Raw genomic sequence first — 115,343 nt, forward strand, 5'->3', positions numbered from 1 at the left:
TGAGTTCCCCCCGCTTTGATGGAGCGGTGGTTACCTGCTGCCGGCTGGCGCAGGGGTGGCGATAGGTGGCTCGGCTGGTTGCGGCTGGCGGGTGTGCCAGGCGGTCTCGTACTCGTTGGGGCTGAGGTAGCCCAGCTCGCGTTGGATGCGGCGGGTGTTGTACCAGCCGTCGATGTAGGCGAAGATCGCGTTCTCGGCTTCGTCGCGGGTCCGCCACGAGGTGCGGTAGACGAGTTCGATCTTCAACGTCGACCAGAAGTTCTCCATCAACGCGTTGTCGTACGAGTCGCCGACGGAGCCCATCGAGGGCAGGATCCCGTTGTCCTGCAAGCGTTCGGAGAAACGGAACGACGTGTAGTTGGATCCCCTGTCCGAGTGGTGGATCAACTGGCCGCCGCGGACATCGCGCGACCAGATGCCGTATTCGAGGGCGGCGAGGATCAGGTCGGTGTCGCAGCGGTCAGACGTCTTCCACCCGACGATCCGGCGGGAAAACACATCCCGGACCGCGGCGAGCCAGAACACACCCTCACCGCAGGGGATGCGGGTGGCGTCGGCAACCCAGAGCCGGTTCGGCCCGTCGGCGGTGAACTGCCGGTTGACCAGATCCGGCGCTGGCGTGTGTCGGGGATCTTGCTTCGTGGAGCCGCCACGCCAGCCCCGGCGCAGGAACGCCCCCTGCCAGCCGTGGGCGGCCATCAGCCGCTCGACGCGCTTGCGGCCCACGCGGATGCCGTCACGGCGTAGCTGCCGGTGGACCCGGTCCGCGCCGTAGGTTCGCCCGGAGGTCTCCCAGATCTCGTGGATGTTAGAGATCAACCCCAGGTCGACGACGTCCCGGTCGCAGGGCTGCTCGGCCTGCTTGACCCACGCGTAGTAGGTCGAGGCGCCGATGTTCAGGACCCGTAGCAGGAGCGCGACCGCGAACTGGTCACGGTGTTCATCAATGAACGTCATGACCGTCGCCGGGTCGGGTCGAGCTCCGCCGCGAAATACGCGCTCGCAGCCTTCAGGATCTCGTTCGCCCGCCGCAGCTCAGTGACTTCCCTGCGCAGCCGGCGGTTCTCCTCCGCCATCTCGCTGGTCGGCCGGTCGTGACGCTCACCTGCGTCGGCCTCGGCTTGGCGGATCCAGCTCCTGAGCGCCTCGTGATGCACGCCAAGCTGCTCGGCCAGGCGCCGGATGACGGGCTTCGGATCCGACTCGCGGTACAGACGCACAGCGCGCTGACGTAGCTCATCGGGGTACTTCTTCGGTGCTGCCACGGACGACTTCCTCCCCCACGGCCATCAGACCATGGTCAAGAAGCTCCATAAAAGCGGGGGCGGCTCACCTCGACGTCGCCGGCTTCCCCGCGATCAAGGGCCGCGAGCTGGTCGCGAACCTGGTCGCCCAGGCCGCGCCGTTCCACCCCGAATACCAGCTCGGCGTACGCGCGGAAAAGCTGTCCTACCTCGACGGCCGGCCGGTGCTCGGCCTGGCCGGCGGCGAGCAGCTGAGCTGCGGCGCGGTGCTGGTCACCGGCGGGCTCGGCAGCTTCACGCCCCGGCCGCTGCCGGTCGCGGAGAGCTTCACCGGCGGCGGCATCGTCTACTTCGTGCCGCAGCCGGCCGAGCTGACCGACCGGCACGTGCTCATCGTCGGTGGCGGCGACTCGGCGTTCGACTGGGCCGCCACGCTCGCGCCGCTGGCCCGGTCGGTGACGCTCGTGCACCGGCGGGACCGCTTCCGGGCGCACGCCGCCACCATCGAGCGGGTCCGCGCGCTGCCGGTGCGGATCGTCGTCAACGCCGAGGTGAGCCGCCTGTACGGCGAGGAGACGGTCACCGGCGCCGAGCTGACCGTACGCGGCGGCGAGGCGGAGACGCTGCCGGTCGACACGGTGGTGGCCGCGCTCGGCTTCACCGCCGACCTCGGCCCGCTCGCCGAGTGGGGGCTGAACATCGACCGGCGGCACATCGTGGTGGACAGCGCGATGGCCACCAACCTGCCCCGGGTGTTCGCCGCCGGTGACATCACCGAATATCCGGGCAAGGTCCGCCTGATCGCCACCGGCTTCGGCGAGGCGGCCACGGCTGTGAACAACGCGGCTGTCGTCATCGACCCGACCGCGCACCTGTTCCCCGGTCACTCCTCCGACGGCACCTGACGCCGCATCCTCACCGTTCCGTGGCCGGAGCGCGACTGTCCGCGCCCACGATGGACGGATGCGCCCCTCCGAGTCGACAGCACCCGACGGTGCCCGGATTTCGCTCGCCTGGCTGGGTCATCCGGGAACCGTGCTCTCGTTGATCGTGCTGGTGCTCAACGACCATGTGTTCAAGGCGGCCTTTCCGGGCCTGGTGACCGGCAAGCTGAGCGACGTCGCCGGGCTGGTGCTCGCGCCGCCGCTGGTGGCGGTGCTGGTGACGCTGGTCGTACCCCGGTTTCGGTCCCGGTCCGTGGCGGGTTTCGCGCTGGCCCTGGTCGGTCTCGGGTTCGCCGTGGTCAAGGTTGACGAGCAGGCCGCAGCGGCCGCCTCGCAGATGTGGAGCGTGGTGAGCGGCCCTTCGTTGATCAGGGCCGACCCGACCGACCTGCTCACCCTGCCGGCCCTGGCGGTGGCGGCCTGGACGTGGCGGCGGGCCCGGCGCGACGCCGTGGGGCACCGGGCCGCCCGGCTGGTCCGGCTGGTCGTGCTGCTGCCGGCGGCGCTCGTCGCGGTGGCGGCCACGAGCCCGATCGAGCGCCCCGACGCGGTCGCCACCAAGGTGGTCGACGGTCGGCTGGCCGCCGGCGCCGCCACCGGCCCGATGTCGGCGGAGGAGGGCATCCCCACCTGGTGGCGGATCAGCGACGACGCCGGCGTCACGTGGCGCGACCCGGTGGACGCCGAGCAGGAGGCCCTGTGGAAGCGCGTGCCGACCAGGATCGGACCGGACCACCCGGTGTGCGTTGCCGCCACGCCCCAGCGTTGCTACCGGGTGGCGTCGGGCCGGATCCGCGTGGAGGAGAGCGACGACGCCGGACGGACCTGGCGACTGTCCTGGGAGATCCCCGAGAAGCAGCGGGAGTTGTTGAAGGCCCGCTACGAGGAGGCCGGGCCGGACGGGAAACGGATCACCGGTCAGGACCTCGCCGTACTCGACGTCCCCGGTGGCGGACACGTGGTGCTGGTGGCGAACGCCCGGGACGGCTTCGCGTTGCGTGACGTCGCCGGCAGGTGGCAGCGGATCGGTTTCCCGGGTGGCCGGTGGAAAGGGGAGCCACCGCCGCTGGGCATGATCTCGCCGGGGGACCGGTACGACGACACGGTCCGTGCGCTGCTGCTGGTGCCGGCGTTGGTCGTGCTGGTGCTTCTGGTCGCCCGGACACGGGCCGGACGGGCGTCCGGTCACGGCTCGTCGCTGCCTGTCCTCCAGGGCGCGCTCCAGGTCCTGATCGCGATGCTGCTGTTCGCGGTCTGGACGAGCGAGAACACCACGCTGGTCAGACTGGCTCCGCTGGTCGTCGTGCCGCTGTTGCTGGGCGCCGCGGTGCTCACCCTCGTCTCGCGCGATCTGCGGGCGGCGCCCGGCCGGTGGGTCGCCGAGGTGCTGGCCGCCGCGGGCCTCACCGCGGCGCTGGCCGGGGCGGCGATGGTGGGATGGCTGCACGGCCGACCGGTGTACGCCGGGACAGCCGTCGTGCTCGCCGTGCTCGGCACGGTGCCAGGGCTGCTGCTCGGCTGGCGGGCGGCCCGGCTGATCGGGCCGTGGCGACCGCCGTACGAGCCGCCGTACCCGCCGGCGGTCCCGGTGGACCGCTCGCGGCCCGGCTGACCCGGCGTCAGGGCAGGCCGATGAGGTCTGCCATCAGGCCGATCTGGTGGTCGAAGTACTCGTCGCGGTGTGGCAGCGCCCGGTTGATCCGGCCGAACAGCTCGAAGCTGATCAGCCCGAACAGCTGGGTCCAGCCGGCCATGCCGCGGGCCAGCAGCGCGGGCGGTACGTCCATGCCGATCTGCTCGACCAGCTCGGTCACGTCGCCGCGCAGCGGCTCGGGCAGTTCCTGGTCGGGCGGGGCGAGCCGGCCGGTGGCCAGCCCGTCGCGCAGGATGCCGATCAGCGTCAGCGGTGGACGCTGGGCCGGCACGATGGTTTCGTCGGGGGCCGCGTACCCGGGCACCGGGCTGCCGTAGAGCAGCGCGTACTCGGCGGGGTGGGCCAGCGCCCAGGCGCGGGCGGCCCGGCAGGCGGCGAGCCAGCGTCCGCGCAGGTCGGCCTGGTCGGCGGCGGCGTCGGCCGCCTCCACCGCGTCGCCGAGCGCGTCGTACGCCTCCAGGATCAGCGCGGTGAGCAGGTCGTCGCGGCTGGGGAAGTAGCGGTAGATCGCCGAGGAGACCATGCCGAGGTCCCGGGCGACCGCGCGCAGCGAGAGGTTCGCGCCGTCGGTGTCCAGGTGGCGGCGGGCCACCGTCTTGATCTCTTCGATCATCCCGGCGCGGACCCGGGCGCGCAGTGAGGGAGCGACCATGCCCTCACTCTGCCACGGATGAGAGCAGCAATCAAAAGAGAGAGCACTGCTCTTGACGTCGACCTGCGCTTGAGTCATGATCTGTTTCGAGAGCGGTGCTCTCGCTTCGGACAACTGCTTCAGAAAAGGTGGATCTGTCATGGCCCTGCATGTGATCGTCGGCGCCGGCCCCGTCGGCACCGCCACCGCCGACCTGCTCGCCGAGCGCGGCGAGCAGGTACGGGTGGTCACCCGGCGCGGCACCGGCCCGGAGCACCGGGCGGTCGAACTGGTGGCCGCCGACGCCGCCGACGCGGACCGGCTCACCGAGCTGACCAAGGGCGCGGCCGCGCTCTACAACTGCGCCAACCCGGCCTACCACAGGTGGGCGACGGACTGGCCGCCGCTGGCCGCCGCGCTGCTCACCGCCGCGGAGCGCAGCGACGCCGTGCTCGCCACGGTCGGCAACCTCTACGGGTACGGCCCGGTCGACGCCCCGATGACCGAGGCGACCCCGCTCGCCGCCACCGGCGTCAAGGGCCGCGTCCGCAACCGGATGTGGGCCGACGCGCTGGACGCCCACCGCGCCGGGCGGGCCCGGGTCACCGAGGTACGCGGCTCCGACTACATCGGGCTCGGCGGCAACTCGCTGCCCATGATGGTGCTGCCCAAGGTGCTCGCCGGGCAGCGGGTGTTCCTGCCTGTCGACTGGGACGCCCCGCACACCTGGACGTACGTGCCGGACGTCGCCCGTACCCTCGTCACGGCCGCGACCGACCCGCGCGCCTGGGGACGGGCCTGGCACGTGCCGAGCCCACCGCCGGTACCCATGCGGCACCTGGCCGAGCTGGCGGCGCAGCGGGCCGGCGTGGCGGCGCCACGACTGACCCGGATGCCCTACCCGGTGCTCTGGCTCGGTGGCCTGGCCGACCCGTTCGCCCGCGAGATGCGGGAGACCGCGCACCAGTTCGCCGCGCCGTTCGTGATGGACTCCAGCGCCGCCACCGCCACGTTCGGGATCGAGGCGACGCCGCTGGACCGCGTCGTCGACGAGATGGTCTCCGGCCTGCGCGCCCCGGCCCCCGCCGCCCGTTAGGGGCGGGGGCGGGACGCCGCCGGGCTCACTCCTGCTCGGCCAGCGGGCGGCCGTCGAAGTCGACGGCCGAGTAGAGGGCGAGCTTCTCCAGGCGGTGGTACGAGTCGATCACCCGGATCGTGCCGCTCTTCGAGCGCATCACGATCGACTGGGTGTACGCGCCACCGGAGCGGTAACGCACGCCGCGCAGCAGGTCGCCGGAGGTGACGCCGGTGGCCACGAAGAAGCAGTTGTCGCCGGTGACCAGGTCGTCGGTGAACAGCACCCGGTCCAGGTCGTGCCCGGCGTCCAGCGCCTTGCGGCGTTCCTCGGCGTCCTTCGGCCAGAGCTTGGCCTGCATCATGCCGCCCATGCACTTCAGCGCGCACGCGGCGGTGATGCCCTCCGGGGTGCCGCCGATGCCCATCAGCACGTCCACGTCCGACTCGCCGCGGGCCGCCGCGATGGCCCCGGCGATGTCGCCGTCGGAGATGAACCGGATCCCGGCCCCGGTACGCCGGATCTGCTTGACCAGGTCGTCGTGGCGCGACCGGTCCAGCACGCACACGGTCACCTCGGCGGCGTCGGTGCCCTTGACCTTCGCGATCCGGTGGATGTTCTCGGCCACCCCGGCGTTGATGTCGACCACGTCGGCGTACATCGGGCCGACGGCGAGCTTCTCCATGTAGAAGACGGCGCTCGGGTCGAACATCGCGCCGCGCTCGGCCACCGCGAGCACGGCGAGCGCGTTCGGCATGCCCTTGCTCATCAGCGTGGTGCCGTCGATCGGGTCGACCGCCACGTCCACCTCGGGGCCGGTCCCGTCGCCGACCTCCTCGCCGTTGAACAGCATCGGCGCGTTGTCCTTCTCGCCCTCGCCGATCACCACGACGCCGCGCATCGGGATGGAGTTGATCAGCTTGCGCATGGCGTCGACCGCTGCGCCGTCGCCGCCCTCCTTGTCGCCCCGGCCGACCCAGCGGCCGGCGGCCATCGCCGCGGCCTCGGTCACCCGTACCAGATCGAGGGCGAGGTTGCGGTCGAGATCCTGGGGCGTCCGCGTCCTGGTGGTTGTCATGGCGGCCTCCTCGCGACGTTGCGGGGTGGGACCGGCGGTCGTCGCCGCCGGTTTTGTCGCTGATCCTCACACGATCTCAGGTTCGCGGTCCCGGCGGGGCGGAGGAGGCCAGGATCACGCCTCCCGGCGGGCTGCGACAATGGCCGGGTGGAAGCCGCACAGCCTGCCGACCGCGCACCGACCGACGCCACCCCGCCGGACGGCCAGCCACCGGTCCGACCGGGTGGCGGCCCGACCCCGCCCGAGGGCCAGCCCGCGCTCGTCGCGGAGCAGGGCGAACCGGCCGCCGCGGGGGACACGCCCGCGCCGCCCGCCGGCAAGGAGAAGGCCCGCTCCGAGCGGTCGCCGAAGGACATGGCGCTGTCCCTGCTGATCCTGCTGGTCCCGATCGCGCTGCTGCTCGCCTTCTACCGCGGCTTCCTCGGCGGCGACTCGCCGGTCACCGTCGACCCGGCGTCCGCGCTGGAACAGGCCCGCTCCGCGAACGTCTTCCCGGTCAGCGCGCCGACCGGTCTGGGCGACGACTGGCGTACGGTGAACGCCCGCTTCCGGACCGAGGCCGACGGGTCGACGCTGCGGATCGGGTACGTGACCCCGGAGGGCCGCGGCGCGCAGCTCGTGGAGAGCAACGTCCCGGCGGAGAAGCTCCTCCCGGCCGAGCTGAGTGAGGGCCGGCCGCAGGGGGCGGCCGACCTGCCCGACGGGCTGAGCTGGCAGCGCTACACCGCCCGCGGCAACGAGCAGGCGCTCGTCCTGCTGGAGCCGAACCGCACAGTGATCGTGGTCGGCGACGCCGGGGAGACGGAGCTGCGCAAGCTCGCCACGTCACTGCGCTGACGTCCTCCCTCCGGGTGAGGCGGGATTGCGGATCCCCGCTTCCGGGAACAGAAGGGACATCGAGCCCGGACGACCCACCTGGAGAGGTTGACGTGAAGATACGACGCTTCAGCGCCACCGCGTTCGCCGCGGCGCTGCTCATTCCCGGCCTGGCGGCCTGCAACGGCGACGCGACGACCTCCGGCGCCTCCTCGACACCGAGCGCCTCCGGCAGCGTCGCACCGAGCGCCACGGCGTCCAGCAGCGCGGCCAAGCAGGCCCTGCTCGACTCCACGAACGCGATCCGTGAAGGGAACTTCAAGTTCACCATGACCGGCGCGGGCTCCACCGCCGAAGGGCAGGTGCACGAGCCGAGCCAGAGCGCCGACATGCGGATGACCATCGGCGACCCGTCGTCGGACCTGATGATGAAGCTGGACCTGATCCACGCCAAGCCGGACAGCTGGGTGAAGCTGGAGCTGGGCGGCACGGCGGCGACCCAGATCCCCGGCGTGAAGAACCTCAACACCGGCAAGTACCACCACCTCGACCAGAACCGGATCAAGGGCAACCGGGCGCTGGGCTTCGACTTCGAGAAGCTCGACCCGGCCGGCAGCGCCGTGCTCACCCAGGGCATCACCGAGGTACGGCAGACCGGCGAGGGCACGTACGAGGGCACCGTCGACGTGTCGAAGGCCGCCGAGGCGGGCTCGCTCGACCCGGCCGTGATCACCGCGCTCGGCGCGCAGGCCCAGTCCGTGCCGTTCACCGCCAAGGTCGACACGCAGGGCCGGCTCAGTGAGATGGTGCTCAAGATCCCGGCGGCCGGGCAGAACGCCGCGCAGGACCTGAAGATCACCTACACCGACTACGGCAACGCGGCGGCGGCCCAGAAGCCCCCGGCCGACCAGGTCGTCGAGGCGCCCGCCGAGCTGTACAACCTGTTCAACTGACCTCTGCGGTGGGGTTCGGCGATCACGCCGGACCCCACCGTCAGTCCTCGGCGCGCTGCCGGGCGGCGTCGATACGGGCGCGCGCGCCGTCCAGCCAGCGCTGGCACACCCCGGCGAGCTGCTCGCCGCGCTCCCAGAGGGCCAGCGACTCCTCCAGCGAGGTGCCGCCGGCCTCCAGCTTCTCCACCACCGAGGCCAGCTCGGCGCGGGCCTGCTCGTAGCTGAGCTGCTCGTCCTTCGTCCCGGTCATCGTCTCTCTTTCCTCAGCCGTCGACGGTGGCGGTCAGCTCGCCCTCGGCGAGGCGTACCCGCAGTGGATCGCCCTTGGCGACCTCGGACGCCGCGCGGACGACGTGGCCGTCGGCGCGCTGCACGATCGCGTAGCCGCGCTCCAGCGTCGCGGCCGGGGACAGCGCGCGCAGCCGGGCCAGCGTGTGCCGCAGGTCGTCGGTGGCCCCCCGCAGCCGGTGCTCCAGGGACCGGCCGGCGCGGTCACGCAGCGCCGACACGTCCACCGCCCGCTGCTCGACCATCACCTGCGGCCGGGCCAGCACCGGGCGGGAGCGCAGCAGGTCGATCCGGTGCTGCTCCCGGTCGACCAGGTGGCGAACGGCCCGTTCCAGCCGGGACCGGGCCTGGCCGATCAACCGGACCTCCTCGGTCAGGTCCGGCACGATGCGCTTGGCCGCGTCGGTCGGGGTGGAGGCGCGCACGTCGGCCACGTAGTCCAGCAGCGGCGCGTCGGTCTCGTGGCCGATCGCGCTGACCACCGGCGTGCGGCAGGCGAAGACCGCCCGGCACAGCGTCTCGTCGGAGAAGGGCAGCAGATCCTCGATGCCGCCACCGCCCCGGGCGATGACGATCACGTCGACCGCCGGATCGGCGTCGAGCACCTTCAGCGCGCCGACGATGTCCGGCACCGCGCTCGGCCCCTGCACCGCCACGTTGATCGTGCGGAAGTCGACGGCGGGCCAGCGGCGGCGGGCGTTCGTCAGCACGTCCCGCTCGGCCGCCGAGGCGCGGCCGGTGATCAGGCCGACCCGGCCCGGCAGGAACGGCAGCCGCCGCTTGCGGGACCGGTCGAACAGGCCCTCGGCGGCGAGCAGCTTCTTGAGCTTCTCCAGCCGGGCCAGCAGTTCACCGAGGCCGACCTGGCGGATCTCGTCGGCGCGCAGGCTGAGCGTGCCCCGCGCGGCGTAGAACTCGGGCTTGGCGTGCAGCACCACCCGGGCGCCCTCGCGCAGCTCCGGCGCGCCGGCGTCCAGCACGTCGCGGTTCGTGGTGACGGTGAGGCTCAGATCGGCCGACGGGTCGCGCAGCGTAAGGAAGACGGTGCTCGCGCCGGGACGGCGGCTGATCTGCGCCACCTGGCCGTCGACCCACACCCAGCCGAGGCGGGCGATCCAGGCGCCGACCTTCTGGCTGACCACCCGGACCGGCCACGGCTCCTCGGCCGTGCTCCGCCCGTCCGGCTTGCTCTGCCCGTCCGGCCTGCTCTGCCCGTCCTCTCCCGCGCTCACCAGCCCACCCTACGGCCCGGGACCGACAGCGCCCGCGCGCGCCTCGCGGCCGCTGCCGCACGGGAGAGCGCCACGTACGATGGGCGGGTGACTGACGCTGAGACGACTCCCCGGACCGGCAAGCGCGTGCTCCTGGCCAACCCCCGCGGCTACTGCGCGGGCGTGGACCGGGCGGTGCAGACCGTCGAGGAGGCGCTGAAGCTCTACGGCGCGCCGATCTACGTGCGTAAGCAGATCGTGCACAACAAGCACGTGGTGCGCACGCTGGAGGCCCAGGGCGCGATCTTCGTGGAGGAGAACGAGGAGGTGCCGGAGGGCGCCACCGTCATCTTCTCCGCCCACGGCGTCGCCCCCGAGGTGTACGAGCAGGCCAAGGAGCGCTCGCTGCGGGCGATCGACGCCACCTGCCCGCTGGTCACGAAGGTGCACCACGAGGCCCGGCGGTTCGCCGCGCAGGACTACGACATCCTGCTCATCGGGCACGAGGGGCACGAGGAGGTCATCGGCACCGCCGGTGAGGCGCCCGCCCACATCCAGCTCGTCGACGGCCCCGACGGCGTCGACAAGGTCACCGTGCGCGACCCGGAGAAGGTGGTCTGGCTGTCCCAGACCACGCTGTCGGTGGACGAGACGCTGGAGACCGTGGCCCGGCTCAAGAAGCGCCTGCCGCTGCTCCAGTCGCCGCCCAGCGACGACATCTGCTACGCCACCTCCAACCGCCAGCACGTGGTCAAGGAGATCGCCCCCGAGTGCGACGTGGTGATCGTGGTCGGCTCCCGCAACTCCTCGAACTCGGTCCGGCTGGTCGAGGTGGCGCTGGACGCCGGCGCCCGCGCCGGGCACCTGGTCGACTTCGCGCACGAGATCGACGACGCCTGGCTGGCCGGGGCGAGCACTGTGGGTGTGACCTCCGGCGCGAGCGTCCCGGACGAGCTGGTCCAGCAGGTGCTCGCGCACCTGGCCGAGCGCGGCTTCGGCGACGTCGAGGAGATCACCACCGCCGACGAGCGGCTGACGTTCTCGCTGCCGCAGGAACTCAAGCGCGACATGAAGGCCGCCGCCGCGGCGCGCGGCTGACGGGAACGCAACGGCCGTCCGCCGCGTCCAACCGACCATGAAGACTCCTCGTACGGTGCTCGTCGCACTGCTCGCCGGCCTCGCGCTGACCGCCTGCGCCGCACCCGGCGACGGGTCCGCCGATCCCAGCCCCAGCCCGAGTACGACGGGAGCCGCCCCGGTGACCAGCCAGCCCGATCCCGGCACCGGCCCGAGCCGGCCGGACCCCTCCTGGAAGGGCGGCCCGTCGACGCCGCCGGGCGTCGGCGGCACCGTCATCACCGGCACCGTGCAGGCCGGGGTCGAGCCGAACTGCCTGCTGCTCGACGGCCACCTGCTCGTCGGCGGCCCCCGCGACGTGCTCAAGGCCGGCGCCCGGGTCGAGGTCACCGGCCGTCCCGAACCGGGCATGATGACCACCTGTCAGCAGGGCACCCCGTTCGTGGTCGAGTCCGCCCGCCCCGCCTGACGACACGAAAGAGCCCCGCCCCCTGCGAGAGGGGACGGGGCTCCGTCGTGTCAGCGGATCAGTTGACCGCGAGAACCTCCACCGAACCGCGGCCGACGACCGCGCCCTCGGTGGTGGTCACGGCCATGTCGCCGTACAGCTCCCGGCCGGCGGCCGGGGTGGACAGGGCGGTCACCGAACCCGTGAGGGTGGCGGTGGCGCCGTTGGCCAGCGACAGCGGCGTGGACGACGCGGAGAGCGTGCCCAGCTCCGGGGAGGCGAACGAGTCCCGGTAGTCGTACGCGGTGCTCGGGTCGCTCATCGAGTAACCGTCGACCACGACGCGGTAGGTGCCCGGGGTCGGGTTGGTCAGCGTGACCGCCTCCTCCGAGTCACCGTCGGCCGACTGGCCCACCCGGGTGGTGCCCAGGAAGACCGTCAGGTCCAGGTCGGCGCTCAGGTCGGACGGGTTGCCGATCCGCGCGGTGAACGAGGTGGCGCCCGCCGGCACCTCCACCAGGTACTCCTGGCTCGCGCCCTGGGTGATGCTGGGCCGCTCGGACCGGACGCTCGCCAGCGGACCGCCGACGCCGGTCACCTGGACCGGACCGAACGCGTTGGTCAGCTTCCAGCTCACCGGAGCCGGCGTACCGGCGGTGACCGACGGGAGCTGCACCACGGCCGGCTCCACCTTCACGCCCTGCACGCGGGCCTGCAGCCGGAACGGGTTGTCCAGCGCCGGCGAGGTGCGGCGCGCCTCCACCTCGATCTCCCACACACCCGGGATCGGGTTCTGGTAGTCCCGCTCCTGCGGCTTGCAGACCGCGGCGTCGGAGAAGTTGGTGTAGCAGGCGGTGCTGGCGGTGCTCTCGACCGGCACGCCGTACGGGTTGATGGCGATGAAGCGGGTCTGCGAGCCGGTCGCGATGCCGGACAGGTTGACCTGCAGCGCGCCCGCGCCCGGCGGGACGGTCACGAAGTACGACCGGAAGTTGTTCCGCTCGACCGAGCCCTCGGCCGAGAAGGAGTACGCCGGAGCGGACACCGGGTTCGAGGCGACCACGACGGTGGCGACCTCGAAGTCGACCACGTTGGTGGCCGGGTCGTCGACGGTCATGATGGCGCCGTGCGCGCCGGCCGTCATCGGCTTGGCCTTCACCTTGACCGTGACGGTCTTGTTCAGCGGCAGCCAGACCACCTTGGGGGCGGAGTAGGTGCCGTCGTTGCCGCGGAACGCGACCTCGTGCTTGATGCCCTTGTTCGGGCCGCTGGTCCGGGTCAGCTTGACCTCGTAGTGGCGGCTCTCCTTGACCTTCTGGCCACCACGGTCGGCGGCGCAGCGGTTGTAGAGGCCGGTGCCGACGTTCGGGTTCGGCACGAACGTGCCGGAGGCCCGGTCGTAGCGGGTCAGGTTCGGCGACAGCTCGGTGCAGACCGGCGCCTCGGAGGTGTACGTGCGGGTCGGCACGCCCTTGGCGAGCAGGCTCCACGCGCCCGGCACGTTGAACATGCCGTAGCCCTGCGCGTACGTCGGGACGCCGGCGATCGGCTGGGCCGAGGTGTAGACGGCCCGGCGCAGCGCGGCCGGGGTGACGCCCTTGCCGGTCGCCTTGGCGGCCGACAGCAGCAGCGCGGCGGCGCCGGTGGCCTGCGGTGCGGCCATCGAGGTGCCGTTGAGCATCTGGTAGCCCGGGGGCAGCGGGTAGCCCGCCTCCGGCACCGGGTTGCCCGGCTGCCAGGTCGGCGCGGTGGAGATGGCCGAGCCGGGGGCGGCGATGTTCGGCTTGAAGCCGCCGTCCTCACGCGGGCCGCGCGACGAGAAGTTGAACAGCGCGTTGTCCTTGCGGACCACCGAGCCGTAGTTGGCCAGCCAGGTGTCCTTGCTGACGCTCGCCGCGACGCTCACCACGTCGGTGGCCACCGACGGGTCGCCGACGGTGTTCAGGCCCGGGCCGGAGTTGCCGGCCGAGATGAACAGCTGCACGCCGTAGGTGTTGATCAGGTCGTTGTAGAGGACCGCGCGGGCGTTCGAGCCGTCGTTGAGCGCGGGCAGGCCGCCGATCGACATGTTCACCACGTCGACCTTGCGGTTGATGACCAGGTCGGCCATGCCGGTGGTGAGCGCCGCCGCGGTGCAGCCGCCACCCCACGAGCAGGCGCGGGCGGAGACCAGCTTGGCACCCGGGGCGGCGCCGTCGAAGGCGCTGTTGCCGAGCATGTCGTTGGCGGCGGTGATGCCGGCGACGTGGGTGCCGTGGGTGCTCTCGATGATGCCGATGTTGACGTAGTCGACCAGGCCCGGGCCGCCGGCCGGCGTGGTGTCCACGTTGCGCCGGTACTCGACGACGAACGGGATCTGCTCGCGTACCGCGGTGGCCGGGTTGTCCGTGCCGAAGTGGCCGACCTGGAACTTCTCCTTGTACGGCCGCATCACCTCGTCGTCGGTGAAGTCGTTGTTCTGGTTCGCGTCGACGCGGACGTCACCGTTGGCGGGGTTGTAGAGCACGCCCCAGAAGTCGGTGGTGTCGCCGTCGCGGTTGAGGTCGCCGCGCGCGTCGCTGTTCGCGGTGATGTTCTCGCGGAACACGTTGAACCGGTAGTTGCCGGCCGGCGCGGTCCAGGTGCCCAGCGAGGTGGTGAACGTCGGGCCGCTGACCTCGGTCAGCATCGGTCGCCAGGAGGCGTCCTCCAGCGGGTCGGTGGCGGTGACCCAGTCGACGATCTTGCGCTCGCCGGTGGTGGTCGTCTGCAGCGCCGGCTGGTCGAGGTCCACACCGGAGTCCATGATGCCGATGGTGACGCCGCGGCCGTCCCACTGCGGGTTCGCGGCCTTGAAGGCCTCCGCGCCGGTCTCGTTCGTCGGCATGTACGGGTTCACCGCACCGGTGTCACCGCCCGGCCCGGCCAGCGTCTGGGCCTGCGCGGCGGTCTTCGCGCCCTTCGGGGCCGCCTCGGGCGCCGGGTCGGGGAGCTTGATGGTCTCGTCGAGGTCGACGGCGGCGACACCGGGCAGCGTGGCGGCCTTGAGCGCCTTGTCGGTGGGGACCTTCGCCAGCACGTAGCCGATCTGGTCGTACCGCTGGCTGACGGTCGCGCCCAGGCCGGTCAGGCCGTCGACGACCTTCTTGGCCGATCCCTTCTTGGCCGCGATGATCATCGTGACGGTCGGCGCGTTCTTCGCCTCGGCCTCGTCGAGCAGCTTGGCGTCGTGTGCGCCCAGTGCCTTCGCGGCGGTCGGCTGCGAGGGTTGCGGGGCGGCGGGGGCGGCGCTCGCGGTGCCGGCGCCACCTCCGACGGTCAGGGCGCCGGCCGCGAGGACCGAGGCCAGGAGCGCGGCGGACGGTCGCCGGCTGCGCGTGCGGGGTTTACTCAACGTTCTCTTCCTCCAGAGAACAGGGCCCCCGAGGGGCAGGGCACGTGTGACGGTGATCCTGCGTGCCAGGACGGCAGGTGTCACTACTCGGCCCAGGTTTGTGATCAGTCCGTGATGGAAATCGGCCTACGTCAACACGTGCGACGTGTTAGGCGTCGACGTCGGTCGACCGCTCGGCCGATGTGGACGGCGGACCCAGCAACTCGGGCGCCTGCGGCTGCCTCGGCGCCAGCTCGACCTGCGCCGGGGCGGCCAGCTCGTCGTCGGAGACGCCCAGCTCGGCCAGCTTCCGCGCGCTCACCAGCACCCGGGCCTCCAGCGAACCCACCGCCCGGTTGTACGCCGTCACCGCCCCGCCCAGCGAGCTGCCCAGCTTGCCGACGTGGTCGCCCAGCGTGGACAGCCGCCCGTACAGCTCGCGGGCCAGCGAGTGGACGGTCGCCGCGTTGCGCGCCAGCGCCTCCTGCCGCCACGAGTAGGCCACCGTGCGCAGCAGCGCCACCAGCGTGGCCGGGGTGGCCAGCACCACGTTGCGGGCGAACGCGTGCTCCAGCAGCGTCGGGTCGCGTTGCAGGGCCACGTCGAGGAACGGGTCGGCCGGCACGAACAGCACCACGAACTCCGGCGTCTGGTCGAACGCCGACCAGTAGGACTTGGCGGCCAGGCCGTCCACGTGCGCGCGCAGGTGCCGGGCGTGCGCGTCCAGGTGGGTGTCACGCCCCCGCTCGTCGCGCGCCTCCATCGCGGTCAGGTACGCGTCGAACGGCGCCTTCGCGTCCACCACCACCGTCCGGCCGCCGTGCAGCCGGACCACCAGGTCGGGGCGTACCCCCTGGTGGTCGGTCGCGGCGGTGACCTGCTCGCTGAAGTCGCAGTGCTCCAGCATGCCGGCGGCCTCGACGATCCGGCGGAGCTGGTGCTCGCCCCAGCGGCCCCGCACCTGCGGCGCGCGCAACGCGGCCACCAGCTGCTTGGTCTCGGTGCGCAGCTCGCCGGAGACCGCGCTCATGGACCGCACCTGCTCGCGCAGCTCGGCGTACGCGTCGACCCGGTCCCGCTCCAGCTCGGCCACCCGCTGCTCGTAGCGGCGCAGCGTGTCGTGCAGCGGCGCGACCGCGCGGGCCACCGCCTCCTGCGACTGCGCCGTGGCCTCGTAGCTCAGCGCCCGCATGGACTGCTCCAGCCGGCCCTCGCCCGCCTTGGTCGCGGCGAGCGTCGCCTCCAGGCGGGCGATGTCGGCCGCCGCGCGCGCCCGCGCGGCCAGCCAGCCCACCGCGCCGCCCGCGGCGAGGCAGAGCACCACCACGGCCAGCGTCGCAAAGCTCATGGCCAAGAGCTTGCCAAACGGGTACGACGTGCGCCCGGTGGGTACGTTCGAGTCATGGAGTTCGCGTTGTGGCTGTTCCTGATCCTGCTGCTCGGAGGTGCGTTCATGTTCTGGCGGAGGGGGAGCAGATCGCGTCGCTCGAACGAACTGGCCGACGCCCGCGCCGAGGCGCAGCGGTGGTACGAGCGGCTCGGCGGCCAGCTGATGAACCTGCACGGCGACGCCCCGGCGGTCCGGCAGGCGCTCGCCGACGCCGGTGAGCGCTACAACGCGGCCGGTTCCCAGCTGGAGCAGGCGAGCACGCCGCGCCAGTTCGGGCTGGCCCGGGAGACCGCGCTGGAAGGGCTGGCGTACATCCGGGCGGCGCGTACCGCGATGGGCATCGACCCGGGCCCGGAGCTGCCGCCGCTCGCCGCCGCCCAGGGCGCGGGCGCGCTCACCAAGGAGCGGCAGGTCGACGTGCAGGGACAGACGTTCCGGGCCGGACCGCAGCCGGGCAACGCGACGCCCTACTACTACCCGGGTGGCCGGTTCCAGGGGCGGCCGGTGCCGGCCGGCTGGTACTCCACGCCGTGGTGGAAGACCGCGCTCGGCGCCGGCGTCGGTGTGGTCGGCGGTCTGCTGATCGCCGACGCGCTGTTCTCGCCCGCGTTCGCCGACCCCGGGTACGGCTACGACGCCGGCTACCAGGAGGGCTTCGGCGACGGCCAGGACTTCGGCGACCAGGGCGGAGACATGGGCGGCGGTGGTGACTACGCCGGTGGCGACTTCGGCGGCGGCGACTACGGCGGTGGCGACTTCGGTGGCTTCGGCGGCGGAGATTTCGGCGGTGACTTCGGCGGCGGCGACTTCTAGCCGGCACCGCCGCGCCGGGCGCGGTGCGCCGCGCGTCGGGCGCTGCTCGCGACGCGCCGCGCGCAGGCGTTAAGAAGGGCCCCCTCTTATGCACGAGGCGTTAAGAGGGGGCCCTTCCTTACACTCAGCCGGTGTTGCGCATGCCGGCGGCGATGCCGTTGACGGTGGTCAGCAGCGCCCGTTCCAGCGCCGTACCGTCGTTCGGGGCACGCCGCCCACCCGGCGCGGTCGCCACCGCCCGCCCGGCCGCACCTGATTCGCGGTACTGCCGCAGCAACGCCACCTGGAGGTGGTGCAGCGGCTCCAGGTAGGTGTCCCGCACGGCGAGCGTGCGCTGCAGCACGGGGGAGTTCTCCAGCAGCGCCGGCGAGCCGGTGACGGCCAGCACCTCCTGCTTGGTCAGCTCGTACTCCTGCTCGATCTTGTCGAAGATCGGGTGCAGCTTCTTCGGCACCAGCGTCTCCACGTACCGCCGGGCGATGGTCAGGTCGGTCTTGGTCAGCATCATCTCGACGTTCGACAGGAACGTGCGGAAAAAGTGCCAGTTCCGGTTCATCTCGGCGAGCACGTCGGCCAGCCCGGCCGCCCGCGCGGCGGCCAGCCCGGAGCCCACGCCGAACCAGCCCGGCACGATCTGCCGGGTCTGCGTCCAGCCGAACACCCACGGGATGGCCCGCAGGCCGGACAGGCCGGCGCCGGTGTTCGGGCGCTTCGCCGGCCGGGAGCCGATGTTCAGCGCGCCGAGCAACTCGGTCGGCGTGGAGGCCCAGAAGTACGCGGGCAGGTCCGGGTCCTCGACCAGCGACCGGTACGACCGGAACGCCGACTCGGACACCACGTCCATGGCCGCGTCCCAGCGCTCCAGCATCTCGGCCGGCTGCCGGGGCGCGGTGTGCAGCAGCGTCGCCTGAAGCACCGCCGCGACTGTCAGCTCCAGGTTCTCCCGGGCCAGCGCCGGCAGCGTGTACTTGTCGGAGATGACCTCGCCCTGCTCGGTCACCTTGATCGCGCCGTCCAGCGTGCCGTACGGCTGGGCCAGGATCGCGTCGTGCGTGGGACCGCCGCCACGGCCGACGGTGCCGCCCCGGCCGTGGAACAACCGCAGGTGTACGCCGTGCCGCGCGGCCACGTCCCGCAGCGCGCGCTGCGCCCGGTGGATGGACCACTGGCTGGTGGTGATGCCCGCCTCCTTGTTGGAGTCGGAGTAGCCGAGCATCACCTCCTGCACGTCGCCCCGCGCCGCCACCAGCGCCCGGTACGCGGGCAGCGACAGCAGCTCGTCCAGCAGCTCGCCGCCGGCGTTCAGCTCGGCCGGGGTCTCCAGCAGCGGAACGATGCCGATGCGGGCCCGCCCGGAGTGCACGTCCACCAGGCCGGCCTCGCGGGCCAGCACCACGGCGGCGAGCACGTCGTCCACGCCGAGCGTCATCGAGATGATGTACGACTCGATCACCTCGGGGCCGAACCGGTCCTGCGCCTCGCGGATGGCCGCGAACACGTCGAACGTCTTGCGGGCCGACTCGGTGAGCGGGCTGTCCTGGGTGGAGAGCGGCCGGCGGCCGGTCAGCTCGTCGGCGAGCAGCTTGGTGCGCTCCAGCCGGGTCAGCGCCGGGTAGTCGGACACCTCGCCGACGGCCTCGTAGAGCTGGGCCAGCACCTCGTGGTGCTTCTCCGCGTGCTCCCGGATGTCCATGGTGGCCAGGTGCAGCCCGAACGCGGACACCGTACGGATGGTCGAGGCGAGCCGCCCGACGGCGGTGAGCTGGCCGGAGTTGCGGGCCAGCGACGCGCGCAGCAGCTCCAGGTCGGCGATCAGCTCGGCCGAGCCCCGGTAGTCGCGCCCCGGCACGTGCGGGGTGTCGGCGCGCAGCCGCTCCCGGGTGTTGGCGAGCTTCGCCTTCACGCACCGCGCCTTGAGCCGGTACGGCTCCTCCGCGTTGACCCGGCGGAACCGGGGTGCCACCTCGGGCAGCGCGTCCAGGTCCTTGGCCAGGCTGGCGGACAGGTCGAGCGACACCGCGCGCAGCCGCCGGGACACGCTGACCTCGGTGATCAGCTCGTCCATCGCCTTCTCGGTGGCGGCGATGCCGTGCTCGTGCTGGATGCGCAGCACCTCGCGGGTGACCACCGGCGTGACGAACGGGTTGCCGTCGCGGTCGCCGCCGATCCAGGTGCCGAAGCTCAGCGGGCGGGACGTCGGCGACGTCTCCACGCCGAGCGTGCGCAGCGTGTCGGCGAGGTCGTCGAGGACCTGCGGCGCGGCCTCGGCGTACAGGTCGCGCAGGTAGTAGATCGCGTTGCGCGCCTCGTCGGTCGGGTCCGGCCGGTCCAGCCGCAGCTCGTCGGTCTGCCACATCAGGTCGAGCAGCTCGGCGAGGCGGCGGTTCGCCGGGCCCTCGTCGCTGGCGCCGTACAGGATCGCGTTCGCGGTCTCGGTGTCCAGCTCGTCGGCGACCGCGCGCAGCTTGGACAGGATGGACCGGCGGGCCGCCTCGGTCGGGTGCGCGGTGAAGACCGGGCGTACGGCCAGCCGGCGGGCCGCGGCGGCGATCTCCTCGGCCGGTACGCCCCGCTCGGCGATCATCTTGGCGGCCTGGTCCAGCCAGCCACCGTCGGTGGCGCGGCGGCGGCGCAGGTCCCGGGCGCGGTGCACCTGCTCGGTGATGTTCGCCAGGTGGAAGTAGGTGGAGAAGGCACGGGCGAGCTTCGTGCCGGTGGTGACGTCGAGCCCGGCGAGGCGCTGGGCGGCGGCCGGCGCGTCGGAGCGGACCTGGGCGCGGATCTCCTCGACCAGGTCGAGCAGCGGGCGGCCCTCCTGCCGGGCGAGGGTCTGCCCGAGCAGCGTGCCGAGGCGGCGGATGTCGGCCCGGAGAGCGGCGTCGGGGCCGTCGTGGTCGTGCTGGTCGGTCACGGTTGCGCTCCTTACGCGAGGACGAAGGACAGCGCTGTCCGACTCCCCTGGATCGTATCCGCGTACCCCCGGGGGACAGGAGGGGGACCGCGTGATGATCTGCACTCTGGGACGGCCCGCCGGTCAGCCCCGGTCGACGGCGTGCCGGCCCGGCGCCGGGCGCCGTCGGGCGCGGAACATGGTCGCGGTGAGCAGCCCGGCCAGGCCGGCGACGACCCAGATCAGCAGGCCGGTCAGCGCCCAGCCGCCGCCGCGCCAGTCGAAGTAGATGGCCGATTTGAACAGGTCGGTGGCGAGGCCTGGAACGTTCCAGCGGTGCATGCCGCGCAGGAGCGGCGGCAGGAACTCGGGCGCGTAGATGCCGCCGGACCCGGGGTTGCCGAGCACCACGAGCAGCAGGATCACGATGCCGGTGCCGAGCAGTCCGAGCCAGCCCTGCACGGCGGCGGCGACCATCCCGGCCGCGAACGCGGCGAGCGCGCCGACCACCGCCACCGCCGCCACGTGACCGGCGAACACGCCGAGCACCGGTCCGACCAGGATCGCCCCGATGACGCCGAGCAGGATCGCGTGCACCGCGAGCGTGGCGATCCGCAGCCCGGCCCGGCGCAGGTCGCGGGGGCTGGTGCCGAGTGAGATGCCGAGCGCCGTGGACGCCAGGTAGCCGCCCAGTACCACGCCGACGGCCAGGTAGAACGGGACCAGGCCGCGCGGGTCGTCGCCGGAGACCGGCACGTCGTCGGTGACCTGAAGCGGCACCCCGGCCTGCCGGGCCGCCTCGGTGAACACGTCGGTGACGAGTTCCGTGGCGGCGGGCGCTCCGGCGCTGGCGGTGGCGAGCGTCAGGCCGGCGTCCGGGGCGGAGCTGAGCACCGCGTACACCGATCTGTCGGTGAGGCCGTCCTGGGCGGCGCCGCGGCTGTCGTACCCGACGGGTTTGATCGTGTCGGTGCGGGCGCGGACGGCGGACATCACGGCCTGGGCCTGCTGGTCGCCGGTGACGACGGCGACCGGGATGTCGCGCGGGTCGGGCTTGTGCAGCGCGCCGACGTAGGCGGCGATGAACGCGCTGGCCAGCGCCAGGGTGCCGAGGACCAGCGCCGCCGTGCGCGGCAGCCAGTCCCGGGTACGCAGTTCCGGCTCGTCGTCCACGCGCTCAGCCTATTGGCGGCATTTGCCTGGCTGAGGCGGTTTCGTCAGGGCGAAATCCGCTGGTCCGGGCCGATAGCGTCGGGCCATGCAGGCACCCGTCTATCCCCCCAAACCGAAGCCGGGCGACCGCGTCGCGGTCGTCTCACCCTCCGCCGGCCTGCCGGGTCTCTTCCCCCACGTGTACGAGCTGGGGCTGCGCCGGCTCCGCGACGAGCTGGGGCTGGAACCGGTGGAGTACCCGACCACCCGCGTCATGGGCGCCGACCCGCGCGACCGGGCACGTGACCTGATGGCCGCGTTCACCGACCCGACGATCACCGCCGTGCTGGCCACCGTCGGCGGGGACGACCTGATCACTGTCACCCCGTACCTGAACGACGAGGAGCTGTGGGCCAACCCGAAGCCGTACTTCGGCTACTCGGACAACACCAACGTGCTCAACCACCTCTACCGGCTGGATCTCGTCGGCTACCACGGCGGGTCCGTGCTGGTGCACCTCGGGCGCTCCGGCAAGCCGCACCCGCTGACGCTCGACTCGCTGCGCGCCGCGCTGTTCACCTCCGGCTGGTACGAGCTGACCGCCGCCCCCGAGTGGGGCGACGAGCCGTGCGACTGGCGCGACCCGGCCACGCTGGCCGAGGAGCCGCCGATGTACCCGTCCGAGGGCTGGCGCTGGCACGGCCCGGCCGAGGTGGTGCAGGGCCGCACGTGGGGCGGCAATCTGGAGATCCTGCACTGGCTGATGGCGACCGACCGCGTTCCGCGCGCGGCCGACCTGGCCGGCTCGGTGCTGGTGCTGGAGACCTCGGAGGAGATGCCGTCCGCGCAGGAGGTCTTCCGGATCGTGCGGAACCTGGGCGAGCGCGGGTTGCTCGCCGGCTTCCCGGCGATCGTGGTGGGCCGGCCCAAGGCGTGGGACTTCGACCGGCCCCACACGGTCGCGGAGCGGCTGGCCTGGGCCGCCGACCAGCGGGCGGCGATCCTGTCGGCTCTTGCGCCCTACGCGGGCGACCCGGTGGTGGTCTTCGACGTCGACCTGGGCCACACCGACCCGCAGCTGATCATCCCGTACGGCGGCGAGATCCGCGTGGACGCGGTGGAGCGACGGATCGCCGTCCGCTACTGACCCCGCCGCCCGCCTGCTCGGTGGAACGGCATGGGTGTCTACGTCGCCGTTTGACACCCACGCCGTTCCACTCACGCCTCGAAGTGGCGGTCAGTGGAACGTTATGGGTGTCTCAGCGCCCTTTTGACACCCATGGCGTTCCACCCGGCGCTTGGCGGGCGGCGGTTGGCGGCGGGCGGCGGCGTGGGTCAGGCGTTGACGACGGCGAAGGCGCGGACCGGGAACGTGCCCATGCCGGCGACCCGTGGCGGGGCGGCGGTGAACCGGAAGCCGGTCGGCGGCAGCGCGTCCAGGCCGGTCAGGTGCTCCACGATCGGCACCCCGGCGGCCAGCAGACCGGTGTGCGCCGGGCGCTGACCCGCTGCCGCCGGAGTCATGTCGTCGATGTTGATCGAGTCGATGCCGACCAGCGCCGCGCCCGCCTCGGCCAGCCATTGCGCGCCGTCACCGGTCAGGTAGGGCGCCTCCGGCGCGGCGTACCTGTCGGTGCCGAAGTGCGCGTCCCAGCCGGTGTGCAGCAGCACCGCGCACCCGGCCACGTCATACGGGGCGAGCATCAGCCGGTCCACCGCCCGGGTACCGGCGGGCACCCGCACCACCAGGCCGGGCAGGTCGGCGAGGCGGTCCAGCGGCACCCCGGTCAGGTCCGGGCCGTCGGCGAAGCGGTGCGACGGCGTGTCCACGTACGTGCCGGTGTTGGCGATCATGTCGATCCGGGCGACGTGGAACTCGACGCCCGGCGCGTACCGATGCCGGGACTCCTCCCGGGTCAGCCAGTCGCTGATCGCCGGGCCGGGCCAGCCGGGCAGCGTGACCAGCCCTTCGGCGATCACGTGACTCAGTTCGACGAGCTTCCGCCCACCCGAGGCCGGCACATCGAGGCCCCGTCCGCCCTTGTGCGGCTCCTCGACCACGGTCCGGTTGGTGATCCGCACCTCGCCGACCATGAGCAGCCCGAGGTGCCGGACCAGAAGCGCGGCCACCTCGTCGTCGGTGACGTCCGGGTGCGGCACGTCCAACCGGAACCCGTCCGTGCGCAGGCCACCACCGTTTGCGAAATCCACCTGGGCGTCGAAGACCGCCCGATACTCGACCATCCGCCCACCGCACCACGCCCGGTCACGGCCGGTCAAGATCGAAGATCGGGCGGGCCCGGATCGTCGGTGGAGGGGGATAGGCTCGAACGGTGCACCCCCCGTCCGGCTGGACGCGGGGTCGTCGTCGTGTGTCGATCCGCTGGAAGTGATCACTGATGCTCACCGGACTCTTCTCCGCCGCCCTGGCCGACCCGGGGCTGGCCCGGGCGCGTGACCTGGCGCGCTCCGGTGCCGCGCAGGTCGACGGGCTCGACCTCACCGCCCCCGCCGCGCTGCGCCCGTTCGCGGTGGCAGCGGTCGCCTCCGACGAGCCGGCCGGCGGCGCGGGCCGTCCCGTGCTCGCGGTCACCGCCACCACCCGGGAGGCCGACGACCTGGCCTCCGCGCTGGGCAGCCTGCTGCCGCCGGAGCAGGTGGCGGTCTTCCCGTCCTGGGAGACGCTGCCGCACGAGCGCCTGTCGCCCCGCTCCGACACGGTCGGGCGGCGCCTCGCCGTGCTGCGCCGCCTCGCCCACCCGGAGGCCGCCGACGCGCACGGCCGCACCGGGCCGCTGCGGGTCGTGGTCGCGCCGGTCCGGTCGCTGCTCCAGCCGCAGCTCAAGGGCCTCGGCGACCTGGAACCCGTCCAGCTCGCCGCCGGTGACGAGGCCGACCTGGAAGAGGTCGCCCGCCGGCTCACCGACATGGCGTACGCCCGGGTCGACCTGGTCACCAAGCGCGGCGAGTTCGCGGTACGCGGCGGCATCCTGGACGTCTTCCCGCCCACCGACGAGCACCCGTCCCGGGTCGAGTTCTGGGGCGACGAGGTGGAGGAGATCCGCACGTTCGCGGTCGCCGACCAGCGCACCATCGAGGGCGTCGCGCAGATGTGGGCGCCGCCGTGCCGCGAGCTGCTGCTCACCACGGACGTGCGGGAGCGGGCCGCCGCGCTCGCCGCCGAGCACCCCGAGCTGGCCGAGATCCTGGACAAGCTCGCCGAGGGCATCCCGGTGGAGGGCATGGAGTCCCTCGCGCCGGTGCTGATCGGCGCCGACGCGCTGGAACTGCTCGTCGACTGCATGCCGGCCGGCACCCACGTACTCCTCTGCGACCCCGAGCGCATCCGCACCCGCGCGCACGACCTGGTCCGTACCTCGGAGGAGTTCCTCCAGGCCAGCTGGGCCGCAGCCGCCGTCGGCGGCCAAGCCCCGGTCGACCTCGGCGCCGCCGCCTTCAAGACCCTGGCCGAGGTACGCACGGCAGCCCGCGCCCTGCGCCAGCCCTGGTGGACGCTCGCGCCGTTCGGCCTGGTCGAGGCGGACGCGGCACCGGCCCGGCAGCCCTGGGAGGACGCGCCGGCCGAGGTCGACGTCACCCCCGACGACGCCATCGCGGTGAGCCTGGCCGCCCAGCCGGCCCCGCTCTACCACGGCGAGACGGCCCGGGTGGTCGAGGACCTGAAGCGCTGGGCCGGCGAGGGCTGGTCGATCGCGCTGGTCTTCGAGGGGCACGGCCCCGCCCAGCGGGCCGTCGAGGTGCTCCGTGACGCCGGTCTCGGCGCCCGGCTCACCGAGGAGGTGCCCACCGCGCCCGCACCGGGCGAGCTGCTCGTGTCGTGCGGCTGCCTGACCGCCGGCTTCGTCGACGAGGCGTCGAAGTTCGTGCTGCTCACCGGCAACGACGTCACCGGCGGCCGGGGCACCTCCACCCGCGACATGCGCAAGATGCCCAGCCGGCGGCGCAACACCATCGACCCGCTGGAGCTGAAGGCCGGCGACTTCGTGGTGCACGAGCAGCACGGCATCGGCCGGTACGTCGAGCTGGTGCAGCGCACGGTCAACGGCGCCAGCCGCGAATACCTGGTCATCGAGTACGCGCCGAGCAAGCGCGGCCAGCCCGGCGACCGCCTCTTCGTCCCGACCGACCAGCTCGATCAGCTCTCCCGCTACGTCGGCGGCGAGCAGCCCACGCTGCACAAGATGGGCGGCTCGGACTGGCAGAAGTCCAAGGCGCGGGCGCGCAAGGCGGTCCGCGAGATCGCCGCGCAGCTCATCCAGCTCTACGCCGCGCGCAAGGCGTCCAAGGGGCACAACTTCGCCCCCGACACCCCGTGGCAGCGGGAGCTGGAGGACGCCTTCCCCTGGCAGGAGACGCCGGACCAGCTGGCCGCCATCGAGGAGGTCAAGCGGGACATGGAACAGACCGTCCCGATGGACCGGCTGATCTGCGGCGACGTCGGCTACGGCAAGACCGAGATCGCGGTACGGGCGGCGTTCAAGGCGGTGCAGGACGGCAAGCAGGTGGCGGTGCTGGTGCCGACCACGCTGCTGGTGCAGCAGCACTACAACACGTTCGCCGAGCGGATGAGCCAGTTCCCGGTGTCGATCCGGCAGCTGTCCCGGTTCCAGACGCCGAAGGAGACCGAGCAGACGCTGGAGATGGTCGCCGCCGGCACCGTCGACATCGTCATCGGCACCCACCGGCTGCTCCAGGCGTCCACCCGGTTCAAGCAGCTCGGCCTCGTGATCATCGACGAGGAGCAGCGGTTCGGCGTCGAGCACAAGGAGCACCTGAAGACGCTGCGCGCCTCGGTCGACGTGCTCGCCATGTCGGCCACCCCGATCCCGCGCACGCTGGAGATGGCGATCACCGGCATCCGGGAGATGTCCACCATCGCCACCCCGCCGGAGGAGCGGCACCCGGTGCTCACGTTCGTCGGCGCGTACGACGACCGGCAGGTGGCCGCCTCCATCCACCGCGAGCTGCTCCGGGACGGTCAGGTCTTCTACCTGCACAACCGGGTCGAGTCGATCGAGAAGACGGCCCGCAAGCTGCGGGAGCTGGTGCCGGAGGCCCGGGTCGCGGTGGCGCACGGCCAGATGGGTGAGGAGGCGCTGGAGAAGGTGATGGTCGGCTTTTGGGAGAAGGAGTTCGACGTCCTGGTCTGCACCACCATCGTCGAGTCCGGCATCGACATCCCGAACGCCAACACGCTCATCGTGGAGCGGGCCGACCTGCTCGGCCTGGCCCAGCTGCACCAGATCCGCGGCCGGGTCGGCCGGGGCCGCGAGCGGGCGTACGCGTACTTCCTCTACCCGCCGGAGAAGCCGCTCACCGAGAACGCGCACGAGCGGCTGGCCACCATCGCCCAGCACACCGAACTCGGCGCGGGCATGTACGTGGCGATGAAGGACCTGGAGATCCGCGGCGCCGGCAATTTGCTCGGCGGCGAGCAGTCCGGCCACATCGAGGGCGTCGGCTTCGACCTGTACGTCCGGATGGTCGGCGAGGCGGTGTCCGCGTTCAAGGGCGAGAGCACCGAGGAGGAGACGGAGGTCAAGGTCGACCTGCCGATCGACGCGCACCTGCCGCACGACTACGTCGGAGTGGAGCGGCTGCGCCTGGAGATGTACCGCAAGCTCGCCGAGGCCCGCGACGCCGAGCGGCTGCGCGAGGTGGTCGCCGAGATGACCGACAGGTACGGCGAGCCGCCCGCCCCGGTGCAGAACCTGGTCGCGGTGGCGCGGTTCCGGCTGCTGGCCCGCCGCTACGGGCTCACCGACGTGTCGATGCAGGGCAAGCACATCCGGTTCGGCCCGCTGCCGCTGCCCGACTCGAAGCAGATGCGGCTCAAGCGCTACCACCCGGACTCGGTCTACAAGCAGGCGCTCGACCAGGTCAGCGTGCCCCGGCCCAGCACCCGGCGGATCGGCGGCGAGCCGCTGCGCGACCAGGCGTTGCTGGAGTGGTGCGAGCAGCTCCTGGCGGATGTCCTGGGCAAGCCCGAGGAGCTGGCTCGTGCGGTCCCGGCGGGTGCGCGATGAGGTGGGTGGAGTCACAGGCCGGTACGGGGCGTGAGAGAGTGAGCCACATGCGTGCACGTCGTTCCCTCGTCGCCGTCAGCGTCGCGGCCCTTGCCGCGCTCTCTCTCGCCGCCTGTGGCCGGTCCGCCCCGGACGTCGCCGCCTACGTCGGAGACACCCGTTACTCCGTCGAGCGGGTCGATGCGATCTACGACGACGCGCAGCGGCAGTACGCGGACGCTGTCCGGAACCAGGCGCCGCAGACGCCGTCGCCGGAGGAGCTGCGGTCCCCGGTGACCCGGCAGGACGTGCTGAACCTGCTCGTCGCGCTCGACCTCGGCAAGCGCGTGGCGGCCGAGAAGGGCCTCCAGGTCACCGACGAGGTGTCCCCGGAGCAGCTTCAGCAGCCGCTGCGGATGCCGGCGACCACCGAGTACACGAAGCTGTGGGGCGAGTGGGTGGACCTCTCCGCCACCCTCCAGCAGAACCTGCCGCCGGCCGACCTCAGCGACGAGTCCCTGATGGCCGTCTACCGCGCCATCGAGAAGACCGGGGCGATCCAGCCGGGCCTGACCGTTGACCAGGTCCGGCAGGCGTTCGGCGAGGCCGGGTTCGTCCGGAGCGCCACCGCGCTCAGCAACGCGCTGCAGCAGCAGGCCGAGAAGGTGGACGTCAGCGTCAACCCCCGGTTCGGCGTGAGCGCCGTGCCGTCGCTCGTCAACACCGGCCAGTCGCTCGTCTTCTACTCGCTGCCCTACGTCAGCCAGGACGGCCCGGTCACCGACATCTCGACGCCGGAGGCGCCGGCCGGTGGTTCGCCGGCTCCCGGAACCGCATGACCGCCCGCATCGTCCTGCTCGTCACCTCACCCCGGCTGCCCGCCAGCCTGCTGACCTCGGCCGCCTGGGACGCCGTACGCTCCGCGCCGGTCCTCGCCGGTGCGGAGAGCGAGCTGACCCGGGCGGTCCGGACGGCCGGCGCCGAGGTGAGCGTGGTGACCGAGGGCGCGACCCAGGCGCTGCTCGACGCCGCCGCCGCGCACGGCGGGGCGGTGTGGCTGGCCGGCCCGGCCGGCGACGAGACGCTGGYGCGTGAGCTGGGGCTGCGGCTGGCCCGCGAGCCCGGGCTGGCCGAGCTGGAACTGATGTACGGCTCGTGGGACCCGCCCGGCGCCCGGCTGCTCGACGCGGTCGAGGTGATGGACCGGCTGGCCTCCCCGGGCGGCGACCCCTGGAAGCGGGCGCAGACCCACCGCAGCCTGGCCGGGTTCCTGCTGGAGGAGTGCTACGAGGCGTACGACGCGATCAGCGCCGACGACACCGACGCGCTCCGCGAGGAACTGGGCGACGTGTTGCTCCAGGTGCTGCTGCACGCCCGGCTGGCCGAGGACCTGCCGGACGGCAAGAGCTGGACCGTCGACGACGTGGCCGGAACGCTCGTCGACAAGATGGTGCGGCGCAACCCGCACGTGTTCTCCGGCGAGCCGGTTGGCTCGATCGAGGAGATCGAGGCAAACTGGGAACGGATCAAGCGGGCCGAGAAGACCCGCGAATCGGTGCTGGACGGCATCGCGCTGAGCCAGCCCGCGCTCGCGCTGGCCGCGAAGATCCTGGACCGCGCCGGCCGGGTCGGCCTCGCCGTACCGCCCCCGCTGGCCGAATCGCAGGTGGACCCGGAAGCGCGGCTGGGGGCGAGCCTGCTGGCAACTGTCGCCGCCGCCCGCCAGGCCGGCATCGACCCGGAGGCCGCCCTGCGTCGTGCCACCTTGGCGTACGCCGAGGCGGTCCGAGCCGCCGAACGCCCCACCTGACCCCGCCCACCCCTCCCGCCCTCCAGCCCCGCCCTCCCGCCCTCCCGCCCCGCGATCTTGCACTTGCGGCCCACTGGGCATCGCAAATGTCCCTTCCGTCCGGGCAGGAAGTGCAAGATCGCGGAGGGCTGCCGGGTCGGGTTGCGTGGTGGCGGGACAGGCTGATGGGGGTTGATTCGAGCCCTCTCGCTTCCCGAGACTCGTAGACCGCATCTCGGGATCGGCGGTAGATCTTGGTACGAAAGGGCCCTCATAGGGGCCGTTCCGTACCAAGATCTGCCCAGCCACCCGGCGGGCCGTGTCGGTGATCAAGGAGTTTGGGGTCGCGGCGGGCGCGAACTCCTTGATCAACGCGGAGGGTGGCCCGGCGGGCGGGAGCTGGGTCGGGGAAGGGGTCGGGGGTGATCGGTAGGGTGCCGGGTATGGAGTCGTTCGTACCGCTGGCGGAGCGGATCGTGGAGGCGTTGCTGGAGAGCCGGCCCGGGCTGGCCACCTCCGCCGGGGACCACCGCTACGACGACCGGCTGCCCGATCTGTCCGCGGACGCGCTCGCCGCCGATCAGGCGATGCTGAAGGACGCGGCGGACGCGCTCGCCGAGATCGACCCGGACGCGCTCGACGTGGCGGAGAGCGTCGACCACGCGCTGCTCACCAGCATGATCGACAGAGGGCTGTTCGAGGCCACCGAGATCCGCGCCCACGAGTGGGATCCGCTGCGCCACAATCCGGGGCCGCTGCTGCACGCCCTGCTGGCCCGTCCCTTCGCCCCCGCCGAGGAGCGCCTGACCAGCCTCGCCGGGCGCCTGTCGGCCGTACCCGATGCGCTTGCGACGGCGCGCGCGACGCTGCGGGACATGCCGCGCATCCACGCGGAGACGGCGGTCGGGCAGTTCACCGGCACGGCGGCGCTGATCCGCGACGAGGTGCCGGCGTTGCTCGCCCAGGCGCCGGCGCTGCGTGACCGGGTCGGCCCGGCGGCCACGGAGGCGATCGCCGCGCTGGAGGAGTTCGTGGCGTGGCTGCGGCAGGGTCTGGCGGCCGACGCGGGCCCGGGGCGTGACCCGCGGCTGGGCCGGCGGCGCTGGGAGGCGCGGCTGTGGCACACGCTCGACACCGAGCTGAGCGCCGCCGAGGTGCAGCGCCGCGCCTGGGCCAACCTGGAACGGGTCACCGAGGAGATCCGCGCGGCGGCCGTCGAGCTGGTCGGTGGCCCGGCCGACGACGAGACGGTACGCCGGGCGCTGGACCTGCTGGCCGCCGAGCACCCGGACGACGCCACCATCGTCGACCTCGCCTCGGTGACGCTGGACGAGGCGAGTGACTTCGTGCGCCACCACGACCTGGTCAGCATGGTCGGTGACCCGTGTGTCATCCAGGAGATGCCGGAGTTCGCGCGGGGTGTGGCGGTCGCCTACTGCGATTCGCCGGGGCCGCTGGAGACGGCCGACGTGCCGACGTTCTACTGCATCGCGCCCACCCCGGCGGACTGGCCGGCGCAGCGGGTCGAGTCGTTCTACCGGGAGTACAACGACCACATGATCCGCAACCTGACCGTGCACGAGGCGATGCCCGGCCACTTCCTCCAGCTCGCCCACGCCCGCCGCTACGACGGGCCGACGCGGGTACGCGCGCTCACCGAGTCGGGCGTGTTCATCGAGGGCTGGGCGGTCTACACCGAGGAGCTGATGGCCGGGCTCGGCTTCGGCGGGCTGCCGGTGCGGTTGCAGCAGCTCAAGATGCAGTTGCGGATGACCATCAACGCGCTGCTCGACCAGCTCGTGCACTGCGACGACCTGCCCGAGTCCGAGGCGATGGCGCTGATGACCGGGCGCGGCTTCCAGGAGGAGGGGGAGGCGGCCGGCAAGTGGCGGCGGGCGCTGCTCACCTCCACGCAGCTGTCGACGTACTTCGTCGGCTACAGCGAGATGGCCGACATCGCCGCCGCCCGTCCGGACGGCGTGCCGGTGCGCGACTGGCACGACGCCATGCTGGCGTACGACTGCCCGCCGCCGCGCCACCTGCGCACCCTGCTGGGGGTGTGAGGGCTCACCGGCGGGCGGCGACCGCGTCGATCAGCCAGCGCGACAGGGAGTACGCGGGCGGCAGCTCGGCGGGCAGCGCGTCGACCGGGAACCAGCGCGCCTCGGTCAGCTCCGTGCCGTCGGCCACCGGTTCTGCGGCCGGGTCGGTCACCTCGGCGGTGAACCCGGCGAGCAGTGTGCCCGGTCCGGTCAGCGCCCACGGCTGGCTGTCCACGTACGCGGGGCGGCGCAGGGCCAGGCCGACCTCCTCGGCGACCTCGCGGTGCACCGCCGCCTCCAGCGACTCGCCGGCCTCGACGAACCCGGCGACGAGCGCCCACAAACCGGTCGGGCCGTGCGCGTGCCGGACCAGCAGGAGTTCGCCCGCTCCGTCGGCCGGGCCGGGGCGGGTGACAGCGGTCAGTACCGCCACGGACAGCGGCACGAACACGGTCAGCCCGCAGTCCGGGCAGCGCCGCGCGGTCTCGCCCGGCACGTCGGCCAGTTCGGCCCGGCACGCCCCGCACCACCTGTGCGTACGCCGCCAGGTGACCACGGCGAGCGCCCGCCCGGCCAGGTCGGCGTGGGGTGCGGGCAGTTCGGCGGCGAGGCCGCGCCAGCCGCGCCACCGGCCGGGCAGCGACTCGGGGTCGGTGACCTCGGCCGCCCATGCCGGGGTGCCGTCGAGCGTGCCGACGGGTGTCCAGGCGAGGTCGCCGGGCAGCGCGCCGATGCGCAGCGGCTGCGCGGCGTCCGGGCCGGTCAGCAGTTTCCGGCCGGCGACCGGCAGCGCCAGGTCGCCCGGCTGCGGCGGCCGCCCGTGATCGGCGGCGGGCCGGAACCCGGCGCCGTCGGGCGGGGTCACGACGTGGCGGGTCGGCGGTCCACCACACCCGCGCCGGCCGGCACGGCGAACGCGGCGGCCTCGACGCTCTCGGTGTAGCGGCTCAGCGTCACCTCGGCCGGCTTGCCGTCGATCGTGCCGGAGAAGCTGCCCAGCACGCCTTCGTTCGTCACGCAGGTGCTGAAGCGCTCACCGTCGTGGGTGACGTTCACGCAGGTGGCATGGTGCCCGGCCAGCGTGGTGTCGCTCTGCTCGATGACCGCGTCCGGCGCGAGCGCGGCCTCGGTGAGCAGCCGGATCACCGCCGGGGGCGTGACCAGGCCCTGCTTGCGTGCCTCGTCGTAGACGATCACCGAGGGCTTTCCGGCGGTGAGCACGGGCGGAGACACGGTGCAGGAGGTGCGGGCGGCGGTGCTCGCGCACCGGGTCACCGACTCCTGGGTCACCGTGATCTTGCCGCCGGGCCAGGTGTACGTGGAGCGCAGCGGCTTCCTGGTCTGCGCGATCGAGGCGGTGCGACCGCCGTCGAGCTGGTAGTCGGCGGCCCAGGTCTGCTCCAGCGCCCGGTCCATCCGCGCGGCGAGGTCGTTGACCAGGTCGGCCCGACCGAGCGCGACGCCCGCGTCGTCCAGGGCCTGGCAGCCGGTGACCGAGAGCGACGCGATGACCGAGGCGGCGAGCACGCGGAGAGTCGTCGAGGCGGCAGGCATGATGCCCAGCCTTGTCGATCGACGCAACCTCTCGCAAACCGGTTGCCGGTTGACGACCGGTAATCCGGGAATGTCCGTCTCAGCAAGCGCCTCGGGGGCCGCCCCGAGCGGCGTACGGCGGGGCGGGGACCGATACGCTGCGTTCAACACCTGCCTCAGCCGCACCGTCGCGGCCCATATCGGACCGGAACCACACAAACGAGGAGCGACTCAGTGGCAACCATCGAGGGAATCGTCGCCCGGGAGATCCTGGACTCGCGGGGCAACCCGACGGTCGAGGTCGAGGTCGGGCTCGACGACGGCACGATCGCCCGCGCCGCGGTGCCGTCCGGCGCCTCCACCGGCGCCTTCGAGGCGGTCGAGCTGCGCGACGGTGACAAGGACCGCTACCTGGGCAAGGGTGTCGAGAAGGCCGTCGCCAACATCGAGGACCGGATCGTCGACCAGCTCATCGGCTACGAGGCCAGCGAGCAGCGGCTGATCGACCAGAAGATGATCGACATCGACGGCTCGGACAACAAGGGCGAGCTGGGCGCGAACGCCATCCTCGGCGTCTCCCTGGCCGTGGCCAAGGCCGCCGCGGGCAGCGCCGAGCTGAGCCTGTTCCGCTACCTGGGCGGCCCGAACGCGCACCTGCTCCCGGTGCCGATGATGAACATCCTCAACGGTGGCGCGCACGCCGACTCGAACGTCGACATCCAGGAGTTCATGATCGCGCCGATCGGCGCGCCGACGTTCCGGGACGCGCTGCGCTCGGGCGCCGAGGTCTACCACGCGCTGAAGTCGGTGCTGAAGAAGAAGGACCTGTCCACCGGCCTGGGTGACGAGGGCGGCTTCGCCCCGAACCTGCCCACCAACGCCGCCGCGCTGGACCTGATCGCCGAGGCGGTGGAGAAGGCCGGCTACCGGCTCGGCACCGACATCGTCTTCGCGCTCGACGTGGCCGCCACCGAGTTCTTCGACAACGGCACGTACACGTTCGAGGGCACCGCGAAGAGCGCCGAGGAGATGAGCAACTACTACACCAAGCTCGCCGGCGACTACCCGATCGTGTCGATCGAGGACCCGCTGGCCGAGGACGACTGGAGCGGCTGGGCCACCCTGACCGCCGCGCTCGGCGACCGGATCCAGATCGTCGGCGACGACCTGTTCGTGACCAACCCGCAGCGCATCGCCCGGGGCATCGCGGAGCAGGCCGCCAACGCGGTGCTCGTCAAGGTCAACCAGATCGGCTCGCTCACCGAGACGCTGGACGCCGTCGACCTGGCTCACCGGGCCGGCTTCAAGTGCATGATGAGCCACCGTTCCGGCGAGACCGAGGACACCACCATCGCGGACCTGGCCGTCGCCACCGGCTGCGGGCAGATCAAGACCGGCGCCCCGGCCCGCTCCGACCGGGTGGCCAAGTACAACCAGCTCCTGCGGATCGAGGAGGAGCTGGCCGACGCGGCGCGGTACGCCGGCGCCGGCGCGTTCCCGCGTTACCGTTCGGCCTGAGCGAGCGCTCCGGGGGAGGGGTGTGACGATGCAGCAGCGCCGCACACCGGGTGGCCAGCGGCCCGCCCGTCGGCCGGGTCAGCCCGGCCGGACGGGCGGCGCCCGGGTCCGGTCCACGGCCCGCGACAACGGCGTCCGCGCGGAGACGCGCGCCGCCGGCCGGTCACCCGGCGCGTCCCGGGCCAGCGACGGCGTACGCTCCGCGAGCCGCCCCGCCGCGGCCCGGCGTACCGCTGCCGGTGGTCCGGTCAAGCGGCTCACCGCACCCCAACCCCGGCGCTTCACCGGGCGCGCCACAGTGCTGTTCGCGGTGCTGATCGCGCTCGCGCTGGCGTACACCTATCCGGTCCGGGTCTACCTGGACCAGCAGGCGGACATCGAGCGGATGGAGGCCGCGCAGGCCGCCCAGCGGGCCGAGATCGAGCGGCTCACCGCCGAGGCGGCCAAGTGGAAAGACCCGGAGTACGTCAAGACGCAGGCCCGGGAGCGGTTCTTCATGGGCAAGCCGGGCGAGACGCTGCTGGTGGTGCTCTCCGACCCGGAGGGCGCGGCCAAGGACGCCGGCAAGGACGCGAAGCCGGGGGCGCCGACCGCGCCGGAGCCCTGGTACGACACCCTGTGGTCGAGCGTGCGGGCGGCGAACGCCGAGCGCCAGGACAAGTGAGCTTTGATTCGAGAGGCACAACCTTGAGCGTCGTACCACCGCAGGAGCCGGCGGCGGACTCCGTACCCCCGCCGGAACGCCAGCCGGCCACCGAGGCCGACCTGGCCGCGGTGGCCGCGCAGCTCGGACGCCCGCCGCGCGGCACCCGTGCGGTGGCCCACAGGTGCCCGTGCGGCCTGCCCGACGTGGTGGAGACGACGCCCCGGCTGGCCGACGGCACGCCGTTCCCGACGCTGTTCTACCTGACCTGCCCGCGTGCCACGGCGGCGTGCAGCCGGCTGGAGTCGGCCGGGCTGATGAAGGAGATGGCCGAGCGGCTCGCCGAGGACCCGGAGCTGGCCGCGCGCTACCGGGCCGCGCACGAGGACTACCTGACCCGCCGGGAGGCGATCGGCGAGGTGCCGGAGATCGCCGGCATCTCGGCCGGTGGCATGCCGGGGCGGGTGAAGTGCCTGCACGTGCACCTGGGGCACGCGCTCGCCGCCGGGCCGGGGGTCAACCCGTTCGGCGACGAGACGCTGGCGCTGGTGGAGAAGTGGTGGGCCGCCGGCCCCTGCGTGGACGTGCCGGCGGAGTGAGATGAGCGCCGACCAGATCACTGTGCGCCGGGCCCGCACCGCCGACGTGCGCGGCATCCGGCGGCTGGTGGACACCTACACCGACGACCGGCGGCTGCTCAGCAAGGCGACTGTGACGCTGTACGAGGACGTGCAGGAGTTCCGGGTCGCGGTGACGCCGGACGGCACGGTGGTCGGATGCGGCGCGTTGCACGTGATGTGGGAGGACCTGGCCGAGATCCGGACGGTGGCGGTCGACCCGTCCTGCCGGGGCCACAAGATCGGGCACCGGATCGTCGGTGAGCTGATCGACTCGGCGCGCGACCTGGGCATCGCCCGGATCTTCGTGCTCACGTTCGAGACCGGCTTCTTCGGCTCGTTCGGCTTCCGCGAGATCGACGGCGCGCCCGTGCCGCAGCCGGTCTACGAGCAGCTCCTGCGCTCGTACGACGAGGGTGTCGCGGAGTTCCTGGACCTGGAACGGGTCAAGCCCAACACCCTGGGCAACTCCCGCATGCTGTTGCGCCTCTGAGCTGCCCCGGGCGGGCTGCCGTAGGGTGGGCGCCGTGAGTGCGCGTGTGGCAGCCATCGACTGCGGGACCAACTCGATCCGACTGCTGATCGCCGACCTGCCCGACCCCTCGGCCGGGGAAACGGCGCCGCTCGTGGACGTCAGCCGGCGGATGGAGATCGTGCGGCTGGGGCAGGGCGTCGACCAGACCGGCATGCTCGCCCCGGAGGCCATCGAGCGGACCCGGGTGGCGCTCGCCGACTACGCGGCCGAGATCGAGAAGTCCGGTGCCGACCGGGTCCGCATGTGCGCCACGTCGGCCTCCCGGGACGCCTCCAACGCCGCCGACTTCCGGACGATGGTCGAGCGCACGCTCGGCGTACCGCCCGAGGTCGTGACCGGCGACGAGGAGGCACGCCTGTCGTTCACCGGCGCGGTGCGCGGCCTGCCCGCCGACGCCGAACCGCCGTACCTGGTGGTCGACATCGGCGGCGGCTCGACCGAGTTCGTCGTCGGCACCCGCGCCGACGGCGTCCGGGGCGCGATCTCGGTGGACATCGGCTGCGTCCGGATGACCGAGCGCCACCTGCACGGCGACCCGCCGACCGCGGCGCAGATCGCCGCCGCCGAGGCCGACATCGCCGCCGCCGTCGACCGCGCGCTCGCCGCCGTGCCCGGTCGCGAGGCCGCCACGCTGGTCGGGCTGGCCGGTTCGGTCACCACAGTGGTCGCGCTGGCGCAAGGGCTCCAGGAGTACGACCCGAGCCGCATCCACCACGCCCGCGTCTCGTACGAGCAGGTGGCCGAGGTGACCGCCGACCTGCTGGGCAAGAGCAGTGAGCAGCGGCTGGCGTACCCGGTGATGCACCCGGGGCGGGCCGACGTGATCGGCGCGGGCGCGCTGGTGCTGCGAGTGATCATGGAGCGGGCCGGGATGCCGTCGGTGGTCGCCTCCGAGCACGACATCCTCGACGGCATCGCCTGGAGCCTCGCCTAGCCCTCTGGCCCCTTCCGGCGGTGATCAAGGAGTTTGTGTCCGATCCGGACGCCTCCGGGGACGCCAACTCCTTGGTCAACAAAAAGGGCCGACCTGTTCGACCGTTTCATCGGATGGACCGCCCGCCTGTAGGTGCTGTGTCGTTGACGGTAGTGCGTATTGCGCACTACTGTGCGGAGCGTGGATACCACGCAGCTCCTCAAGGGCGTGCTCGACCTCGCGGTGCTCGCCGTGCTCAAGGACGAGGACGGGTACGGCTACGACATCCTGCGGCGGCTACGCGAGGCCGGTCTCACCGAGGTCGGCGACGCCTCGGTCTACGGCACGCTGCGCCGGCTGTTCGCGGCCGGTCTGCTCACCACGTACGTGGTGCCGAGCGAGTCCGGGCCGCACCGCAAGTACTACTCGCTCAACGCCGCCGGGCGTGACCAGCTCACCCGCTCCGGCAAGACCTGGCGCTCGTTCGCCACCACCATGGACGCGCTGCTCGACGATCGGGGGATGGCGGCATGACCGTCATGGGGCAGGAGATCACGGACTACGTCGACCGGGTGCGGGYCGCGCTCGCCGACCTGCCGCCGGAGGTCCGCGACGAGTTGACCGAGGAACTGCCGGAACACCTCGCCGAGGTTGCCGCCGAGGGCGAGGGCACGCTGGTCGACCGCCTGGGCGCCCCCGAGGCGTACGCCGCCGAGCTGCGCGCCGTCGCCGGTGCCCAGCCGAGCCGGCGGCCGGCGCGTTTCCACCGCCTCGCCGAGGCCCGGCGGGAGGCGGCCACCCAGCTGCGTCTGCTCGACCGCCAGCTTGGCCCGGTCCTCGGGCACGAGACGGTGAGCGACTTCCTGCGTCCGCTGCGCCCGGCCTGGTGGCTGGTGCGCGGATGGCTGGCCGCGCTGATCGTGGCGTGGATGGTGGACGGCCGGTCCGGCCTGGTGCCCCGGCTGGACGGCAACAGCTCGACGGGGCTGTTGCTGCTCATCGGCGCGATCGTCGCGTCCATGTGGTGGGGTCGCCGATCCGCCGGGATCACCGGGTGGCGGCGCCAACTGCACCAGATCGCCACCGCCGCGCTGCTGCTGTTCTCCTTCGCCGTGCTGGCCCAGGTGGACGAGCGCGCCGACACCGACAGCTACGGCAGTTACGAGCAGACGTCGGTGGACCACAGGTACGACCGGATCGAGGACGTCTTCGTCTACGACCAGCAGGGGCGGCTGATTCGCGACGCGCGGCTCTTCGACCAGAACGGCGTGCCGATCCGGCTCGGCTGGCCGAGCTGCATGGCTGACGCCGGCGCGGTGCCGGAGATGCGTAACACCTACCCGTACTGCCCGGAGCTGGCCCCGTTCGGTCCGCCGGCCTCGCCGTCGATCGCTCCGCCCGCACTCGCGCCCACCGGCAGTGCCACCCCCACCGCTTCCCCGGAACCCACGTCAACTCCCTGAGCGCGCGCTCGATCCGGCGAGATCTTGGAAGGAAACGGCCCTCATAAGGGCCGCAAGCTTCCAAGATCTCGCCGGGTTGTGGTGCGGGGCGTCGGCCACTGGTCTGTGAGGTCTACAGGAGGTGAATGCCACTGTTGTTCTGTCTTCCCCGGGCCGCTGACCGCGTGGCACGCTACCGGCACGTAACAGCCAACTGTGCGACCAGCCAACGTTGACTGACCGCAAGGAGGACGGGCCCATGGGCGAGATGGTGAGCTTCACCGGCAACGGGGGGACGAGCGAGGGGTATCTCGCGATACCCTCCGGCGGTGTGGCCAGCCCGGCGGTCATCGTCATCCAGGACTGGTGGGGTCTCGTACCCCACGTACGGGCCGTGGTCGACCGCTTCGCGGAGGCCGGCTTCGTCGCGCTCGCGCCCGACTTCCGGCACGGCGGACCGGCCGTGAAGCCGACCGAGCCGCGGCTGATGCTCAACAGCTCCCAGATGGACGAGGCGGCGAGCGACATCGCCGCTGCCGCCGAATACCTGGCGAGCCGGCCCGAGGTCGCCGGCAAGGTGGGCTGCGCCGGGTTCTGCGCGGGCGCCAGCCTGGCCCTGTGGTCCGGCACGTTCTCCGAGCGCATCGTGGCCACCGCCGGGTTCTACCCGCGCCTGCCCTGGGAGGGCATGGCCGTGGGAGCGGCGGACGAAGGCGGCTGGGCCGGCTACGCCGGGAAGGCCGCGCTCATCCACTGCTCCGAGGCGGACGGCCTCTCCGCCGCCGACGGGGTGCAGAGCGTCCGCCGGTCCATCGAGTCGGCCGGTGGCACCTGCCAGACGTTCGACTACCCGGGCACCGCACACGCGTTCTTCAACGAGGACCGGCCGGAGCACTTCGACCAGCGGGCCGCCGCCACCGCCTGGGCCCGCACGCTGGAACTGTTCCGGGCGAAGCTTGGCTGAGTCGCGTACCCCGCAGGACGTGGTCGCCCGCGCCGCGCGGGCGGCCGACCTGGCCGACCTCGACGGCGCGGTCAGCGACTGCTTCGCCTGCCCGCGCCTGGTGGCGTGGCGGGAGGAGGTGGCGCGGGTCAAGCGCGCCGCGTTCCGCGACCAGGACTACTGGGGACGGCCGGTGCCCGGCCTCGGCCCGCCGGACGCGCGTATCGCCATTCTCGGTCTGGCGCCGGCCGCGCACGGCGGCAACCGCACCGGCCGGATCTTCACCGGGGACCGGTCCGGTGACGTGCTGTTCGCCGCGCTGCACCGCGCCGGGCTGGCCAACCAGCCGACGAGCGTCGCCTCCGACGACGGCCTGACGCTGCGCGAGACCCGCATCTTCGCGGCCGTGCGGTGCGCGCCGCCGGACAACAAACCCACCCCGGCCGAGCGGGACACCTGCGCGCCGTGGCTGCACCGCGAGGTCGAACTGATCCGGCCCACGCTGCGCGTCGTGGTCGCGCTGGGTGCCTTCGCGTGGGCCGCGTGGTGGCCGGTGCTCCGTCAGGTGTACGGGCAGCGACCGCCCACGCCGCGACCGGCGTTCGGCCATGGGGCACACTGGTCCGGCGAGTCCGTGCCGGACCTGCTGGGCTGCTACCACGTCAGCCAGCAGAACACGTTCACCGGCCGGCTCACACCGGCGATGCTGGACGACGTGTTCACCCGGGCGAAGGACCTGGCCGGGGTGGACTGAGGAACACCTGAGGCGGTGGGATGGATTTCGGCGTACTGCGCAGGTGGTGGCCGGTCGCCGCGGTGACGGTGCTGCTCGCGCTCGCCGCGTTCGCCGCCGGTCACTCCGCCATCGGGGCCAGCCGGATCCCGCCGGCCGCGGACACCATCCCGTACGTGCCGGAGTACCCGTCGCCCGAGGCGGTGCCGTCGTACCCGGTGGAACCCCGCGACGTGGGCGAGTCCACAGCGGGCGGTGTGCCCGACTGGCTGGCCACCGCCGCCGTGGCGTTGCTGTTCGCGGTGGTGCTGGGCGCCATCGGGTACGTCCTGTGGAACGTGCTCCGGGGCGCGCTGCGGCGGACGACCCGGGCGGTGCCGGTGCGGCGCTCCCGGCGTACCGCCGAGGGGACCGCGCGTGAGGTGGTGGCCGCGCTCGACGCTGGGCTCGTCGAACTGGACGACCGCTCCACCGACCCGCGTACCGCCGTCATCGCGTGCTGGGTACGCCTGGAGGAGGCCGCCGAGGACGCGGGCGTGCCCCGGCACACCGGCGACACCCCGACCGACCTGGTGGCCCGGCTGCTGCGCGGCGACCCGGAGGCCGGCATCCCGGCGATCGCCAGCGCCGACGTGCTCGACGGGTTCGCGCACGTCTACCGGGAGGCCCGGTACGCCACGCACCCGGTCGACGAGCACACCCGGGATCAGGCCCGCGCCGCGCTGCGCCGGCTGCGCGGCGAGCTGACCAGCCTGGCGGGGGAGGCGTCGTGAGCACCAGCATCGACGACCTGCTGTCGTTCGGCGAGGAGCCCGCCGGGGAGGACGTACGCCCCTCGGGCGGTGGCCGGGCACGCCTGCTGCTGCGGACCGCCGCGGTCACGGCCGCCGTCGTGGTGGTGGTCGTGGTCGGGCTGCGCGCGGTCGGCCTGAAGGTGCCGATCTGGATCATCGTGGCCGGGGTGCTCGCCGTGCTCGCCGTACGCCGGGTCACCGCCGCGCTGTCGCCCCCGCCGCCGCCCCGCGCCGGCGCCCGGACGCCCGCCGGTGAGGAGCCCGGCACCTGGAACTGGTCCGCCCGGGACGCGCTGCGCACCGCGATCAACGGCTGGGAGCGCCCGCTGGACTGGTCCGCCGACAACCGGGAGCGGTTCACCGAACGCATCCTGCCGCGCCTCGGCGAGCTGGCCGACGAGCGGCTGCGCCAGCGCCACGGCGTCACCCGCGAGTCCGATCCGGCCCGCGCCCGGTCGGTGCTCGGCGAGCCACTGTGGACGTTCCTCACCACCCCCGCCCGCCGCCCTCCGTCGCCGCGCGACCTCGCGGCGATCGTCGCCGAACTGGAGAAGATCTGATGAACGACGTGGACCGGAGCATGGCCCCCGCCGAGGTGGGCCGGCTCGCCCGGGCCGTCCTGGAGGCGGTCGGCACCGTCGTGGTCGGCAAGCGGGACGCGCTGGAGCTGGTGCTGGCCGGCATCCTCGCCGGTGGTCACGTGCTGCTGGAGGACCTGCCCGGCCTGGGCAAGACGCTCACCGCGCGCTGTTTCGCGCAGGCGCTCGGGCTGGACTTCCGGCGGCTCCAGTTCACGCCGGACCTGCTGCCCGCCGACGTGACCGGCTCGTTCCTCTACGACCAGAGCAGCGGCGACTTCGCGTTCCGGGCCGGGCCGGTGTTCACCAACCTGCTGCTCGCCGACGAGATCAACCGGACGCCGCCGAAGACGCAGTCGGCGCTGCTGGAGGCGATGCAGGAGAAGCAGGTGTCGGTGGAGGGCGTGACCTACCGCCTGGACGAGCCGTTCCACGTGCTCGCCACCGCCAACCCCATCGAGTACGAGGGCACGTACCCGCTGCCGGAGGCGCAGCTCGACCGGTTCCTGCTGCGGGTGTCGTTCGGCTACCCCAGCCACGACGAGGAGTGGGACGTGCTGCGCCGCCGGATCGCCCGCCGCCGCGAGGAGGCGGAGATCAAGCCGGTGGTGGACGCCGCGACGCTGCGCGCCATGCAGGCAGCGCTGGAGGACGTGGTGGTCGAGGACTCGGTCGGCCGGTACATCGTGGCGCTCACCGCCGCCACCCGGGAGCACCCGTCGGTGCTCGTCGGCGCGTCCCCGCGCGGCTCGCTGGCGCTGCTGCTGCTGTCCCGGGTCCGGGCGGTGCTCGCCAACCGCGACTACGTGGTGCCGGAGGACGTCAAGGCGGTGGCGGCGCCCGCGCTGGCGCACCGGATCACGCTGCGGCCGGAGATGTGGCTGCGCCGGGTGGACCCGGCGTTCGTGGTCGGCGAGGTGCTGGAGTCCACGCCCGCCCCGGCCAGCGGCGCGCTGCCCAGCTACGCCGCCGGGCGCTGATGGATCGGGCCGAGGCGGCGAGCGGCTGGGCGCCCACCTGGGCGCTCGGCCGGGCCGTGCTGCTCACCGGCGTGCTGCTCGTCGCGGCGGTCCTGCTCGGCCGCATCGACCTGGTGGTGCTCGCCACGCCGTTCGCGCTGGGCACCGCGTACGCGCTGCGCCGCCGCCCCGCGGGCCTGCCGGAACTGGAACTGGGCGTCGGGGACACCCACCTGGTCGAGGGCTCCCCGCTGGCCGCGACCGTCGCGGTGGCCAACCCGGACCTGGTCGGGTACGACCTCGCGGTGGTGCGGACGCGGATGTCGCGCTGGCTGCGCGTGGAGCAGGTCGGCTTCGGCGGCACCGGGCTGGACGTGAGCCGCTCCGGCGGGGCGGACCGCCCGTTCGTCACCTCCGTACCCCGGGGCAGCGCCGTCGACCTGGAGCTGACCGGCACGGCGCTGCGGTGGGGGCGGCACCCGATCGGACCGGCCGGGGTGCGGGTCGCCGTCGCCGACGGGCTGCTGGTCTCCCGCGCGGTGATCACCGAACCGATCCGGGCCCGGGTCTACCCGCGTACCGAGCCGTTCGACGCGGTCGAGGCGATGCCCCGGGCCGCCGGGCTGGTCGGCGCGCACCGATCGCGGCGGCCGGGGGAGGGCGGCGAGCTGGCCGGGGTACGCGTGTTCGCGCCCGGCGACCGGCTGCGCCGCATCGACTGGCGGGTGTCGCTGCGAGCCCGCCAACTGCACGTGGCGGCGACGCTCTCGGACCGGGACGCCGAGGTGGTGGTGCTGCTGGACGTGCTCGCCGAGGCGGGCCGCTCCGGTGGCGTGAACGGCCCGGCGTCGGTGCTGGACACCACGGTTCGGGCCGCCGCCGCTATCGCCGAGCACTACCTGCACCGCGGCGACCGGGTGTCGATGCTGGAGTACGGCCCGGCCGCCCGCCGGCTGCGTCCGGCCACCGGGCGGCGGCAGTACCTGACCGTGCTGGAGTGGCTGCTCGACGTGCACGCCGAGTCGTCCCCGCACGAGCCGTACGACCAGGTCTTCGGCCCGCAACTGCTCTCCTCGGACGCGCTCGTGGTGGTGCTCACCCCGCTGCTGGACGAGCGGTCCGCGCAGATGCTGGCCCGGCTGGCCCGCGGCGGCCGGTTCGTGGTGGCGGTGGACACGCTGCCGGCCGAACTGCCGGTGCCGAAGGAGCGGGGCTGGGCCGAGGTGGCGTACCGGCTGTGGCGGCTGGACCGGGACACGATGATCGGCCAGCTCCGCGAGCACGGCGTGCCGGTGGTGCGCTGGGCCGGCGCGGGCAGCCTGGACGAGGTGCTCCGCGACGTGGCCCGGCTGGCGACCGCCCCGAAGGCAGGGTTGCGGTGAGCGCGAGGAACGCAGCGAAGCGGAGTCCCGCAGTCGCGAACGAAAGGCCGGCTCAGTGACGGACGCCCTGGTCGAGCGGGTACGGGCACTGCGGTACGCGGCCGCCCGGGTCAGCCCGCTGCCGCTGCTGGTACGCGGCGGCATCTTCCTCACCGTGCTGGCCGGTTTCCTGCTCGCGTACCCGGTGCAGGCCCTCACCGCGCGCTCGCTGCTGGCCCTGGCGGTGGCCGCGGTGCTGCCGGCGTTCGGTCCGCGCCGGATCTGGCCGACGTTCACCGCGCTGGTGACGGTCGGCGGTTGGCTGCTGGCCACGCTCGGCTTCGCCCGGCCGCCGGCGCTGTGGCGGCTGCTCGCCGTGGCGACGCTGCTCTATCTGGCGCACTCGCTCTGCGCGCTCGCCGCGTTGCTGCCCTACGACGGACTGATCGACCCGGACGTGGTGTTCCGGTGGTTGAGCCGGGCGGGCGGGGTGGTGCTCGCCAGCGCTGTGCTCGGCGTGGTGCTGGCGTGGCTGGGTGGCGTCGGCGGGACGGACGGCTCGCAGGCGGCGACAGTGGTGGGGCTGCTGGTGGCGGTGGGGCTGAGCGCGCTGCTGGGCTGGTTGCTGCGCCGCAAGTGACGCAGCGTTCCGATGACGTTGCGCAGGTCACATGGGTTGTGCTCCGTCACAGAAGGGGGTCTCGCGCGGGATTACCGGGGGCCCCCGGGGAAAGATAGATGACGTGAACCCGAAGCGGATCCTTGTCGTGGGTGCCGGTCACGTGGGCCTGTACGCCGCTCTGCGCCTGTCCAAGAAGCTGAGCAGGCGTGAGGCCGAGGTCATCGTCGTCGACCCGCAGCCGCACATGACGTACCAGCCGTTCCTCCCGGAGGCATCGGCGGGCAACATCTCCCCGCGGCACGCCGTCGTGCCGCTGCGGCGGGAGTTGCGCAAGTGCACCGTGGTGGCGGGCACCGTCACCCGGATCGACCACGACCGCATGACCGCAGTGGTGCAGCCGATCAGCGGCCCGGCCCGGGAGATCCAGTACGACCACGTGGTGGTCGCGCCCGGCTCGGTCTCCCGCACCCTGCCGATTCCCGGCCTGCACGAGCACGGCATCGGGTTCAAGACCATCGGTGAGGCCATCTACCTGCGCAACCACGTGCTGGACCGGCTCGACGTGGCGGCTTCCACCACCGACCCGGCGGTACGCAGCCGTGCGCTGACGTTCACCTTCGTCGGTGGCGGCTACGCCGGCATCGAGGCGCTCGCCGAGATGGAGGACATGGCCCGCGACGCGCTGCGCTACTACCCGGAGCTGAAGCCGGAGGAGATGCGCTGGGTGCTGGTCGAGGCGACCCAGCGGGTGCTGCCCGAGGTCGACCGGGACATGGGCGCCTACACGGTGCAGCAGCTGATGAAGCGGGACATGGACATCCGCCTGGACACCCGGCTGGAGTCCTGCGTCGACGGTGTGGTGAAGCTCTCCGACGGCGACAGCTTCCCGTCCGACACCATCGTCTGGACCGCCGGTGTGAAGCCGTCGCCGATGCTCGACGCCACGGACTTCCCGCGCGACGAGCGCCGCCGGGTCACCTGCCGGCCGACGCTGCAGATCGTGGACGGCGACCGGGTGGTCGAGGGCGCGTGGAGCGCCGGCGACTGCGCCGCCGTGCCGGACCTGACCAAGGAGCCGGGCAACTTCTGCTCGCCGAGCGCCCAGCACGCGGTGCGGCAGGCGGCGCGGATGGCCGACAACATCGCCAACGTGATCCGCGGGCGCGAGCCGGTCGACTACAAGCACAAGCATGCCGGCAGCGTGGCCAGCCTCGGCCTGCACAAGGGTGTGGCGCAGGTCTACGGCATCAAGATGACCGGCTGGCCGGCCTGGTTCATGCACCGGACGTACCACATGTCGCGGATCCCCTCGTTCAACCGCAAGGTGCGCGTGGTGGTCGACTGGACGCTGGCGTTCTTCCTCAAGCGTGAGGTGGTGGCGCTGGGTCAGCTGCACGACCCGCGTGAGGAGTTCGCCGAGGCGTCCGCCCCGCCGGTCGCCGCGCGCGTCTGACGGATCCGGCGCGGGGACTTTCCGAACGGAAGGTCCCCGCGCCGTTTTCGTGGCTCAGAACCGCCAGGTCCAGGCGTCGGCGAGCCGCGTACCCGGCCGCCCGAACAACTGCTCCAGGGTGCGGCGCAGCATCTCCGCGTGCGGCGCGTCGTCGGTCACCGCGACGCAGGACGCGCGCCAGAACTCGACGTCCCGGGCGGCCTGGCGGCGCTGCCGGTCACCGACCGCCGGCGCCATGCCCCGGCGGGCCACGTCGGCGAGCAGGGCCGAGGTGGGGCGTTGCCAGGTGCCCATGGTGGCCGAGCCGCCCCGCCCGTACGGGCCGATGAAGAAGCCCTCCGGCATGCCGAAGTCGACGCCGGTGGCGGTGGCCCAGCGCATCGGCCAGGGGGTCTGCGGAGTGGCAGTGGGCACCGGCACCAGCACCCCGCCGGGGCGTACGCACTGCCGCCAGTGGCCGCCGGTGACGAACTCGGGCAGCGGCGGCCGGTCCATCGTGGGCAGCGGCGTCGGCAGGACGCTGAGCACCGCCGCRCCGACCGCGATCGGGACGCCCCGGCGGGCCCGGCCGGATTCGCCGAGCGCCCGGTGCACGGCGAGCGTGAGCACGGTACCGACCAGCGGCAGCACTRCCAGCGCGAAGCGCATCGGCAGCGCGCCGTCCACCACCGGCAGCCCGGCCAGCAGCCGGTACGGGCCGGAAAGCCCGGTCCGTTCGCCGCCGACCACGACCTCGGGGCCGAGCGCGAGCGCGGCCGTCACCAGCGCGCCTGCCACCAGCGCCACCACCAGCGGCCGCCGGCCCAGCCAGGCCGCGCAGCCGACCGCGACCAGCAGCAGCGGCCAGCCGAGGAACGTGGTGAACTCGGCCGGACCGGTGGTCAGCCGGACCGCCTCCGGGCTGCCGAACACGGTCAGCGCGGAGAGGCGGGTCCAGCCGGCCAGGTCGGCGGAGAAGTAGGCGGGCGGGAACATCCCGTCGGCGACGCCCTGCGGACCGGCGAACTGCACCCAGAGCGGGTACGCCAGCACGAGCAGCGCCAGCCCGGCCGCGCCCAGCAGCCCGCGGGCGAAGCCGGGACCGGCCCGGCGCAGCAGTTCCCGGTCGGCCAGCCCGTACGCGAGCGTCATCACCGCCAGCGTGAGCGCGGTGAGGAAGAGCACCTCCTCGCCGACGAACACCTGCACGGTGACGACAGCGGCGAGCCCGGCCGCCGACGAGATCATCCGGCGGCGGTCCGGGCCGTCCGGGCGCCCGGCCGGGTCGGCCGCGCGCAGCAGCCGGACCACCAGCCAGACCAGCGCCGGGACCAGCCACTGCGCGGTCATGTGCAGGTGGCCGTTGCTCTGCGAGACCATGCCCGGCCCGAAGCCGCACAGTGACGCGCCCAGCCCGGCCGCGAGCGGGCGGGCCCGTAGGACGCGGGTGAACAGCAGGTACCAGGCCAGCGCGGTACCGGCCAGGTTGAGCGCGACCAGCAGCGCGAACGTGACCGGCGCGCCGAACGCCAGCGTGACCGGGGCGAGCAGCACGCCGAGCGCGACGACCGAGGTGTTCGCCATCAGGTTGACCCCGTCCGGCGCGTTCAGGCGGTCGCTGACCAGGCTCAGCTCGCCGCGCAGGGCACGCGCGTCGAGCGCCAGGAACCACTCGTACAGCGTCTGGTCGGCCGGGTTGAGCGCGAGTACCCGCGTGCCCGGCGCCGGCCAGAGGCCGTGGGTGAGCCAGGCGGCGAACGCGGCGAACGCCAGCGCCACGAGCAGGTCGGCGCGGCGCCGCCGGACGGCGGCCGTCATCCGCCGCGTGACCGTCGCCGGGCGGGCCGCCCGGATCTGGTCGGGCCCGGAGGCCGTGCGGGCGGCGCTGGTCACGGCCTCGACCATAACGGCCGCAGCCGTCGGGGTACGCCGGGTCGCGGCCGAGCCGCTACGGTGAGATCTGCACCGCGCGTGTCGGCGCGCCGGTGTCACCCGCCCGGGTGGTGGAACGGCAGACACGGCCGCCTTAAAAGCGGCTGCCGCAAGGCGTGCGGGTTCGACCCCCGCCCCGGGCACACGAACTCTCAGGTTTCCCACAGCTAGCCGTCGCACGCGCGATTGCGGCCACGTCTACCCTGGAGTAGCACGTCTACGTGCGATCGACCCCCTGAGGGAGGCCTGAGAAGTGAAGACCTCGAACCCGGTGCTCGCCCGGCTCGGCCAGGCGGCAGAGCGTGAGCGGGCGGCCGGGTACGCCCAGCCCGGGCCTTACGGTCAGCCCGGATACCCCCAGCAGCAGTACCCGCAGCAGCCCTACGCCCAGCCCTACCCGGGCGGCTACGGCCAGCCGGTGGCACCGCCCACCGTGACCCCGATGACGCTCGACGACGTGGTCGTCAAGACGGTCCTCATGCTCGCCATCCTCGGCGCCTCGGCCGCTGCGGCCTGGGTGCTCGTGCCGGACTCGCTCGTCGGCGTGGCGTGGATCGGCGCCGCGGTGGTCGGCCTGGTGCTGGGTCTGATCATCTCGTTCTCCCGGATGGCCAACCCGGCGCTCGTGGTGGCGTACTCGATCATCGAGGGCGTCTTCGTCGGCATGGTCAGCAAGGCGTTCGAGTCGCTCTACGACGGCATCGTGCTCCAGGCGGTCGCGGGCACGTTCGGCGTGTTCTTCCTGATGGCGATGATCTACAAGGCGCGGATCATCCGGGCCACCCCGAAGTTCGCCCGGATCATGGTGGCGATCATGGCCGGCCTGTTCGGCGTGATGATGGTCAACCTGGTGCTGGCGCTGTTCGGCGTGAACACGCACCTGCGCGACGGCAGCCCGCTGGCCATCGGCTTCAGCCTGGTCTGCATCGTGGTGGCGTCGCTGAGCTTCGTGCTCAACTTCGCCGACATCGAGGAGGGGGTCCGGATGGGACTCCCGCAGCGCTACTCGTGGACGGCCGCCTTCGGCATCGTGGTCGGCCTGGTCTGGCTCTACATCGAGATCCTGCGGCTGCTCAGCTACTTCCAGGGCGACGACTGACGTCTCGCTTTCCGCCGACGCCCGCCTGCCGCATCCGCGGCGGCGGGCGTCGCCGTTTTCCCGCCTCTTCCGGGCCGCCCGGGGCAGAGTGGGACTCGGGTACGTGGGCGGGAGGTGGTCACGGTGCGCAGTGCCAATCCGGTGCTGGACCGGCTGGACGACGTCGGCCGCGCCGAACGGCAGGTGCTCGGGGTCGGAACCGCCGACGCGATGACAGTGGCCGACGTGGTGAGCCGCACCGTGGGCCTGCTGCTGGTCACCGGCGTCACGGCGGCGCTGTCCTGGGTGCTGGTGCCGCAGGCCGCGTGGATCTCCGCCGCGCTGGCCGGAAGCGCGCTGGCCAGCCTCGCCCTGGTGCTCGTCATCTCGCTGAAGCAGATCACCAGTCCGCCGGTCATCGTCGGGTACGCCGTGTTGCAGGGGCTGCTGCTCGGGGTGGCCAGCCGCGCCTTCGAACTGGTCTACCCGGGCATCGTGGCGCAGGCGGTGGTCGGCACGTTCGGCGTCTTCCTCGGCATGGCGGTGCTCTACCGGGCCCGGCTGGTACGCGCCACGCCGCGCCTGGCCCGCCTGGTCATCGGCACGCTCGTCGGGATCGTGGCGATCGGCCTGGTCAACCTGTTCGCGTACCTGTTCACCGGGCGGCAGGGCGTGGCCGTCTACAGCCTCAGCGACCGGGTGGGCTGGCTGCCGTACGTGTTCTCGGTGGTGGCGATCATCGCCGGGGCGCTCAGCTTCATCCTCGACTTCGACCTGGTCGAGCGGTCGGCCGCGAATCGGCTGCCCCGTCGCTACGCCTGGTACTGCGCGTTCGGGCTGCTCGTCGGGTTGATCTTCCTGTACTGGCAGATCCTGCGCCTGCTCAGCTACGTACGCCGCTGAGCACGCTCCGGCCCGGCGTCGCCGTAGACTCGGCGGCGATGAGCGCAGCGGAACTGGACCGGGCGGTGACCCTGCTGGTCCGACAGGTGGGGCACTGGCAGCAGCCGCGCTGGTCGGCCAAGGCCGAGGGCGGCAACGTGTCCCGGGCCGACCTGGTGCACAAGCTGGTCCAGGAGATCGCCAACCTGGCCGCCGACGCGGCGGGTGAGCCGCGCCGCGAGGTGCCCCGGCTCCCCAGCGACCAGGCGCTCCCAGACCAGCTCCGCGTGGTAACCGCCGACCTGACGCTGGCCGATCCTCCCGCCCCCGTCCTGGCCGAGGCCGCCGAGGCGATAACCCGAACCCGCGCCGCCCTCTGACCCGCCCCCTGCCCTTTCGTCGCGTTGATCATGAAGTTGGCGGCGACAAAACGGACGCGGATCCCCGCTAACTTCATGATCGACCGGGTGGCGGGGGCGGTCAGGGGTTGAGCCAGCGGCGTGCCTTGCGGCGTCGGGCCCGGTCGCGTGCCCGCAGGACCGCCGGGCGGTCGTGGCCGGCGGCCTCCGCCTGCCTCCCGTGCAGCAGGCCGTAGGTGAACGTGTTCTCGCCGTCGGCGTACGCCTGGAGCGCCTGCCGCCGCAGCGTCTCCCGGGTCACCACCGAATCCTGGTGGGCGCCGAGCAGATCCTGGAGCGCCTTGAACCGCTTCACCAGGCGGGCGGCCGGTTTGCCGGCGCTCGGCTCCCGCACCTCCACCGCGTACCGGGCCGCCTTGTGCTTCTTACGCGCCTCGTGCAGCGCCGCGTCCCCGGCCGTCCCTTCGAGCGTGAGCGCCCGGTCCAGCCGTTCGTCAGCACGGCGTACCGCCTTGCGGATCCGCCGGTCCACCCAGCGCCGGCCCACGTCGGCAGGTGCGCCGTCGACCAGCCGATCCAGGCGGGCCAGCAGCTCGGCATAGCGGTCGGAGTCCAACGCGGACCGCAGCGCCACCGTCGTCCCGGCCAGGTCGGCCGCGAACCGCTCGCCGATCCGCGCGGCCACCGGGCCGAGCACCAGCTCGTCCGGCAGCTCGTGCACCGCCTCGGTGAGCCGGGCCGCCATCACCTGGGTGTCGCGGACCCGGCCCAGCTCGCCGCCGAGCCAGCGCAGCTCGGCCCGGACCGCCTCGCTCTCCCGGCGGTCCCACAACCCCCGGAACGTACGCAGCGTCGCCCGCAACCGGCGGGCCGCGACGCGCATGTCGTGGACCGCGCCCTCGTCACCCTGGTACGCGGCCGCGTGGTTGCCGACGATCGCGTCCCGCTGCGCCCTGGCGTACGTGAGGACCGGCCCCACCGGGCCGTCCGGTTCCCGGTCGTCGAAGCGCTCGATCCGGCCCGCGACGGCCCGGTGCGACTTGCTGACCGCCACCTCCCGGGCACCTGCCGCGCGCAGCCGCTCGCCCAGCGCGTCGAGCAGCGCCTCGTCGCCGTCGACCAGCTCGATCTCGATCTCGTGCCAGGTCCGCGCGGCGCCGTCCACCAGATCCTCGGACCGGACGTCGTCCTCGGCCACCTCGGCCAGCACCCGGCCGTCCGCGTCCAGCAGCCGCCGTTCCCGGCGGCGGTTGACCACCCGGGCGGCCGGAGCGACCGTACGGCCCCGCGACGCGCCCCGGATCAGCGCGACCATCTCGGCCGGCGGGCCGTCGTCGGACGCCCCGGCCGGGAACTGGTGCTCGACCCGCGCGCCGCCGACCGCGCCCACCTTGAGATGCCAGCCCGCGTCGTGCCCCCCGGTACGCCGGCGCAACGCGTGCCCGCTGCGCAGCAGGAGCAGGTCGTCGGTGTCCCAGTAGACGGCGTCCAGATCCGAGACGGTGGCGTCGGACATGGTCACGACGCCACCGCACCCGGTCAGGTCGGGCAGCTGGAAACCCTCGTCGCCGGAGTACTTGCGCTCACGTTCCACGACGGTCGCCATACGGCCTCCCGTACCCGGCCCGCGCGCCGGCGAACCGGTCTCAGCTCAGTCGCTCCAGCACCATCGCCATGCCCTGGCCGCCGCCGACGCACATGGTCTCCAGACCGATGGTCTTGTCGTGCCACTCCAGCGCGTTGAGCAGCGTGCCGGTGATCCGGGCGCCGGTCATGCCGAACGGGTGGCCGACGGCGATCGCGCCACCGGCGACGTTCAGCTTCTCCTCCGGGATGCCGAGCTGCCGGTACGAGGGGATCACCTGCGCGGCGAACGCCTCGTTGATCTCGACCAGGTCGACGTCGTCGATGGTCATGCCGGCCCGCTTCAGCGCCTGCTTCGACGCCTCGACCGGGCCCAGGCCCATGATCTCGGGAGAGAGCGCGCTGACGCCGGTGGAGACGATCCGGGCCAGCGGGGTGAGCCCCAGCTCGGACGCCCGCTCGGCGCTCATGATCACTACTGCGGCGGCGCCGTCGTTGAGCGGGCAGCAGTTGCCGGCGGTGATCCGGCCGTCCGGGCGGAACACCGGCTTCAGACCGGCCACGGCCTCCAGGGTCACCCCGGCACGCGGGCCGTCGTCGGTGCTGACCACCGTGCCGTCCGGCGTGGTGACCGGGGTGATCTCGCGGGCCCAGAAGCCGTCCGCGATCGCCTTCTCCGCGAGGTTCTGGCTGCGGACGCCGAACGCGTCCATGTCCTCGCGGGTCACGTCGTACACCTGGGCCAGGTTCTCCGCGGTCTGGCCCATGGCGAGGTAGATGTCGGGGAGCTGCCCGGCCTCGCGCGGGTCGGCCCACACCTCGGCGCCGCCCTGGGCGCGGGCCGCGGAACGCTCCCGGGCCTCGGCGAAGCGGGGGTTCTCCCAGCCGCCGCCGACCAGCGCCTGCGCCTCCGGCGGCAGCGTGTCCGAGTTGCCCCGGGCGTACCGGGAGACCATCTCCACACCGGCGGAGATGAACACGTCGCCCTCACCGGCCCGGATCGCGTGCATCGCCATCCGCGTGGTCTGGAGCGAGGACGCACAGTAGCGGGTCAGCGTGGCGCCCGGCAGGCCGTCCAGACCCATCAGCGTGGCGACCACCCGGGCCATGTTGAAGCCCTGCTCGCCGCCGGGCAGGCCGCACCCGAGGTAGAGATCGTCGATGGTGGTGGGATCGAGCGCCGGAACCTTGTCGAGGGCGGCCTGGACGATGGTGGCGGCGAGGTCGTCCGGGCGGACCTCGCGGAGGGAACCCTTGAACGCGCGGCCGATGGGGGACCGGGCGGTGGCGACGATGACGGCGTCGCGGGGCGACTCAATCGGCATGAGCCAACGTTAACGCGCCGGTAACATGCGCGGGAAGGTGTGCGGCGGGCGGGAAATGTCACCCCGTGGGCGGTCGGCGGTGGTGCCGGAACGCGACAGTCGCCGCCGCCTCGACCGCCGGCAGCAGGGCGTGCGCCCAGACCCGGTAGCCGTCGGCGGACGGGTGGAAGCCGTCGCGGCAGAGCGTGCCGGCATCCGCGCGGAACACCGGGCCCGTCTCGGCGCCCAGGTCGACAACCGTGCCACCGGCGTCCAGCACGGCCGCCGTCTGGGCCCGTGCCATCCGCCGGCCGGACCAGCCGAGCACCTGACGCAGCGGGGCGGCGACCGCGCGTACCGCGCCGAGGTCGGGGCAGGTGCCCACCACCACCTCGACGTGCGCCTCCCGCAGCCGGCGCACCGCCGAGCCGAGATAGGCGGCCGCGTCACCCGGGCGGCTCAGCGCCGTCGCGTCATTCGCCCCGATCAGCACCACCGCCACGTCGGGCCGCTCGCCGAGCAGCGCCCGGGCCACCTGGGTGGCCAGGTCGGTGGCGCGGGAGCCGGAGACCCCGACGCTGGACAGATGCACCCGGCGGCCGTGCGGCCCCTCGGCGAGCAGGTTCGCGAGCTGACCGCCGATCGTCTCCTCGAAGCGGTCGACGCCGACACCGAGCGCCGACGAGTCGCCGAGCAGCACCAGGCGCAGCGGCGGCGCGTCCGCCCGGCCGACCGTCGCGCGCAACACCAGACCCAGCTCGGGCTGGGCGTACTCCCGGCTGCGGGCGGCGATGGCCTGCCCGGCGAGGACCGCCGCGCCGCCCACCGTGCCGGCCAGCAGCGACAGGGCCGCCGCCCGGCCCCACCGGGCCACCTCGTTCCGCTCGCTCATGACAGCACTCCGCTTCGCTCCGTGCCGTCATGAGGCACGTTTGCGCTGAGCTGGCCGATTCGCTCGCTGCGCTCGCTCATGACAGCACTCCGCTTCGCTCGCTCATGCCGTTTCCTCCAGGGTGGCCGAGTCGGCGGCGCTGCCGGTCGGGGGCAGCGCGCCGACGCCGAAGAAGGCCCGTCGGCGAAGCTGCGCCCAGCGTCCGCCGGGCCCGCGGTCGCGACCCCGGAGCTGGGCGCCGCTGACCTCCGTGCCGGCGTGCCGGGCCGCCTCGTGAGCCGCCTCCGGGAGCGACCGTACGCCTTCCACGCCGGGCAGGACAGGCCTGCGTTCCGGGACCGCGCCCAGCGCGGACAGCACGGTGGGCAGCAACGCCGCCGCGGCTATCGCGTACCCCTCGGCGGAGGGGTGGAACCGGTCCCAGGCGAACATCCGGGCGGGCTCGGCGGCGAACCGCGGCCCGAGCATGTCGCCGAGTGAGACGGCCCGGCCGCCGGCCTCGACCACGCCCACCGTCTGCGCGGCCGCGAGCTGGCGGCTCCAGCGCCGGGCCAGCCAGCGCAGCGGCGGCTGGATCGGCCGGATGGTGCCCAGGTCGGGACAGGTGCCGACGACCACCTCGCAGCCGGCCGCCCGCAGCGTGCGGACCGCGTCGACCAGGTAGCGCACGGCCAGCCCCGGCGGGGTGCGGTTGGTGACGTCGTTGCCGCCCACCAGGATCACCGCCACGTCCGGCTCGACCTCCAGGGCGGACTCGACCTGCGGTTTCAGCCCGGACGAGAGCGCGCCCACCACGGCGAACCGGTGCAGGCGTACCGGCCGGTGCAGGCGGCGGGACAGCCCGGTGGCCAGCAGCGAGCCCGGTGTCTCCCGGCGCCTGTGCACGCCGTAGCCGGCTGCCGAGGAGTCGCCCAGGATGACCATGGTGACCGGCGGGCCGGGCAGCTTCGCGCCGTACACGCCGTCGCAGCGCGGTGGCGGGGCCTGCGCCATCGGGATGGTGCGCCGGGCCTGCCGGGCCTGGCCGAGCAGCACCCCGCCGGTGGCGGCGGTGGCCGCCACCGTGGCGCCCGTGCCGATCGCCGCGAGGCGGGCGATCTGCCGGACGCGCTGCCAGTGGACCGGCGCGACGGAACCAGCGTCCCCCATGAACCGACAGTATCGCGCCGGTACGACCACTGCTGTCCTTGATCGGATGGCTGGGCGGCGCCCGGACTGGGTACCGATGGGGGTGGCGGACGCGGGCTTGCCCCCGGGCCGCACCATGGTCGGGCGGAGAGGGGCGAAGACATGGGGAAGACGTTGAAGCGCAGCGCCGCGTTCGCCGCGCTGGCCCGGGCGCTGGCGGCCGGTACGCGGGGCGGGCCGTCGCTCGGGGCCCGGCTGGCGGCGCTGCCGAGGATGATCCGCGCCACCACCAGGGGCGAGTACGACGGCGGCCTGCGCCTGGCGCTGATGGCCGGCGCGACCGCGTACATCGTCAGCCCGATCGACCTGCTGCCGGAGATCCCGCTGGCGATCTTCGGGCTGGCCGACGATGCGGTGATGGTCACCTGGCTGGCCGGCAGCGTGCTCGCCGAGACGGAACGGTTCCTGGAGTGGGAGGCACGTCGCAGCTCGGTCATCCCGGGGCATGTGGTGCCCTGACGGCACGTACGCTGGTCGGCGAACTGACGGCTGACCGACCGCCCCACGACGGCGGCGCGACGAAGGGCACAACGAGGTGCAGTACTACGACAACGTCGTCGAGCTGATCGGCAACACCCCGCTGGTCCGCCTGCGCAACGTCACCGAGGGCATCCAGGCCACCGTGCTGGCGAAGGTGGAGTACGTCAACCCGGGCGGCTCGGTCAAGGACCGGATCGCGATGCGCATGGTGGAGGACGCCGAGAAGGCGGGCATCCTGCGGCCGGGCGGCACGATCGTGGAGCCGACCAGCGGCAACACCGGCGTCGGGCTGGCCCTGGTGGCCCAGCTCAAGGGCTACCGCTGCGTCTTCGTCTGCCCGGACAAGGTCAGCCAGGACAAGCAGGACGTGCTGCGCGCGTACGGCGCCGAGGTGGTGGTCTGCCCGACCGCCGTCGCGCCGGAGGACCCGCGCTCCTACTACAACGTGTCCGACCGGCTGGCCCGGGAGATCCCCGGCGCGTGGAAGCCCAACCAGTACAGCAACCCGGCCAACCCGCGCTCGCACTACGAGACCACCGGCCCGGAGCTGTGGAAGCAGACCGAGGGCAGGATCACCCACTTCGTGGCGGGCGTCGGCACCGGCGGCACCATCTCCGGCATCGGCCGCTACCTCAAGGAGGCGTCCGAGGGGCGGGTCAAGGTGATCGGCGCGGACCCGGAGGGCTCGGTCTACTCGGGCGGCACCGGCCGGCCGTACCTGGTCGAGGGCGTCGGTGAGGACTTCTGGCCGGAGACGTACGACCGGAAGATCGCCGACGAGATCGTCGAGGTGTCGGACAAGGAGTCCTTCGAGATGACCCGCCGGCTCGCCCGCGAGGAGGGTCTGCTGGTCGGCGGCTCCTGCGGCATGGCCGTGGTGGGTGCGCTGGAGGTGGCCCGCAAGGCCGGCCCGGACGACGTGATCGTGGTGCTGCTGCCGGACGGCGGCCGGGGCTACCTGTCGAAGATCTTCAACGACAAGTGGATGGCCCGGTACGGCTTCCTGGACGACTCGGGCACCGAGCCGACGGTGGCCGACGCGCTCGCCGGCAAGCCCGGTGGCCTGCCCGAGCTGGTGCACGTGCACCCGACCGAGACGGTCCGCGACGCGATCGACTACATGCGCGAGTACGGCGTCTCCCAGCTCCCGGTGCTCAAGGCCGAGCCGCCGGTGGTGACCGGTGAGGTGGCCGGTTCGATCGCCGAGAAGGACCTGCTCGACGCGCTGTTCACCGGCCAGGCCCACCTGCACGACACGATCGAGCGGCACATGGGCGAGCCGCTGCCGATGATCGGCGGCGGGCAGCCGGTGAGCGAGGCGGTCGGGCTGCTGGAGAAGGCGGACGCGGCGCTGGTGCTGGTCGACGGCAAGCCCAAGGGCGTGCTGACCCGCCAGGACCTGCTGGCCCACCTCGGCGCCCGCTGACCCTGCTTGTAAGGAAGGGCCCCCTTTTAACACCGCGGTGTTAAAAGGGGGCCCTTCCTCTACCGGAGGCGTTAATAAGGGGCCCTTCCTTACAAGCGGCGGGCGTAGCGGAGCTGGGGGACGAGCACCCGGCCGATGTGTTCGTCCCGCTCATCACCGGTGGCGGTCCAGCCGCCGCGCTCGTAGAAACGGCGCGCGTGGGCGTTGTCCCGCAGCACCCACAGCACCGCGCGCGTCCAGCCCCGGGCCCGCATCGCGTCGAGCGCGTCCACCATCAGCGCCCGTCCGGTGCCCCGGCCCCGCTCGGACGGCTCCAGGTGGATCGCGTTGAGCAGCCCGGTCGCCGGGTCGCCCTCGTCGTCRGGCCCGAGGTAGCTGAAGCCCACCAGCTTCCCGTCCCGCTCGGCCACCGTCATCCGGTGGTCCGCGCCCTCCCAGGTCAGCCGTTCCACCCAGTAGCGGCCCATCGCCTCCGGCGTCGGGTCGGCCAGCGCCTCGGGCGGCAGGAACGACGAGTACGCCGCCACCCGGGAACGCTGGTGCAGGGCGCCGACCGCCATCAGGTCGGCCTCGGTCGCGGAACGTAGGGAGATCGTCACCCGGGCGACGGTACCCGCCGGGGCGGCACCTGTACCGTCTGAAGATCCTCGGCGATCACCAGATCACCGGAGAAGTGCTCGCGGGCCTCGTCGTGGAAGCGGCGCGGGTCGGCGTACCGCTGGGAGAAGTGGGTGAGCACGAGCGTGCGTACCCCCGACTCGGCCGCGACCCGCGCGGCCTGGCCGGCGGTGAGGTGCCCGACCTCGGCGGCGAGCGCCGCCTCCGACTCCAGGAACGTCGACTCGATCACCAGCAGGTCGGCGTGCTCGGCGAGCGCGTACACGCCGTCGCAGAGCCCGGTGTCCATCACGAACGCGAACCGCTGCCCCGGCCGGACGACGCTCACCTCGTCCCGGGTGACGCGGCGCCCGTCGCGGTCCAGGTGGCCGTCGCGCAGCAACCGCCCCACGTCCGGACCGGCGATGCCGTACGCGGCCAGCCGCTCCGGAAGCATCCGGCAGCCGTCCGGCTCGACCAGCCGGTATCCGTACGTCTCGATCGGGTGCCGCAGCCGGCGGGCCTCCAGCGTGCCGACGCCGAGCGTGATCCGCTGCCCGTCGACGTCGATCGGCTCGACTGCCAGTTCGGCGGTCTCGTAGAAGCTGGAGGCGTGGCGCAGCCGGGCGAAGTACTCGGCGCCGCCGGCCGGGAAGTGCACAGCCACCGGGCGCGGTACGCGGTCCAGCGAGAGCCGCTGGATCATGCCGGGCAGCCCGAGGCAGTGGTCGCCGTGGAAGTGGGTGACGCAGATCCGGGTCAGGTCGGTGGCGGTGACCCCGGTGTGCAGCATCTGCCGCTGGCTGCCCTCGCCCGGGTCGAAGAGGATCACCTCGTCGTCCCAGCGCAGCAGGTAGCCGTTGTGGTTGCGCTGCCGGGTCGGGGCCTGGCTGGCCGTACCGAGCACCACCAGCTCACGCATGGACACCGCACCCTCCCGAGCGCAAAAAGCGACCCCCGGGGCTTCCGCGCTCGCGCGCGGGCCGGCTGGACTGGGCCGGCACCCCGGGGGTCGGGTGGCTGTCGTGGTTTCGCCGCACCGCTGCCACACGGTCTCGACGATCCTGCAGGTGCCCGCCTCGCGGCGGGCGAGATTTCACTGTCGAGGACAGCGGCTAGCGGACAGCCACCTCACGAGTCCGATTGCTATACAAGTCTGGACCACCTCCTTTCCCGTGTACCGCCACGCTATCCACTTCGCGGCGGCCGCGGCAACGGATTTCGATCACAGGCCCGGTCAGTCCAGGCCGATCGGGCCCTCGCGCGGGCCGTCCTCGTTCGCCGGCTGCACGGCGAGCGACGGGAAGTCGGCCAGGTCGCCCTCCGGCTCGGCGTCCCACTCGGGGAACACCAGCGGGCTCTGCAGGTAGAGGCAGAGCAGCTGGGTGAGCTGGTGCAGGCCGTCGAGGTGGGTGCGCTCGTGGCCGTGGGTGGCGTCCACGCCGAACCCGAGCAGCGCCACCCGGGCGTGCGCCCCGGCCTCGACCGCGGCGGCCACGTCCGAGCGGTAGTAGTCGAACACGTCCCGGACCAGGTCGACGCCGTGTTCCTTGGCGATCGAGGCGAGGTTGCGGGTCAGGTGGTAGTCGAACGGGCCGACCCCGTCGCCCATGGCGAGCGTCGCCGCGGTCTCCCGGGACTGCTGGCCCGGCGCGACCACCGCCGCGTCCACCGACACGATCTCCGCGACGTCCGGGTCCAGCCCGTGGCTCGCGCCGTGGCCGATCTCCTCGGTGACGGTGACCAGCAGGTGCGCGGTGACCGCCGGGGTGACACCGGCGTCGACCATCGCCTTGAACGCGGTCAGCACCGCCGCCACGCCCGCCTTGTCGTCCAGGTGGCGGGACTTGACGTACCCGTTCGGGGTGATGGTCGGGTTGGGCAGGAACGCCACGAAGTCCCCGGCGTCGATGCCGAGCGCCCGCAGACCGGCCTCGTCGTGCACCGGCTCGTCCACCCGCACCTCGACCAGTTCCCAGCCGACGCCCTGCAGGTCGACCGCCTCGTTGTAGCGGTGCCCGCTCGCCTTCAGCGGCAGCACCTGGCCGGTGACGACCCGCTCCAGGTCGTCGGTGAAGATCCGCACGTGGGCGCCCTCGGCGAAACGGGCGCTGTGCGTACCGATCGGGTTGACCTCCAGCCGGCCGTTCTCCTTGAGCCGCTTCACCATGCCGCCGATGGTGTCGGTGTGCACCACGATCGCCCGGTCGGCGCCGGTCGACCGGGGGCCGGGCAGACAGGCGCTCAGCGCCCCGCGACGGGTCAGCGTGGAGCTGATCCCGATCGCGGAGAGCCGCTCGCCCACGTACTGCTGGATGTGGTCGGTGCGCCCCGACGGGCTGGGGATCTCCAGCAGCTCCACCAGCACCTGGCGGAGGTAGTCGAGGTCGAGCTTGAGCGGTTGGGGCTTGCGTGCGGTCATGCCCCAGAGCTTGCCGCACCGGCCGGCGACCAGAGTCGCTGCGGTGCCCGGGTACCCGGGAAGAGCAGGTCGACGAAGCGCTCGGCGGTGGGCTGCGGTTCGTGGTTGGCCAGTCCGGGCCGCTCGTTCGCCTCGATGAACACGTGTTCCGGCCGGTCCGGGGCGGGGACCAGCAGGTCCAGCCCGGTGACCGGGATGTCCAGCGCCCGGCTCGCGGTCACGCACGCCTCGGCGATCGCCGGGTGCAGCTCGGCGGTCACGTCGTGGATCGTGCCGCCGGTGTGCAGGTTGGCCGTCCGGCGTACCGCGAGCACCTCGCCCTCCGGGAGCACGTCGTGCATCCGGTACCCGGCCTCGGCCACCACCTCGCGGGTCATGTCGTCGATCGGGATGCGGGACTCGCCCCCGGTGGCGGCGGCCCGGCGGCGGCTCTGCCGCTCGATCAGCTCGGTGATGTCGTGCACCCCGTCGCCGGTGATCTGCGCCGGGCGGCGTACCGCGGCGGCGACCACCTCGTGGTCGATCACCACGACCCGCAGGTCCTCGCCCGCGCGCAGCTCCTCGATCAGTACGTCCGGGCAGAACCGGCGGGCCAGCTCGACGGCCGCGGTCAGCGCCTCGGGCGTACGCACGCCGACGGTGATGCCGTTGCCCTGCTCGCCCCGCGCCGGCTTGACCACCACCGGACCCACGTCGTTCAGGAACGCCACGTCGTCGGGCTCACCGGTGGCGGTACGCCCGCGCGGCACCGACAGGCCCGCCTCGGTGAGGATGCGCCGGGTCACCCGCTTGTCGTCGCAGCGGCTCATCGCCACCGCCGAGGTCAGCTCCGACAGCGACTCGCGGGTGTGGATGGTCCGGCCGCCGGTGGTCAGCTTCAGCTCACCCCAGTGCGGGTCGGTCACCTCCACCCGGATGCCGCGGCGCATCGCCTCGTCCGCGACGATCTTCGCGTACGGGTTCAGCTCGTCGTACCCCTCGGGCATGGCGGGCAGGAACAGGCGCTCGTTGATCGGGTTCTTCCGCTTCACGCAGAGCGTGCCGGTGCGGTGGAAGCCGAGGCGCTCGTACAGCCGGATCGCGCCCGAGTTCTCAGCCAGCACGGACAGGTCCACGAACGCCCGGCCGCGCCCGTCGAGCCGGTCGGCGAGCGCGGTGAGCAGCGCCTGCCCGGTGCCGGGCGGGGCGGTGTTGAAGTCGACTGTGAGGCACCACAGGCTCGCGCCGTTCTCCGGATCGCCGAACACCGCGACGTGGTCCACGCCGGTGATGGTGCCGACCACCTCACCCGTGGTGTCCTCGGCCACCAGGTGCAGGAACCGGTCCGTGCCGGCGTTGTCCACCAGCACCTCGACCGGGGCGGTGACCATGCCGTTGCGCGCGTAGATCCGGTTCACCGCCTCCGCGTCGGCGGCGTCACGCAGCGGCCGGACGGTCAGCCCGGGCACCTCGCCGCCCTCGGTCGCGGCGGGCCGCTTCTCGCCCAGCGGCAGCCGGTACGTCAGCGACGGGTCGATGAACAGCTCGTCCGGCAGCCGCGACACCAGCACGTGCGGGTCGCGCAGGTAGATGCAGATGTCCCGGGCGCCGACCGCCTCGGAGCGCAGCACGTCGGCCACGTGCACCTGGTCGTCGAACGTCTGCCCGAACACCAGCCGGCCCCAGCCGCAGTCCAGCACCACGCCCGAGGCGTCGGTGGACGTGGGCTCCGGATGCCGCTGCTCCGGCGTACCCGGTGCGACCGGGTCACCGCCGGGGCCGATGCGTTCCCGGCGGCGCCCCAGCACCCGTTCCCGGTCGGTACGTGCCGTTCCGGTGGCGAGGGTGTCGGTCACGGTCAGTCGATTCCGTGGCTCTGGAGCCACATTTCCAGGAGTCCCAGTTGCCACAGCTTGTTTCCGTTCAACGGGGTCAGTTCGGCGTTCGGGTCGGCGAGCAGCGCGTCGACGTAGTCGGCGCGGAACAGGTCGCGACGGCGCGCCTCGGGCGCGGTGAGCGCGTCGCGTACCCGGTCGAGGAGCTTGCCCTCCAGGTGGGTGAGTCCGGGCACCGGGAAGTAGCCCTTGGGCCGGTCGATGATCTCGTGCGGCAGGACCCGCCGGCCGATCTCCTTGAGCACGCCCTTGCCGCCCTGGGCCAGCTTCAGCTCCGGCGGGCAGCTCGCGGCCAGCTCGACGAACTCGTGGTCGAGGAACGGCACCCGGGCCTCCAGCCCGTGCGCCATGGTCATGTTGTCGACCCGCTTCACCGGGTCGTCGGTCAGCATGACCTGGGTGTCGATCCGCAGGCCGGCGTCGACGGCGGTCTGCGCGCCCGGGCGGCCCAGGTGCGCGGCCACGAACTCCCGCGCCGGGTCGCCGTCGGCCAGCCACGCCGGGTTGAGCACCCGGGCCAGTCCGGCCGCGTCGCGGTCGAAGAACGCCTTCGCGTACGTCTCGAGCGCCTGCTCCCGGTCCACCCCGGCGAGCGGCGGGTACCAGTGGTAGCCGCCCAGGATCTCGTCCGCGCCCTGACCCGACTGGACCACCTTGACGTGCTTCGCGACCTCCTGGCTGAGCAGCCAGAACGCGACGCAGTCGTGGCTGACCATCGGTTCGCTCATGGCCCCGACGGCGGCCTCCAGCGGCGGCAGCAGGTCGCCGGTGGGCACCCGGATCTGGTGGTGGTCGGTGCCGAACGTCTTCGCGACCAGGTCGGAGTAGACGAACTCGTCGCCCTCCCGGCCGCCGACCGCGTCGAAGCCGATGGAGAACGTGGCCAGGCCGGACCGGGCCTGCCCCTCGCCGGCGAGCAGCGCGACCACAAGGCTGGAGTCGAGGCCGCCGGAGAGCAGCACGCCCACCGGAACGTCGGCCACCATGCGGCGGCGTACGGCGGTGGTCAGCGAGTCGAGCAGCGCGTCCTGCCAGTCCCGCTCGGACCAGCCGGCCCGCTCGGCGGCGCGGCCGAACGACGGGTCCCAGTAGACCCGCTCGTGGGTGGAGCCGTCCGCCTCGTACACCCGGACCGTGGCCGGCGGCAGCTTGGTGACGCCGGCCAGGATGGTGCGCGGCGGCGGCACGATGCTGTGGAAGCTCAGGTAGTGGGCGAGCGCCACCCGGTCGATGGTGGTGTCGATGCCGCCACCGGCGAGCAGCGCCGGCAGGGTCGAGGCGAACCGCACCACGCCGGGGGTCTCGGCCAGGTAGAGCGGCTTGATGCCGAGGCGGTCCCGGGCCAGCACCAGGCGGCCGGTGTCGCGCTCGCTGATCGCCACCGCGAACATGCCGATCAGGTGGTCGACGAAGTCGAGCCCCCACTCGGCGTACGCCTTGACCACTACCTCGCTGTCGCCGGACGAGAAGAACCGGTGGCCCTTGGCCTGCAGTTCGGCGCGTAGTTCCCGGTAGTTGTAGATGCAGCCGTTGAAGACACCGGTGAGCCCGGCGGCGGCGTCCACAATGGGTTGGCCGCTCGCCGCGGACAGGTCAATGATCTTCAGGCGCCGGTGTCCCAGCGCGGTCGGCCCTTGCGACCAGACGCCGCTGTCGTCGGGCCCTCGGTCACTCATCGTGGCCGCCATCCGCTCCACGGCCGAGACATCGGCGCGTGAACCGTCACGGCGGAACTCTCCCGCAAGTCCGCACATACGAGCCAATGCTGCCAGAGGTTGTTTCGGTTCGCCTGTTGAGACGATGACGAACGTGTGACAGCTTGCTACGATGCGCCGTCACGCAGCGTGGTTGCCGCGCACAGCGTCGCTTCCTGCCCCCAGGGCGCGGATGCCGGAAATCGGGCCCGTGCCGGCTGTGAGGAACGCCGCATGCCCGTCCAGCCGCAGCCGGAATCCGCGATCTTGGAGTTGTGGTGCCTGTGATGCCGGTTTCGCGAGGGTTGCCAGGCACCACAACTCCAAGATCGGTGGAGGGGTCTAGCCCGCGGTGCGGGCCACGCCGACCGGGCAGCTCAGCCCGTTCGGTCCGTGGTTGCAGTAGCCGTTCGGGTTCTTCGTCGGCGCCAGGTACTGCTGGTGGTAGTCCTCGGCGAAGTAGTAGTCGCCGAGCGGCGCGATCTCGGTGGTGATCTCACCCTTGCCGGCCCGGGCCACGATCGGCGCGAACGCGTCCCGCGACGCCTTCGCAGCGGTGGCCTGCTCGTCGGTGGTGGTGTAGATCGCCGAGCGGTACTGGGTGCCCACGTCGTTGCCCTGGCGCATGCCCTGGGTCGGGTCGTGGTTCTCCCAGAAGACCTTGAGCAGGTCCTCGTAGGCGATCTTCGACGGGTCGTAGACCACCTGGACCACCTCGGCGTGCCCGGTCATGCCCGAGCACACCTCCTCGTACGTCGGGTTGGTGGTGTAGCCACCCGCGTAGCCGGCGGACGTGGTGATCACGCCGGGGAGGGTCCAGAACAGCCGCTCGGCGCCCCAGAAGCAGCCCATGCCGAAGACAGCGACCTGCGCGCCCTCGGGGAACGGGCCCTTCAGCGTCGACGGCAGCACCTCGTGCCGGTCGGBGATCGGCATCGCGATCGGGCGGCCCGGCAGGGCCTGGTCAGGAGAGATCATCTCGGCCTTCATGCGGCGGAGGAACACGGTGGGACTCCTCTCTTGGCTTTCCCAGCGTGTGCAACAGCGTGGCCCTCCGGTTCCTTACCCGCCCACCGCGACGTCAGGCCAGCGCCGCCGAGATCCGCCCGGCGAACGCCTCGGCCTCGGCGTCACCTGCGTACCGGGTACGCGGCCAGAAGAAGCCGCGCAGACCGTCGCCCTTCGTCCTGGGAACCACGTGGGTGTGCAGGTGCGGTACGGACTGGGACACCCGGTTGTTCATCGCCACGAACGTCCCACCGGCGTCCAGACCGGTCTCCACCGCCACGGCGATGCGCTGGACCAGCCGGAAGTAGCCGGGCAGCGCGTCGGGCGGCAGGTCGGACAGGGTGACCAGGTGGGTGCGGGGCACCACGAGCACGTGCCCCTTGAACACCGGGCGGGTGTCCAGGAACGCGACCCCGTCCGGCTCGTCGGTGACCCGGAACGCGGGCACCTCGCCCGCCACGATCCCGCAGAACACGCACCCGCTCATCCGCCCACCCTAGGCCCGGCCCGCCCACCCCACCTCCGGCGAGCGTTGATCATGAGGTTGGCGGCGACAAATCGGACGGCGACCACCGTCAACCTCATGATCGACGAGAAGACCGGCCGTAGGTCAGGCGCGATCGAGGTAGGCGTCCCAGTCGTCGTCGGGGATGCCGGTCGGGCCGGTCTCGCCGTTGGCGAGGCGCGCCCGGATGTCCGCCTCCCACCGACGGGCCCAGCGCCTGAGTCCGCCGATTTCGTCCTCGCCGAGACCGTAGGAGGCGAATGTCTCCACGTCGAGCTCGTCGACCCCGCCGAGTCGGTCGGCCAGCTCGTGAAGCGAAAACGCGACGGTGTGCCGGGCGCCCAAGGATTCGAGTCCCGTGAACTCCACGATCCGGCTGGCAGCGCATACGTCGATGTAGTCGCGATGCGCGGCGCGGTCGTGAAGCGCCCTGACCTTGAGGCCGATGGCATCCTCCAGCGCGAGCACCGGGCCGATCTGCAACCTCGCCGGCGGCCCGATCGCCTCTTTCAAGAGGTCGACCTCGCAGGCGAAACCCTGCCCCTCGACCAGCAACCGGGCCATCCGCGGCGTCGCCTCAACGACCCGGCAGCCGAATTCTCCGGCTCGGTACGCCTCGGTCAGCCGCGCCGCCACGAGGGGCAGCGGCAACGCGGTTGCGGTGGCGAAGTCGATGTCGCGGGACGGTCGGCTCATGAGATCGTGCGCGGCGAGTGCGTAGCCACCCGCGAGTACCAGACCGAGGTCGTCACCCGCACGGAATCCGACGTGCAGCAAGCGCGTGTGCAACTCGTCCACGGCTAGGCTGCCAGGCCCGGCATTCTGCTCTCCCAGAGTCGGATCACCCGGTGCGCGGTCAGCTTGCGGATGCGGGACCAGTCCTGCCGGAGGAGCGCCGGGTTGACGTACCGGACGATGTCCTCGCGCTGCCCGCAGTCCATCAGCGTGCGGTAGAGCGTGAGCCGCTGTCCGCTGTCGTCGACGTCGAACTCGCTGAGCCCGGACCACGCGAGGCGGGTCGGCAGCGTGACCCGGCCGCGCTCGGGCCCCTTGAGGTCGTCCAGTGACGTGGGGATCCGGTCGGCGACGCCGTGCAGGCGGGAGGGGAGCGCCTCGGTCGTACTCACCGGACCAGTATGGCCGACCACCCCGACAGAGTCCTGGTTGTGACAGGCGCGCCCGGCCTACCGGGAGCAAAGGGGAAGCGGGCGGACTAACGTCTGCGGCATGAGGCACGGCTTCGACACACTCGCCATCCACGCCGGTCAGGCCCCGGAGGCCCGCACCGGCGCGGTGATTCCGCCGATCTACCAGACCAGCACGTACGCCCAGGACGCCGTCGGCGCGCCGCGCGAGGGCTACGAGTACAGCCGCTCCGGCAACCCCACCCGGGACGCGCTCCAGGAGTGCCTGGCCGCGCTGGAGGGCGGCCAGGTGGCACTCGCCTTCGCCAGTGGCCTGGCAGCCGAGGACACGCTGCTGCGGACCGTCTGCAAGCCGGGCGACCACGTGGTGATCCCGGACGACGCGTACGGCGGCACCTACCGGCTGTTCGCCAAGGTGGCCGAGCGCTGGGGGCTGGACTACACCCCGGCGAAGGTCTCCGACCCGGACGCCGTGCGCGCGGCGATCCGCCCGGGCGCCACCCGGATCGTGTGGGTGGAGACGCCGACCAACCCGCTGCTCGGCATCGCCGACATCGCGGCGCTGGCCGCCGTGGCGCACGACGCCGGCGCGCTGCTGGTGGTCGACAACACGTTCGCCTCGCCGTACCTGCAGCAGCCGATCGCGTTCGGCGCGGACGTGGTGGTGCACTCCACCACCAAGTACGTCGGCGGACACTCCGACGTGGTCGGCGGCGCGCTCGTCGCGGCGGACCGGGCGCTCGGCGAGGAGCTGCGTTACCACCAGAACGCGATGGGCGCGATCAACGGCCCGTTCGACGCCTGGCTCACCCTGCGCGGCATCAAGACCCTCGGGGTACGGATGGACCGGCACTGCGACAACGCCGAGCGGATCGCGGCCTACCTGGACGGCCACGCGAAGGTCGCGCAGGTCATCTACCCGGGCCTGCCCTCGCACCCCGGCCACGAGGTCGCCGCCAAGCAGATGCGGCGGTTCGGCGGCATGATCTCGTTCCGCGCGGCGGGCGGCGAGGAGCATGCCGTGGACATCTGCAACCGATCCCGGCTGTTCGTGCTCGCCGAGTCGCTCGGCGGCGTCGAGTCCCTGATCGAGCACCCGGGCCGGATGACACACGCAAGCGCTGCGGGCTCGCCGCTTGAAGTTCCCGGCGATCTCGTGCGACTGTCTGTCGGCATCGAGACGGTCGACGACCTGCTCGCCGATCTGGAGCAGGCCCTGGGCTGACCGCTGGCTGGGGAGGGTGGCAGTGCCGGAGATCTTGCCGACGACGTGGGTCGGTGCGACCGCGAAACAGATCGCCCGGGCGGTACGCCGTGGCGACGTCTCCGCCACCCAGGTCGTCGCCGACCACCTGGATCACGTCACCCGGGTCGACGCCGACCTGGCCGCGTTCCGCACGGTACGCGGCGGTGAGGCGATCACCGAGGCGGAGAAGGTCGACGAGCAGGAGGAACTGGCGAACCTCCCGCTCGCCGGCGTGCCGGTGGCGGTCAAGGAGAACACGCCGGTGGCCGGCCTGCCCACGTGGAACGGGTCGGCCGCCATGCGTACACCGGTGGCGGAGGCCGACCACGAGGTGGTCCGGCGGCTGCGCGGAGCGGGCGCGGTGATCCTGGGCGTGACCCGGATGCCGGAACTGGGCCTGTGGGCGCTCACCGACGACGACACCGCTGCCACCCGCAACCCGTGGGATCCGGCGCGTACCCCCGGCGGCTCCTCCGGCGGCGCGGCCGCCGCGGTGGCCGCCGGGCTGGTGCCGATGGCGCACGGCAACGACGGCCTCGGGTCGATCCGCATCCCGGCGGCCTGCTGCGGCCTGGTCGGGCTCAAGCCCGGCCGGGGCGTGGTGCCCTGCCAGCTCGGCGCGGACGACTGGTTCGGCCTGACCGAGCACGGCATGCTCACCAGCACCGTGGCCGACGCGGTGGTCGGTTTCTCGGTGCTGGCCGGTCGCCGGCCGGACAAGCTGGTCCCGCCGGCGCGGCTACGGGTCGGCGTCTCGCTGCGCTCGCCGGTGCGCGGCGTCTCGCCGGACGCCCCGAACCGGGACGCGGTGGCCGCCGCCGGCCGCCTGCTCGCCGCCGCCGGTCACGACACCGTGCCCACCGACCCGGTCTACCCGACCCGGCTCGGCCTGCAGGGCATCGCCACCTGGTTCGCGGCGGCCGCCGCCGACGTGCGCGCCGCCGGGGTCGCCCCGCGCCAGCTCCAGCGCCGCAGCCGCCGGCACGTCACGCTCGGCGAGTGGGCGCAGCGCCGGGGGTACGTGCGGGAGGCCGACCGGGCGGCCTGGCGCGAACGGTCGGTGAACTTCTTCGCGGACAACTCGATCGACCTGCTGCTCACCCCGGCGCTGGCCGGGCCGCCGCCGGAGGCCGCCGGCTGGTCCGGCCGCTCCTGGCTGGCGAACATGTCGGCGAACATCAGGTACGCCCCGTACGCGGCGCCGTGGAACATCGCCGGGCTGCCGTCGATCGTGGTGCCGGTCGGCCGCCGCCCGGACGGGCTGCCGGTGGGCGTGCAGTTCGTCGGCCCGCCCGGCTCCGAGCTGCTGCTGCTCGGCGTGGCCGGTCAGTTCGAGATGCAGGCGCCGTGGGCCCGGCACGCCCCCGGCTACCCCCGCGTCGGAACGGGGTCGCCGGCCACCGCGTGATCGTCTAGCGTGTGCGCACCCTGTCGCGCACACCAACTCGGACGGTCCCCGATGAACTGCCAGACCTGCGGGGACCCCACGTCCCCGGCCTTTGAGGAGTGCCAGCGCTGCGGTACGCGCGTCGGCCAACCCGCCGTGAGTCCCGGCGTGCCCACGTACGGCGTGCGCGGACTGGCGGTGGCCGGGGCGTCCGCGGTCGGCGCCGCCACCCTGTGCTACCTGCTCACGGCTCTGTTCCCGCTGGTTGGTGTGCGGATGGCCCGCTCGGCCGCCGAGCAGCTCGACCGGGACGTGCTGCTCGGCGCGGTGCTGGTCGAGGTGCTGTTCACCCTGCCCTACCTGCTCGCCCTGCTGACCGCGGGGACGCTCGTGGTGATCTGGACCTGGCGGGCGCGCAAGAACCTGGACGCCTTCCCGGGTGCCGTGCCGAGCCTGAGCCCGGCGTGGGCGATCGCCGGCTGGCTGGTGCCGTTCGCCAACCTCGTGGTGCCGGCCCGGGTGCTCGCCGACCTGCTCCGGAACAGCGTCTGGCAGCGCCGCCAGTCGTGGCTGGTCGGGGTGTGGTGGGTGAGCTGGCTGGTGTTCCTGATCGGTGACCGGTTCGTCGCGCAGGCGCAGCAGCAGCGGTATGACCGGCTGACCGAGCTGCCCCGCAACGACGCGGAGTTCGGCACGTACGTGCGCTACTACGAGGAGGCGCTCGCGCCCCGGCTGGTGCCGGCGTTGGCCTGCCTGGTCGCCGGGATCGCGTTCGTCGTGCTGATCCGCCGGATCTCCGCCGCCCAGCAGGACCGGCTCGCCCGGGCCGTGCCCGCGTGGCCGGCTCAGCAGGCGTGGCCGGGTCAGTCGGCGTGGCCGGGTCAGCCGGGCGGGCCGGGGCACCCCGACCGGCCCGCTTCCGTCGCGTCGGTGCCGCCCGCGCCGTCGGCTACGTCGGCGCAAATCCCACCGGGGCCGGGTGGCACGATCGGGGCATGACGGAACTGGTCGGTCTCGCCGACGTTCAAGCTGCGCGGGAACTGCTCGGCGGTGTCACCCGTACCACCCCGCTGGAGCCGTCCCGGCCGCTCAGCGCCGCGCTCGGCGGGCCGGTCTGGCTCAAGTGCGAGAACCTGCAACGCGCCGGGTCGTACAAGGTGCGTGGCGCGTACGTGCGGATCTCCCGCCTCTCGGCCGAGGAGCGGGCCCGGGGCGTGGTCGCGGCGAGCGCCGGCAACCACGCCCAGGGGGTGGCGCTCGCCGCCGGGCTGGTCGGCGCGTACGCCACCGTCTTCATGCCGGTGAACGCGCCGCTGCCGAAGGTCGCCGCGACCAAGGGGTACGGCGCGCAGGTCGAGCTGGTCGGCAACACGGTGGACGAGTCGCTCGTCGCGGCGCAGACCTTCGCCGAGCGGACCGGTGCGGTGTTCATCCACCCGTTCGACCACGCGGACGTGATCGCCGGTCAGGGCACCGTCGCGCTGGAGATCCTCGAACAGTGCCCGGACGTGCGCACCATCGTGACCGGGGTGGGCGGTGGCGGACTGGTCTCCGGGATGGCGGTGGCGGCCAAGGCGCTGCGTCCCGACGTACGGGTGATCGGGGTCCAGGCGGCGAGCGCCGCCGCCTTCCCGCCCTCGCTGCGGGCCGGCGAGCCGGTACGCCTGCCCTCGTTCGCGACGATCGCCGACGGGATCGCCGTCGGCCGGCCGGGGGAGCTGACCTTCACCCACGTCCGCAAGCTCGTCGACGACGTCGTCACGGTCTCCGAGGAGGACATCTCCCGGGCGCTGCTGATGCTGCTGGAACGCGGCAAGCAGGTGGTCGAGCCGGCCGGCGCGGTAGGGGTGGCGGCGCTGCTGTCCGGCGCGGTTGAGGTGACCGCGCCGGTGGTAGCGGTGCTCTCCGGCGGCAACATCGATCCGCTGCTCATGCTCCGGGTGATCGAGCACGGTCTGGCGGCGGCCGGCCGTTTCCTGCGGATCACGGTGCGCTGCGTCGACCGGCCCGGCCAGCTCGCCTCGCTGCTCGGCGAGATCGCCGAGCACCGCGCCAACGTGGTGGACGTGGTGCACCAGCGGGCCAACCCGCACCTGCGCCTGGGCGAGGTGGAGGTGGCCCTGTCCGTGGAGACGCGCGGGGTGGAGCACTCGGACACCCTGATCAGCGCGTTGCGGGCCAGCGGCTACCAGGTGGTCTTCACCGGCGAGGGCTGAGCCCCTCGGTGGAACACCGACGTCACAGCGGAACGCGAACGCCCCGGCCGGATGATCCGGTCGGGGCGTTCGGGTGTGTGGCTCGGGTCCGAGGAGCCTGTCAGCCTCGGTCGGGTTCGGGACCCGAGCCATCCGGCGCGGGTCCGGAAGGTCAGCCGCTGTACGGCTCGAAGGAGACGATGGTCACCTTGATATCGGCGCCGCTCGGCGCGGTGTAGGTGCAGGTCTGCCCCGCCTTGCCGCCGAGGATGGCCTGGCCGAGCGCGGACTCGGGGCTGTACACCGTCAGGTCGGTGGTGGAGGCGATCTCCCGGGAGCCGAGCAGGAACGTCTCGCTGTCGTCCGCGTCGTCGTCGAAGTAGATCGTCACGACCATGCCCGGCGACACCGCGTCGGTGTCCGGAGCCTCACCGACCTTGGCGGTGCGCAGCAGCTCCTTGAGGTAGAGAATGCGGCCCTCGGCCTTGCCCTGCTCCTCGCGGGCGGCGTGGTAGCCACCGTTCTCCCGCAGGTCGCCCTCCTCGCGCCGGGCGTTGATCTCGGCAGCGATGACCGGCCGGTTGGCGATCAGCTCGTCGAGCTCTGCCTGCAGACGGTCGTAGGCGTCCTGGGACAGCCAGGTGGCGGGCGCCTCGTTTCCATTTGTGGACACAGGCGGTCTCCTCGGTTGGTGCGGACTGGCTGACAGGTGAACTTGCAAGGCTACCAGTGCCGCACACGTCGAGGTGTGCTCAATCACCCCGGTGCCGGCGACGGGACCGGGGTGCGGTTGCCGGCGGCTCGCCGGCGCTCCGGCTCAGCCGGCCGGCCGGCAGCGCAACACCTCACCGATGAACGGCCGGGCGCTCGTGGGCACCTCCTGGCGGGTCCGGATGTGGCGCTGGCCCGGCTCGGCGCTCACAGTGGTCTCGATGCTGCCCACCTGGGCGCCGTCGTGCGAGCGGGCCCGCAGCAGACAGGTGGCGGAGCCACCCGGCGGCACGGTGACCCGGAAGTCGACTGTCACCCGGGAGTCGGTGATGTCGGAGTAGCTGATCATCTCGCCCTGGTACTCCGGGTCGCCGTACTGGTAGTAGAGCTTCGCCGCGCCCAGCCCGAGGACGGCGAGCAGGACCGCCACCGTCAGGGCGAGCAGGACCGGCCGGCGGCGCCCCGGCTCCCGGCGTCGGCCGTACCGGCCGGGCGGGTAGACCGGCGCCTCCGCGGCGACTGTGGCGTGCGTCTCGCTCACCGGCGGGTATCTCCTGGCGTTGTTGTCGGCGGCATCGGCAAGAATGGCTAGGTCCATCTTCCCAGCCCGGCGCTGAGTCAAGGATGGCAGGTCGGCCTGGACCGGCGGGCGTGGCCCTGGCCACTCCGGTGGCGGCCCCCGACCGGCCGTCACGGGGGCTTTCGCGGGCGCGGGGGGAGATTCCGGCAGGTCAGCCGACCGGAGGGTGGTCGGCGGGCACAGACGAGGAGCGCCGAAGGTGGCAGAACAGCTGCGTCTCATGGCGGTGCACGCCCATCCCGACGACGAGTCGAGCAAGGGTGCCGCCACCATGGCGAAATACGTCGCCGAGGGGGTGGACGTCCTCGTCGTCACCGCGACCGGTGGCGAACGGGGCAGCGTGCTCAACCCGAAGATGGACCGCCCCGACGTGTGGGCCAACATCGGTGACATCCGGCGGGCCGAGATGGACGCCGCCCGGGCGATCCTCGGCGTCGAGCAGGCGTGGCTCGGCTTCGTCGACTCCGGGCTGCCCGAGGGCGACCCGCTGCCGCCGCTGCCGGAGGGCTGCTTCGCCCTGCAGGACGTGGACGTCGCCGCCGCGCCGCTGGTGCGCCTGATGCGGCAGTTCCGCCCGCACGTCGTCACCACGTACGACGAGGAGGGCGGCTACCCGCACCCGGACCACATCATGACCCACAAGGTCACCGTGGCGGCGTTCGACGCGGCCGGTGACCCGGAGCGCCATCCCGAACTGGGCGAGCCGTGGCAGCCGCTCAAGCTCTACTACGACGTGGGCTTCTCCCGGGCCAAGATCATGAGCCTGCACGAGGCGGTGCTCGAAGCCGGGCTCGAATCGCCGTACGGCGAGTGGATGAAGCGCTGGGACGAGCGCCCCGACAAGGGTGCGCGGATCACCACCCGGGTCGAGTGCGCCGACTACTTCCCGGTCCGCGACGACGCCCTGCGCGCCCACGCCACCCAGATCGACCCGGACGGGTTCTGGTTCCAGGTGCCGATGGAGCTGCAGAAGCGCGCCTGGCCGACGGAGGACTTCCAACTCGCCCGGTCGCTGGTGGACAGCCCGCTGCCCGAGTCCGACCTCTTCGCGGGCGTACGGGAGGCGTGCCGTGCCCACTGACCGGGCCGGGGTCTACCCTGGTGCGCAGTCGCACATCGGAGGAACACCATGCTGACCGCCGTCGAGGTGCTCGCACAGAACAACTTCGGTGACACCCGCACGGGTGGTCTGGCCGGTCCGATGGGCCTCTTCCTCATCGTTGCGCTGGCCACCGTCACCGTCCTGCTGATCCGCAACATGAACGCCCGGCTGCGCCGGCTGCCCGACCGCTTCCCGCACCAGGGCACCCCGGGCCGGGCCGATTCCGCAGTCGCCGATCCGACAGAAGGGCTCGTCGAGCAGGATTCACCGACGAACACGCCCAGCGGCTCCCAGCAGCGACGGAACAGCTGAACACCGCGTGAATCACGCCCAAGCCGGTCGTCGCCCCCTGTTGCGACCACCGGCTTTGGCTTAGCCTTCCGCCGGGGGGACCGTCAGGCCCCGGACCCTGCGCGGAAGGGGGACGCCGATGTCGAAGGCAGCACCGGCCCCCGGCCATGCCTCCGCCCGGCCCGGTGACGGGGCGGCCCCGTGACCACCGAGCCGGCCGACCGTCCCCCGGACCGGGTCGGCCTGCGCGGGACGCCGACGGGCGTCGTCGTGTTGACCGTCGCGGTCGCGTTCACCGGTCTGCTGGCCGCCGTCCTCGGCCTGGTCGTCCCGCCACACCTCCCGGTGGACCACCCGCTGCCCGGCCCGGCGCGGTTCGGCATCGCCACTGTCGCGTTCGCGGTTGCCCAACTCGCCCGGCTGCGCTTCCGTACCGCTTCGGGGATGGTGAGCATCACCTGGGGCGAGGCCGCGCTGGTGGTCTGCCTCTGGCTGGTGCCGGCCGGCTGGCTTCCGGCCGCCGCCCTGCTGGGCGTGGGCACCGCCTGGACCGTGATGTCGGTGGTGTCGGACCGTCGACCGGCCCTGGAACTGGCGGGGATCGCCGGCTCGCTCACCGCCGCCACCGCGCTCGCGGCGGCCGTCGCGACCGCCCTCGGCCCGCCGCTGCTCGCCGCGCCCACCCCCGAGCTCGCGCTCACGCTCACCGCCGCCGCGGTGACGTACCTGCTCACCACCGCCTTCCTGGGCGCCGTGACGCTCGCGCTGCGGCACGGCATCCCGATGGGGCCGCCGCTGTTCGCCGCGCTGCGCGGCAAGCTGCTCATGTTCGTCGGCAACGTGGCGGTCGGCCTGGTGGTCGTCGCGCTGCTCGAACTCGACGCGCGCTGGCTGCTGCTCCTGCCGCCGCCGCTCTGGCTGCTCCAGCAGACCTACCGGCACCGGCTGCGGGCCGACCAGGAGCGCCGGACCTGGCGGGCGTTCGCCGAGGCCACCGCCGCGCTCAACCAGCTCGACGAGCGGGGCGTGGCGACCGCCGCGGTGACCGGCGCGCTCACGCTGTTCGGCGCCGAACTGGTCGAGGTCGACGTGGCCCGGGGCGAGGGACGCTGGCGCCGGTACCGGGCCGACCGTGGCGGGCAGGTCCGGGACCGGGAGGTGGAACCCGCCGGGTGCGCCGGCGTCGCCGAGCACGAGTTGATGCGCCGGCTCGTCGTGGGCTCCGCCGAGGTCGGCCGGCTGCGGGTGCGGTTCGCCCGGTCCGCCCCGCCGAGCGCCCGGGAACGCGACGGCGTGGCGGCCTTCGGGGACGCGCTCGCCGCCGCCCTGCACGACGCCGCCACGCATCGGGAGCTGCGGCTGGTCACCGCCCGCTCGTCGTACGACGCGGTGCACGACCAGCTCACCGGCCTGCTGAACCGGGCGGCGCTGCTCACCAAGGGGGACCAGGCGTTGCGGCAGCGCCCGCACGACCACCCGGTGGCCCTGCTGCTGCTCGACGTGAACCAGTTCAAGGAGGTGAACGACACGCTCGGGCACTCGGCGGGTGACCAGCTGCTGCGGCTCACCGCCAGCCGCCTCGCCGCGCTGACCCGGCCGGGCGACCTGCTCGGGCGGCTCGGCGGTGACGAGTTCGCGCTGCTGCTGACCTCGGTGCCGATGGTCGAGGACCGGACGGCCCCGCTGGCGTACGCGCTGCGCCAGGCCCGGGAGGTCGCCGAACGCCTCGCCGCCCCGACCGAGGTGGCCGGGGTACGGATGTCCGTCGAGGTGGCAGTGGGCGTGGTGGTGGCCGACGCGGGCGCGGCCGACCTGACCGAGCTGCTGCGGCGCGCCGACATCGCCATGTACCAGGCGAAGGAGGGCGGCGGCAGCGTCGCCGCGTACGACAGCTCCCGCGACGCGGCGAGCACCGACCACCTGGCGTTGCTCGCGGAGATGCGGGAGGCGCTGGCCGCCGACGACCAGCTGGTCCTGGCGTTGCAGCCGGCGGTGGACCTGGCCACCGGCGCGCCGACCGGCGTGGAGGCGCTGATCCGGTGGCGGCACCCGCGCCGGGGATGGCTCGGCCCGGCCGACTTCATCCGCCCGGTGGAGAACAGCGAGCAGCTTGGCAGCTTCACCCGGTACGTGCTGGACAAGGCGCTGGCCGTGGCGTCCGCGTGGGCGCGGGACGGGCTGGACGTCCCCATCTCGGTGAACCTGTCCGCGCGCAGCCTGCTCGACCCGCGACTGCCCGCCGAGATCGACGAGGCGCTTCGCCGCCACCAGGTCCCGCCGCACCGGCTGGTCCTGGAGATCACCGAGACGGTGGTGATGAGCGAGCTGGAGATCATCGACGAGGTGCTGGCCACGCTGCGCGCCATGGGCGTGCAGCTCGCGGTGGACGACTTCGGCACCGGTTTCTCCTCGCTGACGTTCCTCACCCGGATCGCCGTGGACGAGCTGAAGGTGGACCGGTCGTTCGTGCTCCGGATGGCCGACTCGCCCGAGGCGGCGGCGATCGTCCGGACCACCGTCGGGCTGGCCCACGAGTTGGGGCTGCGGGTCGTGGCCGAGGGCGTCGAGACCGCCGAGCAGCGCACCGCGCTGGCCGAGCTGGGCTGCACAGCCGCCCAGGGCTACCACTTCTTCAAGCCGATGCCCGCCGACAAGATCGCGGCGGTGCTCGGGTCGCTGCGCGACGGCGCCCGGGACAACGTCTTCCCGCTGCGCGCCGACGGCGCTTCCTGACCCCTGCCGCACCGGCGGCGTCGGAAGGCGATGGTGGATAGGGTCGGGTGGTGAACCGACTCGCCAAGGCCACCTCGCCCTATCTGCTCCAGCACGCCGACAACCCGGTCGACTGGTGGCCGTGGTGTGACGAGGCGTTCGCCGAGGCGAAGCGGCGCGACGTGCCGGTGCTGATCTCGGTCGGCTACGCAGCCTGCCACTGGTGTCATGTGATGGCTCACGAGTCGTTCGAGAACGAGGCAGTGGCCCGGCTGATGAACGACGACTTCGTCTGCGTGAAGGTCGACCGCGAGGAGCGCCCCGACGTCGACGCGGTCTACATGACCGCCACCCAGGCGATGACCGGGCAGGGCGGCTGGCCGATGACCGTCTTCGCGACGCCGGACGGCACCCCGTTCTTCTGCGGCACGTACTTCCCGCGCGCCAACTTCATCCGCCTGCTCGGCTCGGTCGCCACCGCCTGGCGCGACCAGCGCGAGGCGGTGCTGCGCCAGGGCGCCGCCGTGGTCGAGGCGATCGGCGGCGCGCAGGCGGTCGGGGGCGTGACCGCCCCGCTCACCGCCGGCCTGCTCGACGCCGCCGCGAGCCAGCTCGCCCGGGAGTACGACGAGACGAACGGCGGCTTCGGCGGCGCGCCGAAGTTCCCGCCGCACATGAACCTGCTCTTCCTGCTCCGGCACCACCAGCGCACCGGCTCGGCGCGCAGCCTGGAGATCGTCCGGCACACCTGCGAGGCGATGGCCCGTGGCGGCCTCAACGACCAGCTAGCCGGTGGGTTCGCCCGCTACTCGGTGGACGGCCACTGGACCGTGCCGCACTTCGAGAAGATGCTCTACGACAACGCGCTGCTGCTGCGCGTCTACACCCAGCTCTGGCGGCTCACCGGCGACGGGCTGGCCCGCCGGGTGGCCCGGGACACCGCCCGGTTCCTCGCCGACGAGCTGCACCGGGCCGGTGAAGGCTTCGCCTCGGCGCTGGACGCGGACACCGAGGGCGTCGAGGGGCTCACCTACGTCTGGACGCCCGACCAGCTCGTCGAGGTGCTGGGGGCCGACGACGGCCGGTTCGCCGCCGACCTGTTCGAGGTCACCGCCGAGGGCACGTTCGAGCACGGCAGCAGCGTGCTGCGGCTGGCCCGGGACGTCGACGACGCCGACCCGGCGGTGCGGGCCCGGTGGCAGGACGTGGTGGGCCGGCTGCTCGCCGCCCGCGACACCCGCCCGCAGCCGGCCCGCGACGACAAGGTGGTGGCCGCCTGGAACGGGCTCGCGATCACCGCCATCGCCGAGTTCCAGCAGGTCGCCGCGCTGCTCGTGTCCCCGGACGACGAGGACGCGAACCTGATGGACGGCGTGCTGATCGTCTCTGACGGCGCGATGCGGGACGCCGCCGAGCACCTGGCCACCGTGCACGTGGTGGACGGGCGGCTGCGCCGGGTCTCCCGGGACAAGGTCGTGGGCGAGCCGGCCGGGGTGCTGGAGGACTACGGGTGCGTCGCCGAGGCGTTCTGCGCGATGCACCAGCTCACCGGCGAGGGGCGGTGGCTGAGCCTGGCCGGTGAGCTGCTCGATGTGGCGCTGGCCCGGTTCGCCGGCCCGGACGGCGCCTTCTACGACACCGCCGACGACGCCGAGCGCCTGGTCACCCGGCCCGCCGACCCGACCGACAACGCGACCCCGTCGGGCCGCTCGGCGATCGTCGCGGCGCTCGTGGCGTACGCGGCGCTGACCGGGGAGACCCGCTACCGGGAGGCGGCCGAGCAGACGCTGTCGACTGTCGCGCCGATCGTCGACCGGCACGCCCGGTTCACCGGCTATGCCGCCACTGTCGGCGAGGCGCTGCTGTCCGGGCCGTACGAGATCGCGGTGGCGACCGGCGACCCGGAGGGCGACCCGCTGGTGGCCGCCGCCCGGCGCCACGCCCCGCCCGGCGCGGTGGTGGTGGCCGGCGCCCCGGACCAGCCCGGCGTGCCGCTGCTGGCCGGACGGCCGTTCGTCGACGGGCGGCCCGCCGCGTACGTCTGCCGGGGCTTCGTCTGCCAGCGGCCGGTGACCAGCGTCGAGGAGCTGGTCGCGCAGCTCGGCTGAGCGGAGCGGGCCGGGCCGCCCTCGCGGTCCGGCCCGGCACCGGCCCTTATAGGCTGGCGGCGCTATGGACTCCCGTACCGGTCTCCCCGTCGTGGGCATGGTGGGTGGCGGCCAGCTCGCCCGGATGACCCACCAGGCCGCCATCGCCCTCGGCCAGTCGCTGCGCGTGCTGGCGCTCGCCCCGGACGACGGCGCCGCGCTGGTCGCCGCCGACGTCCAGTACGGCGACCACACCGACCTGGCCGCGCTGCGTACGTTCGCCAAGGGCTGCGACGTGGTCACCTTCGACCACGAGCACGTGCCCAACGAGCACATCCGCGCGTTGACCGACGAGGGCGTGAAGCTGTTCCCGCCGGCCGAGGCGCTGGTGCACGCGCAGGACAAGCGGGTGATGCGGGAACGGCTCGGTGAGCTGGGCGCGCCGAACCCGGCCTGGCGTCCGGTGGAGTCCCCGGCCGACCTGGTCGCCTTCGGCGAGGAGACCGGCTGGCCGGTGGTGCTCAAGGCCGCCCGGGGCGGCTACGACGGGCGCGGCGTCTGGATGGTCGACGACGCCGGCGCGGCCGGTGAGCTGGCCGCCACGCTGCTCGCCGGTGGCACCCCGCTGCTGGTCGAGGAGCGGGTGGCGCTGCGCCGGGAACTGGCCGTGCAGGTGGCCCGGTCGCCGTTCGGGCAGGTCGCCGCGTACCCCGTGGTGGAGACGGTGCAGCGCGACGGCATCTGCGTCGAGGTGCTGGCGCCCGCGCCCGACCTGCCGGAGGAGCAGGCCGTCGCCGCGCAGCAGCTCGCCATCGACCTCGCGACCGCGCTCGGTGTGGTCGGCCTGCTCGCGGTGGAGCTGTTCGACACGCCGTCCGGGCTGGTAGTCAACGAGCTGGCCATGCGGCCGCACAACTCCGGTCACTGGACCATCGAGGGGGCCCGGACCTCGCAGTTCGAGCAGCACTTGCGGGCGGTCCTCGACTACCCGATGGGGGACACCTCGCTGACCGCGCCGGTCGTGGTGATGGCGAACGTGCTCGGCGGCGAGCCGGGCGGCATCTCCCTCGACGAGCGGCTGCACCACCTGTTCGCCGCCGAGCCCGGGGCCAAGGTCCACCTGTACGGCAAGCAGGTCCGCCCCGGCCGCAAGATCGGGCACGTCACCGTGCTCGGCAACGACCTTGAGGACGTACGGGCCCGGGCCGCGCGTGCCGCCCGCTGGCTCCAGGAGGGGCACTGATGAGCACCGTCGGGCTGATCATGGGCAGCGACTCGGACTGGCCGGTCATGCGGGCCGCCGCCGAGGCGCTGGACGAGTTCGGCGTGCCGTACGAGGTGGGCGTGGTCTCGGCGCACCGCACCCCGGGCAAGATGATCGAGTACGGCCGGGCCGCCGCCGGCCGGGGCGTTCAGGTGATCATCGCGGGCGCGGGCGGGGCGGCCCACCTGCCCGGCATGGTCGCCTCGGTCACCCCGCTGCCGGTGATCGGTGTCCCGGTGCCGCTGAAGTACCTGGACGGGATGGACTCGCTGCTGTCCATCGTGCAGATGCCGGCCGGTGTGCCGGTCGCCACCGTCTCGATCGGCAACGCCCGCAACGCCGGCCTGCTGGCGGTACGCATCCTGGGCGCCTCCGACCCGGTGCTGCGCGACAGGATGGCCGCCTACCAGGCGAGCCTGGAGGATCTGGTCGCCGAGAAGGAAGCCGCGCTGCGCGCCTCCCTCACCTGACCGTTCGTCACTCTTCGTGCTTAACTCGGTTGGTTGCTGAGCGTGACCGGCTGGGCGGGCGGCTGTTTGTGCCCTCCGCCGACTTTGCTCTGCAGCCATCGACGCAGCGCGGCCTTGACCTGCGGTTCTGCGTTTCCTCGAAATTGGCTCCGCAGCGGCACTCGTCACGGTGGGCGACCGTTGCCTCCGTGGCTGCAGAGCAAAGTCGGCAGAGAGGTGCCCCGCCCGCCCCGGCACTTCGACACGGAGTGTGACCGTACTGAACGGCCGGGGAGACGCCGCGAGCCGGCCGGGCAGGGTGCCGCGGACCGGCCGGCAGAGTGCCGCGGACCGGCCGGGTGAGGTGCCGCGGACCGGCGGGCACGCGGCCCGGCGGCGGGCGAGTCGGGCGTGAGTCGGGCGTGAGTCGGGCGGGCCCGGCACCGCCAGGCCCGATCGGCTCACCGCATGCCGCGCAGCGCGGTCTGCAGGCGCTCCTGGGCGCGGCGGCGACGCTCGTTGCTCGCGCCCAGCGCCAGCAGCACGATGCCGACCGGGATCAGCACCAGCCACGGACCGAGGCTGAACAGCGCGTGCACGGCCGCGATCGCGGTCACCGCGGCGCCCACGATCACCGGGGCCTGCTGCCGGCTGGTCGAGCCGAAGATGAGCACCGCGACGGCGCCGAGCAGCAGCAGCACCTGGCGCAGCATGCTGGAGTCGGTGGCGATCACGATCGCCAGCGTGGGCAGGAAAGCGGTGACGAGCGCCGGGCCGTACGCCACCCAGCTCGACAGGTCGGGCCGGTGGCGCAGTTGCAGCACCCCGACCAGCAGGGCGAGCGCCGCGAACGGCAGCGTGTACGCCTCCGGCAGCGCCACGTCGGCCACCCGCATCAGGATCCACCAGGCGCTGATCTCGCAGGCCACTACCGCCCAGAACAGCAGGTTGCGCTCCATCGGCCGGCGCCCCGGACGGGTGGCCGCCACCCCGAGGACCGCACCCCACGCGGCCAGCAGCGCGGCGATGTGCCGGGGCGAGTCGTACGCCAGGGCCAGCGCGATGAGCGCCGCCCCGAAGCCGCTCCACTCGACGGTGGCCGCCTCCCGGTACGCCTCGGGGCGGCGCAGCCGGGGCAGCGTGGCGGCGAAGACCTGCAACGCCGCGCCGACAGCGAGCACTCCGAAGGCGGACCAGACCGCGGCGAGCCCGGACTTCAGGCCGACGGTGAGCACGAAGAGTTGCGCCATCAGCGAGCCGAACAGCCAGCCCAGGATGCGGGCACGCTGGGTGGTGCCGAACAGCGCGGCGACGGCGCCCACGCCCACCGCGCCGCCGAGCGTGAACACGGTCAGGTCGCTGGTGGCGAGGCTGCCGGCCAGCCCGGCGCCACCGGCGGCCAGCCCGAGGGCGAAGACCAGCACCCGGGCCACCCGGATCGACCGGCCCGGCTCGGCCAGCGCCGGCGGTGGGGTCAGCGCCAGGCCGAGCATCGAGATGGTGAACACCGCCAGCGCGGCCAGCGCGGTCACCGGCCAGCCCCGGCCGAGCGCCACCGGCGTGATCAGCAGCGTGACCGCCGCCCCGGGCAGGATCACCGGCACCGCACGGGACCGCCGGCCCCCGCTGAACCCGGTGGCGGCGAGCGCCGCTGTCACTGTGAGCAGCAGCGCGGTGAGCACGTGGGTGGGATTCACCGCGTTCGCCGGCGGGGTCAGCAGCTCCGGTGGCGGCCCCTGCCACACCCGGCTCAGCACCGCGAACGGCGAGAACAACGCCACCACAAGCGCGGGCGCCAGTGTGGCCAGCGCCAGCGCGGTGGGCAACGCCGCGGCGGCGAGCGCGCCGGCGGCCGGGCTGACCCGCCAGCGCAGCACCGGATCGTCCGGGTCACGTCGCATCGCCCCGTTCAGCAGGACGGTCCAGCGGCGTACCGGCCGGGCCGAGCCGGCGGGCGGGACCGTGGCGGCCCGTACCAGTTCGGCGAGCACGCCGAGCAGCGCGGCGGCGGCGGCGAACACGCCCGCCGGCAGGCCGACCGCGAGCGCGGCGGCAGCGGTGACGGTGGCCGCGCCGACCACCGCCACGCTGGCGAACGGGAGGTACTGTGGCACGTACCGGCGCGCGGCCGCGATCGCGGCCAGACCGATGCTGGTGGCGGCCAGCGCGGCGGTCAGCACCACCTGGGGCGGGTGGCCGAACGCGGCGGCCAGGGCGGCCACCGCGCCGGGCAGGGCGAGCACCGCGGCGCCCGCGCCGGCGCCGCCCACCTGCACCAGGTGCGGCGGCATGCCCTCGGCGCGTACGTCGTCCACGAGCGACGGCGCGAGCGTACGGGCCAGGGCGGCCACCGTCGCCCCGATCAGCGCGATGCTGCCGAGCGCCAGCGCCGTGGTCCCCGGGCGGACCAGTCCCGCCCCGGCCGCGTGCAGCGCGACCACACCGGCCACCGTGGCCCGGGACAGCGAGGCCCGGGGATCGACAGCGGCCACGGCCGCCATGCCGTAGACAGTGGCCACCATTGCGCCCACCACCACCGGGGACCACCAGGGCAACTCGAACGCGGCCGGCGCGCCCACCGTGGCGAGCACGACGGCCAGGCCAGAAACGTCGTACTTCCATGGCGCGGGCAGCAGGACGGCGGCGGTCACCGCGAGCAGCACCAGCGCGACCGGTGCCTGCCAGGTCGACCCGCCCGTCGGCGCGGCCGGCCACCCGCTCAGGTCCCCGGCCCAGATCGGGCCGGGGGTGGCCAGCACGCCGAGCCCGCCGCGCAGCGCGCTCCAGGCGGCGATCAGGCCGAGGAGCAGGCCACCGGCGGCGATGCCGAGGATCGGTCCGCGCCGCCACTCCTCCGGCAGCGCCCGGGCCGCCACCGCGACCAGCAGCACCAGCGCGGAGGCCACCACGAGCTGACCGCCGGGGGCGAGCACCGCGGCGATCCGGGCCAGTGTGGCGACGAGCGCCACGGTGGTGGCGGCCAGGGCCAGGTCGGACCCGTCCAGGGACATGTCGGCGCGGCGTCCCGCGTCGATGCGCGGCGCGAGCGCCAGCAGCGCGGCGGCGACCAGGAGCAGACTGCCCACCCAGGCGTCCGCCGAGGTCGCGCCCGGCGCGCCGAACGCGGCGGCGGCGACGGCCACCGTGCCGAGCACGGTGCCCAGCGCGTGCGGAATGCTCAGGTGCCGCTGCGCCACCTGCACCAGGGCGGCGTAGCCGAGCGTGACGCAGACGGCGAGGAAGCTCGCCGCGAGGATCGGAACGGTGATCTCGCGCAGGTTCGCCGGAGTGGCGATCGGCGGGGTCGGCGCGGTGGCGGCGACGAACGCGGCGACGGCGCCCGGCAGCGCGAACGCCGCGCCGCCGGCCGCCCAGGCGCAGACGGTGTCGGTCGCGGCGGCGGCGAGCCGGACCCGAGGGGCGAGGGAGACCAGCGCGCCGGCCAGGAAGAGCAGCGTCAGCGCCGCGGCGGTCAGCGCCGGCCGGGCGAGCGCGGCGCCGGCGCCGATCAGGCCCAGCCCGGCCGCGGTGACCGCGTGTGTCACCGCCGCGCGTTCGGTGCCGGCGCTCAGCCCGAGCACACCGACGACGACCGCGGTCAGCAGCATCGGCCAGCAGGCCGCCGCCCACCCCAGGCCGAGCGACGCGGGTACGGCGAGCGCGGTGAGCGCCGCGCCGACCACCGCGAACTCACGCCGGATCTCGGGCGGCAGCGCGATCACGGCGGCGACGGTGAGCAGCAGCGCGCTGGCGGCGAGCTGCCAGCCGGTCGGGCCGACCGCCCGGGCCAGCTCGGCGTGCCATCCGCTCAGGTCCGCCGACCAGGCCGGCAGCGCGGCCCGGAGCGGCGCCAGCCCGGCGCGCAGCGCGCCACCGGCGACCACCAGGCCGCTGACCGTGAGCGCCACCGCCGACGCGAGCTGCGGACCCCGCCGGGCCGCCTCCGGTACGGCCCGGACGGCGAGCCCGGTCAGCGCGATGACGGCCGAGATCAGCAGCAGGGACCGGCCCGGCAGGGCCACCGAGGCGACCCGGCCGAGCGCGCCGATCACCGCGAGCGTGAGGATGCCGGCGCCGACATCGGGCAGCGGCGGCCGGCGCAGCACGAGCGTGCCGGCCAGCGCGACCAGGGCGGCGAGCAGCAGCACCGCGCCCGATGCGGCGGCCGGCGGGACGGTGGCGGCGCGCAGCAGGCCGGTGACCGCGTACGCCAGCGCGACAGCGACCGCCACGCCGTGCAGCAGCCAGGTCAGCTCGGGCAGCCACGGCACCGGCCGGGCGGTGGCGGCCGGCTCCGGGGGAGCGTCCCCGCCGAGCACCTCGCCGACCTCCTCCGGCGCCGACTCGGGCCGGTCCTCGTCGGCGCGTTGCCGGGGCGGGACGGGCGGGGTCGGCGCGGTGGCGGGCAGGTCACGCCGGACCGGCCGCTCACGTACCACAGCGGAACGGACGAGCGCGAGGTCGAGCACGGCCACCACGGTGAGCACCAGCGCCCAGCCGACCGGCCCGGTGATCCGCTCGTACGCCAGCAGCGGCAGCACCGGCTGGGCGGCGAGCACTGTGGCGAAGCGTGGCGCGCGCAGACCCGTCCCGTACGCGTACCCCAGGGCGACGAGCGTGGTGACCAGGAAGATCGTCCCGGCGAACGCGGCACCTGATCCGTCGCCGCCGATCCGGTCCACGGCCCAGAGCGCGTACCCGGCCAGCGGCACCAGCAGCAACCCGACCGCGGCGACGGTCTCGGCGGTGGAGGTCAGCCCGCGCCGGGCCAGGACCGGCGGGGCGACGAGCATCAGCGCCGTCGCCACCAGCAGTACGCCGAGACGAGCCAGCGCGTCCATCGAGCTGGTGGCCACCGCCGCGAAGACCACCGCGGCGACGCCGAGCAGGAGCGCGCCCAGCCCCAGCGGGATGTTCTGCACCTCGCGCGAGGACGCCTCGGGCGGGTGCTCCGGGTCGTCCGCATCGAGCCAGCGGGGGCGACCGCGCGGCGGCGACGGGGGCAGGTCCTCCGGCGGCCCGGGCGGCGAGGTGCCCTGGCGGGGCACCCGGGGCGGCGCGCCGGTGGCGGCGGTGGGCGGGCGGCGGCCGGGTCGGCGGCGCAGGACCCGGCGCGGCCGGGTGGCCTGCCGGACCCGTTCCTCACCGGCGTGCGCCAGGATGTCCCGCTGGAAGAGGGCAGCCTGCATCTTGGCGGCGATCTGCCGCTGTTCCCGGGCGATCTCGGCGTCGCGGGCCTTCATCTCGGCGATCGAGCGCTCGATGTCGGCCAGGTGCTCGGCCCACTGCGGCTGGTGCGCGCCGCAGTGCGGGCAGACGACGGCGGGCTTGATGTCCTGCCCGCACGAGGCGCACCTGAAGCTCTCCACGACAGTCTCCCGTCCGCCCGTGCCCTCGCACTGTGGACCTCCCAGAGGCAGCATGCCTTGAGTGGGCCGGGATTTCGACAGTTGCCGCCGCGTTCCGGACAACAAAAAGCGGACCGGCCGCCGGGAGACGTTCCCGGCGGCCGGTCCGCGCGGTCAGCGGATCAGGGGCGGCCCATGCCGCGGTACTCCCAGCCGGCCTGCGTCCACAGTGTGGAGTCGAGGCAGTTGCGCCCGTCGACCACCTTGCGGCCGTTGGCCAGCTCGCCCAGGGCCACCGGGTCGGCGTTGCGGAACTCGGCCCACTCGGTGAGTACGCAGACCAGGTCGGCGCCGCGGACGGCGTCGTTCATGGTCTCCTCGTACGTCAGCTCGGGCACCGCGCGGCGCGCGTTCTCGATCCCCTGCGGGTCGAACACGTGCACGTCGGCGCCGGCCTTGCCGAGCAGCGCGGCGACCGCGAGCGCCGGCGCGTCGCGTACGTCGTCGGTGTTGGGCTTGAACGTGGCGCCGAGCACCGCGACGCGGGTGCCGGACAGGTCCGGCCCGGCCGGGCCGGAGCGGCGGCCGAGCAACTCGGCGGCGAGCTGCACGACGCGGCTGCGCCGGCGCAGGTTGATCAGGTCGACCTCGTGCAGGAAGCGCAGCGCCTCACCGGCGCCCAGCTCCTGCGCGCGGGCCTGGAAGGCGCGGATGTCCTTGGGCAGGCACGCGCCGCCGAAGCCGAGTCCGGCCTGGAGGAAGCGGTTGCCGATGCGCGGGTCGTAGCCGATCGAGCGGGCCAGCTGGGTGACGTCGCCGCCGGCGGCCTCGCAGACCTCCGCCATCGCGTTGATGAAGGAGATCTTGGTGGCGAGGAACGCGTTCGCGGCGACCTTGACCAGCTCGGCGGTGGCGAAGTCGGTGACCACGAGCGGTACCTCGCGGTCCTCGGTGGCGGCGAGGTCGAAGACGCCCTTGTGCGCGGCGTAGAGCATGCCGTTTGCCCACTCGCTCTTGACGCCGACCACGATCCGGTTCGGACGCAGCACGTCGTCGACGGCGAAGCCCTCCTGGAGGAACTCGGGGCTCCACGCCACCTCGACGCCGAGGTCGGCCGGGCTGTGCTTGCCGACGAGCTGCTCCACCCACTCGGCGGTGCCCACCGGCACGGTGGACTTGCCGACGATCAGCGCCTTACGGGTCAGGTGCTGGGCCAGGCTGGTCACGGACGCCTCGACGTACGACAGGTCGGCGCCCATGCCGTCGGCCCGCTGCGGGGTGCCGACGCAGATGAAGTGGACGTCGCCGAAGTCGGCGGTCTCGTTGATGTCCGTGCTGAATCGCAGCCGGCCCGCGGCCAGGTTGCGCCGCAGCAGCTCGTCGAGGCCGGGCTCGTGGATCGGCACCTCACCGGCGTTCAGCTTGGCGATCTTGTCCGCGTCGACGTCGAAGCCGAGCACCTCGTAGCCCAGTTCGGCGTAGCAGATGGCGTAGGTCGCACCGAGGTAGCCGGTGCCGAGGAACGTCACCCGGGGGCGGGGGGCGCCGGACGGCGGGGTCACCGCGGCGATGGCGGGCATCGGCTGGGTGTTCGGGTACGGAATCGTCACGCCTGTCTTCTCCGCTCGCACTGGCGGCGCTTCCATGCGTCGCATTCTGCTGGGGGCGCCTGGGCCGGGCACCGAGGGAACTGAATTTCTGCTGTGAGGGTAGTGGGGCCGGGCGGGCGACGCTCGGGCGCGAGCCTACCCGCCGGTAAGGTCCGGCAGGGGCCGGTGGCTATCCTTCAGTTTGCGGCAGTCTTCGGCCCCCGGGCGGTACAGACTGCGCATGATAGCGGTGAAAGGGGAGGGCCGACATGGCCGCAGAGCAGTCGTTCGACGTCTACCGGTTGCCGGAGGAGCACGAGGCGATCCGGGAGGCGGTCCGTGAGGTCTGTGCGGCCAAGGTGGCACCGCATGCCGCTGAGGCCGATGAGACAGGTGAGTTCCCGAAGGCGTCCTACGAGGCGCTGCGGTCCGCCGACTTCCACGCCCCGCACATCCCGGTCGAGTACGGCGGCGCCGGCGCGGACGCGCTGGCCACGGCCATCGTGATCGAGGAGGTGGCGCGGGCCTGCGCGTCGTCCTCGCTGATCCCGGCGGTGAACAAGCTGGGCACCATGCCGCTGCTGCTGGCCGGCTCCGAGGAGCTGAAGCGCAAGTACCTGACTCCGGTAGCGGCCGGGGAGGGCATGTTCTCCTACTGCCTCTCCGAGCCGGAGGCGGGCTCCGACGCCGCCGCGATGACCACCAAGGCGGTACGCGACGGCGACCATTGGGTGCTCAATGGCGTGAAGCGGTGGATCACCAACGCGGGCGTCTCCGAGTACTACACCGTCTTCGCCGTGACCGATCCCACAGCCCGGTCGAAGGGCATCTCCGCCTTCGTCGTGGAGAAGTCCGACCCGGGCGTCAGCTTCGGCGCCCCGGAGAAGAAGCTCGGCATCAAGGGCTCGCCGACCCGCGAGGTCTACTTCGACAACGTACGGATCCCGGCCGACCGCATGATCGGCGCCGAGGGCACCGGCTTCGCCACCGCGATGAAGACGCTGGACCACACCCGGGTCACCATCGCCGCGCAGGCCGTCGGGATCGCCCAGGGCGCGCTGGACTACGCCAAGGGCTACGTCCAGGAGCGCAAGCAGTTCGGCAAGCCGGTCGCCGACTTCCAGGGCATCCAGTTCATGCTCGCCGACATGGGCATGAAGCTGGAGGCGGCCCGGCAGCTCACGTACGCCGCCGCCGGCCGGTCCGAGCGCGGCGACGCGGATCTGACCTACTTCGGCGCGGCCGCGAAGTGCTTCGCGTCAGACGCCGCCATGGAGATCACCACGGACGCGGTCCAGCTGCTCGGCGGCTACGGCTACACCCGCGACTACCCGGTCGAGCGGATGATGCGGGACGCCAAGATCACCCAGATCTACGAGGGCACCAACCAGGTGCAGCGCATCGTCATGGCCCGTCAGCTGCTCAAGGGCTGACCGGAGGCGTTCGGGCGGGCGGGCCGGTGCACACCGGCCCGCCCGCGCTCGTTCAACGGCTCTCGGTGCCCTCCGGCCGGCCCGCGCCGCGCGGCGGGGCGGACCACGGCGACTCGCCGCCGGTACGGCGGGGCAGCGGCTCGGTCGGGCTCTCGGGGTACGCCAGCGTGAGCGGTGGCGTGTCCGGGTCCTTCGCCGGCGCCGGAGGCCAGTCGGTGAGCGTCGGCTTGTGCTCCACCGGCGCGGCGGCCGGGGTCAGCTCCGCCTCGGCCGGCGTGGGTGTGGCGGGACGCCGCCAGCGGCTCGTGCTGAACACGGCCATCAGCAGCAGCACGCCGATGAGGAACAGCGTGCCGTTGTCGAGCGGGTCGCGCAGCGGCAGCGGGTCACCGAGCAGCTTCAGGTCACCGGGCACCCGGTCCCGCACGCTGAACGGCGCGACGAACAGCCCGAGGTACGGGACCGCGAGCAGCAGGCCGGCCACGAGCGGGCCGAGCGGCGAGAAGCGCAACGTGCCGAGCAGGCCGAGCAGGATGCCGGCGACGCCCAGATAGACGGCCGGCTCGATCAGGTTCGGCGTGCTGTACGTCCCGATCTCCACCCAGCGGTCGACGGTCCGCTCAGATCCGTCCTGACCGAGCGTGACGAGCACCCAGGTGACGGGCGCCACCGCCAACCCGGCGAGGAAGCTCCAGAGATGTCGCATCCGCGCACCGTACCGTTTTCGGCATGACAGATCATCCCGCGGTCCCGCCGGGTAAACCGACCTCGTACTCCCGCGTCACGCTCAGTCGCATCATGACCGCGGTCGATGTCAATCTGTACGGGACCGTGCACGGTGGGGTACTGATGAAATTCGTGGACGACGTTGCCGGCGCGGCGGCGGCCCGGCACAGTGGCGGCACCGCGGTGACCGCCTCCATCGATGAGATCGTCTTCTCCGAGCCGGTCCGGGTGGGCGACCTCGTGCACGCGCACGCCCAGATCAACTGGACCGGCAGCACCTCGATGGAGGTCGGGGTGAAGGTGGTCGCCGAGCGCTGGGACTCGGCCGAGGAGGAGCCGGTCCGGGTCGCCACCGCGTACCTGGTCTTCGTGGGCGTCGACGTGGGTGGCACGCCCCGTCCGGTCCGGCCGGTGCTGCCGGAGACGCCGGAGGACGAGCGCCGCTTCCGGGAGGCCGAGATCCGGCGGGCGCACCGGCTGGCCCGCCGCCGGGCGATCCAGGCCCACCGCGCCGGCTGAGGTGCAAGGAAGGGCCCCTTGTTAACGCCTCCGGTAGAGGAGGGGACCCCTATTAACACCCCCGCCGACACACGCCGCCTCCACCGGCGCCTGGACACCCGCGGAGGGCGAGGTGTTAACAAGGGGCCCTTTCTCTACCGGAGGCGTTAACAGGGGGCCCTTCCTTACACGCGGGCCACATGGGGTGGGGGTGCGGGGTGTGGGCGGGCCACGCCCCGTGCGCCGTGCCCGGCGCGGACAATGGCGGCACGAGGTAGGGCAAGATGGCGCCACGGCCCCGGCACACCGTCGTGGCAGGGCCTCAGGGAGGGTGGATCAGTGGCTGACGTGCTGTGGACGCCGCCGGCGGACGTGCGGGAGCGGTCCCGGATCGGTGACTACCTGCGCTGGCTGGCCGAGCACCGCGGGCTGGAGTTCGCCGACTACGACGCGCTGTGGCAGTGGTCGGTGACCGACCTGGAGGCGTTCTGGCGCTCGATCTGGGACTGGTTCGACGTGGTCGCGCACACCCCGCCGACGGCGACGCTGACCGACCGGGCCATGCCCGGCGCCCGCTGGTTCCCCGGCGCGACGCTCAACTACGCCGAGAACGTGCTGCGCATGCCGGGGCTGGGCGACGACGACCCGGCGGTGATCGCGCACGGGCAGACCCGCGCCCCGGAGACGCTCACCGCCGCCGAGCTGCGCGAGCGGGTCCGCCGGGTGGCGGCCGGGCTGCGCCGCCTCGGCGTGGGTGCGGGCGACCGGGTGGCCGCGTACGCGCCGAACATCCCGGAGACGTACGTCCTGCTGCTCGCCACCGCCAGCCTCGGCGCGATCTTCTCCTCCTGCGCGCCCGAGTTCGGCACCCGCAGCGTCACCGACCGCTGGCAGCAGATCGAACCGACGGTGCTGGTGGCAGTGGACGGCTACCGGTACGGCGACAAGCCTGTGGACAGGCGCGCCGAGGTGGCCGCGATCCGGGCCGCGCTGCCGTCGCTGCGGCACACGGTCGCCATCGCGTACCTCGATCCGGACGGCCCGGCCCCCGACGGCGCGCTGCCGTGGACGGAGCTGGCGGCGCCGACCGACGAGCCGTTGACGTTCACGCCGGTGGCGTTCGACCACCCGCTCTACGTGCTCTACTCCTCCGGCACCACCGGCCTGCCCAAGCCGATCGTGCACGGCCACGGCGGCATCCTGCTGGAACACCTCAAGATGCTGGCGCTGCACCACGACCTGGGTCCGTCCGACCGGTTCCTGTGGTTCACCACGACCGGCTGGATGATGTGGAACTTCCTGGTCTCCGGCCCGGCGGTGGGCGCGGCGATCGTGCTGTTCGACGGCAACCCGGGCCACCCCGACCTGGGTGCGCTGTGGCGGCTGGCCGCCGACACCGGCACCACGTACTTCGGCACGTCCGCGCCGTTCCTGCTGGCCTGCCGCAAGGCCGGCCTGGTGCCGCGCGAGGTCGCCGACCTGTCCGCGGTGCGCGGCCTCGGCTCGACCGGCGCGCCGCTGCCGGCCGAGGGCTTCACCTGGGTGTACGAGAACGTCAGCGACCGCCTCCAGCTCCAGTCGCTGTCCGGCGGCACTGACGTGTGCACCGGGTTCGTCGGCGGCGTGCCGCTGCTGCCGGTGTACGCGGGGGAGATCGCCTGCCGGGCGCTGGGCGCGAAGGTGGAGGCCCGCTCGGCCGACGGCAGCGCGGTGATCGGGCAGCTCGGCGAGCTGGTGATCACCGAGCCGATGCCGAGCATGCCGGTCGGGTTCTGGAACGACAGGGACGGCGCGCGCTACCGGGAGGCGTACTTCGAGGTCTATCCCGGGGTGTGGCGGCACGGCGACTGGATCACCGTGAACGAGCGCGGCGGGTGCGTGATCACCGGCCGGTCCGACGCCACGCTCAACCGGGGCGGGGTGCGGCTCGGCACCGCCGAGTTCTACTCCGTGGTCGAGGGCCTGGACGAGGTGGTCGACTCGGTGGTCGTGCACCTGGAGGACGACGAGGGCGGCGCGGGTGAGCTGCTGCTGTTCGTGGTGCTCGCCGAGGGCCTGGAGCTGGACGACGACATGCGTAAGAAGATCTGCCGGGAGCTGCGTACCGCGCTGTCGCCGCGGCACGTGCCGGACGAGATCCACCAGGTCCGGGCCGTGCCGAGAACGTTGAGCGCCAAGAAGCTGGAGGTCCCGGTCAAGAAGATCCTCACGGGTACCCCGGTGGACAGCGCGGCGGCCAAGGGCGCCCTGGCCAACCCCGAGTCCCTGACGGCGTTCGCCGCCCTGGCCCAGCGCCGGTCCACCACCGACAGCCCCGTCTCGCCTCGCTGATCCCGCCGTCCCCGTCGACCCGCCCGTTGATCTTGCACTTTCTGCCCCGGCGAACGGGGCGAATCACCCGCCCCGAGGGCCGAAACTGCAAGATCAACGGGGAGAGGGCGGGCGAGGGTCAGGGCAGGGTGTGGGTGGTCTTCTCGGTTTCGGCGCGGGAAGCCAGGCGGGTCGGGTCGGGGTGGGCGCACGCCACCACGCTGGCTCCTGCCGTGAGCGGGGTGAGCAGCCAGTCGACCGGGTCGGGGTGGGTGGTCACGTCTACCAGGAGGCGGTCGCCCTGGGTCAGGCCCAGCTCGGTGGCGCGGGCCGTCGCGCGGGCCAGCAGCGCCGCGTCCCCCTCGCCACCCTCGGGGTACGGCGTGAAGTGGTCGCCGTGTCCGCGTACCGCCGTCACGAAGTCGGCGTAGCCGGCGGGCACCTGCCGCATCGGCAGCGCGAACGGGTCGAGCGCCAGCGCGTACCGCTCGCCGGCCGGCCACCCGGCCGCCTCGTCCACCCGGTCGGCGGCCACGAACAGCACCTCCACCGGCCCCGGCGCGTCGGTCACCGTCAGTTTCGCCGACCAGCAGCCGAGCAGCACGGCGGCGGTCTGCCAGTGCGGCGGCAGCAACACGCCGGCCGGGTCGCCCGGCGCGGCGCCGATCTCGTCGGTGAGCAGGTTCGCGGTCTTCGCCACCCAGTTCGCAAGCGTCGCGCCGGACAGTTCGGTGCGCTCGCCGGTGGCGTCGTCGTACCAGGTCAGCAGCGGTCGGGTGGGGTCCGGCGCGATCGCGTCGGCGAACACCCGGGCAATGTTGTCGGCCATCGGCGCGAACGATACGCGCCCCGCGTGCGTACTCGATGACAACGTCAAGTCGGCGTACCGTCGGGTCGCGGTCAGCGTTGTGCGCCCGGCGCGGCGTACGCTTGCCGACAGTGTTCTTCCCCACAACTGCGCCATCTGAGGAGCCGCCCCGTGACCGCCGGTCGCCCGCCCCGCGTTCTCATCGACGCCACGAGTGTCCCCGCCGACCGTGGCGGCGTCGGTAGATACGTCGACGGACTGCTCGGCGCGCTGGGCCGGGTCTGCGGCACCGGCGTCGACCTGGCGGTGGTGAGCCTCCGCACCGACCTGGAGCGCTACACCCGGATGCTGCCGGGCGCCGAGGTGATCCCCGCCCCGGCGGCGGTGGCGCACCGGCCGGCGCGGCTGGCCTGGGAGCAGACCGGCCTGCCGCTGCTGGCCCAGCAGGTGGGCGCGGAGGTGCTGCACTCGCCCTTCTACACCTGTCCGCTGCGGGCCGGATGCCCGGTGACGGTCACCGTGCACGACGCGACGTTCTTCACCGAGCCGGAGCACTACGACAAGTCGCGCCGGACGTTCTTCCGCAGCGCCATCAAGACCTCGCTGCGGCGGGCCGGCCGGGTGATCGTGCCGAGCAAGGCCACCCGGGACGAGCTGATCCGGCTGCTGGACGCCGACCCGACCCGGATCGACGTCGCCTATCACGGCGTCGACCAGGACGCCTTCCACGCGCCCGGCGACGAGGAGAAGGCGCGCGTGCGGGCCCGCCTGGGGCTGGGCGACAGCAGCTACGTCGCGTTCCTCGGGGCCAAGGAGCCGCGCAAGAACGTACCCAACCTGATCCGCGGCTGGGCGCGGGCGGTGGCCGACCGGCCGAACCCGCCGGCGCTCGTGGTCGCGGGCGGGCAGGGGCACGACGACGACATCGACCGCGCGGTGGCCGAGGTGCCGTCGCACCTGCGGCTGCTGCGCCCGGGCTACCTGCGTTACGCCGATCTGCCCGGCTTCCTGGGTGGCGCGCTCGTGGCCGCCTACCCCTCCTACGGCGAGGGCTTCGGCCTGCCGATCCTGGAGGCGATGGCGTGCGCGGCCCCGGTGCTCACCACGCCGCGCCTGTCCCTGCCCGAGGTGGGCGGCGACGCGGTGGCGTACACCAGCGAGGACCCGGACCAGATCGCCGCCGACCTGGCCGCTCTGCTGGACGACGAGCCGCGGCGGCTCTCGCTGGCAAAGGCCGGGTTCGACCGGGCCAAGGAGTTCACCTGGGAGTCCAGCGCGGACGTGCACATCGCGGCCTGGCGACGGGCCCGGTCCTGAGGGCCGGCGGGGCGGCCCCGGCCGACCGACCGTGACGACTCGCCCGCTTCGGGCATGATGTGCTGATGTTCTACGCCGTCATCCCGGCGGGTGGCAGTGGCACACGGTTGTGGCCGCTGTCCCGTGCCGGCCATCCCAAATTCCTCCACCCGCTGACCGGCACGCCGGCCTCGCTCCTGCAGGCCACTGTCGACCGGTTGTCGCCGTTGACCACACCGGAGCGCACGCTCGTGGTCACCGGGGCCGCGCACGCCGCGGCGGTGGCCCGGCAGCTGGCCGGCGTGCCGGAGGAGAACATCCTGGTCGAGCCGTCGCCCCGCGACTCCTGCGCGGCGATCGCGCTGGCCGCCGCGGTGATCGCCGCGCGTACGCCGGACGCGGTGATGGGCTCGTTCGCCGCCGATCACCTGATCGGCGACCCGGCCCGGCTGGCGGAGGTGGTACGGCAGGCCATCCGCGGCGCGGAGCAGGGGCTGCTGATGACGGTGGGCATCACCCCGACCCGCCCGGAGACCGGCTACGGCTACTTGGAGACCGGCGACCCGGTGGGGGACGGCACGCTGCGCCCGGTGCGCGAGTTCAAGGAGAAGCCGGCCGCCGAGGTGGCCGAGGTCTACGTCAACTCCGGCCGGCACCTCTGGAACGCCAGCATGTTCGTCTGGCGGGTGGACGTCTTCCTCGCCGAGCTGGCCCGCCAGGAGCCGGAGCTGCACGCCGGGATCACCGCCATCGCGGCGGCGTGGGGCACCCCGCAGCAGGACGACGTGCTGGGCCGGGTCTGGCCGACGCTACCCCGGATCTCGGTCGACTACGCGGTGATGGAGGGCGCGGCGACGGCGGGCCGGGTGGGCACCGTGCCGGGTGACTTCGGCTGGAACGACGTCGGTGACTTCCACACGCTCGGCGAGGTGCTGCCGGCCGACGGCGCCGGCAACGTGGTGCTGGGCGGCGACGCCAAGCCGGGCGTGCTGCTGCACGACACCACCGGCACGGTCGTGGTGTCGCACTCCGGCCGGCTCGTCGCCACCGTGGGGGTGCACGACCTGATCGTGGTGGACACCCCGGACGCGCTGCTGGTCTGCCCGCGTGACCGCGCGCAGGACGTGAAGAAGGTCGTGGACGAGCTGAAGGAACGCGGCGAGGAGGGCCTGGTCTGATCCGGCCGGTGCGGCCGCCCGCTTCCGGTCAGCGGGCGGCGCGACGGGCCAGCACGGCGAGCGCCGGTGGCACCAGCTGGGCCGTCGCGTGGGCGAGCGGCTCGGGCAGCCGGTCCGGCGGGAACCAGCCGAGCGCCTCGGACTCCGCGCTCACCTGCTCGACCGCCCCGGCCGGGGCCAGCACCGCGTACCGGACGTCGTAGTGGAACGACCCGCCCTGGCAGGCGACCTGGTGGATGTCCACGTCGATCGGTTCCGGCTCGATCGTCAGACCGGCGATGCCGGACTCCTCGGTGGCCTCGCGCAGCGCGGCCGCCACCAGCGTCCGGTCGCCCGGCTCGCAGTGCCCGCCGAGCTGCACCCACCTGCGGATCTTGCCGTGCAGGCAGAGCAGCACCCGGCCGTCCGGGTCGAGCACGAGCGCGCTGGCGGTGACGTGCCCCGCCCGGTGTGTCCGGCTCATCGCCGCCGGCCCGTCGGCCAGCAGCGCCAACGTCCGGTCCCGGGCGGCGCCGGCGGCCGGGCTGGTCGCCGTCCAGCGGCTCAGCGCCGCGACGGCGTCGGCGTGCAGGTCGGCGTACGTGGTGAGATCGGTGTCGGGCACCCGGACACTCTACGAGCGCCACTGCGCTGCGTCTGCGCGGCGACCCACCGGCGGATGAGCGAAAGCCGGGCGGCACCCCTGCGACGATGTCGCAGACCCTCGTGGTGCCGCCCGGCCACGCCCGTCAGCCGGCGACCGGGTCGAGACTGCGCCCCGGCGTCGGCGGGCAAGGAAGAGTTTGCCGAACCGGTCACCTCACCGTCGAGGTCTTTCACCTCAGGCTTAAAGATGGAGATTACTGCCGACGGGTAAAGTCGAGCCGTGGCGGGCACCCCCGCCGTCCGCACGGGAGCACTCCATGTTGAAGATCGTTTTCTCGGGCGAAGACGTCCTGCGGACCCGGGTCGCCCCGCGCGCGGACCCGCTCTGGGAGCTGGTTCTCAGCCTGCACCTGCTCCAGGGGCGCAGCCGCGACCCGATGATGACCACATGGCGGCGGACCGTGGCGCACGGGCTGCGCACCGACAGCGACGCCGAGCAGTACCGCCTGCTCCTCGCGCTCAACCCGCCGCGTGGCTACTTCCCCGACTTCCTCACCCCGTTCGCCAGCCGGGAGGGCTTCGAGGTGGGGCTGGACGCGGTCCGCGGCACCCCTACGGACATGCTGCGCCGCGACCTGACCCGGCTCGCCGAGGAGACCACGTTGCCGCCCTCGGCGACGGCGCTCGCCCGGGGTGAGCCGGAGACACTGCACCACCTCACCGACTCCATGGCGCGATACCAGTCGCTGGCCGTCACGCCGTACTGGGCCCGGGTGCAGGCAGCGGTCGAGGCGGACCGGGCCCGGCGTGCCCGCGCCATGCTCGACGGCGGCGCCGAAGGGCTGCTGGCCAGCCTGCGTCCGAACATGCGGTGGAACTCCGGCGTGCTGGAGGTGCTCGACTATCCGGACACCCGGGAACTGCACCTGGACGGGCGCGGGCTGCTGCTCGTCCCGTCGTTCTTCTGCTCGCGTACCCCGGTGGCGCTCGTCGACCCGACCCTGCCGCCGGTGCTCGTCTACCCGGTGGACCGGCTGGCCGGCCTGACACCGGCGTCCGGCGCCGCCGGGTCACCCCAGGGCGAGGCGCTCGCGGCCCTGATCGGCCGCACCCGGTCGCGGGTGCTGCATGCCGCCGACGAGGGCTGCACGACCGGCGAGATGGCCCGCCGGCTGCACATCTCCGCCGCCGCGGCCAGCCAGCACACCACAGTGCTGCGCAACGCCGGGCTGCTGGTCAGTCAGCGCGAGCGCAACACCGTCCTGCACACGCTGACGCCGCTGGGCCGAGCCGTCCTCGACGCCTGACCTCCGCCGGGCCGTCTCAGAGCGCCAGCGTGGCGCTGGCGGCGCTGCCGGCCGGGGGCGGGAGCAGGACGGAACCGATTCCCTCGGCGGCCAGCGCGGCGCGCAGGCGTTGCACGTCCGCGCCGAACCGGACCAGGTCCGCCGGGTCGAGCGGGGTCGGCGCCGCGCCGAGCAGCAGGCCGGTGGCCGAGGCGGGCCAGCCGGGCACGGTGGCGGCGAGCCCGGCGCGTACCTCGTCGTCTGTGACGTGCGTGAAGGTCGTGCCTGGCGCGACCACGTCGGCCACCGAGCCGATCGCCCGCCGCACCGCGTCCGCGTCGGCGGGCTCCGGCCCGGGCCGGTCCGGCAGCGTCGCCGCCGCCCGCAGGCCGGCGGCGCGCGCCTCGGCGGTACCGAGCGAGAACAGGTCCATCGAGGCGTCGCGGACGAGCGCCCGGGCGCCCTCGTCGTCGTCCCGGGGGGTGCCGAGATAACCCCGGACCACCGCGACCGGCACCTGGTCGCACTTGCCCTTGATCAGCTCGCCGGCGCCGGCCAGTTCGTCGACCACCGCCATCTGGGTGACGAACAGTTCGTTGCCGTACGGGTCGACCTCGCCCCGGTGGTCGCGGATCGCCGGCATGCCCGCCACCCCGAGCGCCACGTCGGTGAGCCCGTTGCGCCACGGGCGGCCCATGGTGTCGCTGACGATCACGGCGACGTCGAGGCCGTACCGGTCGCGCAGCGCGGCACGCAACGCCCGCGCGGAGGCGTCCGGGTCGGCCGGCAACAGCACCAGGCGGGTCTTGTCCACGTTCGACGCGTCGATGCCGGCGGAGGCCATCACGAACCCGTGGTGGGTCTGCACGATCCGGGTGGCGCCCCGCGTCGCCACCACCCGGGCGGTCTCGCCGTCCAGGATCCGGTCCCGCGCCTCGAGCCGTTCCGGACCGTCGGCGGGCACGTCGACCAGCCGGCCCTCCGCCTTCGACACGATCTTGCTGGTGACCACCAGCACGTCGCCGTCACGCAGCCACGGCGCCGCGCCGGCGATCAGCGCCGCCAGGTCGTCGCCCTCGGTCACGTCGCCGATGCCCTGCACCGGCAGAATCTCCAGCCTCACATCAGCTCCAGCGCGGCGCGCACCATCGCGGCGGTCGCCGCCTCGTCGGTCATCCGCAGCGGCGCCGCGCGGACCACCACGTCCGGCACCGCCGTGCCCTCGTCCTCCGGCGCCACCAGCCAGCCGTCGAGCAGCCCGCCGGTGGACCGGGCGCCGTAGAGGCCGGCCACCCCGGCCGCGCTGCACTCCACGCCGAGCACGGCGAGGCAGCGGTCGGCCATGCCGCGTACCGGCGCGCCGCCGATGATCGGTGACACCCCGATCACCGGGGCCGGCCCGCCGGTCACCGCGTCGCGCAGGCCGGGCACGGCCAGCACCGGGGCGATGCTGACGACCGGGTTGCTGGGCGCGATCAGCACCACGTCCGCGGCGGCGATCGCCTCCACCACGCCGGGCGCGGGCTTCGCCGCTTCGGCGCCCACGAAGACGAACCGGTCGGTGGGTACGTCGGCGCGGTACCGCACCCACCACTCCTGGAAGTGGATCGCGCGCCGCCCCTGCTCGTCGGTGACGACGGCATGGGTCTCCAGGCGCTCGTCGGTGGCCGGCAGCAGCCGTACGCCCGGTTGCCAGCGCGCCGCCAGCGCCTCGGTGACCTGGGACAGCGGATAGCCGGCGTTGAGCATCGTGGTGCGGACCAGGTGGGTGGCGATGTCCTTGTCGCCCAGACCGAACCAGCTCGGCTCCGCGCCGTACGCGGCCAGCTCGTTCTTCACCGTCCAGGTCTCGCCGACCCGGCCCCAGCCGCGTTCCGGGTCGGCGCCGCCGCCGAGCGTGTAGAGCACGCTGTCCAGGTCGGGGCAGACCTTCAGCCCGTGCAGCAGCAGATCGTCGCCGACGTTCACCACGGCGGTCACCTCGGCGCCCACCTCGCGGGCGTACGCCCGTACGCCGAGCAGGAAACGGGCGCCCCCGATGCCGCCGGTCAGAACCACGATGCGCATGCGTCCATCCTTCCGCACGTGCCGCCGTCGATCGCTCGGTGGCCGGAGAGACTACGCTCACTTCGGCAACTGTCCGCTTTCGTCCCCTGGGGGAGTCCGTGACCAGCCCCGCCGAGCCCGCGTCCGGCGACGCCGCGCAGGCCAGCCAGTTGATCAAGCCGTTGCGCGAACTGGCCGCGCTCGTCCTTCTCGGCGCCAACGCCGTGCTGCTCTTCGTCGGCCTGCTGCGCCTGCTGGTGCCGGTCGACGACTACAGCACGTTCAGCGGCCGGGCGGGAAGCACGTACTTCAGCTTCGTCGGCCTGGAGGCGACGGTCCTGCCGTTGCTCGCCGTCCTGATCGCCACCGTGATCCGCCCGGTCGTGCCGAAGGCCAAGCTGATCACGCAGGTGGCGCTGGTCGAGTACGCCGTGTCCGCCGTGTTCGGCGCGCTGACGTTCCTGATCTGGCTGGTCGGCCGGCTCGCCGACGGTGAGGTGCTCGATGCGTTCCTCGGTCTGCTGACCCGCGCTGCCTGGTTGGCGCTCTTCGCGGTCGCCGCGTTCGTGGTGTTCAAGATCTGGCGCACCCTCTACTACGTGCCGAAGCCCAAGGCGCAGCCGGGCGTGTACGGCCAGGCCCAGCCCGGCTGGCCGCAGCAGCCGGGGCAGCCCGGCGGCTACCCCGGTCCGGGTGGCTACCCGCAGCAGCCCGGCCCGGGCTACCCGCAGGCCGGCTCGCCGCCGCCCGGCTGGCCGCAGCAGCCCGGCCAGTACGGCCAGCCGCAGTCGGCGCCGCCGTTCAACACCGCGCCGCCGCACGCCCCGCAGTCCGGCCCGCCGTTCGCCGACCCGCAGCCGGCCCCGCAGGCCGGCTCGCCGTTCGCCGGTCCGCAGCAGGCGCCGCAGTACGGCTCGCCGCAGTCCGCGCCGCCGTTCGGCCAGCCGCCGTCGGCCGACCCGACGCAGGCGATCCCGCGCCAGTCCGCCGAACCGGGCGCGTCGACGCCCACCGCCGACGACGAGCGCACCCAGCGGTTCGACCGCGAGGACCCGAACCAGCCCCGCTGAGCCGCGCGGCGGGCGACGGAGCGCCGTCGCCCGCCCGACGGCAGGCTCCCGACGGCCCGCGCCGGTCCCGCTGTGAGGCGGGCCACGCGGGCCGTCCCGTTGCCCGGACCGCGAGCGGGCGCGGGCGGCCTGTCGCCCGGCAGCGCATAGGCTGGGCGGATGGTTGATCGCAGCGACCCCGAACCGACCGAGGCGAGCGTCCGGCGGGCGCTGGGACGGGCCGCCACCGGCCGGGCGCTCGACGCCGACGAGGCCGGCGCGCTGCTCGCCGCGCGCGGGCAGATGCTCGACGAACTGCTCCGGATCGCCGGTGAGATCCGCGACGCCGGGCTGCGCGACGCCGGGCGGCCGGGCGTGGTCACGTACTCCAAGAAGGTCTTCATCCCGCTGACCCGGCTCTGCCGGGACCGTTGCCACTACTGCACGTTCGCCACCGTGCCGCACCGGCTGCCCGCCGCCTACCTGGAGCGCGACGAGGTGCTGGCGATCGCCCGCGAGGGCGCCGCGCAGGGCTGCAAGGAGGCGCTGTTCACGCTCGGCGACCGGCCGGAGGAGCGGTGGCCGGCTGCCCGCCGGTGGCTGGACGAGCGGGGGTACGACTCGACGCTGGACTACCTGCGCGCCTGCGCGGTGGCGGTGCTGGAGGAGACCGGCCTGCTGCCCCACCTCAATCCGGGCGTGCTCTCCTGGTCGGAGCTGCAGCGGCTCAAGCCGGTCGCGCCGAGCATGGGCATGATGCTGGAGACCACCGCCACCCGGCTGTGGTCCGAGCCGGGCGGCCCGCACTACGGCTCACCGGACAAGGAGCCGGCGGTCCGCCTGCGGGTGCTCGACGACGCCGGCCGGGTCGGGGTGCCGTTCACCACCGGCATCCTGATCGGCATCGGCGAGAACCGGGCCGAGCGGGCCGACGCGATCTTCGCGATCCGCCGCGCGATGCGGGAGTACGGCCACCTCCAGGAGGTGATCGTGCAGAACTTCCGCGCCAAGCCGGACACGGCGATGCGCGGCATGCCGGACGCGGAGCTGCACGACCTGGCCGCCACGGTGGCGGTGGCCCGGGTGCTGCTCGGCCCGAAGGCCCGCATCCAGGCTCCGCCGAACCTGATCGCGGGCGAGTACGACCTGCTGCTGCGCGCCGGCATCGACGACTGGGGCGGCGTCTCCCCGGTCACACCCGACCACGTCAACCCGGAGCGCCCCTGGCCGCACCTGGAGGAGCTGGCGGCGCGTACCGCGAGTGCCGGGTTCACGCTGCGCGAGCGGCTGACCGTCTACCCGGAGTACGTCCGCGCGGGCGGCCCGTGGCTGGACCCGCGCCTGCTGCCGCACGTCACGGCGCTCGCCGACCCGGCCACCGGGCTCGCGGTCGAGGAGGCCCGCCCGGTGGGGCAGCCCTGGCAGGAGCCGGAGGAGACCTACGGCGGCCGGACCGACCTGCACGCCACCATCGACGTCACCGGCCGCACCGAGGACCGGCGGGGCGACTTCGACAGCGTGTACGGCGACTGGGCCGAGGTGGCCGGCAAGGTGGCGCCGCAGGCGCGCGCGGGCGTACCCCTTGCCGGTGGCGCGGACGCCGACCTGCGCGCGGGCCTGCGGCTGGCCGCGGACGACCCGGCCGCGCTGCTGACGCCGGCGCACGAGGCGAAGGCGCTGGCGCTGTTCGGCGCGGACGGCCCGGCGCTGGACGAGTTGTGCCGGCTCGCCGACGACGCGCGCCGGGACGCGGTGGGTGACGACGTGACGTACGTGGTGAACCGGAACATCAACTTCACGAACGTCTGCTACGTGGGGTGCCGGTTCTGCGCGTTCGCCCAGCGGGAGAGCGACGCCGACGCGTTCCGGCTGTCCCTGGAACAGGTCGCCGACCGGGCCGAGGAGGCGTGGACGGCCGGCGCGACCGAGGTCTGCCTTCAGGGCGGCATCGACCCGAAGATGCCGGTCACCGGCTACGCCGACATCGTCCGGGCGATCAAGGAGCGGGTGCCGGGCATGCACGTGCACGCGTTCTCCCCGATGGAGATCGTCACCGCCGCCGCGAAGGCCGGCGTGCCGGTGCGGGAGTGGCTGCTCCAGCTCCGCGAGGCCGGGCTGGACACCATCCCGGGCACCGCCGCCGAGATCCTCGACGACGACGTGCGCTGGGTGCTCACCAAGGGCAAGCTGCCGGCCGCCGCCTGGGTCGAGGTGGTGAGCATGGCGCACGAGCTGGGCATCCGGTCCAGCTCCACGATGATGTACGGCCACGTCGACCACCCGGGCCAGTGGCTGGCCCACTTCCGGGTGCTGGCCGGGGTGCAGGACCGTACCGGCGGGTTCACCGAGTTCGTGGCGCTGCCGTTCGTGCACACGAACGCGCCGATCTACCTGGCCGGCATCGCCCGCCCGGGTCCGACGTGGCGGGAGAACCGGGCGGTGCACGCGATGGCCCGGCTGCTGCTGCACGGGCGGATCGGCAACATCCAGTGCTCCTGGGTGAAGCTCGGCGACGAGGGCACGGTGGCGATGCTGCGTGGCGGCTGCAACGACCTCGGCGGCACGCTGATGGAGGAGACCATCTCCCGGATGGCCGGCTCGGGCAACGGCTCGGCCCGTACCGAGGAGCAGTTGCGGGCCATCGCCACCGCCGCGGGCCGCCCGTTCCGCAAGCGGACGACCGCGTACGGTCACGCCGGCGCCTGAGGTCGAACCTTTCCCCGTCGCCTGCCGTACCTGTGGATGCCGGCGGCGGTTTCGGCGAGGACCGCCGCCGGTGACCCCAGAACCGGGGCCCGGCGGTGTCCGGGCGTCCCGGGCCCGTTGCGGCGCTGCGGCGCCGGTCCGGAAAGGTTGCCGATGAGCACTGACGAGACCACCGACGCGCCGAAGAAACGGCGGACCTGGCCGCGGTTGACCCGCAGGCAGACGCTCACCGCCGCGGCGAGCGCGACGCTGGGCGCCGCCGCCCTCACCGTGCCGGGCCTGTCCGCCGCGCAGAACTCCCCCACGGCGAGCCGGCGCGACGAGCCGATCGTGGCTCACCTCCGCGACGCCGCCACCGGCGCGATCGACGTCTTCGTCGGTACGACAAGGGTCGAGATCCGCGACCGCGGTCTGGCCGACCGCCTGGTGCGCGCCGCCGGCCGGCGCTGATCCCACCCCTCCACCGGCGTGGGCTCCCGGCGCCGGTTCCGTCTTCCGTTCTCCCGACGAAGGTGCGTCCGCCATGTCCTCTCACCGCGAGGCCCCGGAGATCGCCAAGGATCCGGTCGCCGACAGTTCCGACCTGTACGCGTTCGTCACGCCGAGCCAGCCGGACACGGTCACGTTGATCGCCAACTACGTGCCGCTGCAACTTCCCTCCGGCGGCCCGAACTTCTTCGAGTTCGGCGACGACGTCCGGTACGAGATTCACATCGACAACGACGGCGACGGTAATCCGGACGTCACCTATCGTTTCGAATTCACCACGGAGATCACGAACCAGAACAGCTTTCTCTACAACACCGGGCCGATCGAGTCGCTGGAGAGCAAGAACTGGAACCGGCGGCAGTTCTACCGGCTGACCCGGATCGCCGACGGCCGCGCGCGGGTGCTGGCGCACAAGCTGCCCTGCCCGCCCTGCAACGTCGGGCCGCTGTCCACCCCGAAGTACCAGAACCTGGTACGCCAGGCGACGTTCAAGCTGTCCACCGGCGAGAAGGTCTTCGCCGGACAGCGGGCCGACGGCTTCTTCGTCGACCTGGGCGCGGTGTTCGACCTGGGCACGCTGCGGCCGTTCCAGCAGTTGCACGTGGCCGGCAAGAAGCTGTTCCAGGCCGAGGGCGAGCCGGTGAACGCGCTGGACCGGCTGAACGTGCACAGCCTCGCCGTGCAGGTGCCGCTGAGCCAGGTGCGCCGTAAGGCCGCCCGCTACGGCGTGGCCGACCGCGCCTCGACCATCGGGGTGTGGACCAGCGCGTCCCGCCAGCAGGTCCGGGTGCTCGGCGACCGGGTCTCCGCGGACACCGCCGCCGGCCCGTTCACCCAGGTGTCGCGGCTCGGTAACCCGTTGTTCAACGAGGTCATCGTGCCGATGTCCAGGAAGGACGTCTGGAACACGCTGCCGCCGTCGGAGGACAAGCGCTTCGCCGGGTTCGTCGAGCGGCCCGAGCTGGCCGCGCTGCTGCCGGCGCTGTACCCGGGCGTGTTCGGAAATCTGGACGCGCTGAACAAGTCCAAGAAGCCGCGCGCCGACCTGGTGGCGATCCTGCTCACCGGAATCCCGGCCGGACTGATCGACGGCTTCGCCAACACCACCGGCGACGTCCAGGCGGACATGCTGCGGCTGAACACGGCGATCCGGCCCAGCCGCACACCGGACCGGTTCGGCGTGCTAGGCGGCGACCTGGCCGGTTACCCGAACGGCCGTCGCGTCGCCGACGACGTGGTGACGATCGCGCTGCGTGCCATCGCGGGACTGACCGTGCCACTTGTCGACAAGACGTTCCGCCCGGACGCCGCCGCCGCGGCGGTCACGCCGGGTCTGAGCGCGGCCGACGTCACCGCGCCGTTCCTGGCCGACTTCCCGTTCCTCGGCACACCGTACGACGGGTTCGGCAACCCGCAGGCGAAGAAGTCCTGACGGGAGACGCGGATGTCACACCATCACGATCTCGGCCCGTCGGAGGTCGGCAGCGTCGTGCTCGACCTCGGCGGCGACCGCGGCGCGCTGATCATCCACACCGGCCGGGACCTGCACGGCCGGGAAATCGAGATCAGCCGGGCGGACCTCGACAGCCCGCGGACCCACTCCGCGGTACGCGAGCGGCACGTCCTGGACGGGGTCTTCCACAGTGCCGTCTACCCGGACCTGGAGGCGGGTGTCTATACCGTCTGGTGGGACGAGAACACATCGGCCGGCGCGATCTCTGTTACCGGTGGGTGTATCGCCGAATTCGTCTGGCCGACCAGCTCACCCGCCCGGGTGGACTGAACCGGCGACCGCGCCGACGCCTGCGCCCTGTCCACATGGTGGACGGGGCGCAGTCGGCGTTGGACGGCTCGGCGGGCGGTACCGCAACGAGCGCGTTACCCTTTGGCCCACCAATTCTGATCTTGGTACGAGCGGCCGGCGGGGGCGTCCGGCCGGCCCGCCGGCGGTGCGCCACGGCAGAAAACTTCCGGCAACTCGCCGGGGAGGGCGTTACTCGTCCGGGGTCTGAATCGATAGGGCAGGTTGCGAGGCTACGGGCGACCGCGGCGGTCGTCCCGGACGTGTCGGGAGGGCGACTCCATTATCAAGTTTGGCTTGACGGCGCACGCATTACACGCGTGTAATTTGAATGGGGTTGTTCGCACGGAACGCAACAAATGGTGACCGTACGGACAGGCACGCCTTTCGCGTGGGGGGTTGCAGCGGCGAATGACGCCGGTGCGCGACAAGGAGGCAATCGATGGACGGCCAGCTCGAGGTGGCCGACCTGCTCGGGAACGCGCCGGAGTGGCAGGAGCGGGCGCTCTGCTCGCAGACCGACCCGGAGGCGTTCTTTCCCGAGAAGGGCGGCTCGACCCGCGAGGCGAAGCGCATCTGCTCGCGGTGCGAAGTGAAGACGGAATGCCTGGAGTACGCGCTCGGCCACGACGAGCGGTTCGGAATCTGGGGTGGCCTCTCCGAGCGGGAGCGGCGCAAGCTCAAGCGGCGGGTCGCCGCCTGATCCACGTACGGGCCGACGGGCGGTGGGGGCCGTCCGGGCCCGGGTCGCTGTCCGGCCGGCGGGGGCCGGCCGGGTGGCGGCGTCAGGCCAGCTCGTCCGGGTCCACCCCGAGCAGATTCGCCACCTGCTCGATGATCACGTCGTGCACCAGGTCGGCGAGGTCCTCGCGGTCCATCGCGCGGAACTCCAGCGGCCGCCGGTAGAGCACGATCCGCGGCGGCACCTCCTGGCGGCCGGGCCGCCCGGGCAGCAGCCGGGCGAGCGGCACCTCGCCGTCCTCCAGCACGTCCGAGTCGTAGACGTTCAGATCCGGCGGGACGTCCTCGACCGCGAACTCCACCCCGGCCAGCTCCTTGGCGAACCGGCGTTCGAGCGTCTCCACCGTGTCGAGCACCAGGTCGTCGAAGACCTCGGCCTTCGTCCGGGCCAGCGGGACGGTGGCCGGCACCAGCCGCCCGCGCAGCCCGCGACCGTGCCGGTCACGGTGGGTGCGCCGGCCGGAGCCGGGGCGGCGGTTCTGCGGGCTCGTCATGACGGACAGGGTAGCCCGGGGTGGCGGTCCACCCGTCGCCGCGCGGCTGTCCGGCGCGCCGGGGAGCCGATCGGAGGAATTGTGATCACCATGACGGGCGTGTCGTAACGCGAAGCGGTGCGCCGGACCCGGTAATGGGGATACCCTGCCGCCGTGAGGTCACCACGGCGCTGCTCCCGTAACGGCTGCCCCCGGCAAGCGGTCGCCACATTGACCTATGTCTACAACGAGTCGACGGCGGTGGTGGGCCCGCTCGCCGCGTTCGCCGAACCGCACACGTACGACCTGTGTGAGCCGCACGCCCGCAGCCTGACCGCCCCGCGCGGCTGGGACGTGGTGCGGCACGAGGGTGAGTTCGAGCCGCCGCCGCCCACCACCGACGACCTGGTGGCGCTGGCCGAGGCGGTCCGTGAGGCCGCCCGCCCGGCCCCGCCCCGTCCCCCCGAGGACGAACCCACCACCAAGCCCCAGGCCCCCCACCAGCAGGGCCGCCGGGGCCACCTCCGGGTCATCCCACCCCACCACTGACCCCCTCCGCCGGCCTCCGCGCGTTGATCAAGGAGTTTGTGTCAAGGAAACCGTGTCCGGGAGACACAAACTCCTTGATCAACGGATTGGGAACCCGGGGTCAGTGGCCCAGGAAGCGGTTGAAGAGATCGGCTCGGCGGGACGTGCGGGACGTACGGTGCTCGGTGTGGTCGGCTGAGGACATGATCCTCAGGCCGGCGTTCATCGCCAGCCAGCGCAGCGGCTCCGGTTCCCAGCGCGGGGAGCGGTGGCCCACCCAGGGAAGTGCCGTGAGGTCGGTCTCCACGCCGCGGATCAGGTCGGCCAGCGTACGACCGGCGAGGTTGCTGGTGCCCACTCCGTCACCGACGTACCCGCCGGCCCAGGCGAGCCCGGTGCGGCGGTCCAGCCCCACCGACGCGGCCCAGTCCCGGGCCACGCCGAGCGGCCCGCCCCAGGCGTGCGTCACCGGCACGTCCGGCCCGAGCACCGGGAACAGTTCCCCGAGCGTCCGGCGCAGCGCCGCGAACACCCGCGGCTCCCGGTCGAAGCCCGGCCGCACCCGGGAGGCGTAGTGGTAGGGCGCGCCCCGCCCGCCGAACGCGAGCCGGCCGTCGGCGGTGCGCTGGCCGTACACGATGACGTGCCGGTAGTCGGAGAACGTCTCCCGCTCCGCCAGCCCGATCCGCGCCCACGTCTCCTCGGGCAGCGGCGGGGTGGCCACCATCAGCGAGTAGACGGGCGCCACTGTGCGCCGCTGGCCGGGTAGCCCGGGCGTGTAGCCCTCGGTCGCGCGGACCACCACCGGCGCCCGGACCACGCCCGCCGGTGTCACCGCCGCGCCCGGCCGCAGCGCGGTCACCGGGGTGCGCTCGTGGATGCGTACGCCCCGGCGCTCCACCGCCCGCGCCAGGCCCCGGACGAGCTTCGCCGGGTGCACGGCGGCGCAGTGCGGGGTGTACGTGCCGCCGCGTACCCCCTCGGCATCGCACCGCGCGGCGGCCTCGGCGGCGTCCAGCAGCGTCAGGTCGTCGTCGGTGAGCCCGTGCGCGTGGGCCTGGTCGACCTCGGCGCGGGCCCGGGCGAGCTGGACCTCGCTGCGCGCCAGCGTCACTGTGCCGCCGGCCCGCCAGTCGCAGTCGATGCCCTCGGCGGCGGCGACCCGCCCCACCTCGCCGACCGTGTCGTGCATGGCCCGTTGCAGGGCGAGCGCGCGGTCCCGGCCGTGGCGTCGGGCCAGCGCCGGCAGCGAGGTGGGGAACAGCGCCGAGCACCAGCCGCCGTTGCGCCCGGATGCGCCGTACCCGGCGATCTCCCGCTCCAGCACGACGACGCGCAACGTGGGGTCGGCCTCGGCCAGGTAGTACGCCGTCCACAGCCCGGTGTACCCGGCGCCCACGATCGCCACGTCGGCGTCCGTGTCGCCGGGCAACCCGGGTCGCGGTGTCAGCGGCTCGTCCAGGCTGGACAGCCAGTACGAGAGGTGCCGGTAACCGGTCATCGGCGTCAGAGCCGGGACCACGCCTCGGTCAGCACCGCGCGCAGGATCTGCTCGATCTCGTCGAAGTGCTGCTGGTCGGCGATCAGCGGCGGGGCGAGCTGCACCACCGGGTCGCCACGGTCGTCGGCCCGGCAGTAGAGCCCGGCGTCGAACAGCGCGGTGGACAGGAAGCCGCGCAGCAGCCGCTCCGACTCGGCCTCGTCGAACGTCTCCCGCGTGGTCTTGTCCTTGACCAGCTCGATGCCGTAGAAGTAGCCGTCACCGCGGACGTCGCCGACGATCGGCAGGTCGTGCAGCTTCTCCAGGGTGGACCGGAACGCGCCCTCGTTGGCCCGGACGTGCCCGATCAGGTCCTCCCGGGCGAACACCTCCAGGTTGGCCAGCGCGACCGCGCAGGAGACCGGGTGGCCGCCGAACGTCACGCCGTGCGCGAACATGCCGGTCTCGGTGAGGAACGGCTCCATCAGCCGCTCGCTGGCGATCATCGCGCCGAGCGGGGCGTAGCCGGAGGTGATGCCCTTGGCGGTGGTGATGATGTCCGGCTGGTAGCCGTACCGCACCGCGCCGAAGTACTCGCCGAGCCGGCCCCAGGAGCAGATCACCTCGTCGCTGACCAGCAGCACGTCGTACGCGTCGCAGATCTCGCGTACCCGCTCGAAGTATCCGGGCGGCGGCGGGAAGCAGCCGCCGGAGTTCTGCACCGGCTCCAGGAAGACGGCGGCGACCGTCTCCGGCCCCTCCCGCTCGATCGCGCGGCCGATCTCCTCGGCGGCCCAGCGGCCGAACGCCTCGGGGTCGTCGCCGTGTTCGGGGGCGCGGTAGAAGTTGGTGTTCGGCACCTTGATGCCCCCGGGCACCAGCGGCTCGAAGTCGGTCTTGATGCCGGGCAGGCCGGTGATCGACAGCGCGCCCATCGAGGTGCCGTGGTAGGCGATGTAGCGGCTGACCACCTTGTGCTTGGTGGGCTTGCCGGTGCGCTTGAAGTAGGCCCGGGCCAGCTTCCACGCCGCCTCGACGGCCTCGGAGCCGCCGGTGGTGAAGAAGACCCGGTTCAGGTCGCCGGGCGTGAGCGTGGCGATCTTCTCGGCCAGCTCGACGGCCTTCGGGTGGGCGTACGACCAGAGTGGGAAGTAGGCCAGCTCGCCGGCCTGCTTGGCGGCGGCCTCGGCCAGCTCGGCGCGGCCGTGGCCGGCGTTGACGACGAACAGCCCGGCCAGCCCGTCCAGGTAGCGGCGGCCGTGCGCGTCCCAGACGTACGCGCCCTCGCCCCGGACGATTGTCGGAACCTCGCCGGCGGGGTAGCTCGCCATGCGGGTGAAGTGCATCCACAGGTGGTCGGTGGCGTTGGCCATGTCAGCCCCATCGGGTCTCGGGCCGGTCAGGGGTGACACCGGCCGCTCTGCCCACGGTTATCCCACAGGCGGTGCCGATAAGGCAAGCGAAGAAGCTTCACCGCGACGGATTCAGCGCCATATCACTGCGCTGTCAACGGAATCCGCATCAGGCGGTGCCCCAACTGTAGGTCTGCTTGCGCAGCTTCAGGTAGACGAACGCCTCGGTGGAGAGCACTCCGGGCACACCGCGCAGCTTCTGCAGGATCTCCAGCAGGTGCGCGTCGTTGCGGCAGACCACCTCGGCCAGCAGGTCGAACGAGCCGGCGGTGATCACCACGTAGTCGATCTCCTCGAACTCGGCCAGCCGGTCGGCCACCGACTCCAGGTCACCGTCGGTGCGCAGCCCGATCATGGCCTGGCGGGGGAAGCCGAGCTGGAGCGGATCGGTGACCGCGACGATCTGCATGACGCCCGCGTCGAGCAGCCGCTGCACCCGCTGGCGTACCGCCGCCTCGGAGAGGCCCACCGCCTTGCCGATGCTCGCGTACGGGCGGCGCCCGTCCTCCTGGAGCTGCTCGATGATCTGCTTCGCCACGTCGTCGAGCAGAACGTGATTGGCGCCTTCACGCACGGTGACCCGACGGCCGCCGTTGGTGTTCTCCTGGTGCCGGTTGACCATCGACGCTCCTTGTGTCCGATTCTTCGTATCGAGCGTAGTGCCCCGCGCAGTCTGGCGTATTTCGTGGCGACTGGCTATTCCAGCAACGGAATCCCTTGTGAGAGAGGTTTTCTCATGTCAGGATCAGTCGTCCATCGCCACTGACCCTCCCGCCGGCGTGCCGCCCCCCGTCCCGCCGCCGACGATGCCCCCCAAGGAGTCGTCACATGCGTAGTCCCCTTCGGACCCTCACCCGGCGTGGTCTGCTCACCGGGACCGTCGGCTCGGCCGCACTGCTCGCCACCGCGGGCGCCCTGGCCGGCTGCGGGACCAAGGGCGCCCAGCAGACCGAAGCCGGTTGCAAGAGCGAGGATCTGTCAGCCACCGAGAAGAAGGTCGCCTTCTCGAACTGGCCGCAGTACATGGACACCGACGAGAAGGACGAGTCCAAGCGCCCCACGCTCGACGCGTTCGTCGCCGCCACCGGCATCCAGGTGACGTACACCGAGGACGTCAACGACAACAACGAGTTCTTCGGCAAGGTGCGCAACCAGCTCGCCGGGTGTCAGAGCACCGGCCGGGACATCATGGTGCTCACCGACTGGATGGCCGCCCGGGTGATCCGCCTCGGCTGGGTCCAGAAGCTGGACAAGTCGAAGATGCCGAACGTCGAGGCGAACCTGCTGCAGTCGCTGCGCGGTCGCTCCTTCGACGCCGAGACCCAGCTCGCCGTCCCGTGGCAGTCCGGTCTCGCCGGGCTCGCGTACAACGCGAACGTCACCAAGGAGATCCGCACCGTCGACGAGCTGCTCACCCGCCCCGATCTCAAGGGCAAGGTGACGGTGCTGTCGGAGATGCGCGACACCATCGGCCTGCTGCTCCAGTCGCTCGGCCACGACCCGGCCAAGTTCACCTCGGCCCAGTTCGACGACGCGCTGAACAAGCTGAAGAAGGCCGTGGACAGCAAGCAGATCCGGCGGTTCACCGGCAACGACTACGCGCCCGATCTGGCCAAGGGCGACATCGCCGCGTGCATCGGCTGGTCCGGCGACGTGGTCCAGCTCGGCTTCGACGACGAGAAGATCAAGTTCGTGGTGCCCGAGTCCGGCGTGATGCTCTGGTCGGACAACATGCTGGTGCCGAACAAGGCCACCCACAAGGCCAACGCCGAGGCGTTGATGAACCACTACTACGACCCGGCGGTGGCGGCGAAGCTGGCCGCGTACGTCAACTACATCTGCCCGGTGCAGGGCGCGCAGGCCGAGATGGAGAAGATCGACCCGGACCTGGCGAGCAACCCGCTGATCTTCCCGGACGACACGATGCTGTCCAAAGCCAAGGTCTTCATGGCGCTCGACGAGGCGCAGGAGAAGGAGTACGAGACCAAGTTCCAGCAGGTGATCGGCGCGTGAAGGGGCAGCAGACCCCGGCCGGCGACCTGCGCCTGGTCGACCTGACCAAGCGGTTCGGCGTCTTCACCGCCGTCGACGACCTCACCCTCACCATCCCGCAGGGCTCGTTCTTCGCCCTGCTCGGCGCGTCCGGCTGCGGCAAGACCACCACACTGCGGATGATCGCCGGGCTGGAGCAGCCGACCAGCGGGCAGGTGCTGCTCGGCGAGCAGGACATCGCCGGGCTGCGGCCGTACAAGCGGCCGGTCAACACGGTGTTCCAGAGCTACGCGCTCTTCCCGCACCTGGACATCCACGAGAACGTGGCGTTCGGGCTGCGCCGCCGCGGCATCCGCAAGGTGAGCGACCAGGTGGAGCAGATGCTCGCGCTGGTGCAGCTCGAAGGGTACGGCCGACGCCGCCCGGCCCAGCTCTCCGGCGGCCAGCAGCAGCGCGTCGCGCTGGCCCGGGCGCTCATCAACCACCCGCAGGTGCTGCTGCTCGACGAGCCGCTCGGCGCGCTCGACCTCAAGCTGCGCCGGCAGATGCAGATCGAGCTGAAACGGATCCAGACCGAGGTCGGCATCACGTTCGTGCACGTCACCCACGACCAGGAGGAGGCCATGACGATGGCCGACACGGTCGCGGTGATGAACGCCGGCCGGATCGAGCAGCTCGGCGCGCCCGCCGACATCTACGAGTACCCGGCCACCGCGTTCGTGGCGAACTTCCTCGGCCAGTCCAACCTGCTCGCCGCCGAAGCCGGCGGGCGCGCCGCCGACGACGTGCTGGTCACGGCGCACGGCTCGCGCTTCTCGGTGCCCGCCGGCCGGGCCCGGCTCACCGACGGGCCGGCCTTCCTCGGCGTACGTCCGGAGAAGCTGCACCTGGTCGACGACCCGGACCGGGTGCCGGCCGGACACCAGCACGTCGGTGGCGTGGTCAGCGACGCCTCCTACGTCGGGGTGAGCACCCAGTACCTGGTGCGCACCGCGTGGGGCAGCGAGCTGACCGCGTTCGCCGCGAACAGCGGGCTGGGCGGTCAGTTGGCGGTCGGCACGGCGGTGACCGCGCACTGGGATCCGCGGCACGCGTTCCTGCTGCCCCGGGCCGCCGGTGAGGACGACCAGACCGCGCCGCTGCTCGACGAGCCGCCGGTGGGTGCGTCGGCATGAGCGAGCGCAGCGAGCGAATCGGCTGGCTCAGCGCGAAGGTGTCTCATGGCGGCACGGAGCGAAGCGGAGTGGCGGCATGAGCGCGCTGGCCCACGTACCGACCTCCGCCGGGAAACCGGCGCCGCCGCCGTTGCGGCGCGGGCGCAGCCGGCTCCTGCCGTACCTGTTGCTGCTGCCCGGCGCGGTCTGGCTGCTCGTCTTCTTCGCGCTGCCGCTGGTGCAGCTCGCCTCGGCCAGCCTCTACGACCCGGCCGGCTCGCTCTCCACCGGGTACGCGATGACCTGGGCGTTCGGCAACTACCCGGACGCGCTCCAGGCGTACTGGCCGCAGTTCTCCCGGTCGTTCCTCTACTCGGCGATCGCGCTGGTGCTCGCGCTGCTGATGGGCTACCCGCTGGCGTACGCGATCGCGCAGAAGGCCGGCCGGTGGAAGAACCTGCTGCTGGTGGCCGTGGTCGCGCCGATGTTCACCAGCTTCCTGGTGCGCACGCTGGCGTGGAAGACCATCCTGTCGGACAACGGCGCGCTGGTCGGGCTGCTGCGCGACGTGCACCTGCTCGGACCGGACGGCCGGCTGCTGGCCACCCCGATCGCCGTGGTGCTCGGCCTGACGTACAACTTCCTGCCGTTCCTGGTGCTGCCGCTGTACGCGAGCCTGGAGCGGCTCGATCCCCGGCTGCTGGAGGCGGCGAGCGACCTGTACGCGAGCCCGCTGCGCGCGTTCGCCAAGGTCACGCTGCCGCTGTCGATGCCCGGCCTGATCGCCGGCACGCTGCTGTTCTTCATCCCGGCCACCGGTGACTACATCAACGCCGAGCTGCTCGGCACCCCGAACGAGTACATGATCGGCAACGTCATCGACTCGGCGTTCCTGGTCCGGCTGGACTACCCGCAGGGCGCGGCGCTGTCGTTCCTGCTGATGGCCGCGATCCTGGCGATCGTCTTCGTCTACCTGCGCCGCGCGGGAACGGAGGAGGTCCTGTGAGCAGACTGAAGCGCTGGCTCGCCGACCGGTGGGTGATGGGCGTGGCCCTGCTCGTCCTCGGCTACCTGACGCTGCCGATCATGGTGGTCGCCGGTCTGTCCTTCAACCGGCCCTCCAGCCGGCTCTCCTACGACTTCAACGAGTTCACGCTCGACAACTGGAAGCAGCCCTGCGCCACCTCGGACATGTGCGACGCCGTGGTGCGCAGCATGCAGATCGGGCTCATCGCCACAGTCGTCTCCACGCTCCTCGGCACGCTGATGGCGTTCGCGCTGGTCCGGCACAGCTTCCGCGGGCGGTCCGGGCTCAACGGGCTGATCTTCCTGCCGATGGCCACCCCGGAACTCGTGATGGGCACCTCGCTGCTCGCCCTCTTCGTCGCCGCCGGGGTGCCGCAGGGCTTCTGGACCATCGTCATCGCGCACGTCATGTTCTGCGTGTCGTTCGTCGTGGTCACCGTGAAGGCCCGGCTCTCCGGCATGGACCGGCGGCTGGAGGAGGCCGCGATGGACCTGTACGCCAGCGAGTGGCAGACGTTCCGCCGGATCACGCTGCCGCTGGTGCTGCCGGGCATCGTGGCCGCCGCGCTGCTGGCGTTCTCGCTCAGCTTCGACGACTTCATCATCACGAACTTCAACGCCGGCACCACAGTCACGTTCCCCATGTACGTCTGGGGCGCCTCCCAGCGGGGCATCCCGCCGCAGGTGAACGTGATCGGCACGGCCATGTTCGTGATCGCGTTGCTGCTGGTCGGGGCCACCTCGCTGCGCGGGCGGCGGGCGCGACGGGCCGCCCTCGCGGTGGTCGCCACACCGGCGGGCAAGCCATGACACTCCCGCATACCGGCCGGGCGCTGGCCGACGCCGCGCCCGTGCCGTACTGGCTGGACCGCCCGGAGCGGCCCGACCCGCTGCCGCCGCTGTCCGGCTCGCACACCGCCGACCTGCTCGTGGTCGGCGGCGGGTACGCCGGACTGTGGACCGCGCTGCTCGCAAAGGAGGCCGACCCGGACCGGGACGTGCTGCTGGTCGACGCGGGCACGTGCGGCTGGGCGGCGTCCGGGCGCAACGGCGGGTTCTGCGCCGCCTCGCTGACCCACGGGCTTGCCAACGGCGTCGAGCGGTTCCCCGGCGAGATCGGCGAGCTGGAACGGCTGGGCCGGGAGAACCTCGACGCCATCGCCGCCACCGTGGCGAAGTACGGCATCGACTGCGACTTCGAACGCACCGGTGAGCTGGCGGTGGCGGTCGAGCCGTACCAGCTCGACGGGCTCGCCGCCGACGCCGACCTGGCCCGCCGGTACGGCCACGACGTGCGGCTGCTCGACCGCGACCAGGTACGCGCCGAGGTGGCGTCGCCGACGTACCTGGGCGGGATGTGGGACGCCGACCGGGTCGCCCTGCTCGACCCGGCGAAGCTCGCCTGGGGACTGCGCCGGGCCGCACTCGACCTGGGCGTACGCGTGCACGAGCACACCCGCGTCACCAGCCTGGCCGGCGACGGCGCGGCGCTGCTCGCC

The 115,343-nt window shown here is 73.1% G+C and carries 100 protein-coding genes, 1 tRNA gene and 1 pseudogene (1 of these 102 running past the window's edge); 62 read left to right on the top strand and 40 right to left on the bottom strand.

From position 1 onward, the window contains the following. Window positions 1-30: 30 nt before the first annotated feature. Together A8711_RS03200 and A8711_RS03205 are read right to left on the bottom strand one after the other, a co-directional pair. Complete coding sequence (locus tag A8711_RS03200; RefSeq protein ID WP_069087404.1) at window positions 31-957, bottom strand: IS3 family transposase; 927 nt, start codon at window positions 955-957, stop codon at window positions 31-33. Next, on the bottom strand, window positions 954-1,265 hold the full coding sequence (locus A8711_RS03205) for a transposase (RefSeq protein ID WP_069087405.1): 312 nt from the start codon (window positions 1,263-1,265) through the stop codon (window positions 954-956). Before A8711_RS03205 ends, A8711_RS03200 begins: the two co-directional genes overlap by 4 nt. A gap of 71 nt (window positions 1,266-1,336) precedes the next feature. Between A8711_RS03205 and A8711_RS03210 the strand changes: the two are divergent. After that, window positions 1,337-2,149, top strand: a pseudogene (locus A8711_RS03210) (NAD(P)/FAD-dependent oxidoreductase); the annotation flags it as partial. A gap of 58 nt (window positions 2,150-2,207) precedes the next feature. Then, a complete protein-coding gene (locus A8711_RS03215) occupies window positions 2,208-3,800 on the top strand; it encodes a hypothetical protein (RefSeq protein ID WP_141707643.1) in 1,593 nt (530 codons plus the stop codon). Window positions 3,801-3,807: 7 nt separating this feature from the next. Here the strand turns inward: A8711_RS03215 and A8711_RS03220 are convergent, their stop codons facing one another. Next, window positions 3,808-4,494: a TetR/AcrR family transcriptional regulator gene (locus A8711_RS03220; protein ID WP_043326618.1), complete on the bottom strand. Its 687-nt coding sequence runs from the start codon at window positions 4,492-4,494 to the stop codon at window positions 3,808-3,810. Between the two features lie 139 nt (window positions 4,495-4,633). Between A8711_RS03220 and A8711_RS03225 the strand changes: the two genes are divergently transcribed. Then, complete coding sequence (locus tag A8711_RS03225; protein WP_069087407.1) at window positions 4,634-5,569, top strand: NAD-dependent epimerase/dehydratase family protein; 936 nt, start codon at window positions 4,634-4,636, stop codon at window positions 5,567-5,569. Window positions 5,570-5,594: 25 nt separating this feature from the next. Here A8711_RS03225 and glpX read toward each other — a convergent pair whose 3' ends face one another. Next, a complete protein-coding gene (gene glpX / locus A8711_RS03230) occupies window positions 5,595-6,626 on the bottom strand; it encodes a class II fructose-bisphosphatase (protein ID WP_043326614.1) in 1,032 nt (343 codons plus the stop codon). A 147-nt stretch (window positions 6,627-6,773) separates the two neighbouring features. Between glpX and A8711_RS03235 the strand changes: the two genes are divergently transcribed. Next, window positions 6,774-7,463 carry a DUF4245 domain-containing protein gene (locus tag A8711_RS03235; RefSeq protein WP_069087408.1) on the top strand — a complete coding sequence of 230 codons (690 nt, stop codon included), beginning with the start codon at window positions 6,774-6,776 and terminating at the stop codon, window positions 7,461-7,463. A 92-nt stretch (window positions 7,464-7,555) separates the two neighbouring features. Next, entirely contained in the window at window positions 7,556-8,395 is an 840-nt protein-coding gene (locus A8711_RS03240; RefSeq protein ID WP_064447664.1) for a hypothetical protein, read from the top strand. A 40-nt stretch (window positions 8,396-8,435) separates the two neighbouring features. On the opposite strand, the gene A8711_RS03245 is transcribed toward A8711_RS03240, so the two are convergent. Both A8711_RS03245 and xseA read right to left on the bottom strand, forming a co-directional pair. After that, the gene (locus A8711_RS03245; RefSeq protein ID WP_064447665.1) at window positions 8,436-8,645 is read right to left on the bottom strand and encodes an exodeoxyribonuclease VII small subunit; all 210 of its coding nucleotides are present in this window, start codon (window positions 8,643-8,645) and stop codon (window positions 8,436-8,438) included. A gap of 13 nt (window positions 8,646-8,658) precedes the next feature. After that, the gene (xseA, locus tag A8711_RS03250) at window positions 8,659-9,915 is read right to left on the bottom strand and encodes an exodeoxyribonuclease VII large subunit (protein ID WP_083296916.1); all 1,257 of its coding nucleotides are present in this window, start codon (window positions 9,913-9,915) and stop codon (window positions 8,659-8,661) included. An 87-nt stretch (window positions 9,916-10,002) separates the two neighbouring features. Between xseA and A8711_RS03255 the strand changes: the two genes are divergently transcribed. Then, entirely contained in the window at window positions 10,003-10,992 is a 990-nt protein-coding gene (locus A8711_RS03255) for a 4-hydroxy-3-methylbut-2-enyl diphosphate reductase (protein ID WP_064447666.1), read from the top strand. A gap of 37 nt (window positions 10,993-11,029) precedes the next feature. Continuing rightward, a complete protein-coding gene (locus tag A8711_RS03260; RefSeq protein ID WP_043326603.1) occupies window positions 11,030-11,440 on the top strand; it encodes a hypothetical protein in 411 nt (136 codons plus the stop codon). Window positions 11,441-11,498: 58 nt separating this feature from the next. Here A8711_RS03260 and A8711_RS03265 read toward each other — a convergent pair whose 3' ends face one another. Together A8711_RS03265 and A8711_RS03270 are read right to left on the bottom strand one after the other, a co-directional pair. Further along, complete coding sequence (locus tag A8711_RS03265; protein ID WP_043326601.1) at window positions 11,499-14,792, bottom strand: S8 family serine peptidase; 3,294 nt, start codon at window positions 14,790-14,792, stop codon at window positions 11,499-11,501. 148 nt (window positions 14,793-14,940) lie between these two features. Then, complete coding sequence (locus A8711_RS03270) at window positions 14,941-16,119, bottom strand: DNA recombination protein RmuC (protein WP_069087409.1); 1,179 nt, start codon at window positions 16,117-16,119, stop codon at window positions 14,941-14,943. Window positions 16,120-16,173: 54 nt separating this feature from the next. On the opposite strand from A8711_RS03270, the gene A8711_RS03275 reads away from it, so the two are divergent. Next, on the top strand, window positions 16,174-16,974 hold the full coding sequence (locus A8711_RS03275) for a hypothetical protein (RefSeq protein WP_043326597.1): 801 nt from the start codon (window positions 16,174-16,176) through the stop codon (window positions 16,972-16,974). Window positions 16,975-17,098: 124 nt separating this feature from the next. Here A8711_RS03275 and ppc read toward each other — a convergent pair whose 3' ends face one another. Together ppc and A8711_RS03285 are read right to left on the bottom strand one after the other, a co-directional pair. Further along, a complete protein-coding gene (gene ppc / locus A8711_RS03280; protein WP_064447670.1) occupies window positions 17,099-19,885 on the bottom strand; it encodes a phosphoenolpyruvate carboxylase in 2,787 nt (928 codons plus the stop codon). Window positions 19,886-20,008: 123 nt separating this feature from the next. Continuing rightward, the gene (locus A8711_RS03285) at window positions 20,009-21,037 is read right to left on the bottom strand and encodes a hypothetical protein (protein ID WP_069087410.1); all 1,029 of its coding nucleotides are present in this window, start codon (window positions 21,035-21,037) and stop codon (window positions 20,009-20,011) included. Window positions 21,038-21,122: 85 nt separating this feature from the next. Between A8711_RS03285 and A8711_RS03290 the strand changes: the two genes are divergently transcribed. Further along, entirely contained in the window at window positions 21,123-22,163 is a 1,041-nt protein-coding gene (locus tag A8711_RS03290; RefSeq protein WP_069087411.1) for a S66 peptidase family protein, read from the top strand. Between the two features lie 188 nt (window positions 22,164-22,351). On the opposite strand, the gene A8711_RS03295 is transcribed toward A8711_RS03290, so the two are convergent. Then, complete coding sequence (locus tag A8711_RS03295) at window positions 22,352-23,260, bottom strand: cyclase family protein (RefSeq protein WP_069087412.1); 909 nt, start codon at window positions 23,258-23,260, stop codon at window positions 22,352-22,354. A gap of 155 nt (window positions 23,261-23,415) precedes the next feature. Here A8711_RS03295 and mfd point away from each other — a divergent pair, with 155 nt between their 5' ends. From mfd to A8711_RS03315, 4 genes are all read left to right on the top strand, one after another. Then, on the top strand, window positions 23,416-27,063 hold the full coding sequence (gene mfd / locus A8711_RS03300) for a transcription-repair coupling factor (RefSeq protein ID WP_069087413.1): 3,648 nt from the start codon (window positions 23,416-23,418) through the stop codon (window positions 27,061-27,063). 47 nt (window positions 27,064-27,110) lie between these two features. Further along, entirely contained in the window at window positions 27,111-27,881 is a 771-nt protein-coding gene (locus A8711_RS03305; protein WP_069087414.1) for a SurA N-terminal domain-containing protein, read from the top strand. Next, window positions 27,878-28,852, top strand: coding sequence for a nucleoside triphosphate pyrophosphohydrolase (locus A8711_RS03310; protein WP_069087415.1), 975 nt, complete (start codon window positions 27,878-27,880; stop codon window positions 28,850-28,852). Before A8711_RS03305 ends, A8711_RS03310 begins: the two co-directional genes overlap by 4 nt. Window positions 28,853-29,274: 422 nt before the next feature. Then, the gene (locus A8711_RS03315; RefSeq protein WP_043326581.1) at window positions 29,275-30,894 is read left to right on the top strand and encodes a DUF885 domain-containing protein; all 1,620 of its coding nucleotides are present in this window, start codon (window positions 29,275-29,277) and stop codon (window positions 30,892-30,894) included. Between the two features lie 4 nt (window positions 30,895-30,898). On the opposite strand, the gene A8711_RS03320 is transcribed toward A8711_RS03315, so the two are convergent. Both A8711_RS03320 and A8711_RS03325 read right to left on the bottom strand, forming a co-directional pair. Continuing rightward, window positions 30,899-31,738, bottom strand: a complete 840-nt coding sequence (locus A8711_RS03320) for an NAD(+) diphosphatase (protein WP_069087416.1) — start codon at window positions 31,736-31,738, stop codon at window positions 30,899-30,901. Continuing rightward, entirely contained in the window at window positions 31,735-32,427 is a 693-nt protein-coding gene (locus tag A8711_RS03325; RefSeq protein ID WP_064447679.1) for a hypothetical protein, read from the bottom strand. Before A8711_RS03325 ends, A8711_RS03320 begins: the two co-directional genes overlap by 4 nt. Before the next feature lie 213 nt (window positions 32,428-32,640). Between A8711_RS03325 and eno the strand changes: the two genes are divergently transcribed. The 15 genes from eno (at window position 32,641) to A8711_RS03400 (ending at window position 45,517) form a co-directional block, all read left to right on the top strand. After that, a complete protein-coding gene (eno, locus tag A8711_RS03330; protein ID WP_069087417.1) occupies window positions 32,641-33,924 on the top strand; it encodes a phosphopyruvate hydratase in 1,284 nt (427 codons plus the stop codon). Window positions 33,925-33,952: 28 nt separating this feature from the next. Further along, complete coding sequence (locus tag A8711_RS03335) at window positions 33,953-34,588, top strand: septum formation initiator family protein (RefSeq protein WP_043330639.1); 636 nt, start codon at window positions 33,953-33,955, stop codon at window positions 34,586-34,588. Between the two features lie 23 nt (window positions 34,589-34,611). Continuing rightward, entirely contained in the window at window positions 34,612-35,166 is a 555-nt protein-coding gene (locus A8711_RS03340) for a DUF501 domain-containing protein (RefSeq protein ID WP_064447681.1), read from the top strand. A 1-nt stretch (window position 35,167) separates the two neighbouring features. Then, entirely contained in the window at window positions 35,168-35,677 is a 510-nt protein-coding gene (locus A8711_RS03345) for an amino-acid N-acetyltransferase (protein ID WP_043326570.1), read from the top strand. A gap of 46 nt (window positions 35,678-35,723) precedes the next feature. Then, a complete protein-coding gene (locus A8711_RS03350; protein ID WP_064447682.1) occupies window positions 35,724-36,653 on the top strand; it encodes a Ppx/GppA phosphatase family protein in 930 nt (309 codons plus the stop codon). A 180-nt stretch (window positions 36,654-36,833) separates the two neighbouring features. Continuing rightward, entirely contained in the window at window positions 36,834-37,166 is a 333-nt protein-coding gene (locus A8711_RS03355) for a PadR family transcriptional regulator (protein ID WP_030271259.1), read from the top strand. Further along, complete coding sequence (locus A8711_RS03360) at window positions 37,163-38,095, top strand: hypothetical protein (protein ID WP_069087418.1); 933 nt, start codon at window positions 37,163-37,165, stop codon at window positions 38,093-38,095. Before A8711_RS03355 ends, A8711_RS03360 begins: the two co-directional genes overlap by 4 nt. A gap of 238 nt (window positions 38,096-38,333) precedes the next feature. Beyond that, a complete protein-coding gene (locus tag A8711_RS03365; protein ID WP_043326560.1) occupies window positions 38,334-39,038 on the top strand; it encodes a dienelactone hydrolase family protein in 705 nt (234 codons plus the stop codon). Window positions 39,039-39,057: 19 nt separating this feature from the next. Beyond that, the gene (locus tag A8711_RS03370) at window positions 39,058-39,771 is read left to right on the top strand and encodes a uracil-DNA glycosylase (RefSeq protein WP_043326559.1); all 714 of its coding nucleotides are present in this window, start codon (window positions 39,058-39,060) and stop codon (window positions 39,769-39,771) included. Window positions 39,772-39,791: 20 nt separating this feature from the next. Then, the gene (locus A8711_RS03375) at window positions 39,792-40,523 is read left to right on the top strand and encodes a DUF4129 domain-containing protein (protein ID WP_069087419.1); all 732 of its coding nucleotides are present in this window, start codon (window positions 39,792-39,794) and stop codon (window positions 40,521-40,523) included. After that, complete coding sequence (locus tag A8711_RS03380; RefSeq protein ID WP_043326557.1) at window positions 40,520-41,104, top strand: hypothetical protein; 585 nt, start codon at window positions 40,520-40,522, stop codon at window positions 41,102-41,104. Before A8711_RS03375 ends, A8711_RS03380 begins: the two co-directional genes overlap by 4 nt. Beyond that, the gene (locus A8711_RS03385) at window positions 41,104-42,102 is read left to right on the top strand and encodes a MoxR family ATPase (RefSeq protein WP_043326556.1); all 999 of its coding nucleotides are present in this window, start codon (window positions 41,104-41,106) and stop codon (window positions 42,100-42,102) included. The genes A8711_RS03380 and A8711_RS03385 overlap by 1 nt, the downstream gene beginning before the upstream one ends. After that, on the top strand, window positions 42,102-43,463 hold the full coding sequence (locus A8711_RS03390) for a DUF58 domain-containing protein (RefSeq protein WP_069087420.1): 1,362 nt from the start codon (window positions 42,102-42,104) through the stop codon (window positions 43,461-43,463). The genes A8711_RS03385 and A8711_RS03390 overlap by 1 nt, the downstream gene beginning before the upstream one ends. A gap of 55 nt (window positions 43,464-43,518) precedes the next feature. Then, window positions 43,519-44,082 (top strand): hypothetical protein, encoded by a 564-nt coding sequence (locus A8711_RS03395; protein WP_069087421.1) that lies wholly within the window; start codon window positions 43,519-43,521, stop codon window positions 44,080-44,082. A gap of 103 nt (window positions 44,083-44,185) precedes the next feature. After that, the gene (locus A8711_RS03400) at window positions 44,186-45,517 is read left to right on the top strand and encodes an NAD(P)/FAD-dependent oxidoreductase (RefSeq protein ID WP_043326553.1); all 1,332 of its coding nucleotides are present in this window, start codon (window positions 44,186-44,188) and stop codon (window positions 45,515-45,517) included. Between the two features lie 54 nt (window positions 45,518-45,571). Here A8711_RS03400 and A8711_RS03405 read toward each other — a convergent pair whose 3' ends face one another. Continuing rightward, the gene (locus tag A8711_RS03405; RefSeq protein ID WP_255365588.1) at window positions 45,572-47,389 is read right to left on the bottom strand and encodes a hypothetical protein; all 1,818 of its coding nucleotides are present in this window, start codon (window positions 47,387-47,389) and stop codon (window positions 45,572-45,574) included. Window positions 47,390-47,490: 101 nt separating this feature from the next. On the opposite strand from A8711_RS03405, the gene A8711_RS03410 reads away from it, so the two are divergent. The 4 genes from A8711_RS03410 to A8711_RS03425 all read left to right on the top strand — a co-directional run bounded on the left by A8711_RS03410 (window position 47,491) and on the right by A8711_RS03425 (window position 49,768). Further along, window positions 47,491-47,571, top strand: a tRNA-Leu gene (locus A8711_RS03410). 110 nt (window positions 47,572-47,681) lie between these two features. Continuing rightward, the gene (locus A8711_RS03415; RefSeq protein ID WP_069087423.1) at window positions 47,682-48,527 is read left to right on the top strand and encodes a Bax inhibitor-1/YccA family protein; all 846 of its coding nucleotides are present in this window, start codon (window positions 47,682-47,684) and stop codon (window positions 48,525-48,527) included. A 123-nt stretch (window positions 48,528-48,650) separates the two neighbouring features. After that, entirely contained in the window at window positions 48,651-49,409 is a 759-nt protein-coding gene (locus A8711_RS03420) for a Bax inhibitor-1/YccA family protein (RefSeq protein ID WP_030501314.1), read from the top strand. A gap of 38 nt (window positions 49,410-49,447) precedes the next feature. Then, window positions 49,448-49,768 (top strand): hypothetical protein, encoded by a 321-nt coding sequence (locus A8711_RS03425; RefSeq protein ID WP_069087424.1) that lies wholly within the window; start codon window positions 49,448-49,450, stop codon window positions 49,766-49,768. Between the two features lie 100 nt (window positions 49,769-49,868). On the opposite strand, the gene A8711_RS03430 is transcribed toward A8711_RS03425, so the two are convergent. The 4 genes from A8711_RS03430 to A8711_RS03445 form a co-directional block, all read right to left on the bottom strand. After that, entirely contained in the window at window positions 49,869-51,353 is a 1,485-nt protein-coding gene (locus A8711_RS03430; RefSeq protein ID WP_069087425.1) for a CYTH and CHAD domain-containing protein, read from the bottom strand. A 40-nt stretch (window positions 51,354-51,393) separates the two neighbouring features. After that, on the bottom strand, window positions 51,394-52,656 hold the full coding sequence (locus A8711_RS03435; protein ID WP_043326544.1) for an acetyl-CoA C-acetyltransferase: 1,263 nt from the start codon (window positions 52,654-52,656) through the stop codon (window positions 51,394-51,396). A gap of 58 nt (window positions 52,657-52,714) precedes the next feature. Next, window positions 52,715-53,527, bottom strand: a complete 813-nt coding sequence (locus tag A8711_RS03440; protein ID WP_069087426.1) for an SGNH/GDSL hydrolase family protein — start codon at window positions 53,525-53,527, stop codon at window positions 52,715-52,717. Window positions 53,528-53,629: 102 nt separating this feature from the next. Beyond that, the gene (locus tag A8711_RS03445; protein ID WP_043326540.1) at window positions 53,630-54,676 is read right to left on the bottom strand and encodes an SGNH/GDSL hydrolase family protein; all 1,047 of its coding nucleotides are present in this window, start codon (window positions 54,674-54,676) and stop codon (window positions 53,630-53,632) included. 141 nt (window positions 54,677-54,817) lie between these two features. On the opposite strand from A8711_RS03445, the gene A8711_RS03450 reads away from it, so the two are divergent. Together A8711_RS03450 and A8711_RS03455 are read left to right on the top strand one after the other, a co-directional pair. Next, a complete protein-coding gene (locus A8711_RS03450) occupies window positions 54,818-55,174 on the top strand; it encodes a YkvA family protein (protein ID WP_013474058.1) in 357 nt (118 codons plus the stop codon). A gap of 76 nt (window positions 55,175-55,250) precedes the next feature. Further along, window positions 55,251-56,621 carry a cystathionine beta-synthase gene (locus tag A8711_RS03455; protein WP_043326537.1) on the top strand — a complete coding sequence of 457 codons (1,371 nt, stop codon included), beginning with the start codon at window positions 55,251-55,253 and terminating at the stop codon, window positions 56,619-56,621. Between the two features lie 89 nt (window positions 56,622-56,710). Here A8711_RS03455 and A8711_RS03460 read toward each other — a convergent pair whose 3' ends face one another. The 9 genes from A8711_RS03460 to A8711_RS03500 all read right to left on the bottom strand — a co-directional run bounded on the left by A8711_RS03460 (window position 56,711) and on the right by A8711_RS03500 (window position 65,848). Continuing rightward, a complete protein-coding gene (locus A8711_RS03460) occupies window positions 56,711-57,220 on the bottom strand; it encodes a GNAT family N-acetyltransferase (protein ID WP_043326535.1) in 510 nt (169 codons plus the stop codon). Then, complete coding sequence (locus A8711_RS03465) at window positions 57,217-58,146, bottom strand: ribonuclease Z (protein ID WP_043326533.1); 930 nt, start codon at window positions 58,144-58,146, stop codon at window positions 57,217-57,219. The genes A8711_RS03460 and A8711_RS03465 overlap by 4 nt, the downstream gene beginning before the upstream one ends. Before the next feature lie 309 nt (window positions 58,147-58,455). Then, window positions 58,456-59,640, bottom strand: a complete 1,185-nt coding sequence (locus tag A8711_RS03470; protein WP_030501323.1) for an osmoprotectant NAGGN system M42 family peptidase — start codon at window positions 59,638-59,640, stop codon at window positions 58,456-58,458. Continuing rightward, complete coding sequence (gene ngg, locus A8711_RS03475) at window positions 59,637-61,475, bottom strand: N-acetylglutaminylglutamine synthetase (protein ID WP_069087427.1); 1,839 nt, start codon at window positions 61,473-61,475, stop codon at window positions 59,637-59,639. The genes A8711_RS03470 and ngg overlap by 4 nt, the downstream gene beginning before the upstream one ends. 2 nt (window positions 61,476-61,477) lie before the next feature. After that, window positions 61,478-63,268, bottom strand: a complete 1,791-nt coding sequence (locus tag A8711_RS03480; protein ID WP_069087428.1) for an N-acetylglutaminylglutamine amidotransferase — start codon at window positions 63,266-63,268, stop codon at window positions 61,478-61,480. A 282-nt stretch (window positions 63,269-63,550) separates the two neighbouring features. Then, window positions 63,551-64,213 (bottom strand): peptide-methionine (S)-S-oxide reductase MsrA, encoded by a 663-nt coding sequence (gene msrA / locus A8711_RS03485; protein WP_069087429.1) that lies wholly within the window; start codon window positions 64,211-64,213, stop codon window positions 63,551-63,553. A gap of 76 nt (window positions 64,214-64,289) precedes the next feature. Continuing rightward, window positions 64,290-64,703, bottom strand: coding sequence for an HIT family protein (locus A8711_RS03490; protein ID WP_064447693.1), 414 nt, complete (start codon window positions 64,701-64,703; stop codon window positions 64,290-64,292). A gap of 123 nt (window positions 64,704-64,826) precedes the next feature. Next, on the bottom strand, window positions 64,827-65,519 hold the full coding sequence (locus A8711_RS03495) for a nucleotidyl transferase AbiEii/AbiGii toxin family protein (RefSeq protein WP_158629864.1): 693 nt from the start codon (window positions 65,517-65,519) through the stop codon (window positions 64,827-64,829). A gap of 2 nt (window positions 65,520-65,521) precedes the next feature. Continuing rightward, entirely contained in the window at window positions 65,522-65,848 is a 327-nt protein-coding gene (locus tag A8711_RS03500; RefSeq protein ID WP_064447694.1) for a hypothetical protein, read from the bottom strand. Between the two features lie 100 nt (window positions 65,849-65,948). On the opposite strand from A8711_RS03500, the gene A8711_RS03505 reads away from it, so the two are divergent. The 4 genes from A8711_RS03505 to ilvA all read left to right on the top strand — a co-directional run bounded on the left by A8711_RS03505 (window position 65,949) and on the right by ilvA (window position 70,715). Further along, the gene (locus tag A8711_RS03505; protein WP_043326515.1) at window positions 65,949-67,091 is read left to right on the top strand and encodes a cystathionine gamma-synthase; all 1,143 of its coding nucleotides are present in this window, start codon (window positions 65,949-65,951) and stop codon (window positions 67,089-67,091) included. Window positions 67,092-67,107: 16 nt separating this feature from the next. Then, window positions 67,108-68,520, top strand: coding sequence for an amidase (locus A8711_RS03510; RefSeq protein WP_043326513.1), 1,413 nt, complete (start codon window positions 67,108-67,110; stop codon window positions 68,518-68,520). A gap of 147 nt (window positions 68,521-68,667) precedes the next feature. Further along, complete coding sequence (locus A8711_RS03515) at window positions 68,668-69,498, top strand: DUF4328 domain-containing protein (RefSeq protein ID WP_233607783.1); 831 nt, start codon at window positions 68,668-68,670, stop codon at window positions 69,496-69,498. Further along, window positions 69,495-70,715, top strand: a complete 1,221-nt coding sequence (ilvA, locus tag A8711_RS03520; protein WP_069087431.1) for a threonine ammonia-lyase — start codon at window positions 69,495-69,497, stop codon at window positions 70,713-70,715. The genes A8711_RS03515 and ilvA overlap by 4 nt, the downstream gene beginning before the upstream one ends. 151 nt (window positions 70,716-70,866) lie before the next feature. Here the strand turns inward: ilvA and greA are convergent, their stop codons facing one another. Both greA and A8711_RS03530 read right to left on the bottom strand, forming a co-directional pair. After that, window positions 70,867-71,367: a transcription elongation factor GreA gene (gene greA, locus A8711_RS03525; RefSeq protein WP_043326508.1), complete on the bottom strand. Its 501-nt coding sequence runs from the start codon at window positions 71,365-71,367 to the stop codon at window positions 70,867-70,869. Window positions 71,368-71,511: 144 nt separating this feature from the next. Further along, a complete protein-coding gene (locus A8711_RS03530; RefSeq protein WP_043326506.1) occupies window positions 71,512-71,946 on the bottom strand; it encodes a DUF4307 domain-containing protein in 435 nt (144 codons plus the stop codon). 238 nt (window positions 71,947-72,184) lie between these two features. Here A8711_RS03530 and mca point away from each other — a divergent pair, with 238 nt between their 5' ends. The 6 genes from mca to purE all read left to right on the top strand — a co-directional run bounded on the left by mca (window position 72,185) and on the right by purE (window position 79,911). Beyond that, a complete protein-coding gene (gene mca / locus A8711_RS03535) occupies window positions 72,185-73,066 on the top strand; it encodes a mycothiol conjugate amidase Mca (RefSeq protein ID WP_043326504.1) in 882 nt (293 codons plus the stop codon). A 48-nt stretch (window positions 73,067-73,114) separates the two neighbouring features. Beyond that, on the top strand, window positions 73,115-73,399 hold the full coding sequence (locus A8711_RS03540; RefSeq protein ID WP_043326501.1) for a hypothetical protein: 285 nt from the start codon (window positions 73,115-73,117) through the stop codon (window positions 73,397-73,399). A 222-nt stretch (window positions 73,400-73,621) separates the two neighbouring features. Further along, on the top strand, window positions 73,622-76,111 hold the full coding sequence (locus A8711_RS03545; RefSeq protein ID WP_069087480.1) for a bifunctional diguanylate cyclase/phosphodiesterase: 2,490 nt from the start codon (window positions 73,622-73,624) through the stop codon (window positions 76,109-76,111). A 50-nt stretch (window positions 76,112-76,161) separates the two neighbouring features. Continuing rightward, window positions 76,162-78,198: a thioredoxin domain-containing protein gene (locus tag A8711_RS03550; RefSeq protein WP_069087481.1), complete on the top strand. Its 2,037-nt coding sequence runs from the start codon at window positions 76,162-76,164 to the stop codon at window positions 78,196-78,198. Between the two features lie 64 nt (window positions 78,199-78,262). Beyond that, complete coding sequence (locus tag A8711_RS03555; protein WP_069087432.1) at window positions 78,263-79,420, top strand: 5-(carboxyamino)imidazole ribonucleotide synthase; 1,158 nt, start codon at window positions 78,263-78,265, stop codon at window positions 79,418-79,420. Beyond that, complete coding sequence (purE, locus tag A8711_RS03560) at window positions 79,420-79,911, top strand: 5-(carboxyamino)imidazole ribonucleotide mutase (protein ID WP_043326491.1); 492 nt, start codon at window positions 79,420-79,422, stop codon at window positions 79,909-79,911. Before A8711_RS03555 ends, purE begins: the two co-directional genes overlap by 1 nt. A gap of 440 nt (window positions 79,912-80,351) precedes the next feature. Here purE and A8711_RS03565 read toward each other — a convergent pair whose 3' ends face one another. Further along, window positions 80,352-85,259 carry an SCO7613 C-terminal domain-containing membrane protein gene (locus tag A8711_RS03565; protein WP_069087433.1) on the bottom strand — a complete coding sequence of 1,636 codons (4,908 nt, stop codon included), beginning with the start codon at window positions 85,257-85,259 and terminating at the stop codon, window positions 80,352-80,354. 161 nt (window positions 85,260-85,420) lie between these two features. Beyond that, the gene (locus tag A8711_RS03570; protein ID WP_043326489.1) at window positions 85,421-86,848 is read right to left on the bottom strand and encodes a UDP-glucose/GDP-mannose dehydrogenase family protein; all 1,428 of its coding nucleotides are present in this window, start codon (window positions 86,846-86,848) and stop codon (window positions 85,421-85,423) included. A gap of 248 nt (window positions 86,849-87,096) precedes the next feature. Between A8711_RS03570 and A8711_RS03575 the strand changes: the two genes are divergently transcribed. After that, window positions 87,097-88,260 carry an acyl-CoA dehydrogenase family protein gene (locus A8711_RS03575; RefSeq protein ID WP_043326488.1) on the top strand — a complete coding sequence of 388 codons (1,164 nt, stop codon included), beginning with the start codon at window positions 87,097-87,099 and terminating at the stop codon, window positions 88,258-88,260. 52 nt (window positions 88,261-88,312) lie between these two features. Here the strand turns inward: A8711_RS03575 and A8711_RS03580 are convergent, their stop codons facing one another. Beyond that, window positions 88,313-88,966: a hypothetical protein gene (locus tag A8711_RS03580; RefSeq protein ID WP_043326487.1), complete on the bottom strand. Its 654-nt coding sequence runs from the start codon at window positions 88,964-88,966 to the stop codon at window positions 88,313-88,315. A gap of 23 nt (window positions 88,967-88,989) precedes the next feature. Between A8711_RS03580 and A8711_RS03585 the strand changes: the two genes are divergently transcribed. Then, a complete protein-coding gene (locus tag A8711_RS03585; RefSeq protein WP_030501344.1) occupies window positions 88,990-89,505 on the top strand; it encodes an acyl-CoA thioesterase in 516 nt (171 codons plus the stop codon). A gap of 318 nt (window positions 89,506-89,823) precedes the next feature. Then, a complete protein-coding gene (locus A8711_RS03590) occupies window positions 89,824-91,815 on the top strand; it encodes an acetoacetate--CoA ligase (protein ID WP_043326486.1) in 1,992 nt (663 codons plus the stop codon). A gap of 118 nt (window positions 91,816-91,933) precedes the next feature. Here the strand turns inward: A8711_RS03590 and A8711_RS03595 are convergent, their stop codons facing one another. Beyond that, window positions 91,934-92,623: a TIGR03089 family protein gene (locus A8711_RS03595; protein ID WP_043326485.1), complete on the bottom strand. Its 690-nt coding sequence runs from the start codon at window positions 92,621-92,623 to the stop codon at window positions 91,934-91,936. A gap of 150 nt (window positions 92,624-92,773) precedes the next feature. Between A8711_RS03595 and A8711_RS03600 the strand changes: the two genes are divergently transcribed. Next, complete coding sequence (locus tag A8711_RS03600; RefSeq protein ID WP_030501347.1) at window positions 92,774-93,919, top strand: glycosyltransferase family 1 protein; 1,146 nt, start codon at window positions 92,774-92,776, stop codon at window positions 93,917-93,919. A 65-nt stretch (window positions 93,920-93,984) separates the two neighbouring features. Beyond that, entirely contained in the window at window positions 93,985-95,076 is a 1,092-nt protein-coding gene (locus A8711_RS03605; protein WP_069087482.1) for a mannose-1-phosphate guanylyltransferase, read from the top strand. 28 nt (window positions 95,077-95,104) lie between these two features. On the opposite strand, the gene A8711_RS03610 is transcribed toward A8711_RS03605, so the two are convergent. Further along, window positions 95,105-95,680 (bottom strand): NUDIX hydrolase, encoded by a 576-nt coding sequence (locus A8711_RS03610; protein WP_064447703.1) that lies wholly within the window; start codon window positions 95,678-95,680, stop codon window positions 95,105-95,107. Window positions 95,681-95,978: 298 nt separating this feature from the next. Here A8711_RS03610 and A8711_RS03615 point away from each other — a divergent pair, with 298 nt between their 5' ends. Next, the gene (locus A8711_RS03615) at window positions 95,979-96,968 is read left to right on the top strand and encodes a helix-turn-helix transcriptional regulator (protein WP_043326482.1); all 990 of its coding nucleotides are present in this window, start codon (window positions 95,979-95,981) and stop codon (window positions 96,966-96,968) included. Between the two features lie 16 nt (window positions 96,969-96,984). Here A8711_RS03615 and A8711_RS03620 read toward each other — a convergent pair whose 3' ends face one another. Beyond that, window positions 96,985-98,070, bottom strand: a complete 1,086-nt coding sequence (locus A8711_RS03620) for a coenzyme F420-0:L-glutamate ligase (protein WP_069087434.1) — start codon at window positions 98,068-98,070, stop codon at window positions 96,985-96,987. Beyond that, the gene (cofD, locus tag A8711_RS03625; protein ID WP_069087435.1) at window positions 98,067-99,014 is read right to left on the bottom strand and encodes a 2-phospho-L-lactate transferase; all 948 of its coding nucleotides are present in this window, start codon (window positions 99,012-99,014) and stop codon (window positions 98,067-98,069) included. The genes A8711_RS03620 and cofD overlap by 4 nt, the downstream gene beginning before the upstream one ends. A 98-nt stretch (window positions 99,015-99,112) precedes the next feature. Here cofD and A8711_RS03630 point away from each other — a divergent pair, with 98 nt between their 5' ends. From A8711_RS03630 to A8711_RS03655, 6 genes are all read left to right on the top strand, one after another. After that, complete coding sequence (locus A8711_RS03630; protein WP_069087436.1) at window positions 99,113-100,063, top strand: hypothetical protein; 951 nt, start codon at window positions 99,113-99,115, stop codon at window positions 100,061-100,063. 159 nt (window positions 100,064-100,222) lie between these two features. Then, on the top strand, window positions 100,223-102,748 hold the full coding sequence (locus tag A8711_RS03635) for a bifunctional FO biosynthesis protein CofGH (RefSeq protein WP_069087437.1): 2,526 nt from the start codon (window positions 100,223-100,225) through the stop codon (window positions 102,746-102,748). 153 nt (window positions 102,749-102,901) lie between these two features. Then, window positions 102,902-103,198 (top strand): hypothetical protein, encoded by a 297-nt coding sequence (locus A8711_RS03640; RefSeq protein ID WP_030501355.1) that lies wholly within the window; start codon window positions 102,902-102,904, stop codon window positions 103,196-103,198. A 73-nt stretch (window positions 103,199-103,271) separates the two neighbouring features. Next, window positions 103,272-104,669 (top strand): DUF4331 domain-containing protein, encoded by a 1,398-nt coding sequence (locus A8711_RS03645; RefSeq protein WP_043326471.1) that lies wholly within the window; start codon window positions 103,272-103,274, stop codon window positions 104,667-104,669. Between the two features lie 12 nt (window positions 104,670-104,681). Beyond that, window positions 104,682-105,020 carry a hypothetical protein gene (locus A8711_RS03650; RefSeq protein ID WP_043326469.1) on the top strand — a complete coding sequence of 113 codons (339 nt, stop codon included), beginning with the start codon at window positions 104,682-104,684 and terminating at the stop codon, window positions 105,018-105,020. Window positions 105,021-105,480: 460 nt separating this feature from the next. Further along, window positions 105,481-105,741, top strand: a complete 261-nt coding sequence (locus A8711_RS03655) for a WhiB family transcriptional regulator (protein ID WP_013284161.1) — start codon at window positions 105,481-105,483, stop codon at window positions 105,739-105,741. Between the two features lie 82 nt (window positions 105,742-105,823). Here the strand turns inward: A8711_RS03655 and A8711_RS03660 are convergent, their stop codons facing one another. Next, window positions 105,824-106,273, bottom strand: coding sequence for a metallopeptidase family protein (locus A8711_RS03660; protein ID WP_018787548.1), 450 nt, complete (start codon window positions 106,271-106,273; stop codon window positions 105,824-105,826). A gap of 153 nt (window positions 106,274-106,426) precedes the next feature. Between A8711_RS03660 and A8711_RS03665 the strand changes: the two genes are divergently transcribed. Continuing rightward, a complete protein-coding gene (locus tag A8711_RS03665; protein ID WP_043326466.1) occupies window positions 106,427-106,801 on the top strand; it encodes a DUF3499 domain-containing protein in 375 nt (124 codons plus the stop codon). A gap of 100 nt (window positions 106,802-106,901) precedes the next feature. On the opposite strand, the gene A8711_RS03670 is transcribed toward A8711_RS03665, so the two are convergent. The 3 genes from A8711_RS03670 to A8711_RS03680 form a co-directional block, all read right to left on the bottom strand. Next, the gene (locus A8711_RS03670) at window positions 106,902-108,281 is read right to left on the bottom strand and encodes an FAD-binding oxidoreductase (RefSeq protein WP_069087483.1); all 1,380 of its coding nucleotides are present in this window, start codon (window positions 108,279-108,281) and stop codon (window positions 106,902-106,904) included. Window positions 108,282-108,286: 5 nt separating this feature from the next. Continuing rightward, on the bottom strand, window positions 108,287-109,633 hold the full coding sequence (locus tag A8711_RS03675) for an aspartate aminotransferase family protein (protein WP_069087438.1): 1,347 nt from the start codon (window positions 109,631-109,633) through the stop codon (window positions 108,287-108,289). A 148-nt stretch (window positions 109,634-109,781) separates the two neighbouring features. Then, entirely contained in the window at window positions 109,782-110,294 is a 513-nt protein-coding gene (locus tag A8711_RS03680; protein ID WP_069087439.1) for an Lrp/AsnC family transcriptional regulator, read from the bottom strand. Between the two features lie 206 nt (window positions 110,295-110,500). Here A8711_RS03680 and A8711_RS03685 point away from each other — a divergent pair, with 206 nt between their 5' ends. The 5 genes from A8711_RS03685 to A8711_RS03705 form a co-directional block, all read left to right on the top strand. Next, on the top strand, window positions 110,501-111,685 hold the full coding sequence (locus A8711_RS03685) for a spermidine/putrescine ABC transporter substrate-binding protein (RefSeq protein ID WP_064447711.1): 1,185 nt from the start codon (window positions 110,501-110,503) through the stop codon (window positions 111,683-111,685). Continuing rightward, complete coding sequence (locus A8711_RS03690; protein ID WP_064447712.1) at window positions 111,682-112,839, top strand: ABC transporter ATP-binding protein; 1,158 nt, start codon at window positions 111,682-111,684, stop codon at window positions 112,837-112,839. The genes A8711_RS03685 and A8711_RS03690 overlap by 4 nt, the downstream gene beginning before the upstream one ends. Window positions 112,840-112,915: 76 nt before the next feature. Continuing rightward, window positions 112,916-113,824, top strand: a complete 909-nt coding sequence (locus tag A8711_RS03695; protein WP_064447713.1) for an ABC transporter permease — start codon at window positions 112,916-112,918, stop codon at window positions 113,822-113,824. Next, window positions 113,821-114,654 (top strand): ABC transporter permease, encoded by an 834-nt coding sequence (locus A8711_RS03700; protein ID WP_083296919.1) that lies wholly within the window; start codon window positions 113,821-113,823, stop codon window positions 114,652-114,654. The genes A8711_RS03695 and A8711_RS03700 overlap by 4 nt, the downstream gene beginning before the upstream one ends. Further along, on the top strand, window positions 114,651-115,343 hold the start of the coding sequence (locus A8711_RS03705; protein ID WP_069087440.1) for an FAD-binding oxidoreductase. It continues 729 nt past the right edge of the window; 693 of the gene's 1,422 nt are visible here — the first part of the coding sequence; the start codon lies at window positions 114,651-114,653; its stop codon lies off the right edge, out of view. The genes A8711_RS03700 and A8711_RS03705 overlap by 4 nt, the downstream gene beginning before the upstream one ends.

This window comes from Micromonospora sp. II (assembly GCF_001709195.1).
GTDB lineage: Bacteria > Actinomycetota > Actinomycetes > Mycobacteriales > Micromonosporaceae > Micromonospora > Micromonospora chalcea.

What these genes read in the sequence shown, in the direction of transcription:
- A8711_RS03200 (WP_069087404.1), bottom strand. Translation starts at nt 957, where the DNA reads ATGACGTTCATTGATGAACACCGTGACCAGTTCGCGGTCGCGCTCCTG.
- A8711_RS03215 (WP_141707643.1), top strand. Translation starts at nt 2,208, where the DNA reads ATGCGCCCCTCCGAGTCGACAGCACCCGACGGTGCCCGGATTTCGCTC.
- A8711_RS03220 (WP_043326618.1), bottom strand. Translation starts at nt 4,494, where the DNA reads ATGGTCGCTCCCTCACTGCGCGCCCGGGTCCGCGCCGGGATGATCGAA.
- A8711_RS03225 (WP_069087407.1), top strand. Translation starts at nt 4,634, where the DNA reads ATGGCCCTGCATGTGATCGTCGGCGCCGGCCCCGTCGGCACCGCCACC.
- glpX (WP_043326614.1), bottom strand. Translation starts at nt 6,626, where the DNA reads ATGACAACCACCAGGACGCGGACGCCCCAGGATCTCGACCGCAACCTC.
- A8711_RS03245 (WP_064447665.1), bottom strand. Translation starts at nt 8,645, where the DNA reads ATGACCGGGACGAAGGACGAGCAGCTCAGCTACGAGCAGGCCCGCGCC.
- A8711_RS03260 (WP_043326603.1), top strand. Translation starts at nt 11,030, where the DNA reads ATGAAGACTCCTCGTACGGTGCTCGTCGCACTGCTCGCCGGCCTCGCG.
- A8711_RS03270 (WP_069087409.1), bottom strand. Translation starts at nt 16,119, where the DNA reads ATGAGCTTTGCGACGCTGGCCGTGGTGGTGCTCTGCCTCGCCGCGGGC.
- A8711_RS03275 (WP_043326597.1), top strand. Translation starts at nt 16,174, where the DNA reads ATGGAGTTCGCGTTGTGGCTGTTCCTGATCCTGCTGCTCGGAGGTGCG.
- A8711_RS03290 (WP_069087411.1), top strand. Translation starts at nt 21,123, where the DNA reads ATGCAGGCACCCGTCTATCCCCCCAAACCGAAGCCGGGCGACCGCGTC.
- A8711_RS03295 (WP_069087412.1), bottom strand. Translation starts at nt 23,260, where the DNA reads ATGGTCGAGTATCGGGCGGTCTTCGACGCCCAGGTGGATTTCGCAAAC.
- mfd (WP_069087413.1), top strand. Translation starts at nt 23,416, where the DNA reads ATGCTCACCGGACTCTTCTCCGCCGCCCTGGCCGACCCGGGGCTGGCC.
- A8711_RS03305 (WP_069087414.1), top strand. Translation starts at nt 27,111, where the DNA reads ATGCGTGCACGTCGTTCCCTCGTCGCCGTCAGCGTCGCGGCCCTTGCC.
- A8711_RS03315 (WP_043326581.1), top strand. Translation starts at nt 29,275, where the DNA reads ATGGAGTCGTTCGTACCGCTGGCGGAGCGGATCGTGGAGGCGTTGCTG.
- A8711_RS03325 (WP_064447679.1), bottom strand. Translation starts at nt 32,427, where the DNA reads ATGCCTGCCGCCTCGACGACTCTCCGCGTGCTCGCCGCCTCGGTCATC.
- A8711_RS03335 (WP_043330639.1), top strand. Translation starts at nt 33,953, where the DNA reads ATGCAGCAGCGCCGCACACCGGGTGGCCAGCGGCCCGCCCGTCGGCCG.
- A8711_RS03345 (WP_043326570.1), top strand. Translation starts at nt 35,168, where the DNA reads ATGAGCGCCGACCAGATCACTGTGCGCCGGGCCCGCACCGCCGACGTG.
- A8711_RS03365 (WP_043326560.1), top strand. Translation starts at nt 38,334, where the DNA reads ATGGGCGAGATGGTGAGCTTCACCGGCAACGGGGGGACGAGCGAGGGG.
- A8711_RS03375 (WP_069087419.1), top strand. Translation starts at nt 39,792, where the DNA reads ATGGATTTCGGCGTACTGCGCAGGTGGTGGCCGGTCGCCGCGGTGACG.
- A8711_RS03385 (WP_043326556.1), top strand. Translation starts at nt 41,104, where the DNA reads ATGAACGACGTGGACCGGAGCATGGCCCCCGCCGAGGTGGGCCGGCTC.
- A8711_RS03390 (WP_069087420.1), top strand. Translation starts at nt 42,102, where the DNA reads ATGGATCGGGCCGAGGCGGCGAGCGGCTGGGCGCCCACCTGGGCGCTC.
- A8711_RS03425 (WP_069087424.1), top strand. Translation starts at nt 49,448, where the DNA reads ATGAGCGCAGCGGAACTGGACCGGGCGGTGACCCTGCTGGTCCGACAG.
- A8711_RS03430 (WP_069087425.1), bottom strand. Translation starts at nt 51,353, where the DNA reads ATGGCGACCGTCGTGGAACGTGAGCGCAAGTACTCCGGCGACGAGGGT.
- A8711_RS03435 (WP_043326544.1), bottom strand. Translation starts at nt 52,656, where the DNA reads ATGCCGATTGAGTCGCCCCGCGACGCCGTCATCGTCGCCACCGCCCGG.
- A8711_RS03440 (WP_069087426.1), bottom strand. Translation starts at nt 53,527, where the DNA reads ATGAGCGAGCGGAACGAGGTGGCCCGGTGGGGCCGGGCGGCGGCCCTG.
- A8711_RS03445 (WP_043326540.1), bottom strand. Translation starts at nt 54,676, where the DNA reads ATGGGGGACGCTGGTTCCGTCGCGCCGGTCCACTGGCAGCGCGTCCGG.
- A8711_RS03450 (WP_013474058.1), top strand. Translation starts at nt 54,818, where the DNA reads ATGGGGAAGACGTTGAAGCGCAGCGCCGCGTTCGCCGCGCTGGCCCGG.
- A8711_RS03470 (WP_030501323.1), bottom strand. Translation starts at nt 59,640, where the DNA reads ATGACCGCACGCAAGCCCCAACCGCTCAAGCTCGACCTCGACTACCTC.
- A8711_RS03480 (WP_069087428.1), bottom strand. Translation starts at nt 63,268, where the DNA reads ATGTGCGGACTTGCGGGAGAGTTCCGCCGTGACGGTTCACGCGCCGAT.
- A8711_RS03490 (WP_064447693.1), bottom strand. Translation starts at nt 64,703, where the DNA reads ATGAGCGGGTGCGTGTTCTGCGGGATCGTGGCGGGCGAGGTGCCCGCG.
- A8711_RS03505 (WP_043326515.1), top strand. Translation starts at nt 65,949, where the DNA reads ATGAGGCACGGCTTCGACACACTCGCCATCCACGCCGGTCAGGCCCCG.
- ilvA (WP_069087431.1), top strand. Translation starts at nt 69,495, where the DNA reads ATGACGGAACTGGTCGGTCTCGCCGACGTTCAAGCTGCGCGGGAACTG.
- A8711_RS03540 (WP_043326501.1), top strand. Translation starts at nt 73,115, where the DNA reads ATGCTGACCGCCGTCGAGGTGCTCGCACAGAACAACTTCGGTGACACC.
- A8711_RS03555 (WP_069087432.1), top strand. Translation starts at nt 78,263, where the DNA reads ATGGACTCCCGTACCGGTCTCCCCGTCGTGGGCATGGTGGGTGGCGGC.
- purE (WP_043326491.1), top strand. Translation starts at nt 79,420, where the DNA reads ATGAGCACCGTCGGGCTGATCATGGGCAGCGACTCGGACTGGCCGGTC.
- A8711_RS03575 (WP_043326488.1), top strand. Translation starts at nt 87,097, where the DNA reads ATGGCCGCAGAGCAGTCGTTCGACGTCTACCGGTTGCCGGAGGAGCAC.
- A8711_RS03580 (WP_043326487.1), bottom strand. Translation starts at nt 88,966, where the DNA reads ATGCGACATCTCTGGAGCTTCCTCGCCGGGTTGGCGGTGGCGCCCGTC.
- A8711_RS03585 (WP_030501344.1), top strand. Translation starts at nt 88,990, where the DNA reads ATGACAGATCATCCCGCGGTCCCGCCGGGTAAACCGACCTCGTACTCC.
- A8711_RS03595 (WP_043326485.1), bottom strand. Translation starts at nt 92,623, where the DNA reads ATGGCCGACAACATTGCCCGGGTGTTCGCCGACGCGATCGCGCCGGAC.
- A8711_RS03605 (WP_069087482.1), top strand. Translation starts at nt 93,985, where the DNA reads ATGTTCTACGCCGTCATCCCGGCGGGTGGCAGTGGCACACGGTTGTGG.
- A8711_RS03615 (WP_043326482.1), top strand. Translation starts at nt 95,979, where the DNA reads ATGTTGAAGATCGTTTTCTCGGGCGAAGACGTCCTGCGGACCCGGGTC.
- cofD (WP_069087435.1), bottom strand. Translation starts at nt 99,014, where the DNA reads ATGCGCATCGTGGTTCTGACCGGCGGCATCGGGGGCGCCCGTTTCCTG.
- A8711_RS03635 (WP_069087437.1), top strand. Translation starts at nt 100,223, where the DNA reads ATGGTTGATCGCAGCGACCCCGAACCGACCGAGGCGAGCGTCCGGCGG.
- A8711_RS03640 (WP_030501355.1), top strand. Translation starts at nt 102,902, where the DNA reads ATGAGCACTGACGAGACCACCGACGCGCCGAAGAAACGGCGGACCTGG.
- A8711_RS03645 (WP_043326471.1), top strand. Translation starts at nt 103,272, where the DNA reads ATGTCCTCTCACCGCGAGGCCCCGGAGATCGCCAAGGATCCGGTCGCC.
- A8711_RS03650 (WP_043326469.1), top strand. Translation starts at nt 104,682, where the DNA reads ATGTCACACCATCACGATCTCGGCCCGTCGGAGGTCGGCAGCGTCGTG.
- A8711_RS03655 (WP_013284161.1), top strand. Translation starts at nt 105,481, where the DNA reads ATGGACGGCCAGCTCGAGGTGGCCGACCTGCTCGGGAACGCGCCGGAG.
- A8711_RS03660 (WP_018787548.1), bottom strand. Translation starts at nt 106,273, where the DNA reads ATGACGAGCCCGCAGAACCGCCGCCCCGGCTCCGGCCGGCGCACCCAC.
- A8711_RS03670 (WP_069087483.1), bottom strand. Translation starts at nt 108,281, where the DNA reads ATGACCGGTTACCGGCACCTCTCGTACTGGCTGTCCAGCCTGGACGAG.
- A8711_RS03675 (WP_069087438.1), bottom strand. Translation starts at nt 109,633, where the DNA reads ATGGCCAACGCCACCGACCACCTGTGGATGCACTTCACCCGCATGGCG.
- A8711_RS03680 (WP_069087439.1), bottom strand. Translation starts at nt 110,294, where the DNA reads ATGGTCAACCGGCACCAGGAGAACACCAACGGCGGCCGTCGGGTCACC.
- A8711_RS03685 (WP_064447711.1), top strand. Translation starts at nt 110,501, where the DNA reads ATGCGTAGTCCCCTTCGGACCCTCACCCGGCGTGGTCTGCTCACCGGG.
- A8711_RS03695 (WP_064447713.1), top strand. Translation starts at nt 112,916, where the DNA reads ATGAGCGCGCTGGCCCACGTACCGACCTCCGCCGGGAAACCGGCGCCG.